General features: G+C 66.1%; 101 protein-coding genes, 1 pseudogene and 1 riboswitch (2 of these 103 only partly in view). Of the genes and pseudogenes, 58 read left to right on the top strand and 44 right to left on the bottom strand.

Annotated elements, in window-relative coordinates:
- The 3 genes from ubiD to G332_RS0101700 form a co-directional block, all read left to right on the top strand.
- Nucleotides 1-939, top strand: the 3' portion of a protein-coding gene (ubiD, locus tag G332_RS0101710; protein WP_019625272.1) for a 4-hydroxy-3-polyprenylbenzoate decarboxylase. The gene continues 525 nt to the left of window position 1, outside the view; 939 of the gene's 1464 nt are visible here — the last part of the coding sequence; the start codon falls outside the window, past its left edge; its stop codon occupies nt 937-939.
- A gap of 6 nt (nt 940-945) precedes the next feature.
- Entirely contained in the window at nt 946-1920 is a 975-nt protein-coding gene (locus G332_RS0101705; protein ID WP_019625271.1) for an alpha/beta fold hydrolase, read from the top strand.
- Nucleotides 1921-2049: 129 nt separating this feature from the next.
- Nucleotides 2050-3078 (top strand): CDP-6-deoxy-delta-3,4-glucoseen reductase, encoded by a 1029-nt coding sequence (locus G332_RS0101700; protein WP_019625270.1) that lies wholly within the window; start codon nt 2050-2052, stop codon nt 3076-3078.
- A 76-nt stretch (nt 3079-3154) separates the two neighbouring features.
- Here G332_RS0101700 and G332_RS0101695 read toward each other — a convergent pair whose 3' ends face one another.
- From G332_RS0101695 to G332_RS0101680, 4 genes are all read right to left on the bottom strand, one after another.
- Nucleotides 3155-3985 (bottom strand): uroporphyrinogen-III synthase, encoded by an 831-nt coding sequence (locus tag G332_RS0101695; RefSeq protein WP_019625269.1) that lies wholly within the window; start codon nt 3983-3985, stop codon nt 3155-3157.
- A 3-nt stretch (nt 3986-3988) separates the two neighbouring features.
- Nucleotides 3989-4933: a hydroxymethylbilane synthase gene (hemC, locus tag G332_RS0101690; protein WP_081619736.1), complete on the bottom strand. Its 945-nt coding sequence runs from the start codon at nt 4931-4933 to the stop codon at nt 3989-3991.
- 512 nt (nt 4934-5445) lie between these two features.
- Nucleotides 5446-6168, bottom strand: coding sequence for a LytTR family DNA-binding domain-containing protein (locus tag G332_RS0101685; RefSeq protein WP_019625267.1), 723 nt, complete (start codon nt 6166-6168; stop codon nt 5446-5448).
- Complete coding sequence (locus tag G332_RS0101680) at nt 6134-7195, bottom strand: sensor histidine kinase (RefSeq protein ID WP_019625266.1); 1062 nt, start codon at nt 7193-7195, stop codon at nt 6134-6136. The genes G332_RS0101685 and G332_RS0101680 overlap by 35 nt, the downstream gene beginning before the upstream one ends.
- Nucleotides 7196-7298: 103 nt before the next feature.
- On the opposite strand from G332_RS0101680, the gene argH reads away from it, so the two are divergent.
- Nucleotides 7299-8747: an argininosuccinate lyase gene (argH, locus tag G332_RS0101675; protein WP_019625265.1), complete on the top strand. Its 1449-nt coding sequence runs from the start codon at nt 7299-7301 to the stop codon at nt 8745-8747.
- A 16-nt stretch (nt 8748-8763) separates the two neighbouring features.
- Here argH and G332_RS0101670 read toward each other — a convergent pair whose 3' ends face one another.
- On the bottom strand, nt 8764-9267 hold the full coding sequence (locus G332_RS0101670; protein WP_019625264.1) for a hypothetical protein: 504 nt from the start codon (nt 9265-9267) through the stop codon (nt 8764-8766).
- A 146-nt stretch (nt 9268-9413) separates the two neighbouring features.
- On the opposite strand from G332_RS0101670, the gene G332_RS0101665 reads away from it, so the two are divergent.
- Nucleotides 9414-10922, top strand: a complete 1509-nt coding sequence (locus G332_RS0101665; protein ID WP_019625263.1) for a YdiU family protein — start codon at nt 9414-9416, stop codon at nt 10920-10922.
- 34 nt (nt 10923-10956) lie between these two features.
- Here the strand turns inward: G332_RS0101665 and G332_RS0101660 are convergent, their stop codons facing one another.
- Nucleotides 10957-12216, bottom strand: coding sequence for an inorganic phosphate transporter (locus tag G332_RS0101660; RefSeq protein ID WP_019625262.1), 1260 nt, complete (start codon nt 12214-12216; stop codon nt 10957-10959).
- A gap of 34 nt (nt 12217-12250) precedes the next feature.
- Nucleotides 12251-12931 carry a TIGR00153 family protein gene (locus G332_RS0101655; protein WP_019625261.1) on the bottom strand — a complete coding sequence of 227 codons (681 nt, stop codon included), beginning with the start codon at nt 12929-12931 and terminating at the stop codon, nt 12251-12253.
- A 100-nt stretch (nt 12932-13031) separates the two neighbouring features.
- A riboswitch (TPP riboswitch) is annotated at nt 13032-13130 on the top strand.
- Nucleotides 13131-13211: 81 nt separating this feature from the next.
- On the opposite strand from G332_RS0101655, the gene thiC reads away from it, so the two are divergent.
- Complete coding sequence (thiC, locus tag G332_RS0101650; protein WP_019625260.1) at nt 13212-15101, top strand: phosphomethylpyrimidine synthase ThiC; 1890 nt, start codon at nt 13212-13214, stop codon at nt 15099-15101.
- A 59-nt stretch (nt 15102-15160) separates the two neighbouring features.
- On the opposite strand, the gene G332_RS0101645 is transcribed toward thiC, so the two are convergent.
- Complete coding sequence (locus G332_RS0101645; RefSeq protein ID WP_019625259.1) at nt 15161-16156, bottom strand: 2-hydroxyacid dehydrogenase; 996 nt, start codon at nt 16154-16156, stop codon at nt 15161-15163.
- A gap of 150 nt (nt 16157-16306) precedes the next feature.
- Here G332_RS0101645 and G332_RS0101640 point away from each other — a divergent pair, with 150 nt between their 5' ends.
- The 9 genes from G332_RS0101640 (at nt 16307) to G332_RS0101595 (ending at nt 23744) form a co-directional block, all read left to right on the top strand.
- Complete coding sequence (locus G332_RS0101640; protein WP_019625258.1) at nt 16307-17419, top strand: sulfite reductase subunit A; 1113 nt, start codon at nt 16307-16309, stop codon at nt 17417-17419.
- Nucleotides 17416-17889 (top strand): cyclic nucleotide-binding domain-containing protein, encoded by a 474-nt coding sequence (locus G332_RS0101635; protein WP_019625257.1) that lies wholly within the window; start codon nt 17416-17418, stop codon nt 17887-17889. Before G332_RS0101640 ends, G332_RS0101635 begins: the two co-directional genes overlap by 4 nt.
- Nucleotides 17879-18754 (top strand): FAD/NAD(P)-binding protein, encoded by an 876-nt coding sequence (locus G332_RS0101630; protein WP_019625256.1) that lies wholly within the window; start codon nt 17879-17881, stop codon nt 18752-18754. The genes G332_RS0101635 and G332_RS0101630 overlap by 11 nt, the downstream gene beginning before the upstream one ends.
- Nucleotides 18751-19539 carry an oxidoreductase gene (locus G332_RS0101625; protein ID WP_019625255.1) on the top strand — a complete coding sequence of 263 codons (789 nt, stop codon included), beginning with the start codon at nt 18751-18753 and terminating at the stop codon, nt 19537-19539. Before G332_RS0101630 ends, G332_RS0101625 begins: the two co-directional genes overlap by 4 nt.
- Entirely contained in the window at nt 19536-20834 is a 1299-nt protein-coding gene (locus G332_RS0101620) for a Ni/Fe hydrogenase subunit alpha (RefSeq protein ID WP_019625254.1), read from the top strand. Before G332_RS0101625 ends, G332_RS0101620 begins: the two co-directional genes overlap by 4 nt.
- A 59-nt stretch (nt 20835-20893) precedes the next feature.
- A complete protein-coding gene (locus G332_RS0101615; protein WP_019625253.1) occupies nt 20894-21166 on the top strand; it encodes a BrnT family toxin in 273 nt (90 codons plus the stop codon).
- A gap of 1 nt (nt 21167) precedes the next feature.
- Nucleotides 21168-21470, top strand: coding sequence for a hypothetical protein (locus G332_RS0101610; RefSeq protein WP_019625252.1), 303 nt, complete (start codon nt 21168-21170; stop codon nt 21468-21470).
- A gap of 420 nt (nt 21471-21890) precedes the next feature.
- The gene (locus G332_RS0101600) at nt 21891-22370 is read left to right on the top strand and encodes a hydrogenase maturation protease (protein WP_019625250.1); all 480 of its coding nucleotides are present in this window, start codon (nt 21891-21893) and stop codon (nt 22368-22370) included.
- A gap of 192 nt (nt 22371-22562) precedes the next feature.
- The gene (locus G332_RS0101595) at nt 22563-23744 is read left to right on the top strand and encodes a diguanylate cyclase (protein ID WP_019625249.1); all 1182 of its coding nucleotides are present in this window, start codon (nt 22563-22565) and stop codon (nt 23742-23744) included.
- Between the two features lie 188 nt (nt 23745-23932).
- On the opposite strand, the gene gdhA is transcribed toward G332_RS0101595, so the two are convergent.
- From gdhA to G332_RS0101580, 3 genes are all read right to left on the bottom strand, one after another.
- A complete protein-coding gene (gene gdhA, locus G332_RS0101590; protein ID WP_019625248.1) occupies nt 23933-25282 on the bottom strand; it encodes an NADP-specific glutamate dehydrogenase in 1350 nt (449 codons plus the stop codon).
- A 92-nt stretch (nt 25283-25374) separates the two neighbouring features.
- Nucleotides 25375-26286, bottom strand: coding sequence for a DMT family transporter (locus G332_RS0101585; protein ID WP_019625247.1), 912 nt, complete (start codon nt 26284-26286; stop codon nt 25375-25377).
- A gap of 674 nt (nt 26287-26960) precedes the next feature.
- Nucleotides 26961-27236, bottom strand: a complete 276-nt coding sequence (locus G332_RS0101580; RefSeq protein ID WP_019625246.1) for a hypothetical protein — start codon at nt 27234-27236, stop codon at nt 26961-26963.
- A 389-nt stretch (nt 27237-27625) separates the two neighbouring features.
- Between G332_RS0101580 and G332_RS0101575 the strand changes: the two genes are divergently transcribed.
- Nucleotides 27626-27841: a hypothetical protein gene (locus tag G332_RS0101575; RefSeq protein ID WP_019625245.1), complete on the top strand. Its 216-nt coding sequence runs from the start codon at nt 27626-27628 to the stop codon at nt 27839-27841.
- 148 nt (nt 27842-27989) lie between these two features.
- A complete protein-coding gene (locus tag G332_RS0101570) occupies nt 27990-28940 on the top strand; it encodes a PDC sensor domain-containing protein (RefSeq protein ID WP_019625244.1) in 951 nt (316 codons plus the stop codon).
- 49 nt (nt 28941-28989) lie between these two features.
- Here the strand turns inward: G332_RS0101570 and G332_RS0101565 are convergent, their stop codons facing one another.
- Both G332_RS0101565 and G332_RS0101560 read right to left on the bottom strand, forming a co-directional pair.
- Nucleotides 28990-29544, bottom strand: coding sequence for a copper chaperone PCu(A)C (locus G332_RS0101565; RefSeq protein WP_019625243.1), 555 nt, complete (start codon nt 29542-29544; stop codon nt 28990-28992).
- A gap of 53 nt (nt 29545-29597) precedes the next feature.
- Nucleotides 29598-31526, bottom strand: a complete 1929-nt coding sequence (locus G332_RS0101560) for a TonB-dependent copper receptor (protein ID WP_019625242.1) — start codon at nt 31524-31526, stop codon at nt 29598-29600.
- Nucleotides 31527-31819: 293 nt separating this feature from the next.
- Between G332_RS0101560 and G332_RS0101555 the strand changes: the two genes are divergently transcribed.
- On the top strand, nt 31820-32770 hold the full coding sequence (locus G332_RS0101555) for a sigma-54-dependent Fis family transcriptional regulator (protein WP_019625241.1): 951 nt from the start codon (nt 31820-31822) through the stop codon (nt 32768-32770).
- Between the two features lie 152 nt (nt 32771-32922).
- On the opposite strand, the gene G332_RS0101550 is transcribed toward G332_RS0101555, so the two are convergent.
- Nucleotides 32923-33936, bottom strand: a complete 1014-nt coding sequence (locus G332_RS0101550) for a class 1 fructose-bisphosphatase (protein ID WP_019625240.1) — start codon at nt 33934-33936, stop codon at nt 32923-32925.
- 382 nt (nt 33937-34318) lie between these two features.
- On the opposite strand from G332_RS0101550, the gene G332_RS0101545 reads away from it, so the two are divergent.
- The 4 genes from G332_RS0101545 to G332_RS0101530 all read left to right on the top strand — a co-directional run bounded on the left by G332_RS0101545 (nt 34319) and on the right by G332_RS0101530 (nt 38146).
- Nucleotides 34319-35584 (top strand): 6-phosphofructokinase, encoded by a 1266-nt coding sequence (locus tag G332_RS0101545; RefSeq protein ID WP_019625239.1) that lies wholly within the window; start codon nt 34319-34321, stop codon nt 35582-35584.
- A 344-nt stretch (nt 35585-35928) separates the two neighbouring features.
- Nucleotides 35929-36366 (top strand): hypothetical protein, encoded by a 438-nt coding sequence (locus G332_RS0101540; RefSeq protein WP_019625238.1) that lies wholly within the window; start codon nt 35929-35931, stop codon nt 36364-36366.
- A 150-nt stretch (nt 36367-36516) separates the two neighbouring features.
- The gene (locus tag G332_RS0101535) at nt 36517-36939 is read left to right on the top strand and encodes a PA2779 family protein (protein WP_019625237.1); all 423 of its coding nucleotides are present in this window, start codon (nt 36517-36519) and stop codon (nt 36937-36939) included.
- A 211-nt stretch (nt 36940-37150) separates the two neighbouring features.
- Nucleotides 37151-38146 (top strand): PA2778 family cysteine peptidase, encoded by a 996-nt coding sequence (locus G332_RS0101530; RefSeq protein WP_019625236.1) that lies wholly within the window; start codon nt 37151-37153, stop codon nt 38144-38146.
- Nucleotides 38147-38227: 81 nt separating this feature from the next.
- Here G332_RS0101530 and G332_RS0101525 read toward each other — a convergent pair whose 3' ends face one another.
- The gene (locus G332_RS0101525) at nt 38228-38452 is read right to left on the bottom strand and encodes a hypothetical protein (protein WP_019625235.1); all 225 of its coding nucleotides are present in this window, start codon (nt 38450-38452) and stop codon (nt 38228-38230) included.
- A gap of 87 nt (nt 38453-38539) precedes the next feature.
- Here G332_RS0101525 and coaD point away from each other — a divergent pair, with 87 nt between their 5' ends.
- The 3 genes from coaD to ggt are packed head-to-tail and all read left to right on the top strand — an operon-like array spanning nt 38540 to nt 41030.
- On the top strand, nt 38540-39028 hold the full coding sequence (gene coaD, locus G332_RS0101520) for a pantetheine-phosphate adenylyltransferase (RefSeq protein ID WP_019625234.1): 489 nt from the start codon (nt 38540-38542) through the stop codon (nt 39026-39028).
- A 32-nt stretch (nt 39029-39060) separates the two neighbouring features.
- The gene (locus G332_RS0101515; protein WP_019625233.1) at nt 39061-39312 is read left to right on the top strand and encodes a YfhL family 4Fe-4S dicluster ferredoxin; all 252 of its coding nucleotides are present in this window, start codon (nt 39061-39063) and stop codon (nt 39310-39312) included.
- Nucleotides 39313-39320: 8 nt separating this feature from the next.
- The gene (gene ggt, locus G332_RS0101510) at nt 39321-41030 is read left to right on the top strand and encodes a gamma-glutamyltransferase (RefSeq protein WP_019625232.1); all 1710 of its coding nucleotides are present in this window, start codon (nt 39321-39323) and stop codon (nt 41028-41030) included.
- Nucleotides 41031-41197: 167 nt separating this feature from the next.
- Here ggt and rpsT read toward each other — a convergent pair whose 3' ends face one another.
- On the bottom strand, nt 41198-41467 hold the full coding sequence (rpsT, locus tag G332_RS0101505; protein ID WP_026340512.1) for a 30S ribosomal protein S20: 270 nt from the start codon (nt 41465-41467) through the stop codon (nt 41198-41200).
- 367 nt (nt 41468-41834) lie between these two features.
- On the opposite strand from rpsT, the gene G332_RS0101500 reads away from it, so the two are divergent.
- Complete coding sequence (locus tag G332_RS0101500) at nt 41835-42365, top strand: DsrE family protein (protein ID WP_019625230.1); 531 nt, start codon at nt 41835-41837, stop codon at nt 42363-42365.
- A gap of 272 nt (nt 42366-42637) precedes the next feature.
- On the opposite strand, the gene uvrD is transcribed toward G332_RS0101500, so the two are convergent.
- On the bottom strand, nt 42638-44842 hold the full coding sequence (gene uvrD, locus G332_RS0101495; RefSeq protein WP_019625229.1) for a DNA helicase II: 2205 nt from the start codon (nt 44840-44842) through the stop codon (nt 42638-42640).
- Between the two features lie 184 nt (nt 44843-45026).
- Between uvrD and G332_RS0101490 the strand changes: the two genes are divergently transcribed.
- Nucleotides 45027-47837: a 2-oxoglutarate dehydrogenase E1 component gene (locus tag G332_RS0101490; RefSeq protein WP_019625228.1), complete on the top strand. Its 2811-nt coding sequence runs from the start codon at nt 45027-45029 to the stop codon at nt 47835-47837.
- Between the two features lie 42 nt (nt 47838-47879).
- The gene (gene odhB, locus G332_RS0101485) at nt 47880-49220 is read left to right on the top strand and encodes a 2-oxoglutarate dehydrogenase complex dihydrolipoyllysine-residue succinyltransferase (protein ID WP_019625227.1); all 1341 of its coding nucleotides are present in this window, start codon (nt 47880-47882) and stop codon (nt 49218-49220) included.
- 63 nt (nt 49221-49283) lie between these two features.
- Here odhB and ubiB read toward each other — a convergent pair whose 3' ends face one another.
- The 15 genes from ubiB to G332_RS0101410 all read right to left on the bottom strand — a co-directional run bounded on the left by ubiB (nt 49284) and on the right by G332_RS0101410 (nt 65651).
- Nucleotides 49284-50969, bottom strand: a complete 1686-nt coding sequence (gene ubiB / locus G332_RS0101480; RefSeq protein ID WP_019625226.1) for a ubiquinone biosynthesis regulatory protein kinase UbiB — start codon at nt 50967-50969, stop codon at nt 49284-49286.
- Nucleotides 50969-51592 carry an SCP2 domain-containing protein gene (locus G332_RS0101475; RefSeq protein WP_019625225.1) on the bottom strand — a complete coding sequence of 208 codons (624 nt, stop codon included), beginning with the start codon at nt 51590-51592 and terminating at the stop codon, nt 50969-50971. The genes ubiB and G332_RS0101475 overlap by 1 nt, the downstream gene beginning before the upstream one ends.
- A 7-nt stretch (nt 51593-51599) precedes the next feature.
- Nucleotides 51600-52349 carry a bifunctional demethylmenaquinone methyltransferase/2-methoxy-6-polyprenyl-1,4-benzoquinol methylase UbiE gene (ubiE, locus tag G332_RS0101470; RefSeq protein WP_019625224.1) on the bottom strand — a complete coding sequence of 250 codons (750 nt, stop codon included), beginning with the start codon at nt 52347-52349 and terminating at the stop codon, nt 51600-51602.
- A gap of 13 nt (nt 52350-52362) precedes the next feature.
- The gene (locus G332_RS0101465) at nt 52363-52728 is read right to left on the bottom strand and encodes a gamma-butyrobetaine hydroxylase-like domain-containing protein (protein WP_019625223.1); all 366 of its coding nucleotides are present in this window, start codon (nt 52726-52728) and stop codon (nt 52363-52365) included.
- Nucleotides 52729-52956: 228 nt separating this feature from the next.
- Nucleotides 52957-54525 (bottom strand): FMN-binding glutamate synthase family protein, encoded by a 1569-nt coding sequence (locus tag G332_RS0101460; protein WP_019625222.1) that lies wholly within the window; start codon nt 54523-54525, stop codon nt 52957-52959.
- A 121-nt stretch (nt 54526-54646) separates the two neighbouring features.
- A complete protein-coding gene (locus tag G332_RS0101455) occupies nt 54647-55099 on the bottom strand; it encodes a hypothetical protein (RefSeq protein ID WP_019625221.1) in 453 nt (150 codons plus the stop codon).
- A gap of 70 nt (nt 55100-55169) precedes the next feature.
- Nucleotides 55170-55556: a hypothetical protein gene (locus tag G332_RS0101450; RefSeq protein ID WP_019625220.1), complete on the bottom strand. Its 387-nt coding sequence runs from the start codon at nt 55554-55556 to the stop codon at nt 55170-55172.
- A 125-nt stretch (nt 55557-55681) separates the two neighbouring features.
- Nucleotides 55682-56566 (bottom strand): PfkB family carbohydrate kinase, encoded by an 885-nt coding sequence (locus tag G332_RS0101445; RefSeq protein ID WP_019625219.1) that lies wholly within the window; start codon nt 56564-56566, stop codon nt 55682-55684.
- Nucleotides 56563-57849 carry a GGDEF domain-containing protein gene (locus G332_RS0101440; RefSeq protein ID WP_019625218.1) on the bottom strand — a complete coding sequence of 429 codons (1287 nt, stop codon included), beginning with the start codon at nt 57847-57849 and terminating at the stop codon, nt 56563-56565. Before G332_RS0101440 ends, G332_RS0101445 begins: the two co-directional genes overlap by 4 nt.
- 167 nt (nt 57850-58016) lie before the next feature.
- Nucleotides 58017-58892, bottom strand: a complete 876-nt coding sequence (locus tag G332_RS0101435) for an endonuclease/exonuclease/phosphatase family protein (RefSeq protein WP_019625217.1) — start codon at nt 58890-58892, stop codon at nt 58017-58019.
- Between the two features lie 37 nt (nt 58893-58929).
- Nucleotides 58930-60570 (bottom strand): acetolactate synthase large subunit, encoded by a 1641-nt coding sequence (locus G332_RS0101430; RefSeq protein ID WP_019625216.1) that lies wholly within the window; start codon nt 60568-60570, stop codon nt 58930-58932.
- 45 nt (nt 60571-60615) lie between these two features.
- The gene (locus G332_RS0101425; protein ID WP_019625215.1) at nt 60616-61248 is read right to left on the bottom strand and encodes a thiol:disulfide interchange protein DsbA/DsbL; all 633 of its coding nucleotides are present in this window, start codon (nt 61246-61248) and stop codon (nt 60616-60618) included.
- On the bottom strand, nt 61249-62421 hold the full coding sequence (gene ccsB, locus G332_RS0101420; RefSeq protein WP_019625214.1) for a c-type cytochrome biogenesis protein CcsB: 1173 nt from the start codon (nt 62419-62421) through the stop codon (nt 61249-61251).
- Nucleotides 62422-62447: 26 nt separating this feature from the next.
- A complete protein-coding gene (locus G332_RS0101415) occupies nt 62448-64514 on the bottom strand; it encodes a cytochrome c biogenesis protein ResB (protein ID WP_019625213.1) in 2067 nt (688 codons plus the stop codon).
- A gap of 513 nt (nt 64515-65027) precedes the next feature.
- Entirely contained in the window at nt 65028-65651 is a 624-nt protein-coding gene (locus G332_RS0101410) for a cytochrome c (protein WP_019625212.1), read from the bottom strand.
- A gap of 435 nt (nt 65652-66086) precedes the next feature.
- Between G332_RS0101410 and yihA the strand changes: the two genes are divergently transcribed.
- Nucleotides 66087-66698 (top strand): ribosome biogenesis GTP-binding protein YihA/YsxC, encoded by a 612-nt coding sequence (gene yihA, locus G332_RS0101405; protein WP_019625211.1) that lies wholly within the window; start codon nt 66087-66089, stop codon nt 66696-66698.
- 573 nt (nt 66699-67271) lie between these two features.
- Here the strand turns inward: yihA and G332_RS0101400 are convergent.
- From G332_RS0101400 to polA, 3 genes are read right to left on the bottom strand one after another with little or no spacing between them, the layout of a single operon-like run.
- On the bottom strand, nt 67272-67913 hold the full coding sequence (locus tag G332_RS0101400) for an SCO family protein (protein ID WP_019625210.1): 642 nt from the start codon (nt 67911-67913) through the stop codon (nt 67272-67274).
- Nucleotides 67914-67916: 3 nt separating this feature from the next.
- Complete coding sequence (locus tag G332_RS0101395; RefSeq protein WP_019625209.1) at nt 67917-68414, bottom strand: hypothetical protein; 498 nt, start codon at nt 68412-68414, stop codon at nt 67917-67919.
- 13 nt (nt 68415-68427) lie between these two features.
- The gene (polA, locus tag G332_RS0101390) at nt 68428-71139 is read right to left on the bottom strand and encodes a DNA polymerase I (protein WP_019625208.1); all 2712 of its coding nucleotides are present in this window, start codon (nt 71137-71139) and stop codon (nt 68428-68430) included.
- A 133-nt stretch (nt 71140-71272) separates the two neighbouring features.
- Here polA and G332_RS0101385 point away from each other — a divergent pair, with 133 nt between their 5' ends.
- The 6 genes from G332_RS0101385 (at nt 71273) to ntrC (ending at nt 77348) form a co-directional block, all read left to right on the top strand.
- Complete coding sequence (locus G332_RS0101385; RefSeq protein WP_019625207.1) at nt 71273-71998, top strand: TIGR00730 family Rossman fold protein; 726 nt, start codon at nt 71273-71275, stop codon at nt 71996-71998.
- On the top strand, nt 71998-72387 hold the full coding sequence (locus tag G332_RS0101380) for a DUF2782 domain-containing protein (RefSeq protein ID WP_019625206.1): 390 nt from the start codon (nt 71998-72000) through the stop codon (nt 72385-72387). Before G332_RS0101385 ends, G332_RS0101380 begins: the two co-directional genes overlap by 1 nt.
- A complete protein-coding gene (locus G332_RS0101375; RefSeq protein ID WP_019625205.1) occupies nt 72381-73241 on the top strand; it encodes a hypothetical protein in 861 nt (286 codons plus the stop codon). The genes G332_RS0101380 and G332_RS0101375 overlap by 7 nt, the downstream gene beginning before the upstream one ends.
- A 299-nt stretch (nt 73242-73540) precedes the next feature.
- Entirely contained in the window at nt 73541-74173 is a 633-nt protein-coding gene (locus G332_RS0101370; RefSeq protein WP_019625204.1) for a DUF4124 domain-containing protein, read from the top strand.
- A gap of 641 nt (nt 74174-74814) precedes the next feature.
- Nucleotides 74815-75912 (top strand): nitrogen regulation protein NR(II), encoded by a 1098-nt coding sequence (glnL, locus tag G332_RS0101365; protein WP_026340511.1) that lies wholly within the window; start codon nt 74815-74817, stop codon nt 75910-75912.
- Entirely contained in the window at nt 75912-77348 is a 1437-nt protein-coding gene (ntrC, locus tag G332_RS0101360; RefSeq protein WP_019625202.1) for a nitrogen regulation protein NR(I), read from the top strand. The genes glnL and ntrC overlap by 1 nt, the downstream gene beginning before the upstream one ends.
- 24 nt (nt 77349-77372) lie before the next feature.
- Here ntrC and G332_RS0101355 read toward each other — a convergent pair whose 3' ends face one another.
- The gene (locus G332_RS0101355; protein ID WP_018877183.1) at nt 77373-78365 is read right to left on the bottom strand and encodes a dihydroorotate dehydrogenase; all 993 of its coding nucleotides are present in this window, start codon (nt 78363-78365) and stop codon (nt 77373-77375) included.
- On the opposite strand from G332_RS0101355, the gene G332_RS0101350 reads away from it, so the two are divergent.
- A complete protein-coding gene (locus G332_RS0101350; protein WP_019625201.1) occupies nt 78364-78846 on the top strand; it encodes a tRNA (cytidine(34)-2'-O)-methyltransferase in 483 nt (160 codons plus the stop codon). The two genes, G332_RS0101355 and G332_RS0101350, sit on opposite strands and share 2 nt — an antisense overlap.
- Nucleotides 78847-78956: 110 nt before the next feature.
- A complete protein-coding gene (locus G332_RS0101345; RefSeq protein WP_019625200.1) occupies nt 78957-79829 on the top strand; it encodes a dienelactone hydrolase family protein in 873 nt (290 codons plus the stop codon).
- Between the two features lie 92 nt (nt 79830-79921).
- Here the strand turns inward: G332_RS0101345 and G332_RS0101340 are convergent, their stop codons facing one another.
- Nucleotides 79922-80941 carry a porin gene (locus tag G332_RS0101340; RefSeq protein ID WP_019625199.1) on the bottom strand — a complete coding sequence of 340 codons (1020 nt, stop codon included), beginning with the start codon at nt 80939-80941 and terminating at the stop codon, nt 79922-79924.
- Nucleotides 80942-81190: 249 nt separating this feature from the next.
- On the opposite strand from G332_RS0101340, the gene G332_RS0101335 reads away from it, so the two are divergent.
- Together G332_RS0101335 and G332_RS0101330 are read left to right on the top strand one after the other, a co-directional pair.
- Complete coding sequence (locus tag G332_RS0101335; RefSeq protein WP_019625198.1) at nt 81191-82606, top strand: hypothetical protein; 1416 nt, start codon at nt 81191-81193, stop codon at nt 82604-82606.
- 2 nt (nt 82607-82608) lie between these two features.
- Nucleotides 82609-84729, top strand: coding sequence for a TonB-dependent receptor domain-containing protein (locus tag G332_RS0101330; protein WP_019625197.1), 2121 nt, complete (start codon nt 82609-82611; stop codon nt 84727-84729).
- A 25-nt stretch (nt 84730-84754) separates the two neighbouring features.
- Here the strand turns inward: G332_RS0101330 and G332_RS0101325 are convergent, their stop codons facing one another.
- Together G332_RS0101325 and G332_RS0101320 are read right to left on the bottom strand one after the other, a co-directional pair.
- Nucleotides 84755-85483: a rhomboid family intramembrane serine protease gene (locus tag G332_RS0101325; protein ID WP_026340509.1), complete on the bottom strand. Its 729-nt coding sequence runs from the start codon at nt 85481-85483 to the stop codon at nt 84755-84757.
- 84 nt (nt 85484-85567) lie between these two features.
- Nucleotides 85568-87073 (bottom strand): SulP family inorganic anion transporter, encoded by a 1506-nt coding sequence (locus G332_RS0101320; RefSeq protein ID WP_019625195.1) that lies wholly within the window; start codon nt 87071-87073, stop codon nt 85568-85570.
- A gap of 266 nt (nt 87074-87339) precedes the next feature.
- On the opposite strand from G332_RS0101320, the gene G332_RS0101315 reads away from it, so the two are divergent.
- On the top strand, nt 87340-87828 hold the full coding sequence (locus tag G332_RS0101315; RefSeq protein ID WP_019625194.1) for a universal stress protein: 489 nt from the start codon (nt 87340-87342) through the stop codon (nt 87826-87828).
- 214 nt (nt 87829-88042) lie between these two features.
- On the opposite strand, the gene moaA is transcribed toward G332_RS0101315, so the two are convergent.
- Entirely contained in the window at nt 88043-89050 is a 1008-nt protein-coding gene (gene moaA / locus G332_RS0101310; RefSeq protein WP_026340508.1) for a GTP 3',8-cyclase MoaA, read from the bottom strand.
- Between the two features lie 234 nt (nt 89051-89284).
- On the opposite strand from moaA, the gene G332_RS0101305 reads away from it, so the two are divergent.
- The 3 genes from G332_RS0101305 to G332_RS0101295 all read left to right on the top strand — a co-directional run bounded on the left by G332_RS0101305 (nt 89285) and on the right by G332_RS0101295 (nt 93927).
- Nucleotides 89285-92194: a molybdopterin oxidoreductase family protein gene (locus G332_RS0101305; protein WP_019625192.1), complete on the top strand. Its 2910-nt coding sequence runs from the start codon at nt 89285-89287 to the stop codon at nt 92192-92194.
- 72 nt (nt 92195-92266) lie between these two features.
- Nucleotides 92267-92962, top strand: a complete 696-nt coding sequence (locus G332_RS0101300) for a 4Fe-4S dicluster domain-containing protein (RefSeq protein WP_038059468.1) — start codon at nt 92267-92269, stop codon at nt 92960-92962.
- 26 nt (nt 92963-92988) lie between these two features.
- Nucleotides 92989-93927, top strand: a complete 939-nt coding sequence (locus G332_RS0101295; RefSeq protein ID WP_019625190.1) for a DmsC/YnfH family molybdoenzyme membrane anchor subunit — start codon at nt 92989-92991, stop codon at nt 93925-93927.
- Between the two features lie 60 nt (nt 93928-93987).
- On the opposite strand, the gene G332_RS13630 is transcribed toward G332_RS0101295, so the two are convergent.
- Complete coding sequence (locus G332_RS13630; RefSeq protein WP_019625189.1) at nt 93988-94125, bottom strand: hypothetical protein; 138 nt, start codon at nt 94123-94125, stop codon at nt 93988-93990.
- A 437-nt stretch (nt 94126-94562) separates the two neighbouring features.
- Here G332_RS13630 and G332_RS0101285 point away from each other — a divergent pair, with 437 nt between their 5' ends.
- The 5 genes from G332_RS0101285 (at nt 94563) to G332_RS0101265 (ending at nt 103080) form a co-directional block, all read left to right on the top strand.
- Nucleotides 94563-95405: an OmpA family protein gene (locus G332_RS0101285; protein ID WP_026340507.1), complete on the top strand. Its 843-nt coding sequence runs from the start codon at nt 94563-94565 to the stop codon at nt 95403-95405.
- A gap of 15 nt (nt 95406-95420) precedes the next feature.
- Nucleotides 95421-98237: an Ig-like domain-containing protein gene (locus G332_RS12590; protein WP_019625187.1), complete on the top strand. Its 2817-nt coding sequence runs from the start codon at nt 95421-95423 to the stop codon at nt 98235-98237.
- Between the two features lie 204 nt (nt 98238-98441).
- A complete protein-coding gene (locus tag G332_RS0101275; protein WP_019625186.1) occupies nt 98442-99644 on the top strand; it encodes a TolC family protein in 1203 nt (400 codons plus the stop codon).
- Nucleotides 99641-101827, top strand: coding sequence for a type I secretion system permease/ATPase (locus tag G332_RS0101270; protein WP_019625185.1), 2187 nt, complete (start codon nt 99641-99643; stop codon nt 101825-101827). The genes G332_RS0101275 and G332_RS0101270 overlap by 4 nt, the downstream gene beginning before the upstream one ends.
- Nucleotides 101824-103080 carry an HlyD family type I secretion periplasmic adaptor subunit gene (locus G332_RS0101265; RefSeq protein WP_019625184.1) on the top strand — a complete coding sequence of 419 codons (1257 nt, stop codon included), beginning with the start codon at nt 101824-101826 and terminating at the stop codon, nt 103078-103080. The genes G332_RS0101270 and G332_RS0101265 overlap by 4 nt, the downstream gene beginning before the upstream one ends.
- A gap of 1005 nt (nt 103081-104085) precedes the next feature.
- On the opposite strand, the gene G332_RS0101255 is transcribed toward G332_RS0101265, so the two are convergent.
- Nucleotides 104086-104268, bottom strand: a complete 183-nt coding sequence (locus G332_RS0101255; protein WP_019625182.1) for a hypothetical protein — start codon at nt 104266-104268, stop codon at nt 104086-104088.
- Nucleotides 104269-104552: 284 nt separating this feature from the next.
- Between G332_RS0101255 and G332_RS13740 the strand changes: the two are divergent.
- The 7 genes and pseudogenes from G332_RS13740 to G332_RS0101225 form a co-directional block, all read left to right on the top strand.
- Nucleotides 104553-105173: pseudogene (locus tag G332_RS13740) on the top strand (TolC family protein); the annotation flags it as partial.
- Nucleotides 105174-105233: 60 nt separating this feature from the next.
- Nucleotides 105234-105878, top strand: a complete 645-nt coding sequence (locus tag G332_RS13735) for a TolC family protein (RefSeq protein ID WP_231362871.1) — start codon at nt 105234-105236, stop codon at nt 105876-105878.
- A 12-nt stretch (nt 105879-105890) separates the two neighbouring features.
- The gene (locus G332_RS0101245) at nt 105891-107066 is read left to right on the top strand and encodes an efflux RND transporter periplasmic adaptor subunit (protein WP_019625180.1); all 1176 of its coding nucleotides are present in this window, start codon (nt 105891-105893) and stop codon (nt 107064-107066) included.
- Nucleotides 107067-107073: 7 nt separating this feature from the next.
- Nucleotides 107074-107781: an ABC transporter ATP-binding protein gene (locus G332_RS0101240; RefSeq protein ID WP_019625179.1), complete on the top strand. Its 708-nt coding sequence runs from the start codon at nt 107074-107076 to the stop codon at nt 107779-107781.
- Nucleotides 107778-109010, top strand: coding sequence for an ABC transporter permease (locus G332_RS0101235; RefSeq protein WP_019625178.1), 1233 nt, complete (start codon nt 107778-107780; stop codon nt 109008-109010). Before G332_RS0101240 ends, G332_RS0101235 begins: the two co-directional genes overlap by 4 nt.
- 23 nt (nt 109011-109033) lie before the next feature.
- Nucleotides 109034-109516, top strand: coding sequence for a hypothetical protein (locus G332_RS0101230; protein ID WP_019625177.1), 483 nt, complete (start codon nt 109034-109036; stop codon nt 109514-109516).
- A complete protein-coding gene (locus G332_RS0101225; RefSeq protein ID WP_026340503.1) occupies nt 109513-110040 on the top strand; it encodes a C39 family peptidase in 528 nt (175 codons plus the stop codon). The genes G332_RS0101230 and G332_RS0101225 overlap by 4 nt, the downstream gene beginning before the upstream one ends.
- Nucleotides 110041-110084: 44 nt before the next feature.
- Here G332_RS0101225 and G332_RS0101220 read toward each other — a convergent pair whose 3' ends face one another.
- Both G332_RS0101220 and G332_RS0101215 read right to left on the bottom strand, forming a co-directional pair.
- Nucleotides 110085-110588 (bottom strand): A24 family peptidase, encoded by a 504-nt coding sequence (locus G332_RS0101220; RefSeq protein ID WP_026340502.1) that lies wholly within the window; start codon nt 110586-110588, stop codon nt 110085-110087.
- Nucleotides 110589-110638: 50 nt separating this feature from the next.
- The gene (locus G332_RS0101215; protein ID WP_019625173.1) at nt 110639-110815 is read right to left on the bottom strand and encodes a Flp family type IVb pilin; all 177 of its coding nucleotides are present in this window, start codon (nt 110813-110815) and stop codon (nt 110639-110641) included.
- A 302-nt stretch (nt 110816-111117) separates the two neighbouring features.
- Between G332_RS0101215 and cpaB the strand changes: the two genes are divergently transcribed.
- The 3 genes in view from cpaB to G332_RS0101200 are tightly spaced (at most 10 nt apart) and all read left to right on the top strand, a layout consistent with a single transcriptional unit that may run on beyond the window.
- The gene (cpaB, locus tag G332_RS0101210; RefSeq protein ID WP_019625172.1) at nt 111118-112131 is read left to right on the top strand and encodes a Flp pilus assembly protein CpaB; all 1014 of its coding nucleotides are present in this window, start codon (nt 111118-111120) and stop codon (nt 112129-112131) included.
- A 10-nt stretch (nt 112132-112141) separates the two neighbouring features.
- Nucleotides 112142-113422: a type II and III secretion system protein family protein gene (locus G332_RS0101205; RefSeq protein ID WP_019625171.1), complete on the top strand. Its 1281-nt coding sequence runs from the start codon at nt 112142-112144 to the stop codon at nt 113420-113422.
- Nucleotides 113419-113631, top strand: the 5' end (the start) of a protein-coding gene (locus tag G332_RS0101200; protein WP_019625170.1) for a hypothetical protein. The gene runs 999 nt beyond the window's last position; 213 of the gene's 1212 nt are visible here — the first part of the coding sequence; its start codon is at nt 113419-113421; the stop codon falls past the right edge of the window. The genes G332_RS0101205 and G332_RS0101200 overlap by 4 nt, the downstream gene beginning before the upstream one ends.

The raw sequence follows: 113631 nt of genomic DNA, 5'->3' as shown, positions 1-113631 counted from the left end.
TATCGCCAGCAGGTCATAGGCCGCAATCGGGTCATCATGCGCTGGCTGTCGCATCGTGGTGGTGCCCTGGACTTCCAGGAGTGGTGCCGAACCCGTCCCGGCGAGCCGTTCCCGATTGCCGTCGCCCTGGGTGCCGATCCGGCCACGATCCTGGGCGCGGTGACCCCGGTGCCGGACAGCCTGTCGGAATATGCCTTCGCCGGTCTCCTGCGTGGCAGCCGTACCGAAGTCACCCGATGCATCGACTCCGATCTCGAGGTGCCGGCCTCTGCCGAGTTCGTCCTCGAGGGCCACATCCACCCCGGGGATACCGCACCCGAAGGCCCGTTCGGAGACCACACCGGCTACTACAACGAGGTGGATGAATTCCCGGTCTTTACCATTGACCGGATCACGCACCGTGAGGCGCCAATCTATCACTCCACCTATACCGGGCGACCCCCGGACGAGCCCGCGGTGCTGGGTGTGGCCCTGAATGAGGTCTTCATCCCGATCCTGCAGAAACAGTTCCCGGAGATCGTGGACTTCTACCTGCCGCCCGAGGGCTGTTCCTACCGCCTTGCAGTGGTCTCCATGCGCAAGCAGTACCCCGGCCACGCCAAGCGCGTGATGATGGGCGTGTGGAGCTTCCTGCGACAGTTCATGTACACCAAGTTCGTGATTGTCGTGGACGACGACGTGAATACCCGCGACTGGAACGACGTGATCTGGGCCATCACGACGCGCATGGACCCGGCGCGGGATACCACCCTGGTCGAGAACACCCCCATCGACTACCTCGACTTCGCCTCCCCCGTTTCCGGCCTTGGCTCCAAGATGGGCATGGATGCCACCAGCAAGTGGCCGGGCGAGACCGACCGCGAATGGGGCCGGCCCATCGCCATGGACGAAGCCGTCAAGCGTCGTGTCGACGGGATCTGGGATGAACTGGGGTTATGACCCGTGATGCCCTGGTCGCGCATACTGGGCCTGACGCTGGCAGCCACGCTGCTGAGCCCGGCCTGCGCGGTGACCCCGGACCCTGAAGCCTTGCGCGCGAGTATCGAGTCGGAGGAGTCAGCAGCGCTCGCGGCGCCCGTTCGTGTGTGGCCGGCACCGGAGCCGCAAGGGGTGGTGATTGCCCTCCACAGTTTTCGCGACCACTCCGGCGCCTATGCGGAGGTGGGTCCGTGGCTCGCCGCGCGCGGCTACTCCGTGCACGCGCTGGATCAGCAGGGCCACGGGCGCCGCGAGTCTCACGGTCGCTGGTCCGGGATCGAGCCGATGCTCGCTGACGTCGTTGCCATGGTGGAGCAGGTACAAGCTCGGTATCCGCAGCAACCGGTCTTCCTGCTTGGCGAGAGCATGGGCGGCTCCGCGGCACTGGCAACCGTTGCCACCCACCCGGAGCTCGAAATCGCCGGCGTGATCGCCGTCGCCCCCGGCCTGCGTGGCGGCATCAGTGGCCGTCGCCTCTGGGATGCCGCCGTCCGGACGGGTGAACGCATCGCGGGTGGTCTCGCGGTCACCATCGACCCGGATTATTCCGACCGCCTGACGCCTGCTGCGGCCGCGCGTTTCCGCGATGATCCCGCAATCCTCCGGCGTGTGCGCATGGATACCTACGCCGGTGTGGTCTGGCTGGCGCAATACGCCACGGACCACATCGAACGGGTGACGGTGCCGGTCGTCTATCTTTGGGGCGAGCAGGACGGCACGATCCTGCAAGAATCGGTCTGTGTTGCGGCACGTGCTCATCCGTACGGCCATGCGGAGGTCTGGATCGAGCCCGAATGGCCGCATCTTTTGCTGCATGCCCCGGACTGGCCACAGACTGCCCGGCGCCTGCTCGACTGGATGCAGCGCGTACAGGCGGAGCCTCCCGGGGGTTTGCCCCTGCCATCGACAGCGCAGCGGAACCCGGAAGCCTGCGTGCGCTGACACAAGCGCCGCCTGCTAGCCCGCAGATCGCCCGGGCCGCGGAGGCCCCCACCTGTCCGGACTACGGGTGCTTGCGTTACCGCAGCCAGTGGCGAGAATAACCGCCTTTCTGCGAGAAGAGGGTTCCCGATGGCGTTCGATGTCACCATTCAGCCCAGTGGCCATACCTTCGAGGTCGAGGACGACGAGACCGTTCTCGAAGCGGGCCTGCGCCAGGGGTTCGCGTTTCCCTACGGCTGCCGCAACGGCGCCTGTGGCTCCTGCAAGGGGCGGGTCCTGCAGGGCGAGGTCGATCACGGCCCGACGTTGCCGCCGGGCCTCAGCGAGGCCGAACGGGCGGACGGCATGGCCCTGTTCTGCCAGGCGGTGCCGGTGGATGATCTGGAGATCGAGGTGCGGGAGATCGGCGCCGCCCGTGACATCGTGGTCAAGACCCTGCCTTGCCGGGTCGCGGCGTTGAATCGTCTGGCGGATGATGTCATGGAGCTGCGGCTGCAGCTTCCGGTCACCGAGCGCCTGCAGTTCCTGGCCGGGCAATACCTCGATATCCTGCTCAAGGGCGGTGATCGCCGTAGCTATTCCCTGGCCAACGCGCCTCACGACGACGAACACCTGGTCCTGCATGTGCGCCACCTGCCGGGCGGGCGCTTTTCCACCATGGTGTTCGAGGAACTCGCGCCCAAGGCCCTGTTGCGGATCGAGGGGCCGCTGGGGAGCTTCTTTGTCGATGAGGAATCGCCGCGGCCGCGCCTGTTCGTGGGCGGGGGCACCGGTTTCGGACCGTTGAAGGGGATGCTGGACCACCTGGCCGCCGAGGGCATGGATCGAACGCACCACCTGTTCTGGGGGGCGCGTACAGCGGAGGGCATCTACGCCCCGGACTGGCTCGCGCAAATGACCCGCGAACAGGGCGAACACTTCCGTTGTACGCCGGTGCTGTCAGAGGCCGCGGCCGCCACCGCTGCGGGACTCCCCGCGATCAGTGGCTGGCCGCACGATGCGGTACTGGCCGAATACCCGGATCTGTCCGGTTTCGATGTCTACATGGCCGGCCCGCCAGCGATGATCGCGGCCGCCCGGGAGGCCTTCCAGGGTGCCGGCCTGCCGCCGGAGCAGCTCTACTACGACAGTTTCGAACCCGCCGTCCCGGCCGAGTAAGTGCGCGGGTGTTCGCAGGGTTTTTCCACCACGAAGCATACGAAGCGATTCAAGGGGCTTAGTTCGCGGTCGATGATCAGGCGCGGTCTGCGTGCAGCTGGTCGGCCAGGCGGTGGACGGCGGTCAGCATGCTGGCATCGGTCGGGTCCTCCGCTGTCTCCACGGCGGCCCTGAAGCCCAGTTCCCGGGCGATCTCGGCAATGCGCGCGCTGCCAACCACCAGCGGCGTCTTGCGCAGCCACATACGGCCCAGCTTGCCGACCATCTCGTAGAGGTTGCGCAAGCCCTCGCCGCTGGTGATGGTGATGATGTCGATCTGCCCGCGGGAGAATGCGTACATCAGCTCGCCGGTGTCGCCTTCCGGGCGGCCGCGGCGGTAGGCCTCCGCGAAGGTGACCTCGGCCCCGCGCGCGTTCAGGGTGTCGCCCAGCAGCTCGCGGCCGCCGTCGCCACGGAAGATCACGATGCGTTTGCCGGTCACGTCCTGCATCGCGTCCTGTGCCAGAAGGGCCTCGCTGTCGAAGCGCCGCGGCGGCAGGATGTCGGCCGGTAGCCCGAAGCCCTTCAGTTCCTGCGCGGTGCGGTTGCCGATGGCCGCGATCCGGGTGCCCGCGGGCCAGGAATGCTCGGCCAGCGCCAGGTTGAGTACGCGCTGGACCGCGTTGGGGCTGATGAACACGGCAATGTCGAAGGTGTCCAGACGGTCCAGCACGGCGCGCAGGTTGGTTGGGTCGCTGGGGGCCAGGATCTCCAGCACGGGAAACCGGATCACACGGGCGCCGGCAGTCGCCAGGGCGGTGCAGAAGGGTTCCGCCTGGGCGGCCGGACGCGTCACCAGTATGCCGAGGCCGGTCAGTGCTTCCGGCTCCCCGGTGCCTGCGCGATTGTCGTGTGCGGATGCGGTCATGTGTTACCCCTTTTGGTCCTGGCCATGTTCGCGGTGGGCGGCTGCGAGCAGTTCGCCCGCCCCCAGTTCCAGCAGCATATCCGCCAGGCGAATCCCCAGCGCCTCCGCCTCGTCGCGACCGCCCTCAACCTGGCGGCGCAGCAGTCGGCTGCCGTCGACCGCTCCGACCAGACCGTCCAGTTGCAGGCGGTCGCCGGCGAGCGTGGCATGGGCGGCCAGAGGCACCTGGCAGCCGCCTTCCAGGCGGCGGTTGAAGGCGCGTTCGGCGCGCACCCGATCCGCGGTGTCGGCATCGTTCAGTGGCGCGATCCGTTCATGAATGACGGTATCGCCGGCGCGGCATTCGATGGCGATGGCCCCCTGGCCGACCGCGGGCAGGCTGACCTCGGGCTGCAGGCGAGCCCGGATGCGCTCATCGAAGCCAAGGCGCTTGAGCCCGGCCGCGGCCAGCAGGATGGCGTCGTATTCCTCCGCATCCAGCTTCCCCAGACGGGTATTCACGTTACCGCGCAGGTCGTGCACTTGCAGGTCCGGCCGGCGCGCGCGCAGCTGGCACTGCCGGCGCAGGCTGGAGGACCCGACCCGAGCGCCTTGCGGCAGGGCGTCGACATCGGCGTAGTGGTTGGACACAAACGCATCCAGAGGGTCCTCGCGATCCAGGATGACCGGCAGCTCCAGTGCCTCCGGCAACTCCATCGGCACATCCTTGACCGAGTGTACGGCAATGTCGGCACGATCCTCGAGCAGGGCGATCTCCAGCTCCTTCACGAACAGCCCCTTGCCTCCGATCCGGGCCAGCGGCGAGTCCAGCACCCGGTCTCCCTGGGTGGTCATGCCCACCAGTTCCACCGGACGCTCCGGCTCCCGGGCGCGCAGGCGGGCGGCAACATGCTCGGCCTGCCACATGGCAAGCGGGCTCTTTCGAGTGGCGATACGTACGGGTTTCATTTGTCTTCCGGGCGGGCCTCGGTAGCGGTGACCAGGCGTTCAAAACGGGCCAGGAGCCTGTCGGATTTGGGGGTGGATCGACTGTGCGTTCGGGAGAGCGGCCCTTCTTCCGCGCTCTCCGGGGCACGCGCGTGGCGATCCCCCAAAGCCGACAGGCTCCGGGAGCATCACGGATCAGTGTACGCACTCGCGCTGGCAGCCCGAGTTGGCCGAGACCAGGCGCCGCTTGCGGGTAGAACCACTATCCGCAAGCGGCGCAACGCCGGATTGGGGCACCCGGGGGTGCCAGACCCATAAGCGATTGAAAATAGGTCCTGGTCCGCCCGTTATCATCCAGAACGGCTACGCGCACGGTGTTGCGGTTCTCTTGTGCAGCATGACGGCATGTCCGTCACCATGTCCCGTTCGCACGCATAAGCCACAAAGCAGTGGCTGCGTCCATTGATCCGTGACTCCCTAGTATAACGGCGAATGGGTCACGCCCCGAATCCCGCGTGCCCGCTGCGAGCGGATCAGTTGCCCTGGCGCAAGTAGTCGCGCACGCGCGGCAGCTGGCGGCGGCTGATCGGCATCGGTTCCAGCCCGTCGTGAAACAGCAGGCGATGGTCGGACTGGCTGATGCTCTCGATCCCCTTGATCGCGCTCCTGACGGCAAGGCAGCCGCGATGCACGCGCAGCAGCGCCGGCCCGTACTGGCTCTCGAGATCGCGCAGGCGGGCGTTCACGAAGCCGGCCATGCGGGCCGAGCGCGCCATCACGTACCCGCCCTCGGCGACGAAGACATCGACTTGTTCCAGAGGAATGCGTTCTTCGCGCCGGCCGATGGTGATATGGATCTCAGCGGGGTCGGCCCCGGGGTTCCTGCGAGGCTCCGGACGCGCCCGTTGCAGGGCCTGCTCCAGCCGCTCGCGGCGCACCGGTTTCAGCACATAGTCGCGGACCCCGGCCTCGAAGGCCTCCAGCGGGAAGTGGTCATGGGCGGTCACCAGGATGATGGTCAGATCCGGGTGTCCTGCCTGCAGGCGCCGCGCCAGTTCCAGACCGCTCTCGCCCGGCATGTCGATGTCCAGCAGCAAGGCGTCGGGCTCGGTCCTGTCCAGGACCTGTTCCACCTCCCCGGCATGGGCGGCCTGCGCCACAATCCGGTGGCCCAGCTCGGCCGCCAGCGCCGCCAGGCGCTCCCGTGCGACGGGCTCGTCGTCAGCGATCAGCAGATTCAGCGGTGCGGTTTCCATGGGCACCCTCCCGGGACGCCAGCGGGAAGCGGATGCTGACCTCGAAGCAGTCCGGTTCATGAAGTGACTGGAATTGTACCTGTCCGCCGAAGGCATGTTGCAGGCGCAGGCGTACCGCCTCGGTCGCGGTCCCGGTCCCTTGGCTTTGGACGTGGGGGTCGACACTATTCCCGATGATCACCGTGATCTGTCCCGAATCCATGCGGCTGCGCACCCAGATCCGGCCTTTGCTCCGCGCCGGTGCGATCCCGTGCTGGATCGCGTTCTCCGCCAGTGGTTGCAGCACCAGGGTGGGTACTTCGATCTCCAGCCCCGGATGTTCGGGGCAGTCCCATTCCAGCTCCAGACGCTCGCCAAAGCGGGTCTGCTCGATGCCGAGAAAGGCCCGCACCAGCTCGAGCTCCTCGCGCAGCGAGTGCCGATCGCCGGTGGCGAAGGTCGCACGGAACAGATCCGCCAGGTCCAGCGTGATCTGTTCCGCACGGGCCGCATCGGTGCGACACAGTCCGGCGATGGTGTTCATGCTGTTGTAGAGGAAATGTGGCCGCAGGCGGGCGCGCATCGCCTGTTCCCGGGCGGCGGCCACGGCCCGGGTCTCGCGCTGCCAGGCGTTTTGCAGGTACAGGTAGTGCATCGCCACCAGGCTCAGGATGGTCGCGACCCCGATCACCGGCCAGCGCAGCGCCGGGTCGGCCAGCACCAAGGTCTCAGCCAGACGATAGACGATCGCGGTGTTGACGATGGGCACCAGCGGCGGCAGAACGATCTGAGCGGCCAGTGGCAGGCCGCGCAGCCAGCCGCGCAGGCCGCACAGGATCAGCAGACTGGTCAGCGCGACCCAGAAGATGAACAGCGCGTACAGTGCCAGGGCCGACGGCAAGTCCTGCCCGCCACCGCGCAGCAAGGCCACCGCCAGCGCCAGCAGAACGGCCACCATCAGCACGCGCAGCAGGGTCTCGGCACTGCAGAAGTCCGGCAGTGGCGAGAGTTCTCCGTCGGCCTCCCTGGCGGTGTCCCTCTGGGCCATGCGTCAGTCGCTCCCCTGGTAGCGGGGGCGCGGTCGCGCCATGTTCACCCCCTCTTTGTGCCCGTATACTTCCGTGTCTTTCCAAGCCGCTCCAGGATGCACCATGACGCAGGATTCCGCGCACGACAACCCAGCCGCCACCACCACCGCCAGCACGGGGGAGGCCAAGCTGTGGGGCGGGCGCTTCTCCGAGCCGACCGATGCCTTTGTGGAACGTTTCACCGCGTCGGTGGCGTTCGACCGGCGTCTGTACCGCGAAGACATCCAGGGCTCGCAGGCCCATGCGCGGATGCTGGCGAAGGTCGGGGTGCTGACCGAGGCGGAGGCCGACCAGATCCTGCAGGGCCTGGATGCCATTCGCGACGAGATCGCCGCCGATGCGTTCGACTGGCAGGTCGGACGCGAAGATGTGCACATGAATATCGAGGCGCGGCTGATCGAGCGCATCGGCGAGGTCGGCAAGAAGCTGCACACTGGCCGTTCGCGCAACGATCAGGTCGCCACTGATATCCGGTTGTGGCTGCGCGCCAGCATCGACGACATCCTGGTTCTGATCCGGGCCTATCAGGAGGGCCTGGTGGACCTGGCCGAGCGCGAGTCCGAGTCGATCATGCCCGGTTTTACCCATCTGCAGACCGCTCAGCCGGTCACCTTTGGTCACCACATGCTGGCCTGGTACGAGATGCTGGAACGCGACGCCGAGCGCCTGCGCGATGTCCGACGCCGGGTGAACATCCTGCCCCTGGGCTCTGCGGCGCTGGCCGGTACCCCGTACCCGCTGGATCGCGAATACACGGCCGAACTGCTTGGCTTTGACGGGGTGAGCCGCAACTCGCTGGATGCGGTCTCGGATCGTGACTTTGCGATCGAATTCACCGCCGCCGCGGCCACCCTGATGATGCACCTGTCACGCCAGGCCGAGGAACTCATCCTCTGGACCAGTGCGCAGTTTGCCTTCATCGAATTGCCGGATCGCTACTGCACCGGCTCCTCGATCATGCCGCAGAAGAAGAATCCGGACGTGCCCGAGCTGGTGCGCGGGAAGACCGGCCGGGTCTATGGCCACCTGATGTCGCTGCTGACCCTGATGAAGAGTCAGCCGCTGGCCTACAACAAGGACAACCAGGAAGACAAGGAACCGCTGTTCGACACCGTGGACACCCTGCTGGGCTCATTGCGGGCCTTTGGCGACATGGTCCCGAATCTCGAGGTGCGGCGTGCCAGTACCCTGGCCGCAACCCGCAAGGGCTTTGCCACGGCCACGGACCTGGCCGACTATCTGGTGGGGCGCGGCGTCGCCTTCCGCGATGCCCACGAGATCGTCGGGCGGGCGGTACGCGTGGCCCAGGAACAGGGCGTGGATCTGGCCGATCTGCCGCTGGCGGCGCTGCAGGCGATCAGCCCCGCGGTTGGTGATGACGTCTACACGGTGCTGACGCCGGAAGGCTCCGCCGCCGCACGCAACCTCATTGGTGGCACGGCGCCGGAACAGGTGCGCCGGCAGGTGTCCGCGGCCCGCGAGCACCTGCGCAGCCTGAGCGCCGGCTCCTGAGAGCCGGCCGCAGCCCTCAGATGCGGTCGAGGGTGGACTCCAGCACCTCCCAGTGCACATTGCCGAGTACGACCTCGTAGGCCAGTAGCAGCTGGCCATGGGCGGAACCGCCCTCGAAGTTCGCCAGGACCCACTGGTGATTGAGCACGTGGATGCCGTCACGGCGGAAGCTGAATGTCTCGCCCTCCGGGGCCTCGTGGGGGATCAGCTCGGTGCGTTGCACCAGATCATCCGCGAGGCGTTCGTCCGGGCGCACCATGCCTCGGCGTTGCAGGTCCTGGATGTGGGCATTGGTCAGGCCCAGTGCCACCGGGCGCGGCACCTCGTGCCGGGTGTACTGCTGGAGTTGCATCTGGGTTTGCAGCAGGTCGCGGTGGGTCTCGTTCAGGTCCTGTTCCAGGCCATCGCCGCGTGCGATGTAGATCGCCAGAGCGATGACGAAGAACAGCATGAAACCGATCCAGACCAGGCGTTCACTGGTCTTCAGGTTCTGCGGTTTGGGATTGTCTTGTTCGGACACGGGGCTTGCCTCCGGGATGCATGCGAACAGCCGGTGGCCACGGGGCTCCGGCCGGGGAATGAACGTGCGACCGCCGTGGGTTCCTGAACCGTGGTCGACGCGACGCGCATGATAACCCCTGAAACCGCAACCTGCCGAGATGCCCCATGTCCGTTCGCGAACCTGTTCAGTCCGCCCATGCCGACTCCGGGCTGGAGTGGATCAATCGCTTTGCCCGTCTGCCGGAGGCCTTTCACGAGACCCCGGCCGCGGCACCGTTTCCGGATGCGGCATGCCTCGCGACCAGTCCGGCGATGTGTGCCCGCCTGGGGCTTGGGGGTGAAACCTTCGAACGCGACCCCTGGCTGGGCGCCTGCACCCGGGGCAGCGAACTGAACGGCGCGGCACCACGGGCATCGGTGTATGCCGGGCACCAGTTCGGGGTGTTTGTGCCGCAACTGGGAGACGGGCGCGCCAAGCTGCTGGGCGAGGTCCGCACCGGGCAGGGCGAGACCTGGGAGCTGCAACTCAAGGGTGCGGGCCCGACGCGTTTCTCGCGCGGCGCGGATGGTCGAGCGGTGATGCGCTCCTCGGTGCGCGAATACCTGGTCTCCGAGGCGATGGCCGCGCTCGGGGTGCCGACCACCCGCGCGGTGGCCCTGTTCGGCTCCAGCCTGCCGGTGTACCGCGAGCGTGTGGAACCGGCGGCCATCGTGCTGCGTGCCGCGCCCAGCTTCCTGCGCTTTGGCCATTTCGAGTACTTCCACTACAACGGCTACAGCGCGCGTCTGCAGGAGCTGATCGACTATGCCCTGGCGCACGACTATCCGGAGCTGGTCGATGCCGAAGACCCGGTGGCCGCGATGCTGGAGGCGGTGATTGGCCGCACCGCGGAGATGATCGCGGACTGGCAGGCCGTCGGCTTCTGTCACGGCGTGATGAACACCGACAACATGAGCCTGGCCGGGCTGACCATCGACTATGGTCCGTTCGCCTTCATGGACGCCTTCGACCCCGGCTACATCTGCAACCATACCGACCAGGGGGGCCGCTACGCCTTCGATCAGCAGCCGCAGATCGCCCAGTGGAACCTGATCCGCCTGGCCGAGACCCTGGTGATCCATTTCGGCGATGCCACCCGGGAGGCGGCGATCGAGCGCGCCAAGGCCCTGTTGCAGGACTTTCAGCCGCAGTACCAGGCGGCGTGGCTCGGGCGCATGCGGGCCAAGCTCGGTCTGCAGGAGGAACAAGAGGGCGATGCCGCCCTGATCCAGGACCTGCTGGCGCGCATGGCGGCCGAGGGCGTGGACTACACTCGCTTTTTCCGCCAGTTGCCGGATCTGGAGCAGGCGGAGACGCGCGCGCAGCTGGAATCGGAATTGGAGGATGGGGCTGCCTGGCAGGCGTGGTGGTCGCGCTACCAGGCGCGCCTGGCACAGGAAGATCGGGCGGTGGAGGCGCGCCGGACGGCGATGAACGCAGTCAACCCGAAGTACATCCTGCGCAACCACCTGGCGCAGGCCGCGATCGAGCGGGCCGAGGCCGGCGATCCCTCCGAGGTGCTGCGTCTGCAGCGGATTCTCGCGCGGCCCTTCGACGAGCAGCCCGAGTTCGAGGCCTATGCCGATCTGCCCCCGGCGTGGGCGAGTGGCATCCAGCTGAGCTGTTCGTCCTGATCTCCGGCGCGGGTTGTGCTCAACGCGCCCGCGTTTACCCGAAGATGCCGCGCAGGATGTAGAAGTAGACCACCGCGAGGATGGCCCCGGCCGGCAGGGTCACGATCCAGGACAGGAAGATCATCCGCACCAGACCCAGGTTGATCGCGGCGATGCCGCGGGCCAGGCCCACCCCGAGGATCGCGCCCACCAGGGTATGCGTGGTGGAGATGGGAAGCCCGGTCCCGGACGCCAGCACCACGGTGGCCGCTGCGGCGGCGGTTGCGGCATAACCGCGGCTGGGCGTGAGCTGGGTGATGCCGGTGCCGACCGTCGCGATCACCTTGTGGCCGTAAGTGAACAGGCCGAACACGATCCCGACCCCGCCCAGCAGCAGCACCCACATCGGCACGACCGTCTCGGCGCTCACGTCGCCGGTCTGGATGACGTCCACGACCGCGGCCAGCGGTCCCACCGCATTGGCGACGTCGTTGGAGCCCAGGGCAAACGCCATTGCGCAGCCGGTTACCACCATCTGGACCCCGAAGACCTTCTCCACATTGGCAAAATGAGAGCCGTCCTCGCCCACGCCGGTGGGGGTGTCGAAGCGCAGGCGGCGGATCGCCATCATCCCGAGCACGACTACTGCGGCGCTGACCAGGATTGCGAAGCCGTAGGCCTGTACCGTCGTCAGCTCCAGGCCGACATGGGTCAGCCCCTTGAACATGGTGACCAGGGCGGTGACGAAGGCGGTCAGGAAGATGTAGAGCGGGGCCCAGCGCTTGGCGTTCTTCAGCGGATCGACGGTGTCCAGGATCAGGATCTGCACACTGCGGAACAGGGCAAACGCAATCATGCCGCCGACCATTGGCGACACCACCCAGGACATCGCAATGGTCCCGACGCGCTCCCAGCGCACCACCTCGAACCCCAGCCCCACCACGGCAAAGCCGACGATCGCGCCGATGATGGAGTGGGTCGTGGAGACCGGCCAGCCGAAGTAGGAGGCCACGAGCAGCCATGTTCCGGCTGCGGCCAGCGCGGCCAGCATCCCGTACACGAGCAGTTCGGGGTTGTCTGCCATCAGGCTGGAGTCGACCATCCCGCTGCGGATGGTCTGGGTGACCTCGCCGCCGGCGAGCCAGGCCCCGGAGAATACAAAGATCGCGGCGACAAAGACCGCCTGGCGGATGGTCAGCGCGCGCGAGCCGACCGAGGTGCCCATCGCATTCGCGACGTCATTGGCGCCGATGCCCCAGGCCATGAACAGGCCGAAGATCACTGCAAGGCCGAGCAACAGGGTGCTGTATTCCATGCGGTCCTCGGTGCCTGTTCCTGGGTGCCGGGGTTTATTTGGCGAGCATCAACTGCAGGCGGCTGCCTACACGCTGGGCCAGGTCGGCCAGCTCGCCAACCGAATCGATCACGCGGTACATGAAGATCACGTTCACCGGCGGCAGCTCCGCCTCCTGAACGAACAGCATCTCGCGTACCTCGCGCTGCGCCTCGTCGGATTCGTGCTCGATCTGGTCCAGCTCGGTCAGGATGCCGTTGACGACCTCGACCTCGTGACCGCGGAAACCCGCCTCCACCAGCTCGTCCAGTTCGTTGATCGCCCGACCGGCCTGGTCCACCGCATCCACGCTGCGGTCGAGGAAGCGCTTGATCGGTTCCCGCATGTTGTCGGGGAACTGCATCTGGCGGCCCAGCATCAGCCCGGCAATGTCCTTCGCCATGTTGGCGATGCGATCCTGGATCAGCAGGGTGTCGAGTACGTCGCGGCGCGACATCGCCAGCATCATGCCCTTGGGCAGGTGCAGCCGCAGGTCCTTTTTCAGGCGGTCGGCCTCGCGCTCCAGCTTCGAGATCTTGCGTTGCTGCTCGCGCGCGGTCTCCCAGTCATCGCGCGCCATGGCCTCCATGAACGGGGGGAGCTCGGCGATGCAGGCGCGGATCTTCTCCATATGCGCCTGCAGCGGGCGCACCGGGGAACGGCCAAACAGCTCGAAGACGAAGTTCTTGGGGGACATGGCGGCGCAGAGATTGTCACAAAGCCATAATCTAACGCAAAACACCCCCGACTGCGCGGACTTGTTCGTGTCCCGGCCGCTGTTCTGCGCTAGACTCGCGGACCAGAGCTGGGGGTGCCCGCGCCATGTGCCGGGCTGAGAGAGTCCCCTTGAACCTGAACCAGTTCACACTGGCGGAGGGAAGCTCGGTGCTCGATCCAGTCCGCGCGCGACCCGTTCGCAGTCTGTCCTGCCCGTTCTGTTCCCTCTGCCGCTACGCCCGAGTTGCAGAGGTCCCGTCATGAGCGCCATCCCCGAGTCCTTCGCCCGCAAGACCGCCCAGGTCTCCGCCGACGTCACCCGCCCGTTCCCCAGTTCCGAAAAGGTCTTCGTCCAGGGCTCGCGTCCGGATATCCGCGTGCCGTTCCGGCAGGTCGCGCAGAGCCCGACCATGACCTCCGGCACCCCGGAAGAGAACCCGCCGATCCCGGTCTATGACACCTCCGGCCCCTACACCGACCCGGACGCGACCATCGACCTGACCCGCGGCCTGGCGGATCTGCGCGGTGGCTGGATCGACGAACGCGCGGACACCGAGTGGCTGGACGGCCCGAGCTCGGAATACGGCCAGGCCCGTGCGGTGGACCCGGAGCTGGCATCCCTGCGCTTCGAGCACATCCGCCCGCCGCGCCGGGCAAAGGCCGGCGCGAACGTCTCCCAGATGCACTACGCCCGCCAGGGCATCATCACCCCGGAGATGGAGTTCGTCGCGATCCGCGAGAACAACCGCCTCGAGGCGCTGCGCGCCGACCCGCGCTACCAGAAGCTGCTGCGCCAGCACGTCGGCGAGTCCTTCGGCGCCTCCATCCCGGATGAAATCACCCCCGAGTTCGTGCGTGACGAGATTGCCCGCGGCCGCGCGATCATCCCCGCCAACATCAACCACCCCGAGCTCGAGCCGATGATCATCGGCCGCAACTTCCGGGTGAAGGTGAACACCAACATCGGCAACTCTGCGGTCACCTCCTCGATCGAGGAGGAGGTGGAGAAGCTCGTGTGGTCCGCGCGCTGGGGTGGCGACACTCTGATGGACCTGTCCACCGGCAAGAACATCCATGAGACCCGCGAGTGGATCCTGCGCAACTCGCCGGTACCGATCGGCACCGTGCCGATCTACCAGGCGCTGGAGAAGGTCGACGGCAAACCCGAGGACCTGACCTGGGAGCTGTTCCGCGACACCCTGATCGAGCAGGCCGAACAGGGCGTGGACTACTTCACCATCCACGCCGGCGTGCGCCTGCAGTACGTTCCGCTGACCGCCGACCGGGTGACCGGCATCGTCTCCCGCGGCGGCTCGATCATGGCCAAGTGGTGCCTGGCGCATCACCAGGAGAACTTCCTCTATACCCACTTCGACGAGATCTGCGAGATCATGAAGGCGTTCGACGTCTCGTTCTCGCTGGGCGACGGCCTGCGCCCCGGCTGCCTGGCCGACGCCAACGACGCCGCCCAGTTCGGCGAGCTGGAGACCCTGGGCGAGCTGACGCAGAAGGCCTGGGCGCACGACGTGCAGGTGATGATCGAGGGCCCCGGCCACGTCCCGCTGCAGAAGGTGAAGGAGAACGTCGACAAGGAGCTGGAGGACTGCTTCGAGGCGCCGTTCTACACCCTCGGCCCGCTGGTGACCGACATCGCCCCGGCCTACGACCACATCACCTCCGGTATCGGCGCGGCCAACATCGGCTGGTACGGCACCGCGATGCTCTGCTACGTGACACCGAAGGAGCACCTGGGCCTGCCCAACAAGCAGGACGTGCGCGACGGCATCATCACCTACAAGATCGCCGCCCACGCCGCCGACCTGGCCAAGGGCTTCCCCGGCGCGCAGCTGCAGGACAACGCCCTGTCCAAGGCGCGCTTCGAGTTCCGCTGGGAGGACCAGTTCAACCTCGCGCTGGACCCGGAGCGCGCACGCGAATTCCACGACGAGACCCTGCCGAAGGAGGCGCACAAGGTCGCCCACTTCTGCTCCATGTGCGGCCCCAACTTCTGCTCCATGAAGATCACCCAGGACGTGCGCGATTACGCCGCGGCCCAGGGCCTGTCCGAACAGGAGGCGCTGGAAAAAGGCATGCAGGAAAAGGCGGTGGAGTTCGTCGAGAAGGGCGCGAAGATCTACCGCGAGGTGTAAGCCACCCGCAGGGTCCCGGGGAACGGTGATCCGTATTCCCCCGGGGCCGGGATGGCCGTTCAGATTACGCGGCCTGGCAGCTGAGCGTCCGGGTCCTGGTGCAGGGTGGTCAGATTGATCACGGTGGTGTCGGCGATGTTGGCCAGTGCCTCGCGGGTCAGGAAGGCCTGGTGCCCGGTGACCAGCACATCGTCACGCTGCATCAGTCGCGCCAGGCGCCGGTCCGGCAGGCCGGCCAGTGACCAGTCGTGGAAGAACAGCCCCGCCTCGGCCTCGTAGACATCCAGCGCGAACCCGCCCAGCTGACCCGAGTCCAGCGCGACCTCGGCGGCATCGGTATCCACCAGCGCCCCGCGCGCGGTATTGATCAGAAAGGCCCCGCGCGGCATCCGCGCCAGGGTGTCGGCATTGATCAGGTGGCGGTTCTCAGGGGTCATCGGGCAGCTCAGGCTGACCACCGAGGACGCCGCCAGCAGCGTATCCAGGTCCCCATACTCCACCCCGGCAGACTGCAGCTCCGGATTCGGGTACGGGTCGTGTGCGAGCACGCGGCAGCCAAAGCCCAGCATGATCCGGGCAAAGGCCTGGCCGATCCGTCCGGTGCCGACGATGCCTACGGTGCGCCCGACCAGATCGAAGCCCGTCAGGTGGTCGAGGCGAAAATCGCCGCGCCGGGTCCGCTCCCAGGCCTGGTGCACCCGGCGGTTCAGGGTCATCAAGAGGGCGACGGCGTGTTCCGCGATCGCGTTCGGGGAGTAGGCCGGAACCCGCCCCACGCGCACGCCGCGCTCGCGGGCCCGCGCCACATCCAGGTTGTCGTACCCGGAGCAGCGCAGGGCGACTACATGAATCCCCTGGTCCGCGAGCCCGTCGATCACCCGGCGGTGCAGGTCGTCGTTGGTGAATACGCAGACGGCATCCGCGCCCCGGGCCAGATGCACCGTCTCTGCGGTCAGGCGCTCGGTGTGCATCACCGGTGCCATCCCGGTGGCTGCCAGTGCCGGCATCAGGTGTTCGCGATCATGCTGCTGGGTACTGAACACGGCCACCTTCATCGCATCCCCCGGATAATGGATGAGCGCGGCTCCAGCATAACCGGTCAAGATGACGAACCGGTTGGATCGTGACTCGAGATTGTCGCAAACTGGACTGAGCCCAGTGCAGCGAGCTCGGTGCTCTCTGCGGCGAGCGTCCGGGAGTGGCCCATGCATGTGATTGCACCCCAAGCCGTGGATACGCTGATCCGCCTGCTGGCCTCTGATGGCTACGAGGTGGTGGGTCCGACGCGGCGCGACGGGGCGATCGTCTACGACCGCGTGCAAGGCCTGGATGACCTGCCGGCGGGCTGGACCGACGAGCAGGCCCCCGGCCACTACCGCCTGCGCGAGCGCGGAGACGGCGCCCTGTTCGGCTATGTGGTCGGCCCGCATTCCTGGAAGAAATACCTGTTCCCCCCCGAGGAAACCCTGTTCCGGCTGACCCGCCAGCCGGACGGCGGCTTTGTGACCGAGCCGGGCGAAGCGGTCCCGCCGCGGCGTGCGTTCATCGGCATGCGCGCCTGCGAGCTGGCGGCGATCGGCGTGCAGGACCGGGTGTTCCTCGGACAGGCGGTGCAGGATCGCGGCTATGCGGCGCGGCGCCAGGATGTGTTCATGGTGGCGGCCCACTGCGCCGAGCCCGGCGGCACCTGCTTCTGTGCCTCGATGGATACCGGACCGCGCGCCCGCGAGGGCTTCGACCTGGCCCTGACCGAGGTGATCGACGCCACGCAGCACTTCCTGGTCATCGAGGCCGGGAGCGACGCCGGGCGCGCAGTACTCGAGCGGCTGGAGCCGCGCCCGGCCACGGACGCCGAGCAGGCCGCGGCCGAACGGGTGTGGGCCGAGGCCCCGGAAAAGATGGGCCGGCAGATGCCCGGCGATGCCCGCGAGGTGCTGAACCGGGCCTTCGAGCACCCGCGCTGGGAGGAGACCGCCGCGCGCTGCCTGTCCTGCTCCAACTGCACGCTGGTCTGCCCCACCTGCTTCTGCTCGCAGGTCGAGGAGGTGCCCGATCTGGAGGGCCAGCGCACCGAGCGCGTGCGGCGCTGGGACTCCTGCTTCAACCAGGAGCATTCGCATCTGGTCGGTGGCGCCCACCGCGAATCGGTAGCCGCGCGTTACCGCCAGTGGATCACCCACAAGCTGGCCACCTGGCACGACCAGTTCGACACCTCCGGCTGTGTCGGCTGCGGACGCTGCATCACCTGGTGTCCGGTGGGGATCGACATCACCGAGGAGGTGACCGCGGTGCGCCGCGACCCGGAGGGCCGGATATGAACGAGCTGCTGGCGATCCTCGAAGACCAGCCGTTCTTCGCCGACATGGAACCGGAACACCGGCGCCTGCTGGCGGCATGCGCCGCGAAGTTAAGCTACCCGGCGGACACGCGGCTGATGCGCGACCACGAGACGACGGAGACCTTCTGGCTGATCCGCGAGGGCCAGGTCGCGCTGGAGAGCCCGTTGCGCGAAGGCTGCGTGACCTTCCAGACCCTGGGGCCCGGTGACATCCTCGGCTGGTCGTGGCTGCTGCCGCCGTATCGCGCCAGTTACGACGCGCGCGCCCTGACCGAGCTGCATACCCTGCGTTTCGATGCCGGCGTGCTGCGCGAACACATGGAGGCCGACCCGGCCTTCGGCTACATGCTGATGAAACACTTCTCCGCACTGATCGTGCAGCGGCTGCAGGCCGCGCGGTTGCAGGCGCTGGACATCTACAGTCACGGAGGGCCCGGGTATGGCACCTGAGACCCTGCAGCCCCGAGCCGACAGCGCCCTGCCGGAACAGGCGATGGCGCCGCAGCCCTGGCGCATCGGGGCGGTGCGGCCGGATGTCGCCAGCAACGAGGTGTTCAGCTGGACGCTGTATCCCGAGCCGGGCGTGGAGCCGGGGCCGCCGCCGGCGCCCGGGCAGTTCAACATGCTCTACCTGTTCGGCGTGGGCGAGGTGCCGATCTCGGTGTCCGCGATCACCGAGGACGGCGGCATCGTGCACACCACCCGCGCGGTGGGCAGCGTGACCCGGGCGATGCAGGAGCTGGGGCCCGGCGCGGTGGTCGGCCTGCGCGGCCCGTTCGGCACGGCCTGGCCGCTGGAACAGGCGCGCGGCCGCGACCTGGTGCTGGTCGCCGGCGGCATCGGCCTGGCCCCGCTGCGGCCGGTGATCCACGCGACGCTCGAGCGGCGCGCGGACTTCGGCCGGGTGGTGGTCTGCTACGGCGCGCGCGCCCCGGGGGACATGATCTTCCGCGACGAGCTGGATGCCTGGGCCGCGCGCGGCGACCTCGACCTGCGCGTGACGGTGGATCGCGCCACCGCGGCCTGGCGCGGCGATGTCGGCGTGGTCACCCAGCTGATCGACCGCGGCGGCTTCGACCGGCGCAACACGGTCGCGATGGTCTGCGGCCCGGAGGTGATGATGCGCTTCGCCGCCGCCTCGCTGGAGCGCCGCGGCCTGAAGCCGGAAGACATCTACGTCTCCATGGAGCGCAACATGCGCTGCGCGGTGGGCTTTTGCGGGCACTGCCAGATCGGGTCGCAGTTCGTCTGCCGCGACGGCCCGGTCTTCCCCTACCCGGTGATGGAGCCGGCCTTCCGGATACGCGAACTATGAGTACCGAACGTCCGACCCTTGCCGTATTCAAGTTCGCCTCCTGCGACGGCTGCCAGCTCTCGCTGCTCGACTGCGAGGACGAGCTGCTGGCGGTGACCGACCGGATCCGGATCGCGCACTTCCCCGAGGCCACCCGCAACCGCATCGAGGGGCCCTGGGACCTGACGCTGGTGGAGGGCTCGATCACCACGCCGGAGGCGGCCGAAGAGATCCGCGAGATCCGCCGCGCGTCGAAGTTCCTGGTGACCATCGGCGCCTGCGCCACCGCCGGCGGCATCCAGGCCCTGCGTAATTTCGCGGACGTCGAGGAATTCACCCGCCAGGTCTACGCCCACCCGGAATACATCGAGACCCTGGCCACCTCGGATGCGATCAGCCAGCACGTGCCGGTGGACTTCGAACTGCGCGGCTGCCCGATCGACAAATACCAGCTGATCGAGGTCATCAGTGCCTTCCTCTACGGTCGGCGTCCGCAGGTCTCCAGCGCCAGCGTCTGCGAGGAGTGCAAACGGGCGGGACAGGTCTGCGTGATGGTCGCCCACGGCACGCCCTGCCTGGGCCCGGTCACCCACGCCGGCTGCGGCGCGCTGTGCCCCGGCTGCCACCGCGGCTGCTACGGCTGCTTCGGCCCCAAGGAGACCCCCAACGCGCCCGGTCTGTCCGGGCAGCTGGAGGCCCTCGGCATGGAGCGCGCCACCCGCGTGCGCTTCTACCGCACCTTCAATGCCGGCGCCGACGCCTTCCGCGAGGAGAGCGAGCGCGAAGAATCAGGAAACGGACCATGAGCGAGACCCGTACCATCGAAGTCGACTACCTCGCGCGCGTGGAGGGCGAGGGCGCGATGTACGTGCGCACCGAGGGCGACCGCGTGGAGGAGGTGAAGCTGTCGATCTTCGAGGCGCCGCGCTTCTTCGAGGGCTTCCTGCGCGGGCGCGACTTCCGCGAGGCCCCGGACATCACCGCGCGCATCTGCGGCATCTGCCCGATCGCCTACCAGATGGGCGCCTCGCTGGCGATGGAGGACGTCTGCGGCGCGACCGTGGACGGCGTGCTGCAGGACCTGCGCCGGCTGGCCTACTGCGGTGAATGGATCGAGAGCCATGCCCTGCACGTGTTCATGCTCCACCTGCCGGACTTCCTCGGCTATCCCGACGCGGTCACCGCCGCGAAGGATCACCCCGACATGGTGCGCAACGGCCTGCGCATCAAGAAGATCGGCAACTCCATCCTGCGCCTGCTGGGCGGGCGCGAGATCCACCCGGTCAACCTGCGGGTCGGCGGCTTCTACCGCACGCCCACGCCCGACGAGGTCGCCGGCCTGCGCGAGGAGCTGGCCTGGGGCCTGGAGGCGTCCTGCGAGGTCGCCGAATTCCTCGCCACCCTCGACTACCCGAACCTGGAACGCGACTACGAGTTCGTGTCGCTGGTGCACCCGGACGAATACCCGATCACCCACGGCCGGCTCGGCTCGAGCAGTGGCCTGGACGCCGCCATCCGCGAGTACGACAACGTCTTCACCGAGGAGCACGTGGCCCACTCCAACGCCCTGCACAGCCACCGCTCCGACAGTGGCGAACCGGTCTTCATGGGTCCGCTGGCGCGCTTCGCGCTGAACCGCGAACGTCTTACCCCGCGCGCCGCCGAGCTGGCCGAGCGCGCCGGGCTGGGCGCGGCCTGCCGCAACCCGTTCCGCAGCATCCAGGTGCGCATGCTCGAGATCGTGCTCGCCTTCGAGGAGGCCTTGCGCCTGGTCGACGGCTACCGGGCCGCACCGGCCGAACCCGCGCTGCCGGTCACCCCGCGCACCGGCACCGGCTGCGGCGCCACCGAGGCCCCGCGCGGCATCTGCTACCACCGCTACAGCATCGACGACGCAGGCCTCATCACCGACGCCAAGATCGTCCCGCCCACCTCGGTCAACCAGCCCACCATCGAGGCCGACCTGCGCGAACTGGTGCAGACCCATCTCGACCTGCCGGACGACGAACTGCGCCACCACTGCGAGGTCGCCATCCGCAACTACGACCCCTGCATCTCCTGCGCCACCCACTTCCTCGACCTCACCGTCGACCGCCAGTGAGCCCAAAGATTCAATGAGGAAAAGATGCCAATAGGCACACGTCCTGCTAGAGTCGGCGAATGAAGCAGATCAACTGGGACGCTGCGAAAAACGAGAAGTTGATGGCGGAGAGGGGTATCTCCTTCGAGGACGTGGTTTTCGCTCTTCACTCGGGCAGCCTGCTTGACGACCTGGTTCATCCGAACCGAGACAAGTACCCAAAGCAGCGGATGTTCGTCGTCCGGATTGATGCCTACGTATGGTTGGTGCCATACGTCGAAAACGAGAAGGAGTTCTTTCTCAAGACAGCAATTCCCAGTCGCAAAGCCACCCGAAAATATTTGAGGGGATAGCATGGGAAAGCCCAAACTGAGCCAGGAAGAGCAGCAACTGCTCGATGCCTATGAGGCGGACGAGTTCGAATCGGCTTTGGACGATGAGCGTCGAGAACACGTTGCGCACGCGGCCGAAGAGACCTTTCGAAAAAACAAGCGGATCAACATCCGCATTTCCGGGCGGGATCTGGAGGCCCTGCAGCGCCGAGCCCTCGAGGAAGGTATCCCGTACCAGACACTGGTCTCCAGTATCCTGCACAAGTACGTTTCCGGCGGGTTGAGAGACGCCACCGCCGGCAAGTCCGACGCGAAAACGCGATGAGAGAGCACCGGTGCTGATTGGTTTTCGGCTCTGCCGAAATATTCAGCCCGTGCAGCCCGGAAAACGCCGATCCAGTTCGTCACGCGAGACGGTTTTCGCGTCCCCGCTCTCGACCTGCGCAAGGCGGCGGGCAATCTCCTGCTCCCGGGGCCGCGGCGACATCGGTGTCCGGCGCCCCCTCCAGGGTCTCCAGAAGATCATGCACCAGCCGTGCACGCTCCGAGTCCGGGAGCGCTCGCGCCTGGTCAAGAATCGTTTCGAAGTCGTCGCCCGGCATGTCTGACACTGTTCACAAGGGGTGGTGGTCTTTCAGGTTACGCCTGTGCCGGAGCGTGTTCCAGCGAGCCTGGGCATCGCGGTGCTGGCCGGAGACCATCACTCTTGCCGGGAACCGATCCGGCAAGCGAACCGCTTCGCGGGATGCGGGCCGTGAGTACTGACAAGGGCCCGCTGGTCATCGGCATCGGCAACCCCTGGCGCGGCGACGACGGCATTGGCCACGCCGTGGTGGATGCGCTGGCCGACACCCCGGGCCTCGCCACCGCGAAAAGCCACGGCGAGCCCGCCGAACTCATGGAGCTGTGGCAGGGCCACGAGCCAGTGATCCTCGTCGATGCCATCGTCACCGGCGCCGCCCCCGGCACCCTCCACCGCCTGGACGCCCGCGAGCCCCTGCCGCGCGGCGCCCGCTACTCCTCCCACGGTATCGGCCTGGCCGAGGCCGTCGAACTCGCCCGCTCGCTGGGCGAGCTTCCGGACAATCTCATCGTCCACGGTATCGAGCCCGCCCGCGTTGAGGATGGGGCCGGGCTCTCACCCGAGAGCTCCGCAGCGATTTCCCGGATGAGCCGGATGATCCTGAAGGAATTCACCAGGCCCCGGCCAGACGCCTGTCGCTGATCCGAACCCTGTGGGGACGGATCAGGCGGCGGATGGGGCCGGGAAGGTGAAGGACTCATTGCGGCCGGCCCGGCCTGCGATTGGTCGGGCCATGATCCGAATCCGCGCCGGCCTCGCGGGGGCCGGTATATCCCCATGCCCCGAACTACAAAACGTCGCTGTGCGCAGGGCTTGACGTAGACTCCACACGTTATGGATTTTCGCGCATTTATTCTGGGCGTCGTTATCGCGCTGGCGCTGATCTATCTGCTACTGGCGGTGGTCATTCAGCGCCTGGATCGTGAGCCCGGTTTCCGGTCGCTGCAGGTCGGTGCCCTGGCCGGTGCCGTTTGCATCTTCCTGTTGTCTCTCCAGGGCATGGTTTCGCCCGTGCTGTCCGTCGTGATGGCCAATGCCCTGGGTGTGCTCTCGTTGCTGATGTTGTGGCAGGGCCTGTATCAATGGCACTTCCTCCGCGCGCCGCACCGGATCTGGTGGTCGTTACCGGTCCTGATGCTTCTGCTGGGCTACTGGTTCACGCAGGTCCAGCCGGATATCGTGGTCCGGACCGTGGTCGTCAACCTGTTGATGTTAGTACCGATGGTGGGTCTTGCCTCTCTGCTTTGGTGGGAGGCGCCTCGGGCCTCCAGCAAGGCCCTGCATCGGGCGACGGCGCTCGTCGGGTTTGTCATGGCCGCTCTGACGGCCGGGCGTATTATTGTGGCCATTGGCCTGGGGTTGCCGGCGCACAGTCTGTTCGACCCCGGCTGGCCGCACATAACCCTGTTTCTGGGGCAGGTGGTTGGCCTGTTAACGCTGGTGATGCTGATTGTGGCTTTGTTGGTTACACATGTCGTCCACAATCTCCGCAACGCTGCCGGGATTGATCCCCTCACGGGGCTTCTCAACCGCCTGGGTTTTCGCACCCGGGTCCAGCTCCTTCTGCAGTCGGATCGGCCGGCATGTCGCCACTGCGCCTTGATGATGTTCGATCTCGATCATTTCAAACGCATCAACGACCATCATGGACACGACGTGGGGGATCAGGTCCTGCGGCGTCTCGCCCTGGACATGCAGGCCGCTGCCGGGCCCGAGGACCTCCCCGTACGCCTCGGCGGCGAAGAATTCGCCCTGCTCACCTTCAGCGAAGACCCCCTGGCGCAGGCAGAAGCCATCCGCGAGCGCTTTGCATCGTCCCGTGCAGGCCTGCCGGATTGCACGGTTTCCATCGGCCTGGTGCCCGCGATCAGGCTGGACGAGCATCAGTTGCGCGCGGCCTTTTCCCGGGCCGATCGGGCGCTCTACGAGGCCAAGCGCCTGGGGCGTAACCGCACCGAACGGGCCGCCCCCGCAGCGGCCGAACATGTCTACAAGCGAGCAGCCGCCGGGGATTGAACGGGCGGTGGCATCGGCATCGGCCCGCCAGGTCCCGGTCGGGCCCGGGTGATCGGCGTGAGCTTGGGGCAGGAGAGGGAGGCCCTTTTTTCGGTCTCTCCCGGCGCATGGTGAGACGATGTAACGAGAGAGCGCGCGCGGAAAAGGGACCGCGCGCGCAGCAGATCCGTCCCGGATCCGACAGGCTCCTAGATGTGGCCCAGCGCCTCCATGGCGCGAGCGACCTTCACGAATCCGGCGATATTGGCCCCCAGGGTGTAATTGCCCGGCGAACCGTATTCCTCGGCGGTGTCATGGCAGGTGCGGTGGATGTTGGCCATGATCTCCTGCAAGCGCGCCTCCGTGTATTCAAAGGACCAGGAGTCGCGGCTGGCGTTCTGCTGCATCTCCAGGGCACTGGTGGCCACGCCACCGGCATTGGCGGCCTTGCCTGGTCCGAAGGCAATCCTGGCCTCCTGGAAGGCCTCGATACCCTCCGGAGTGACCGGCATGTTGGCCCCTTCGGCGACCGCGATGCAGCCGTTTTTCACCAGGGTCCGGGCGGATTTTCCCGTCAGCTCGTTCTGCGTGGCGCAGGGCAGCGCGACATCGCAGGGGATCTCCCAGATGTTGCCGTTTTCGTTGTACTTTGCGCCTTTCTTGCGATCGGCATAAGCGCTGATCGGGCCGCGCTCGCGTTCCTTGATCTGGCGCACCAGGTCCAGGTCGAGCCCCTCTTCGTCGAGGATGACCCCGCGGGAGTCGGAACAGGCGATTACCCGGGCCCCCAGTTGCTGCGCCTTTTCGGCCGCATGGATCGCCACGTTGCCGGCCCCGGAGACCACCACACGCTTGCCTTCGAGCGAGTCCTTGCGGGCCTTCAGCATTTCCTGGGTGAAGAAGACCGCACCATAGCCCGTCGCCTCGGTGCGCGCGCGGCTGCCGCCCCAATCCAGCCCCTTGCCGGTAAACACGCCGGACTCAAACCGGTTGGTCAGACGCTTGTACTGACCGAACAGATACCCGACCTCGCGCTGGCCGACGCCGATGTCGCCAGCGGGCACATCGGTATATTCGCCCAGGTGGCGGTACATCTCGGTCATCAGGCTCTGGCAAAAACGCATGATCTCGGAATCGGATCGGCCTTTCGGGTCAAAGTCGCTGCCACCTTTGCCACCGCCGATTGGCAGACCGGTGAGGCCGTTCTTGAATACCTGCGAGAACCCGAGAAACTTGATGATGCCGAGGTAGACCGACGGGTGGAAACGCATCCCGCCCTTGTATGGCCCGATGGCACTGTTGAACTGGACGCGGAAGGCGCGATTGATGTGCAGCTCGCCGTTATCGTCCTGCCAGGGCACACGAAAGATGATCTGCCGCTCCGGTTCGCAGATCCGCTGGATGATCTTGAGTTCGGCGAACTCCGGGTATTTCACCAGGACCGGCCCCAGGCTTTGCAGGACGCCGTGAACGGACTGGTGGAACTCGGTCTCGCCCGGGTTCCGGTGCAGTACTTCCTGGAAGATCGGTTCCAGCTTTTCATCAAGGCTTCCGTTCATGGCGCGCTTCCCTGTGGTCGTGATTGCAGTTGCACGCATTCTGGTCGCGGCGACGCTGGAAGACAATCCTTAATGCCCCATTCTGGTGCAGATTACCCCTGGCCGTCGTCGCGGCCCCGGTCCGGCACCGGCGGCGGGGTGGCGCGCGAGGCGACGCTGAGGGCGGTGACCGTGACCAGGATCAGGGCCATGCCGATCATCTGCACGATCGCCAGGCTTTCGTGCAGGATCACCACGCCGAACAGGGTGGCGGTGACCGGCTCGATCATCGCGACGATGGAGGCGACCGCCGGGGCCGTGGTCCGCAGCCCGTTGATGTAGAAGGCGAAGGACAGACCGGCGCCGAAGATGCCCAGGGCCAGGAACAGCGGCCAGTCGGGGGTGCTCAGGACCTTTACCATCTGGGTGTTGTCGCCCGGCAGCATCAGCAGGATGACGAGCACGCCGAAGGCAATCGTCAGGATCGCCTGCGGACTGCCGTGCTGACCGGCATATTTGAAGCCGAAGATGAAGATCGCGTAGGACAGACCCGCCAGCAGGCCGGCACCGGCGCCGATCAGGGTCACGTTGCCCGCTCCGGTATCGTAGATCTGGGTGAGCAGCACGATGCCCACCATGACCATCGCAATGGCCACGAGCTTGAGGGTGGTCGGGCTTTCCAGCTTCAGCGCAAAGGAGATCAGGTAAACAAACACCGGGGCGCAGTACATCAGGGTGGCGGCGACTGCCACACTGCCATGCGCGATGCTGAGGAAGTAGAACGCGAAGTTGCCCGCCACGCCCAGACCGGCCACGGCCGACCAGAACCACATCCTGGCGCTGCCCAGTCCGCTGCCGCCCGGGCGCCAGGCGAGCCAGATCAGCACGAACAGCAGCCCGATGGCGCCGCGGTAGAACGAGACGACGAAGGCGTCCCAGCCATCGGCCATCAGGATGCCGCCGATCCCGCCCGACAGCCCCCAGAAGAAGGCGGCCAGCACCACCAGTCCTACACCCAGGCCCATTACTTGTTCCTTGTTGTTTGCTGAGTCGATGGTTCCCGCCCGGCCGTTGGTGCCGGCGTACGGTCTCGGCCCACGGGCAGGCCGGCTGGGCCCATCGGAGGATACAGGCTCGCACGGGCCATGCCCATGGGCCTCATGCCGTTACGAAAGGTGGTGGTCCGGGGAGGGCTCCTGGTGGGCCACGCGGATTTATAAGCGTTTCCTGGCGGCACATGGCTGTGCCGCCGGAATCGACCACCGCAGGTGGCTGATTCCGAGCCAAGGGAGACGCTGATTGAATCGCACGTCCGCGTGGGTGCCCCCCAGTTTCTGGAGACAAGCGTTCCGAGACAAGGCGCCTCAAACAGCGGGTAGTGGTTCTACCCGCCCGTTTCTGATGGATTCGGGGAGCAACGCAGGATTGGGCCATATTCATTCAGAACCGGGGGGGCACCAACCCCACAAGCTATTGAAAGCAGGGGCTCGGCCGCCCGTTTTTTGATCAAAAACGGGCGCGGGAACGGCGTTGCGGTTCCTTTGTGCAGAATGACCGCACGGCCGTCACCGCGCATTAAACGCACGCAAAAGCGACTTGAGCACGGACGTGCCATTCAATCAGCGTCTCTCAAGCTGGAAACCGCGTTTGCAGTGCCGCGTGCGCCGAGAAAGCCGGGACGGCTTTAGCCGGCGCTTCCCTATGCGCGGGTGTCGATCCAGTGATGCTGCTGCGTGTGCAGGGACAGCCTGTTTCCCTGGCGGTTGGTCAGGGTCAACTGCTCGCTGCTGCCAAACAGCTTGACCCGTTCCTCATGGTGGACACGGAGACCATCAATGACGGCTACTGTGCCCTTGATATTGCCGTTGTTCAGCGAATAGCCCGAGCCGACTGCAGGCAGCCCCGACGCGGGTGCCGAGGGGCTGGGATGCGGCCGCAGCAGCGCAAGATCGGAGAGCGGGTTTCCGGACAGCATGTTGGTTCCTCGGGGGAGAAGTGTGGCCTCCCTCTCGACGATAACGACCGGGAACGGTGGAACTTGAGCGTGCTCAATCTACCCGCCGGGCCCGAGCCCGGGGCCGTTACCGTGTCATGGGCCGTACTGCCGGGTATGGCGAAAAATTTCAGCAATTCGTATGCAACCCATCCATCCGCGTGCTTCCGGGAGTGCTGCTGGCCATGCGCGGCATCTCCCGGCCCTGAAGGGCCGGGGCGGGTTCCAGCCGATGGAGGACGCCCCGGTGAGTCCGGGGGGGGGCGTCTGCGCGCTCGGGAGTGGTCCCGGGCGGGGTCGGTTGCGCTGACGCGACGGCTGCGGAGGGCTATCATGGGACGCGAACCCAAGCGCATCCGGAGAGACCGACGATGATCGTTCGCAGCGTGGTTTCCACCTTCCTCGTCCTGACCAGTGCCCCGGCCCTCGCCCATCCGGGCCACGGGCATGGCGAAGGGCACTCCCTGCTCCACTATCTCAGTTCGCCCGAGCATGTGTGGCCCCTGGCGTTGTTGCTGGTCGCGCTGGTTGGCCTCGGCGGCTGGCTGTGGCGCCGCTCCCGCCGGCGCAATAACGCCCGTTCCTGAGACGGGTCCGGGCCGCGCTGGAGCGGCGGGTGCGCGTCCCGGGCACGGATCCCGCCAGAACAGGTCAGGCCACGGCAGCGGCGGGCGCGATGCTGCCGTGGCGCCTGAGGGCGAATCCGCCCTGCACCAGAAGGGATCGAGCTGTACCATGACGGAACTGAAGAAGGCGATCGAACACCAGCGCGAGTACCTGGAAGACAAGCTGCACGATCCCCTGGCGGAGATCGCCGGGCGGCTGGCGACCGTCTGGCCACGGCGTGAGGTGCTGGATTCGGTCCTGGAGGAGGCGATCCGGCAGCTACCGGAGGCAACCTTCGTGTATGCACTGAATACCGAAGGCGTCCAGCTCTCCGACAACATTTCGCGCAGCGGCGTCCTGCCGGAGCACTTCGGCCGCGATCGCTCGCAACGGCCCTACATGAAGCAGGCCGTACCGGCCGATGGCTTCCTGTTGTCGGACGCATACATCAGTCTGCTCGGGCGGCGCCCGTCGCTGACCGCTCTGCAGCTGGTCCGTGACGAAGAGGGCAATGCCCTTGGTTTCCTCGGCGCAGACTTTGACCTGCGCAATCTGCCGGATCTGACGGAGGACCTGTACGAGGAGCCCAGCGAATGGCGTCAGATCAAGGGCGACCCGTCCATCCGCGGCACGCTGTTCCTGCAGAGCCGTACCGACAGCCTGATGGACCAGAACATGGACACCGCGCTCGCCATTCTGGAAGAGCTGTTCACCGAGCGCGGGGTGTTCCAGGGGGTATTTCATTTTTCCAGTTCGCGGGCCACGCTGTGGACCACCGAGGACCCATACCGCTACCGCATCCTGACCCACGAATCGCTCGCCGACCCGGATGTCTGCCTCGCCTTCCCCCATGAGCCCTACCCGGAGGAGGCGCTGCTCCCGAAGGACGCCGTGGGCCGCGTCTTCGAAGGGCTCAAGGCCCTGCGCTTCGCCGACGAGACCGTCTACCTGCGTTCGGCCTCGGTGAACCTGTTCAACGGGATGGTCAGTCTGACCTTCTCCTGCGACGGCTCCCACTACATGACCTGGGACGACTTCCTCGGCCGCTCCATCGAGTTCTGGATCGGCGCCACCGGGTAGAAACCGGGGCGGTGCGGGGGCACCCGCGGGTACCCCCGTGCCTCACGGGTCAGTGATGGTGATGGCCATCGGTCCCATGACCCTGGTCGTGTTCGTGACCATGACCCATCATCCCTCCCTCGGCACGCCGGACTTCGGCCTCCACGGTGAACAGCTCGCCCGAGTGGGTATGCAGTTCAATGGAGACGGCCTGGCCTTCCTGCAGGGGCTCGTGCAGGTCAATCAGCATCACGTGCAGGCCACCGGGTAGCAGTTCTACCTTGCCACCGGCCGGAATGGTGATGGCCTCGACCTCGCGCATGCGCATCACGCCTGCTTCGTCCTCCACGTGGTCATGCAGCTCGGTCACCGCTGCAACCGGCGACGACCCGGACACGAGGTCGATATCTTCGTCCGTTGTGTTTCGCAGGGTCATATAGCCGGCCGTGTTGCGCATGCCGGGGGGCATCAGGCGCACCCAGGGCCGCTCATCGATCTCGACGCCCTCCATGCAGTCACAGAACCCCGGTTCTTCGTGGCCCTCAACATGATGGGCATGTGCACCGGATGTGGCGAACAGGCCGACCAGCGCGAGTGCGCAAAGCGTGCGAATGGATGTGTTCATCTCTTGCTTCCTCGTCGTGGGGCGCCGGCGAAACCCGTGCGCCCGATATTGGATCAGAATTCTACGGTCCAGTTGGCCCATAGCGTGCGACCCGGCTCGTTGATGGATCGTGTCGCGGTGCCGAGCTCGGCCTGACCGCGCTGGATATGCTCGCGGTAGCTGCGGTCGAACAGGTTGTCGATACCGAAGGTGATCCGCGAGTTTCCGAAGACCTCCATCCCGGCATAGACCGCGGCGGTGGCAAATCCGGGCGTTTCCTCGGTATCAAAGCTGTAGATGGTGCCGTGATCGAGGTGGATGCGGTCCTGGCGCGCAACGCCGCGCACCTGCGCCCCGGCAAAGCGGTTCCCGGCCGCGTACTCCAGGCCCAGGGTGAGCTCGGCGGGGGGCGTCTGTGCCAGGGGCACGCCATCACTGTCATTCCGGGCGCGCACCCAGGCGGCGCTGGCGCGGGCGGTCCAGCTTGGGTGCAGCGCCCAGGCCAGATCCAGCTCTGCGCCATAGGTGGTGGCATCGACGTTGCGCGCCTCGGGGGCCTCGCGGGCGATCAGGATGTAGTCATCGAACTGACCGTAGAAGATGGCCAGGGATCCGGTCAGGTCGCCATGATGCACCTGTACGCCCAGATCCAGCTGAGTGAGTGTCTCGGTCTCCAGCTCGAACACGCGACGGCGTTCCCAGAAGTCGGCGGCGCGTTCGGCCCGCCCGATACCCAGGTACCCGGTGGCCGGCCAGGCCGCGAAGTCCTGTTCGACCCGCAGGAAGCCGCTCATCTGGTTGCTGCTGTCGACGCTCCCGGCCGCGGCCCCGCCGAATCCGTTTTCGGCCTGGGCCTCGGCCCGCGAGCGATCCATGCGCAGCCCCGTTACCAGGCGGCGGGTGTCCGTCAGCGGATACTCCAGCTCCGCGAACACGCCGGTATCGCGGAATCGGGCGGTGTCGTTACGTGGCACGTCTCGCCAGCCGAGCGCCGCCATGCCCATCAGGCGGTTGCCGCGGTGCCGGTTGCGCTGATATTCGGCCCCCGCGTGCAGCAGGGCCTCGCCCGGCAGCACGAAATCAGCGGCGAGGCGCGCCCCGGTCGTCACACGGTCGGGGTAGCTGACCATCGGCATGCCCGGTGGCTCGCGCAGCGTAAAGTTGTCCATCACATGGTCGATTGCGTTGTAGAAGACCCGGGCCTCGATCTGGTCCAGCCAGGGTGCGAGGCGCTCTCGGGTCACGGCCAGGCTGTAGCCGGTGCGCTCGAATTGCGTGCCGTCCATGCCCCGATCGTCGTAGGCGGCTTCGGCATCCGAGCGGTCCAGGGTGAACTCGACCAGGGTGTCGTCATCCGGGCGCCATCCGACAATGCCGGTGCCACTCCAGCGCGAGTACTGCGAGTGCACCGTGTTGCCGTCGCCATCGCGATAGTCGGACTGGTCGGACAGGGTGCCAATGCCGCGGATGTAGCCGTGCTCGTTTCCGGTCGCGATATCCGTGACCAGATCAAAGCGGTCGAAGCGACCCACGGTGATCCCCGTAAAGCCCTGGATCTCTCCGGCGGTTTCAAACTGGGGGGCCGCGCGCTCGAAGCGCACCACGCCGGCGGGGCTGGCACCATGGCGCACGCTCTGAGGTCCCTTGGTGACCTCGATGTGCTCGTAGGCCTGCGGGTAGACATAGGCCGTTGGCGGGTCCATCCGCCCCCCGCAGCCGCCGAGGATCGGGTCGTCGTCCAGCAGGATCGACAGGCGCGAGCCGCCCAGCCCACGCAGCTCCGGGTCCCCGCTGGTGCCGCCCTTGCGGCTGACCGAAAAACCCGGGATGGTCCCGAGATAGGCGCCGCCATCATGGGCGGGCAGCGGCAGGCGGGGCTGACGCGGGTCGGTGGTGACCATGCCCGGACCGGTCATGGGGGAAGTCGTGATGACCACCGGGCTCAGTCGCGGCGGTTCATCGGCTGCCAGGGGAGTCACGGCGAGCATCAGGCCTGCGCCCATCAGACAGCCCGGCAAGCTGTATCGAGTTTTCATTGCGTCCTGCTCCGTTGTCCATCAGGAGACCGAACCATGGCAAACCCCGTGCCAGCCCGAGTGGGGCCTCTCAACCCACTGTTGGGCCCGCGATTTTGCGCCGGGACGCCCGGCCGGCAAGCAGGCCACGGGTGCGGCAAATGCCACACCCGGCGTGACAAATACCGCACATTGCCGCCCGTGCCGCCGTTCAAGCCTTGCCAGACGGGGCCGGTCCGGGCAGGCTTTCAGTCCTGTTCAACCCGGTTAAATGTGGTCTGATGGACACCCCCTCGGAACTGATTGGTGACTCCCCCGAACTGCAGGCACTGATGCGTCAGGCGAACCTGGTGGCGCGCACCGATGCCACCGTATTGATCCAGGGCGAGAGCGGAACCGGAAAGGAACGGCTGGCGCGCCGAATCCATGCACACAGTCGGCGCAGTGCGGGCCCCCTGGTCAGCGTGAACTGCGCCTCCCTGCCGGCCGATCTGGTCGAGTCGGAGCTGTTCGGCCATCGGCGCGGGGCCTTCACCGGGGCACGTGAGGCCCAGCAGGGCCTGATTCGTCAGGCGCATGGCGGCACGCTGCTGCTGGACGAGATCGCCGAACTGCCGCCCGGGGCGCAGGCCAAGCTGCTGCGCTTTCTGGAGAGCGGCGAATGCCAGCCGCTGGGGGCGGCCCGACCCGAGCAGGTGGATGTGCGTGTGATCGCCGCGACCCACCAGGACCTGAATCAGCATGTGGCCGTGGGCCATTTCCGCCCCGACCTGTTCTATCGGTTGTTCGTGGTGCCGCTGGAAATGCCGCCGTTGCGCCAGCGCCAGGGTGATGTGCGACGCCTGGTCGAGCATTTCCGCCTGGAGCTCGCCAGCGCCCATGGGCTTGAACCACCACGGTTCACGCCGGCGCTGGTGCGCTGGCTCGAACGCTGGCCATGGCCCGGGAACGTGCGCGAGCTGAAGAATCTGGTCGAACGCTGTGTGATCTTCATGGCTGGGCAGACGATCCAGCCGCAGGACCTGCCGGATTCCTGGCTCCAGTCCCCGCGCGACCGGCAGCAGGGCCCGTGGGTGATCCCGCCGGATGGTCTGAGTCTGGAACGTCTGGAGATCGACCTGATCCGGCAGGCCCTGGAGCGTACCGCCGGCAATCGTTCGCGCGCCGCCCGCCTGCTGGGGATCACGCGCGACACCCTGCTGTATCGCATGAAAAAGAACGCGATCTCGTAGCAGGACAGCACGGCCTTATACAGGCACCGCCTTGCCGCAGCCCCGGGCCGCCGTTGCGGCCTGGTGATTAGCGGGATCAAAAAAGGCCCGGCGCCTTGCGGGGCCGGGCCTTTGGGGCCGCGCGGCGGGCCGCCGCGCGGGGGAGGGAGAGATCAGCCCTCGTTGTGGTAGCGGGTGATCAGCTCCACTTCGTTTTTCGCGCCAAGCACTACCGGCACGCGCTGGTGGATGCCCTCGGGGCGTACGTCCATGATGCGCTCGCGGCCGGTGGTAGAGGCCCCTCCGGCCTGTTCGATGATGAAGCTCATCGGGTTGGCCTCGTACATCAGGCGCAGCTTGCCGGCTGTGCCCTTGGCCTGCATCTTCGAATCCATCGGGTACATGAACACGCCGCCGCGCGACAGGATGCGGTGCACCTCGGCGACCATGGAGGCCACCCAGCGCATGTTGAAGTCCTTGCCGCGCGGACCTTCCTTGCCGGCCAGGCATTCGTCGATGTAGCGCTTCACCGGCGCTTCCCAGAAGCGGCTGTTGGACATGTTGATCGCGAATTCCTGGGTCTCTTCCGGGATCTGCACGCTGTTCTTGGTCAGCAGGAACTCGCCGAAGTCCTTGTCCAGGGTGAACATCTGCACGCCCTTGCCGGTGGTCATCACCATCATGGTGGACGGGCCGTACAGGCAGTAGCCGGCGGCGACCTGCTGCGTACCCGGCTGCAGGAAGTCCTCGGTCTTCGGATCCTCGACGCCCTCGGGGGCCTTGAGGATGGAGAAGATGGTGCCGACGGAGACGTTCACGTCGATGTTCGAGGAGCCGTCCAGCGGGTCGAACAGGACCAGATAGTGGCCGCGTGGGGTGTCCTTCGGCATTTCGCAGATTTCGTCCATTTCCTCGGAGGCCAGACCGGCGGCGTGGCCGTTGTGGCCCAGTGCCTCGATGAAGACCTCGTTGGTGATGATGTCGAGCTTCTTCTGAGTCTCGCCCTGTACGTTCTCGGAGCCGGCCGAGCCGAGGACGCCGACCAGGTCGCCCTTGTCGACCAGGGCCGAAATCTTCTTGCAGGCCGTGCCGATATCGTTCAGCAGGCCGGTGAATTCGCCGGTTGCGCCCTCGATACCGCGCTGGGTCTCGATAATGTAGTTGGTCAGAGTGGTTCCGATATGCATGATGCAATCCTGGTGCTGTTGTGAATCGGTGACGCTGCGCAATCGGGGTGCGGAAAGCACCAAGACGGGGCGAACGGCCCCGGTGCGCCGGGTGTCTTAACCGGGATAGTGTAGCAAAAGCACCCGGGTGGGCCGATCGGTGCGTGTGACCTGGCGTGGGGTCGAGATGGCACTGGCCCTGCATGGGTTCCGGCGCGGCCTTTCCGGCGGCACAGGGACGTGCCGTCAGAATCGACCACGGCAGGGGCCGTTGAGTCCGCAGCAAGCGGCAACCCCCGCATCAGTGCCAAGATCGCCAGGATGATCCAGCGTCGCGTGCGCCGAGCAGGTCCGGACGACCTTGTTCCGCGCTTCCCCGAGTGTCGGGTAACGGAGGATTCGTATGCCGCAGAACGTATTGTACGCCCAGTCCGGCGGGGTCACCGCCGTCATCAATGCCAGCGCCTGGGGGGTGATCGAGGCGGTGCGCGCCCATCCGGCCCATTTCGGAAGCATCTATGCCGCGCGCGACGGCATCCTGGGCGTGCTGCGCGAGGAGATCATTGATCTCGATCAGGAGGATCCGCTGACGCTGGCCGCGCTGAGGCACACCCCGGGCGGTGCGTTCGGATCCTGTCGGTTTGATCTGGGCGACCCCGACAAGGACCCGGAGCAATACGAACGCCTGGTCGAGGTGTTCCGCGCCCATGACATTGGCACCTTCTTCTACAACGGGGGCGGCGGTTCCATGGATACCGCACTGAAGGTGGCGAAGATGGGGGAGCGCATGGGCTTCCCGATCAAGGCGATCGGCGTGCCCAAGACCATCGACAACGATCTCGCCGTCACCGATTCCAGCCCCGGCTTCGGCTCTGCGGCCAAGTTCATCGCGACCACGGTGCGCGAGGCCAGCCTGGACGTGGAATCGATGCACACCAGTTCGACCAAGGTCTTCGTGATGGAGGTGATGGGGCGCCATGCTGGCTGGCTGGCCGCCGCGGCCGCGCTGGCCCAGGAATTCGACGGCCAGCCCCCGATGCTGATCCTGTTCGCGGAGATCCCGTTCGACCAGGACGACTTCATCGAACATCTGCAGCGGACGATCGAGCGTCATGGCTACTGTGTGGTGGTGGTCTCCGAGGGCATCAAGAACCCGGATGGCGGGCTCTTCTCGGTGGCCCAGAGCCACGATGTCTATGCCTACACCCAGCTGGGTGGTGCTGCGCCGCGGCTGGCCGAATTGATCCGGGAGAAGACCGGGCACAAACTGCACTGGGCGGTCGTGGATTACATTCAGCGTGCCGCCCGCCATATCGCCTCGAAGGTGGATGTGGACCAGGCCTATGCCTGTGGCCGGGCGGCGGTGGAGGGCGTGGTCGCCGGCGAGGACGCCTTCATGCCGATCATCCGTCGCGACTCCAATGATCCGTACCGCTGGAGTATCGGTTTCACTCCACTGGAGACGGTGGCGGACATTGAACAGGGGATGCCGCGCGACTTCATCACCCCGGATGGCTACGGCATCACTCAGGCTGCGCGCGATTATCTGCGTCCGCTGATTCAGGGCGAGGACGCGCCGCCGTTCGACCAGGGCCTGCCCTGCTACCCGCGTATTCGCGGTGAGCTGCTGCCGAAACGCTGTTCCCCCTATCACGTGAACACCGAGTAGGCCGCGTCCGTTCCCCGCTGCGGCGGGGTCGACTGCGCCAGGAAAGCACGGCTTGGTGTTTCCCCTGGAGCGGCGCGGGCCCGGGTTGAACGGGTGATGCCCCCTTTCATTTGCGTTTCAGCTCCCTGCGTGATGCTGGGCGACGGTCGGTTCCGGACCGTTCTCCCGCCACGCGCCCGGACCCGACAGGCTTCAAGGTGCCCGTGCTGTCAATGTGCCGCCCGTGGCGTTCGGTTCAGCCAAAACCACGTTGAAGAAAGGGCTTTGGCATATTGCGACAGACCGGGCGTCTTCGCCCTCACAAGCCCGTGTCAGGCGGGCCCGGATCGGATACCGCCTAGCGGATGGAGGACTACATGCAATCGCGAATCCCGAATCGCACTCTCGCCCTTGTGGCCGCCAGTGTGCTGAGCGCTGCTTTCGTCGCGCCTGGACAGGTACTTGCGCAGGGGGCCTATTATGCGCCGGCGGATGGGTCTCCGGACGAGGTCAGCTTCGAGTACCGCATGCGCGAATATGGTTGCGCCAACGTGCGTGGCCAGTGGCGTGCCACCAATAACACCGATGATTGGCTGGAGGTACGCGTGACCAGAACCGCGTACAACTGCCCTGGCGAACTGGAGGATGACGTCCGCACCACGACCCGCCTGTGGCGCACCCTGGGTCCCGGCGAGACGCAGGAGCGTACCCGCGACAACTCGGTGTGTGGAGGGGCCTGGGCGCGCGGCGTCGAAGTGCTGGAATACGAGATCAACGTGGTCGACGCCCCTGACGAAACCTGAGGCTGGACCCCGGGGCCGAAATCCGGGGCGCGAAACACGAGGCTTGTGATTCGGGCTGCGCTTTCCCGGGTTGCGGCACTCGCTTTGTGCCGCGGTCGCGTTACACTCGTAGATGTTGTGCTACCCGTTCCCTGTTCGAGGAGTCTGTCCATGCGCGTCCCTTCGTTCCGACAAGTCCTGTCAGCCCCGGCGGCCTTCCTGGTCGCGCTGGCCCTGACCCTGCTGCCCGCCACTCCGGCCTTTGCCGGCGCCGGTATGCTCGATACCGGCAGCTTGATCCAGCAGGCCAGCGTGGCCGACACCCGCGCCCAGTTGCTGGAACGGCTTGATGATTCCGAGGTCCGTGCCCGGCTGGTCGAGATGGGGGTCGATCCCGAGCGTGCCGAGCAGCGCGTGGCGCGCCTGACCGACGCCGAGCTGGCCCGTCTGGAAGCGCACATGGACACCGACCCGGCGGGTGCTGTTGGTGCCATCGGCGTGGTCGCCATCGTGTTCCTGATGTTCGTGATCCTTGATGCCGTGGGTGTCACCGACGTCTTCTCGTTCGTGGGGCCGGCGCGCGCCAGTCACTAGTGGGCCATGCGGGAAGTTCGCGGTGACGATGGTGCACAGCCAGAAATGCCGGAGCCAGGCGGGCAAGTGCTGGAATAGCCACCCTGTTTCACACTTGCCCAAGGCAGCGCCGGCGCTTCTGGCGAAGCGATCGGTAACCGAACTTTCCGCGTGGCCCACCAGGCGCCAGTTGCCCCTTTCCCTGCGGCAAGCCCCCGGGCTTGCCGCTGTCGTGTTCGGCCTCCTGCTCGCGGTGTTCGTGCTGAGTGGCTGCGCCACCGCGCCGCAGAGCGCGGGCCTGGCCAGCGAGCCCCCGGCGGACCTGCCCACTCGGGTGGAACTGACTGATACCCCTTTCTTTCCCCAGGAGCAGTACCAGTGCGGTCCAGCCGCGCTGGCGACCGCCCTGAACGCCCGGGGTATCGATGCCGCGCTGGATGACCTGATCGACGAGGTCTATATCCCCGCCCGCGAGGGGAGCCTGCAGGCCGAGATGCGGGCGGCCGTGCGGGCGCGGGACCAGGTCGCCTATCGCCTGGAACCGCAGCTGGAATCCATCCTGCGCGAGGTTGCCGCGGGCCATCCGGTGGTGGTGTTCCAGAATCTCGGCATCGCCATGATCCCCGAATGGCATTTTGCGGTCGTCATTGGCTACGACCTGGATGAGCGCGAGATCTTTCTGCGCAGCGGCCCCATTCAGCGCCATGTGAACACCTTCGCCCGCTTCGAGCGTACCTGGGCGCGCGGGGAGCGCTGGGCCTTCCTGGTAATGGCTCCGGATACCCTGCCGGCGACGGCGACCCCGCTGCGCTGGCTGCGGGCGGTGAACGAGCTGGAGCAGACGGGGCGGTTCGCGGCGGCGGCCACTGGCTACGAGACGGCGATGGCACACTGGCCCGAGGAGGCGATCGCCTATGTGGGGCGGGCCAACGTGGCATTCGCCCAGGGCGATCTGGCCACGGCCGAAGACGCACTGCGGACATTGATCGAGCGCGATCCGGCGCGCCATGAAGGGTGGAATAACCTCGCACATGTCCTGATTGCCCGCGAGTGCGGCGAGCAGGCGCGCGAGGCGGCGAGTTGCGCGGCCGCCCTGGCGGGGCCGGGACGCTATGCCCGGACCCTGGGTGCGACGGCGCATGTCCCGGACACAGGCGCCGAATGCCGAGCCCTGCCGCCTTGTGCGGCGCCGACTGAGGCGGCGTCGCTGCCGGGGCGCGAGCACTGATTGTGGCACATCGTGCGGGTTCAGCCGGGTGCTTGCGGGCACAGCGCGCACCCGGCCCTTGCGGCCGGGGGCAGGGTACGACTACTGGCGCTTCGCCAGCGTCTGTTCGGCGTGCTTGAGCACCAGGCCCAGATTCTGCTTTTCCACGTCCGTGACCTGCGGATCTTCCTTGACCGCGTGACGCAGGTGTTCCACCAGTTGCGCGAGTTCGTCGCGCGAGATCTGGTGGAAATTGAAGCCGCCACCATAGCGGGATTCGAGCTGATCCCAGTAGTCGGCGAGCGGGGGGCGGTAGTCGTCACTCATCGGGCAGTCCTTGATTGAAGCGGCTCGTATTTTGTCTGGTCGCGGTGCTTGCGGTCTAATGGGGCCTTTCCTGGCCGGCCTTTAACCATGTCCGTCACCGCCATCTATCCCGGTACCTTTGACCCGATCACCCACGGCCATACGGATATCGTACGGCGTGCCGCACGTCTGTTCGATCGTATCGTGATCGCCGTGGCCGCGAACCCGAACAAGGGTCCGGCCTTCCCGCTGGAGACCCGCGTGACCCTGGCCCGGGAGGCGGTGGGCGAGATCCCCGGGGTGGAGGTTCGGGGCTTCGATGTCCTGCTGGCACATTTTGTCCACGAGCAGCGCGCCAACGTGATCCTGCGCGGCTTGCGTGCGGTGTCCGATTTCGAGCACGAGTTCCAGCTGGCGGCCATGAACCGCCAGCTCGCGCCGGAAGTTGAAACCCTGTTCCTGACGCCGGCGGAGGAATACAGTTTTGTCTCCTCCAGTCTGGTACGGGAAATCGCCCGCCTGGGCGGAGACGTCTCAAAATTCGTGAGCCCCGGTGTGGCGCGCATGCTGGCCGAACAAAACGGCACGGTACGCTGACCGGCCCCGCCATTGCATACGAGGAATGCCCCATGGCCCTGATGATCACCGACGAATGTATCAACTGTGATGTGTGCGAGCCCGAGTGCCCGAACGAGGCCATCTACCCGGGAGACGAGATCTACGAGATTGACCCCAATCTGTGCACGGAATGCGTCGGGCACTTCGACGAGCCGCAGTGCCAGCAGGTGTGCCCCGTGGACTGCATCCCGCTGGACCCGGATCACGAGGAGTCGCGCGACCAGTTGATGGCCAAATACGAAGCCTTGATGGCTGCGAAGTAGGCCGCCGCATGGACTGGCAGCGGCCTTTGCTGCGCGGTGCATTCCTTGCCGTCCTGGCACTGGCGGCGCCGCTGGCGGTCGCCGGCCCCGGGCAGCATGCGATCGCAACGGCCCATCCGGCTGCCACCGAGGCGGGCGAGCAGGTGTTGCGCGACGGGGGCAATGCCTTTGACGCCGCCGTGGCGATTACCGCGGCCCTTGCCGTGGCCGAGCCCTACGGCTCCGGGTTAGGCGGTGGCGGATTCTTCCTGCTGCACGAGGCGGAGACCCGGCGCAGCGTGATGGTGGACGCCCGCGAGACGGCGCCGGCCGCGGCCGATCGCGACATGTATCTGGATGCGGATGGCGAGGTGATCGACGGGCTCTCGCTCGATGGAGTCCTCGCGGCCGGCATCCCGGGCATGCCGGCCGGCATGGATCACATTGCCGCGCATTATGGGCGGTTGTCGCTTGCGGACAACCTGGCCCCGGCGATCCGTCTGGCCGAGGACGGCGTGGCGGTCAGCGGCCGCTACCTGCAGATGGCGGGTTTCCGCCACCAGGCCCTGCGCGACGGGGCTGACGCGCGCGATATCTACCTGGTTGACGGCCGCCTGCCGGAAGAAGGCGCGACCCTGCGCCAGCCGGACCTGGCTGCCACCCTGCAGCGCCTGGCGGAGAGGGGTCGGGACGGGTTCTATGCCGGCGCGCTGGCCGAGCAGCTGGTCGCCGGCGTGCGCGCGGCGGGCGGCATCTGGGCGCTGGAGGACCTCGCCGGTTACGAAGTCGTCGAGCGTGACCCGGTGCGGCTGGACTATCGCGGGGCCGAGATCACCACGGCGTCGCCGCCATCCTCCGGGGGGGTGGCGCTGGGCCAGATCCTGAACATCCTTTCCTTCTACGACCTCGACGCGCTCGCACCGGACATGCGCGCGCACCTGACCATCGAGGCCATGCGCCGCGCGTATCGTGACCGCGCCGAGTATCTGGGTGATCCGGATCATGTCGGCATGCCGCTGGAGCGCCTGTTGTCGCGCGACTACGCGGCCGGACTGCGGGCCACGATTCATCCGGACACGGCCACTCCCAGCCGTTACCTGCCGCTGTCGGTGGACCCGGAAGCCCCGCGGACCGGGGTTTCAGCACAGGAAAGCCGGCAGACTACGCATTTCTCGGTGATCGATGCCGACGGCAATCGCGTCGCGGCCACGCTCACGCTCAATTACCCGTTCGGCTCCGGCTACGTGGTGCCTGGAACCGGCGTGCTGCTGAACAACGAGATGGATGACTTCTCGGCCAGGCCGGGTGAGCCGAATGCGTACGGGCTGGTAGGGTTCGAGGCCAACGCCATCGCTCCCCGGCGCCGCCCGTTGTCGAGCATGAGTCCGACCTTTGTCGACACGGGCGAGCGAGTGGCGATCCTGGGCACACCGGGGGGCAGCCGCATTATCACCATGGTGCTGCACGGCATCCTCGGGGTGCTTGAGGGGCAGGGCATCGAGGCGGTGGTTGCAGCGCCGCGCTATCACCATCAATACCTGCCGGACCGGGTGGAGCACGAGACCGGCGCCTTTGACGCCGAACTCCGGGGCCAGCTGGTGGCGCGCGGGCATCAGCTGGCCCCGCAGGTGCGGCCGTTCGGCGACATGCACGCGATCCTCTGGAGGCTGGATAGTGGCCGTCTGGAGGCAGCGTCCGATCCGCGTGGCGAGGGCGCGGCGCGGGTCATCCAGCCCTGAATACCAAACACGGGGCCTGCGCTGGCGTGCGGCGGCGCAGGCCGGGGCGGTGTTATGCAGTGCCTGCTTGAAGCGGGCCACGCAAAAAGCCGCGCCCCGGTTCCGGGGCGCGGCTTCGCGAATCACTTGATCCAGGGCCGGCGCGAGACCGGCCCGGAAGCCCGGGCCTAGCCCTGGGCTGCGGCGCGGATGCGGGCGTTCAGGCGGCTCTTGTGGCGGGCCGCCTTGTTCTTGTGGATCAAGCCCTTGCTCACGGTCTTGTCGATCACGGGCACGGCCGACTTGTAGGCCTCTGCGGCCGCCTGGGCGTCGCCCTTGTGCAGCGGCTTCAGAACGGCCTTCAGGGCCGAGCGGAAACGGGAGCGCAGCGCCATGTTGTGAGCGCGGTTCTTGACCGCCTGACGGGCCCGCTTACGGGCAGAAGCAATATTCGCCAAAGTACTTCCCTCGCGTAGATTCGCTAGGAGCCTGTCGGGTTTGGGCGGTCGCCGCGAGCGTGATGGGAGAGCGAGGCCCTTTTTTCGGTCTCTCGGGATGCATAGTGGGGACTATGTAACGAGAGAGAGCGGAAAAGGGGCCGCTGTCCCGAACGTGCAGCAGATCCGTCCCAGATTCGACAGACTCCAAAGTTCCGGAAAAGGCGGCGAGCATACCCAAGGGCGCGCGCCGGGTCAACCGAAAAGGATGCCGTCGCGGTGGATGGTCGCGGCGGTCCAATGCGTCTACTGTTCTGAGGCACAAGTCCGTGTTGCCCTGGAAATACCGATCAAGATCCAAGGACCCATAAGACCCAAGGAGGCGTTCATGTTCCCCGTATCCCCCGACAATACCCGTCGCCATGCCACCGGTGCCGGGGTCGGCCTGCTACTGGCCGCGCTGCTACTGGCCAGCCTGGCCTTCATGCCCGCGGCCAAGGCCTTCGAGCCGGAGGCCAGGGTGGTGTATCACGCTGATTTTGCCGACCCGCGCCGTTTCTCCGCGATGCTGACCAGCATCAATAACATGATGACGTATTACCAGAACGAGTTCATGGACGTGGACGTGCGCATCGTGTTCGTCGCCCACGGCATCCGGTTCCTGACGGATGATGATCTTGCCGATACCCCGTTCGCGGCCGATGCGGAGCTCAGGGATGAACGCGATACCCTGCGTGGTCGCCTGATGAGCCTGGCCAGCACCCATGGAGTGAAGCTGGAGCTGTGCGAGATCACGCGCTCGCAGATCGGTCTGGATCAGGAAGAGGTGTATGACCACGTCGAGTTCGTGCCCTCGGGTGTGGTGCGGATCGCCGAGCTGCAAAACGAAAAGGGCTTCGCCTACCTCAAGATCGAGTGATCGAGCCTGCTGACGGCCATCGTGAGCCCCGCCTCGGCGGGGCTTTTTCGTATCACCAGGAGGCGCCGGAAGGCACGCAGGCGGGGCAGGGGGCGGTCCTGTCCTCCCGGCCGGAGCGAAGCCGTTCTCCCGGGTGAAGCCTGCATCGGTTGCTGCCTGCCGAGCGAGCAGGGCGGGGTCCGAACACATGCAGCCTTTGCAGCAGGTGCCCTGCGGGCCCTCTGTGCTGTATCCGTCTCTTTGCGGGGTGGTTCTCCACCCTGATCAGTGCACTACAGGACTTCCAGTTTGGCGAAGCCGAGTACGAGCCATTTGGAGCCGGCGTGGGCGAAGTTCACCTGCACCCGGGCCGAGTTGCCGGAACCCTCGAACTGCGTGACCAGGCCCTCGCCGAACTTCGCATGGTGTACGCGGGCGCCAATGGACAGGCCCGCAGCGGAGGCCTCGGCCGCTCGTGCGTCCATGGTCCCGAATCCCGCGGTCTTCTGGCGCGCGGCGGCAAAGCGCCCGGCACCAAACGGCGACGCCTGCGGGCGCAGCACCTCCAGCGCGCCTTCCGGGATCTCGTTGATAAACCGCGAGGCCACGTTGTAGGACTCGCGGCCGTACAGGCGTCGGGTCTCGGCGTGGATCAGGTACAGCTCCTGCTCCGCACGGGTCATGCCGACGTAGGCCAGACGGCGCTCCTCTTCCAGCCGGCCCGGCTCCTCCAGCGAGCGCGAGTTGGGGAACAGCCCCTCTTCCAGACCGGTCAGGAAGACCAGCGGGAACTCAAGGCCCTTGGCCGAGTGCAGGGTCATCATCTGCACCGCGTCCTCGTGCGGGTCGGCCGCACCCTCGCCGGCCTCCAGCGCCGCGTGGGCGAGGAATTCGGTCAGGCGGTTGTCGCCTTCATCCTCGCCCTCGGCGGTGGAATCCATGTCAAAGGCGCGCGCCGCCCCCACCAGTTCGTCCAGGTTCTCCAGGCGCGCCTCGCCGCGCTCGCCCTTCTCCTTCTTGTAGTGCTCGCGCAGCTGCGCCCGCTCGATCGCCTGCTCCACCTGATCGGCCAGCGGCTGGCGCGGCAGCTCCTGCTGCAGGGTGCGGACCAGTTGCACGAACCCGGCGACCGCGTTGCGCGCGCGCCCGGGCAGGGCGTCGGAGTCGATCGCATGTACGGCTGCCTTCAGCAGGCTGGTGCCTGTTGCCTGGGCCGTCTGACGCAGGCCCTCCAGGGTCTTTTCGCCGATCCCGCGCGGCGGCTGGTTGACCACGCGCAGGAAAGCGGCGTCGTCATCGCCGTTGCCGGCCAGGCGGAGGTAGGCCAGGGCATCGCGGATCTCCTGGCGCTCGAAGAAGCGCAGGCCGCCGTAGACGCGATAGGGCATACGCCGGCCGATGAAGGTCTCCTCCAGCACCCGCGACTGGGCGTTGGAGCGGTAGAGCACCGCGCACTCGCGATACAGCCCGCCCTGGTCCACATGGCGGGCGATGGTCTCGGCGATGAAGCGCGCCTCCTCCTGCTCGTTCAGTGCGGTGTACAGGCGTACCGGGGCACCTTCGTGGCCCTCGGTCCAGAGCTCCTTGCCGAGCCGCCCGGCGTTGTGGCGGATCAGCGCGTTGGCCGCGTTCAGGATGTTGGCGCTGGAGCGGTAGTTCTGCTCCAGGCGCACCACCTGCGTGCCCGGGTAGTCCTGCTGGAAATGCTGGATGTTCTCGATCTTCGCGCCGCGCCAGCCGTAAATGGACTGGTCGTCGTCACCCACCGCGAACACGGGGCTTTTGCCGGCCAGCAGGCGCAGCCAGGCGTACTGGATGTCGTTGGTGTCCTGGAATTCGTCAACCAGCACATGGCGAAAGCGCGCGCGGTAGTGTTCCAGCAGGGCCTTGTTGTCGCGCAGCAGCTCCAGCGAGCGCAGCATCAGCTCGGCGAAGTCCACCACCCCGGCACGCTCGCAGGCCTGCTGGTAAGTGGTGTAGATGCGCACCCACTGGCGCGCGACCGGGTCGCCGGTATCCGGCAGGTGTTCCGGGCGCGAGCCCTCGTCCTTGCGCGCGTTGATGTACCACTGCGCCTGCTTCGGAGGCCAGCGCGCCTCGTCCAGCTCGAGGCCGCGCAGCACGCGCTTGACCATGCGCAGCTGGTCATCGGAGTCGAGGATCTGGAAGCTCTGCGGCAGCTTCGCGTCCTGCCAGTGCTGGCGCAGCAGGCGGTGGGCGAGGCCGTGGAAGGTGCCGACCCACAGCCCGCTGGCCGGGTGGCCCAGCAGCGCCTCGATGCGCCCGCGCATCTCGGCCGCCGCCTTGTTGGTAAAGGTAACCGCCAGCAGGCTGTGCGGGGCCACGCCCTCCACGCCGATCAGCCAGGCGATACGGTGCACCAGCACGCGGGTCTTGCCGGAGCCGGCGCCGGCCAGCACCAGCAGGGGTTGCGGCGGGGCGGCCACGGCCTCGCGCTGGGCCGGGTTCAGGGAATCGAGCAGGGCGGAGACATCCATGCGCGAATGGTAGGGAAACCGGGCCCGAAGCGCACGTTCCGCATGGCGCCCGTGTGTGCCCTTGCCGGTACAAACGCGCTACTCTCGAAGGGCGTCTGTGTCCGGGCGCCAGGGCGCAGTCCGAGGAACCTCGCGTGCTGACGGAGTCTCAAGGGTAGGCGCATCAGGAATGGGAAGACCGCGAATGAACGACATGCCATCCCGGCATCGGCTGGACAGCCCCGTATCCGGGCAGGAACTGCACCCGGACAACCTGGCCTTCGCCGAGGCCCTCCTGGAGCGCTACCAGGCGGACCCGGATTCGGTCCCGCCGGCCTGGGCCGACTACTTTCGTTCCCTCGAGGGCGCGCCGCGTCCGGAGCGGCGCCGGCGTTCCACGGACCGCCCGGACCTCGCACACGAACAGCTGCAGATCCGGGTACTTCAGTTCATCAATGCCTACCGCTATCTCGGTCACTTCGGTGCCCGCCTCGACCCGCTGGAGCGCGAGGCGCCGGAACCGCCGCGCGAGCTGAGCCGCGAGCATCACGGCCTGGACCGGGTCGGCGCGGATGTCACCTTCGATCCCGGTTCCCTGTTCATTGAAGGCCGGGTCTCGCTGGATACCATCGAGCGTGTCCTGCGCGAGACTTACTGTGCCAGTGTCGGTGCCGAGTACATGCACCTGACGGCGACCGACGAAAAACGCTGGCTGCAGGAACGCCTGGAATCGGCACACGGGCATTTCGGATTCGACCGTGATACGCGCCTGGCCATCCTCGAGCGGCTGACGGCAGCCGAGGGCCTGGAGCGCTATCTGCACAGGCGTTATGTTGGTCAGAAACGTTTCTCGCTGGAGGGGGCGGAGAGCCTGATCCCGCTGCTGAACGCCCTGGTCCAGCGGGGAGGTGCCCGGGGCCTGAAGGAGATCGTCGTCGGCATGGCCCATCGCGGGCGCCTGAACGTACTGGTCAATCTGTTTGGCAAGTCGCCGGAGGCCCTGGCAGAGGAGTTCGAGGGCCGCCCGCGTGACGACCGCGGCACCGGCGACGTGAAATACCACCTGGGCTTCTCGTCCGATATCGCGACACCCGGCGGCGCGCTGCACCTGGCGCTGGCCTTCAACCCGTCGCATCTGGAGATCGTGACACCGGTGGTCAAGGGTTCGGTGCGCGCCCGCCAGGTGCGCATCGGCGACCGCAAGGGCGCTCGCGTGATGCCGGTGGTGATCCACGGTGATGCCGCGTTTGCCGGGCAGGGTGTGGTCATGGAGACCCTGAACATGTCCCAGACCCGGGGCTTCTCCACCAAGGGCACGGTACACGTGGTGGTGAACAACCAGATCGGATTTACTACTTCCACGCTCAAGGACGCGCGTTCCACTCATTACGCGACCGATGTCGCCAAGATGGTGAATGCGCCCATCCTGCACGTGAATGGCGACGACCCCGAAGCGGTGGTGTTTGTTACCCAGGTTGCCCTGGATTACCGCATGCGTTTCGGCAAGGACGTGGTGATCGACCTGGTTTGCTATCGCCGCCAGGGGCACAACGAGGCCGACGAGCCGGCTGCGACCCAGCCGCGTATGTATCACCGCATTCGGGATATTCCGACCACCCGCGAACGCTACGCAGAGCGACTGATGCACGCCGGCCTGACCAGTGCACAGGCCCAGGACCAGGCAGTGGATGCCTATCGCGAGCGTCTCGACGCCGGCAAGCCGGTGGCCCGGTCCCTGCTGCGCGAGCGCAACGGCTATACCGGGTCCTCCACCAACTGGGGTCCCTACCTGAACCAGACCTGGGACCAGGACGTGGAGACCGGCGCCCCTGCCGAGCGCCTGGCGCGGATCCTCGAGCAACTGTCCACGCCGCCGGAGGGCTTTCGTCCCAACGCGCGGGTGCAGAAGATCCTGGAGGCCCGCGTCGCCATGGCCCGGGGCGAACAGCCGCTGGACTGGGGTGCGGCCGAGACCCTGGCCTATGGCGCGCTGATTCAGGACGGTTACCGCATTCGTTTGTCCGGGCAGGACTCCAGTCGCGGCACTTTCTTCCACCGTCATGCGGTGCTGCACGATCAGGAGACCGGAAAGGCCATCGTGCCGCTGCGGCGCCTGGACCCGGATCATCCGCGTTTTCTGGTCATTGATTCGTTGCTGTCCGAGGAAGGCGTGCTCGCCTTCGAATACGGCTACGCCACCGCGGCCCCCGAGGCGCTGGTGATCTGGGAGGCGCAGTTCGGCGACTTCGTGAATGGTGCCCAGGTGGTGATCGACCAGTTCATCTCCTCCGGCGAGCAGAAGTGGGGTCGGCTGTGCGGCCTGACCCTGTTGCTGCCGCATGGCTACGAGGGTCAGGGGCCGGAGCATTCCTCGGCCCGCCCGGAGCGCTTCCTGCAGCTGGCGGCGCAGGAGAACATGCAGGTCTGCGTGCCGACCACGCCGGCGCAGATGTTCCACCTGCTGCGGCGGCAGATGCTGCGGCCCTATCGCAAGCCGCTGATCGTGATGACCCCCAAGAGCCTGCTGCGGCACAAGGCGGCCGTCTCCGGTCTCGATGCGCTGGCCTCCGGCCAGTACCAGACGGTCATCGACGATGCGGCCATCAGCGAGCCGGACAAGGTGCGGCGCGTACTGCTCACCAGCGGCCGTATCTATTACGATCTGGTCGCGGAGCAGGCCACGGGCGAGCATTTCGATACCGCGATCCTGCGCCTGGAACAGTGCTACCCGTTCCCGGAGGCCCGGCTTGCCGAGCTGCTCGGCCGCTATCCGCAGGCGGACGCGTTTGTCTGGGTCCAGGACGAGCCGGAGAATCAGGGGTATCTGGCCTTTGTCGCCCCGCGGATCAATCCGTTGCTCGCCGTGCGCGGACAGACCCTGCATGCCGTGGCGCGGCCACCGGCCGCGGCGCCCGCTGTCGGTTACCCCGAGGTGCACAAGCTCCAGCAGCGCGATCTGCTGGAACGAGCGTTCGGTCCCCTGACCTCGCGCGACACCCCGCACCCGACCCTCTGACCCCGAACCCGCGCAATCCGCAGAACAGCACAAGGAAGCGAAATGGCATCCGACCTCACCCCGATCCAGGTCCCGGAACTCCCCGAGTCGGTCGCCGATGCGACCGTGGTCGCCTTGTACAAGAAGGCGGGTGACAGCGTTCAGCGCGACGAACTGATTGCCGAACTGGAGACCGACAAGGTCGTCCTCGAGGTTTCGGCACCCGCTGCGGGGACCCTGGCCGAACTGTCTGCCAGCGAGGGTGACGTGGTTCAGGCCAGTACCGTGCTGGGCTATCTGGGCCCGGCCACGGATGCCACTGCGCCAACGGATGCGAACGCCGCGGCGGCGGCGCAAGAGACGCCCTCGGCGCAGACCGCAGAACCGGCTTCCGATACCCCCGCAGCCGGCGAGGGGGACGCGGCTGCGTCCGTTCCCGAGCCCGCATCTGCTGGTGCGGTATCGGGCGATCCCGGCGGTGCGCCGCCCCCTTCGCCGTCCGTGCGGCGCCTGTTGCAGGAGGCCGGACTCCAGGCCGACGCGGTTACGGGGACTGGCGCAGGCGGCCGTATCCAGCGCGAGGACGTGGAGCGTGTTCGCGACCAGCGGACGGCGGAATCCGGGACCCGCGCGGCCGGGGCGACGCAGGACTCCGAGGTCCCCGTGCGGCCTGCCGCGCGTCCGGTCGAAGCGGCAGATCGTGCCGGGCGTATCGAGCGGGTCCCGATGACACGACTGCGCGCACGCATTGCCGACCGTCTGCTGGAGGCCAAGCAGTCCACCGCGATGCTGACCACCTTCAACGAGATGGACATGTCCGCGGCCATGGCCCTGCGCAGTCGTTACAAGGACGGCTTCGAGAAACGCCATGCCATCAAGCTCGGCTTCATGGGCCTGTTCGTGGCCGCGGCCACGCGGGCGCTGGAGCGCTTCCCGATCATCAATGCCGCGCTGGACGGCGAGGAGATCGTCTACCACCACTACAGCGATATCGGGATTGCCGTATCGTCTCCGCGCGGTCTGGTGGTGCCGGTGCTGCGTGACACGGGCAATGCCTCGATTGCCGAGATCGAGCGGCGCATCCGGGATTTCGCCGAGCGCGCCCGCGACGGCAAGCTGGAGATCGACGAGCTGCGCGGTGGCACGTTTACCATCACCAACGGCGGGGTATTCGGCTCCCTGTTTTCGACCCCTATCCTGAATCCGCCGCAGAGCGCGATCCTTGGCATGCATGCCATCAAGGAGCGCCCCGTTGCCGTGAACGGCGAGGTGGTGATCCGGCCGATGATGTACGTGGCCCTGTCCTACGACCACCGCCTGGTCGACGGTGCTGACGCGGTCCAGTTTCTGGTTGCGATCAAGGACGCGATCGAGGACCCGGCGCGTATGCTGCTCGACATCTGAGCCCGCACGGCAGGATTGCAGGAGTCACCTGCGGTCGCACCATCCGGGCCCGTCGTGGCGGGTTCAGTCGTCGGTGACGGACCGGCGGCGCGGGCCGGGACGCAGCCCGAACAGCAGTATGCCGGCGCCGATCAGGGCGAGTGGCCAGACCGGCCACGGGAGCCCCTGCCAGGCGGGGACCTCCAGTTGGGTTGCCAGGCCGGCCAGGGCCAGCAGGGCGGCGCCCGCCCAGCCCTCATTGCGGCGACGGGCCTGGCGTTTCAGGCCGTTTTCCAGTTCCCGGATCTGGCGGCGCAAAGCGGCGTCGCGCTCGGCTCGCTGTTCTTCCACCGTCAGGGCCTTTTCCAGGTGTACGGGCAGTTCCGGCAGGTGCGCCAGCAGCCGCGGCAGATGCTGCTGGGCATTGCGGATGAATGCGCGCGCGCCCATGCGCTCGTGCATCCAGTCCTCGATGAAGGGTTTGGCGGTCGTCCACAGGTCCAGTTGTGGATAGAGCTGGCGGCCCAGGCCCTCGATGTTCAGCAGGGTCTTCTGCAGCAGTACCAGCTGTGGCTGGACCTCCATGTTGAAGCGCCGCGCCGTCTGGAACAGGCGCAGCAGCACCTGGCCAAAGGAGATTTCGTCCAGCGGGCGCTGGAAGATCGGCTCGCAGACGGTGCGGATGGCCGCCTCGAACTCGTCCACGCGGGTGTCCTTGGGTACCCAGCCGGATTCCACATGCAGCTCGGCCACGCGTCGGTAGTCGCGATTGAAGAAGGCGTGGAAGTTCTCCGCCAGGTAACGCTGGTCGGAGTCCAGCAACGAGCCGACGATGCCGAAGTCCACCGCCAGGTAGGTTGGGTCGTCCGGATGGGTGGCATCGACGAAGATATTGCCCGGGTGCATGTCGGCGTGGAAGAAGTTGTGCTGGAACACCTGGGTGAAAAAGATCTCTACCCCGCGTTCGGCCAGCCGCCGCAGGTCCACGTTGCGTTCGCGCAGCGCGGCGATATCCGCGACCGGGATGCCGCCGATGCGCTCCATCACCAGCACGCTGCGGCGCGTGTAGTCCCAGATGATCTCCGGGATGTACAGCAGGTGGCTGTCCTCGAAGTTGCGGTGGATCGCGGTGGCGTTCGCGCCCTCGCGGATCAGGTCCAGCTCGTCGGTGACGGTCTTTTCGTATTCGTCCACCACCTCGCGCGGGCGCAGGCGTCTGGCCTCGGACCAGTAGCGATCGGCCAGGTCCGCGATGAGATGCATCACCTCAAGATCGGCGCGGATGGTCTTGAGGATGCCGGGGCGCACGACCTTGACCACTACCTCGCGCCCGTCCTGCAGCGTGGCCGCGTGCACCTGGGCGATGGAGGCCGAGGCGATCGGGGTGTCTTCGAACGTGGCGAAGGCGATCTCGATCGGGCGTTCCAGTTCCGCTTCGATCAGTGCGCGCGCCTGCTCGAACGGGAACGGAGGTACCCGGTCCTGCAGGCGTGCCAGCTCGATCGCGATGTCGTCCGGCAGCAGGTCGCGGCGGGTGGACAGCATTTGCCCGAACTTGATGAAGATCGGCCCCAGATCCTCCAGCGCGCGGCGGATGCGCTCGCCGCGCGTGCCTTCGGTGCGGCGAAACCAGTTCCAGGGCGCGAGGTAGAGCAGGAAGCTGAGCGGGCGCAGCGGCTTCAGCGTGAACAGGATGACGTCGAGGCGATAGCGCACCAGGACCCGTGCGATGGTCCACAGCCGCAGCCCCCGGTAGAGCGCGCGGCGCATCAGGCCTGCCGGTCGTCGGGATCGGAGGCGGATCTGGTTTCCAGCTGGCGCAGGCGTGCATCCAGTCGGGCGACGCCATCACGCAGTTCGGCGACGTCTTCGGCAAACGCCTCGAAGGCCCCGCCGGCCGGCAGCCACTCGAGTTCGTCGCGCAGATAGTCGGCGGTATCCTCGGCGGAGCGGCGACCGAGGTGGTGCAGACCGTCGCGGGCCTGATCCAGCAGGTGGCGCAGTGGTCCGGCGGCCCCGGCGCCGGCAAAGCGCTCGAACAGCCCTTCCCAGTCGATGCCGGCATCGCGCAGCGCATGCTGCAGGTCGGACAGCACAGTGGCATCGCCGGTGATGGTCAGGCCGGAGCGGTCGTCGCGGCCCAGCGCCGCGGCCAGCGACAGCGGCGAACCTGCCAGTGTGCCATCCGCCGGGTCCTCGACACCGCCGAAAACCTGCAGACGATCCGCAGCCCCGACCAGTGAAAAGGCCAGCCCCGGCGGTTCGATCACGATGGCGACTGCGCGCCCCGCCAGGCGCGCGCGGTCCTGCTCCGGCGAGCTCGCCAGGTGCTCGTTCAGCACGGCCTCGATCAGGGCCGCGAACGGACTGGGTAGTGCGATGGGTTCGGCCATGACAACGCTAGAGTTTGACGCCGCGGTGCAGTGCGACGATGCCGCCGGTCAGGTTGTCGTATTCGACCCGTTCCAGTCCGGCGTCGCGCATCATCCCGGCCAGGGTCTCCTGGTCCGGGTGCATGCGGATGGATTCCGCCAGGTAGCGATAGCTGTCCGCATCGTTCGCGACCAGCTTGCCCATCAGTGGCAGCATCTTGAACGAATAGACATCGTAGATCGGGCGCAACGGCGCCATCGGTTGGGAGAACTCCAGCACCAGCACGCGCCCGCCCGGCTTGATCACCCGGCGCATCTCGGCCAGCGCGCGCTCCTTGCGGGTTACGTTGCGCAGGCCGAAGGCGATGGTCACGCGGTCGAAATAGTCATCCGGATAGGGCAGCTGTTCGGCATCCGCCTGCACGAAGTCGAGGTTGCCCACATGGCCCTCGTCCAGCATGCGGTCGCGCCCGGCCTCCAGCATCGAGGCGTTGATGTCGCAGACCACGATCTGCCCCTTGGGCCCGACGCGCGGGGCAAACGCCCCGGCCAGGTCCCCGGTGCCCCCGGCCAGATCCAGGATCTTCATGCCCGGGCGCAGGCCGGTGCGCTCCAGGGTGTAGCGCTTCCAGACGCGGTGGATGCCCATCGACATCAGGTCGTTCATCACGTCGTAGCGCGAGGCGACCGAGTGGAAGACTTCGCCAACCCGCGAGGCCTTCTCGGACTCGGGGACGGTCTGGTAGCCGAAGTGGGTCTTGCCGGGTTCTTCTTTCATCAATGTGCCGTTGTCAGTGCGTCTTGCGCTCGTGGCCGGCCGCCTTCAGCCGATCGAGGTAATCCTGCCACAGACGCTCCTGGTTCGTGCCGAGCTCGTGCAGGTAGTCCCAGTCGTAGATGCCGGTGTCGTGCGCATCGGAGAACACGAGTTTCACCGCGTAGTTTCCGACCGGCTCGATCGCGGTGATGTTCACATCCTCCTTGCCGACCTGCAGCACCTCCTGGCCCTTGCCGTGCCCGCGTACCTCGGCCGACGGCGAATACACGCGCAGAAATTCGCAGGGCAGCTCGAAATGCGAGCCATCGGCGTAGGTCAGCTCCAGGATGCGCGACTTCTGATGCAACTGGATATCGGTGGGACGGTGCGTACTGCTCATGCGGCCTCCAGAATCCTCGGTCGGGGCGTGCCCGGTACAGAGCGTGCGCGGCCGCGTGCATTGATCCAGTGTTTCCTGGCGGCCGCCAGTCTACTGGCAGCGAGGATACCAGCCCTGTCGAACGCTGTGGCATCTCCCCGCCTATCGCAGGCTTGGCGGCTCCCTGAACCCGATCGCGCTGGTGTGGAGATCTGCGCCTTGTCGTGCGCTGAAAAAGCCGGGATGGCTTTATTCAGCGCTTCCCTGATGGTGGTCTCCGCCGGGGGTTGTGCGTGCAACCTCCGGCCGCGCATCGCGGCCCTGGTGGCGGCCCCGCAGTGCGGGATAGAAGGCGTCCAGCGGGACGGATTGCCCGTGGCTGGTGACGATGCGGGCGTGGAAACGCTCCAGCTCGCGTGGTTCGTGGACGCCGCAGGAATGCGCGATCACCTCGACTTCATGGATGGTGTTGCGGATGTAATGGGCGACGCGCACGGCCTTGTGGGCTGGGTCCAGGCCCTGCTGCAGGCGGGGATTGTGGGTGGTGATGCCGGTGGGGCAGGTGTCCTTGTTGCACTGCATGGCCTGGATGCAGCCGAGGGCGAACATGAAGCCACGCGCGGACACCGCGAAATCGGCCCCCACGCACAGCGCCCAGCCGATGTCAGTGGGCGTGACCAGCTTGCCGGAGGCGATCACCCGAATCCGGTCGCGCAGGGCGTAGTGCTCCAGGATGTCGACCACCATCGGGAGGCTCTCGTGCAGGGGCAGCCCCATGCTGTCCATCAGGGCCCCGGGGGCGGCCCCGGAGCCGCCATCCGCCCCGTCCACGGTTACAAAGTCGGGTGCGGCCGCGGGACCGCGTTCGAGGATCTCCTCGCACAGGGTCTCCAGCCAGCCGTAGGCCCCGACCACGAACTTGATGCCGGTGGGCTTGCCGGTGGTGGCGCGTACCTCCGCAATCAGGTCCAGCAGATCCGGCACGTTGTCGACCTCGACGTGGCGGTTGGGGCTGCTGGAATCGAGGCCCACCGGGATGCCGCGAATCCGCGCGACCTCCTCGGTGACCTTGCGCCCTGGCAGCAGCCCGCCCTTGCCGGGTTTGGCCCCCTGGCTCAGCTTGATCTCGAACATGCGCACCGAAGCCCGGGCGGCGATCTCCCGCAGTTGGTCATGATCCAGCTGCCCGTCCGGGGTTCGAACCCCGTACTTGGCCGTGCCGATCTGGAACACGAGATCGCATCCGGCCTCCAGGTGGTAAGGCGACAGACCGCCCTCCCCGGTGTTGAGCCAGCAGCCCGCGCGGGCGGCGCCTTGTGCGAGGGCCTGCACCGCGGGTCGGGAGATGGCCCCATAGCTCATGCCCGAGATGTTGAAGAGTGAGCGCGCCGCATAGGGGTGGGGGCAATGCGGGCCAATCACGAGCGGCTCGCTGGCGGCTGCATCGGTTGCCAGGGTGGGAAAGGGGCAGTTGACGAAGAATACCGACCCGACCGGAGCGAGATCTCGTGTGGAGCCGAAGCTCGTGGTGGTGTCCAGGTCCTTGGAGGCCCGGTAGACAAAGCTGCGCTGCGAGCGATTGAAGGGCAGTTCCTCGCGGTCCATTGCAAAGAAGTACTGCCGGAAGAACTTGCCGAGATGCTCCAGGAGGTAGCGCAGGCGGCCGATCACGGGGTAGTTGCGGCGGATCGCCTGGGTCCGCTGGCTGCGGTCGATCACATAGACCACCAGCAGCGCGGCGATGATGCTGCCCACCACGAAGATGAACAGCAGCGACATGAACTCCATGAGACCCATCAGCCAGCCGGACTGTCCCATAGCGGCCTCTCTCCGGGGTGGTACCCGTTTGCCTGTATTGGTCTCCGAATATTGGCGCAGCGGTGCGCGAGTGTAAGGGTCGAGCGTCCGGGAGATCTGTCCCGGGGTCCGAGTGGCGCGTTCAGGGATCGCCGACGGCCATCTCGCCGACCCACTGGCCGCCCTGGTAATCCAGCCAGAGGGTACGTGGCACCATGCGCATTGCCCCTGCACTGGAGAGTTCGCGGCGGGCGGGATAGCCGGCCGCGAAGTCCTCGGGTGAGCAGATATCGGACTCCACCGTGCGGGCACGCACATGGAGCCTTGGGCCGGCCACGATGAAATCGGACGCGGGGAGTGTTTCGTAAAACAGCACCCGCTTCTTCACCACGCAGGAGAAATAAAGCTGCATTTCGACGTAGAGCGGTGCGGTCCGGTTTGCCACGGCGTCCAGCGCGCGGTCCGTCCAGTGAATGCGGACGGTGCGGCCGCGGAGCGTCACGGTAGTGGTCAGCCGATAGGGATGCAGCCAGCGGTCGATATACGGCAGTGGGTTGAAACCCGCTGCGGAAAAATAGGTATGTCGCAGGGCCATGAAGGTCTCCTCGTGTGCGCAGGACCCCGGGCCACCGGAGGTTTCCGTGTGGCCCGGATATCCTGGCGGCTCAGCCGTCGGCGGGGCCGACGTTGTCCAGCTCGTACCAAGGGGTCGGGTTGATCGGGCAGCGATACCGGAAGCCGTCCTCGCTGATCGTGACTCGGGCCGACCCAGTCTCGCCCGGCTGCAGCGGGAACATCGCCAGGGTTTCCTCGGTACGGTGATTCTGGACCTGGAAGCCGGCGACCTTGCCAGCTTTGTTGGTGACCACGAACTCGTACTCACCCGCCTTCAGGTCGGCGAGGGTTTGTTCCGCGGCAAAATAGCCGTTGTGCTGTTCCAGGTGGATGCGGGTGACGTCCTCGGCGCTTGCCGTGGCCGAGAATGCCAGCGCCAGGGGCAGTACCAGGCTCAGCGCCAGGCCCCTGATGGGTGTACGGCTTGAATGATTCATGATGATGCCTCCTCTTTTGTTTTCGAACGGACGATCACGTCGGTGATCGCCCTGTCCTGTACCGTAGAGGGGGCCGCGTGCGCGGGATATGCCGCGCCGTGCGGTCTTTGTGTCCCGGCGTGTCTTCAGGCCGGGGGCCAGTCGCGCGTGGCCTGCTGGTAGAAGGCCGGGTTGTCGGTGGTGGCGCCCTGCAGGGTGCAGACGGCGGCGGCAAAGCGGAGGGCGCGTTCCAGGGTGGTTGCCCAGGGCCAGGCGTTTTGCAGGCCGATGATGGCGACGCTGGCGAAGGCGTCGCCGGCGCCCACGGCGTCGCGGAAGCCGGAGACAGCGGGAGCCGGGGCGTGGTGGTGCTGGCCGTTGGCTGTGTGGATACCGGCGCCGTCGGCGCCATGCGTGATGATCAGCGCGGAGCGGATGGCCGCGCGTTCGAGGAGCGCCGCCGGGCGCTCCGCTGCGACCACATCCGGTGCCAGCGTCGCGGCTTCGTCCGTATTCAGCTTGACCACGTCGGCCCCGCGCATCAGCGCGAGGACATCGCCCGCCTCGTACCACGGGGCGCGCAGGTTGACGTCCACGAAGCGCTGTTGCGCGCGCGTTCGCAGGCGTTCCAGAAGCTCGCGATTGCCGGTACGCAGCGCGAGCGTACCGTGGTACAGAAGGGGGCTGTCGGCCGGGAGCTGTTCGGCCCATGCCGCAGGGAGGTCATCGTATGCCTGGTCGGGCACGATGCTGTAGGTCGGTTCCCCGTCCTCCAGTGTCACCTGCACCTGACCGGTCGGTGCGCTGGGGTGCGCGTAGAGGCCGCGGGTGTCCATGCCGATCGCGGTCATGCGCCCCCGTACCTGGTCGCCATCGGCATCGCGCCCGATGCCTCCGACGAAGCACACGGCTTCACCCAGCTGGTGCAGGTTCCAGGCCACATTGAACGCTGCACCGCCGAGTACGCGGCCGCCGTTCGGGAAGATGTCGAACAGGGCCTCGCCCAGTATCACGTGCGGTGTCACGCTCATGACCCGGCCCGTTCGATTCGGTCGCGCCCGTGTTTCTTCGCCTGCAGCAGTGCGTGGTCGGCGGCATCGAAGACGGCTTCGGGAGAGGCGTTGGCATCGATCCCGGTGACACCGGCGGAAATGGTCACCTTGAGCCGCTTGCTGCCGGCGCGCACCACCAGGTGGCTCACCGACTGGCGGATGGTCTCGGCCTGGGCATGGGCTGCGTCCGGTCCCCGGTGGATGATCATTACAAACTCCTCGCCGCCGTAGCGTGCTACAAAGTCAGGTTCCTGTACGCCTTCGGCGAGGATCTCCGCGACTGCGCGCAGGACCTTGTCGCCTGCGGAGTGCCCGTACTGGTCGTTGATGGCCTTGAAGTGGTCAATGTCCCACACCAGTAGCGATGCCGTTCCGCCTGGTGCCAGTGCCCCGGACAGCTCGCGCAGGCGCTGCTCGAAGGCATTGCGGTTGGGCAGGCCGGTCAGGCTGTCACGGGAGGCCTCGGCGCGGGCCTGCTGCAGGCGGCTGCGCAGCGCCTGTACCTGGCCTTCCAGACTGCGGCCCTTGGAGCGCAGGGCGCGGTTGCGCTCCTCGGCTGCGCGCAGTTCGGTTTCCTGTGCGTCGCGAAAGTGACTGACTCGCGTGATCATGCGGTCGAGGCCGAGCGAGACCTCGCGGCGCAGAGTCGGGAGGTCATTGCCGCTCAGAACGCGGCCGCGGATGTCCTCGACGTCTCCGGAGATCCCGGCGTGCAGCTCGGAGACCGACTTGCGGGCACGCTGGCCGCGTGCCTCGTCCTCCGACAGCGCGGTGTCCACGTCTTCCAGTCGGTGCCAGATCTCGCCGACGACCTGCGTCAGCTCCTCGCGTTCGCTCATGGCCTGCTGGCATTTGTCATGCAGAACCGCGAACAGTCGGCCAAGGGCGCGTTCGATCTCCATTTTGTCGCGGTGATCGACGGCCCGAGTCAGGGCGTCGAGTTCGGAGTCGAGGAACTCGAAGCCCTGCAGGCCACGGTGGACCACGTTAAGGATCGCCTCCGCAAGGTCTTCGCTGTGGTCGCTGGAGCGTACGGCATCGGCAAGCTGGCCGCTCAGACGGTCCAGCCAGCCGATATCCCTGGCCCCCGGTTCGAGGGCGTGGTTGACATCGCGCACCGTGCCTTCAAGGGCAGGAACGTGGGCGCTTACCAGCGCCAGCGACCGCAGGGCCACACGGCGGGTCGCGTCCCGCAGGGCCTTCTCTCGGTCCAGTGAGCGTTCGAGCTCGATGACGGTCTTGCGCAGGTCGCTGTCGGGCATCGGGACGGGGCCTGGAGGATGAGTCACCTAATGTAAACGCGGATCGCGATGAGAGAAACACCGATCCATCTACGCACCCGGATTGGCACGTGCGCTTTTCCGGGGCCAGGCCGGGTGTGCCGCCAGCGGGGCGATCGGTTTCTGATGATGACCGGAACGGTGTTGTGCTACGAGGCGGCCCCCGCGGTGCCGGGTTCATGCAGGGCCTGGCGCTGGGGCAGTTCGATCTCGATCCCGACTGGCAGGTGATCGGACAGGGCCACGTTATAGACGCGCACGTCGCTCACATGCAGGTTCGGCGTGAGCAGGATGTGGTCGAATACCAAGCGCGGGTCCCACGCGGGGTAGGTCGCGGGGCAGGCCATCGGTTCCATCAGGCCGGTACGGGCGACAAGCTGGCGCAGTTCCTCGCTGTCCTGCTGACAGTTCAGGTCGCCCATGACCACCGCATGCGGCAGGTCCTGGATGTGTTCGGCGACGTATGCCAGCTGGGACTTGCGGGTGCGCTTGCCCAGGGCCAGGTGCAGGAGGAACAGCACCAGTTCTTCGCCGTCGCCCATCGCGTAGCGGGCCTCGATCGCACCGCGGCCGGGCAGGGCGCCGGGCAGGCGGTGCATCTCGATCCGGTCGGGTTCCAGCCGCGAGAACAGCGCGAGGGAGTGCTTGGCGAACTGGCCAAGGTCGCGGTTGATGCGGTTGTAGGTGTACGGGAACCGGGCGCGTTCGGAGAGATACGACGCCAGATCGACGAAATTGCTGCGAATGCTGCCACCGTCCAGTTCCTGAACGCCGACAATATCGAATTCGGAGATAAAGCGGGCCACGCGGTCGAGGTTGTCCATGCGCCCGCCGTACGGGAGCACGTGCTTCCAGCTGTTGGTCACGTAATGGTGCAGCCGCGAGGAATGGATGCCGACCTGGGCATTGAAGCTGAGCAGCCGCAGACGCTGACTGTCCGGTTCGTGCTGGTGGCCGAGCTGGCGCGGGGAGTGGTCGCGGGGCGTTGTTGGGTCGGGTTCGCGGCGGGTCGCGATTGGGTTCATCGCGGCAATGCTCCTGGAGAGGGGACAGTCCTTCTGCTCAGAATGGACACACGAGTTCGCCCAAACGTTCCGTCAGTTTCAGGTTCTCGCTGTAATCCACCGGGCAGTCGATGACAGTGACACCCGGCTGCGCCAGGGACTCGCGCAGGGCCTGCTCCAGGCTGTCGCCCGGTTCGATGCGTACGCCCCGGGCACCGAAGGATTGCGCCAGCTGGACGAAATCGGGGTTCCCGAACTCCACAAAGGCCTTGCGCCCGTATTCACGTACCTGTTTCCACTCGATCAGGCCGTAGGCGTTGTCGTTCCAGATCAGGACAACAAAATTGAGCCCCAGGCGAACGGCGGTCTCCAGTTCCTGCACGTTCATCAGGAACCCGGCATCGCCGGTCACGGCCACAACCTGACGTTCCGGGTACAGTGTGGCGGCGGCAATGGCGCCGGGCAGGGCGATGCCCATGCTGGCGAATCCGTTGGAGATCAGACAGGTATTGGGCAGCTCGCAGCGGAACATGCGCGCCATCCAGAGCTTGTGAGCACCGACATCGGTGATCATGATCGCGTCGAGATCCGCCGCGGTGCGCAGGTCCCAGATCAGCTTTTGTGGCTTCAGCGGTACCTGGGTGTCGTCGCGGTGCTCGTTCATGTCCTCGATCAGGCTCTGGCGCAGCGGCCGCAGGACCGTCTCCTCGCGCGGGGTGGCCTGCTCCGCCAGGCGGTGCAGGCAGGTTGTCAGGTCGCCCAGTACCTCGGCGGTCACGTTGTAGTGATCATCGATCTCGGCCGGTGCCGAGTCGATGTGGATCAGGATGCGGTCGCCATCGGGGTGCCAGAAGCTCGGTGGATACTCGACCAAGTCGTAGCCAATGCAGACGACCACATCGGCCTTGTGGAACCCGAAGTTCACGAAGTCCTGGCTTTGCAGCCCGACCGAACCCAGCGCCAGCGGATGCCGGAAGGGCAGTACGCCCTTGGCCATGAAGGTGTTGGCGACCGGGATGTTCAGGGCACTGGCGAGATGCCCGAGAGCGCCGCTGGCGCCGGACCGGATGACGCCGTTCCCGGCCAGGATCAGGGGGTGGCGGGCTTCGTTCAGGAGTCGGGCCGCCGCCGCGATGGAGGCATCCGCCGGTACCGCCTCCGGACCGGCATGCACCGGCAGGGGCCGATTGGGGCAGGGCAGGGATGCGACATTCTCCGGCAGCTCGATAAAGCTGGCGCCGGGTTTGCCGCCTTCCGCCCACTTGAAGGCCTTGCGCACCACCTCCGGGAGGATCTCCGGCTCAACCACGCTGGAGCTGTACTTGGTGATCGGCTGGAACAGGCCTTTCAGGTCGAGGACCTGGTGCGACTCCTTGTGCAGCCGGTGAGTGCTGGCCTGGCCGGCAATCGCCACCAGTGGTGCGTGATCCATGTTGGCATCGGCGACGCCGGTGATCAGATTGGTCGCACCGGGACCCAGGGTCGCCAGGCAGACGCCGGCCTTGCCCGAAAGACGTCCGTGGACGTCGGCCATGAAGGCGGCACCCTGTTCGTGGCGCGTGGTAACGAACTCGATGGAGGAATCGGCCAGGGCGTCGAGAACGGCCATGTTCTCCTCGCCCGGGAGGCCGAAGATGCGGTCAGCGCCCTCCTGCTCAAGGCACTCGACCAGGCGCTGGGCGGTGGTTGGCGTGCTCATGCCGAAGACGCCCCGGCGGGCCGGGGCGCATGTCGCGCATGTCCGTTAGCTGCGAGCACGGTCAATCAGGAAATCGGCAACCTCCAGCATCTCGTCGTGACCCCCGGCCATGCTGGAGGAGACGATCGCTTCGCCATTGATGACCAGGGTGGGCACACCGCTGACGCCGTACCCTTGCACGGCCTCGGTAGCGGTGACGATCTGCCGCCGTACCGAGTCGGAGCGCATGGTCTCGCGGAATTCGTCGGCGTCCAGGCCACGCTGGTTGATGAAACGCAGGATGGCGCCTTCGGAGCGCAGCTGGCGGCCCTGGTCGTGAATGGCGTCATAGAACGGCTGGTGCACTTCATCCAGCACGCCCAGCTTTTTGGCGGCGTAGAACACCCGAGCGTGCAGGGCCCAGACATCGTTCATCGGTGCCGGCAGGTACTCGAACTGGACATCGTCCGCCAGGCCGGGCTTCCAGGCCTGGACCTTGGGTTCGAAGTTGTAGCAGTGGGGGCAGCCATACCAGAACACCTCGACCACCCGAATCTTGCCGTCTTCCAGACCGGTATCCAGCGGGGGTTGGATCGCACGGTAGTGCCGCCCCTCCCGGAACGGGGCCGCAAGGGAGGTTCCGGTTGCGAGGAGCAGGCCGGCGCCGCCGACGGCGCCCATGAACTCACGACGTTTCATTTACAGCTCTCCGTAGGAATGCAGGCCGGACAGGAACATGTTCACGCCCAGGAAGGTAAAGGTGGTCACGAACAGGCCAATGATCGCCCACCAGGCCATGACCGGCCCGCGCCAGCCCTTGGTAAAGCGCATGTGCAGCCAGGCCGCGTAGGTCAGCCAGAGGATCAGGCTCCAGGTCTCCTTCGGATCCCAGGTCCAGTAGCCGCCCCAGGCCTCGGCGGCCCACATCGCGCCGAGTACGGTGGCGATGGTGAAGAAGGCGAACCCGATCGCGATGGCCTTGTACATCACGCTGTCCAGGGCTTCCTTGCTCGGGATGCGCTGGGTGATGGCGGCGTCAGGGCGGGTGCGTTCCAGCCGGTGCTTGACCAGGTAGGCCACCCCCAGCATGGCGGCGATGGCGAAGCCGCCGTAGCCGACAAAGTTGGTGGGCACGTGGATCTTCATCCACCAGCTGTTCAGAGCGGGAACCAGCGGCTCGATCTCGTGTGCCTGGCGGTCCCACATGTACCACAGCAGGAAGGTAACCGACGCGGCGATCACGAGCATCACGAACGCGCCCATGGTGCGCTGGCCGGTGCGGCTCTCGTAGTAGAGGTACATCAGCGTGGTCAGCGCGGCCAGCAGGATGAAGACCTCGTACAGGTTGGCGACCGGGATATAGCCCCAGGTCGGATCGGTCAGGTAGATCTCGCGCCAGCGCACCAGCAGGGCCATCAGCCCGGCGCCGGCACCGATCCAGGCGAACGCGCCGCCGACCCGGGTGGGGAAGTCGGAGCGGCTGAACAGCCCGGTGACGTACGCGACGGTGGAGAGGTACAGGAAGACGCTCATCCACATCACACCGGCCTGGCCCGAACCGACGTAGTTCAGCCAGAAGTTGGTGCTCCCGCGGGCAAGATCGTCGCCGTACATCCAGATACCGAACAGTGCGAGGGCCCCGACAATGATCGAGAAGGCCTGCCACGGGCGCCAGAACCAGCCCATCCAGGCGCTGAGGGCGACCGCGAGGATCAGTCCGCCGGTGTCGTAGCGGTCCATCATGTGGCCGTACTGCCAGTGCGCGATCAGACCGACCGCAATGGTCAGGGCGATATACGCCCAGTCGCGCGGCTGGATGCGCCGCAAGATGCCGGGCCGTTCGAAATCCAGGGCCTCGTGGGGGACGGACATAGGGTGCTCCTTCGACTGCCTAGCTTCTAGTCGTTCTTGTTGTTGGACGCATGGGTGTTGCCGCTGGCGGCATCGACCGGCTTTTGCTCAATGATCCACTGCTTAAGATGCGCGAAACGCTCTTCGAATTCCACTTGATGGCGGTTGCTGGTGCCGGCCATCACCACGTGAGTGCCCGTGCCGTCCTGCTGTCGCCGCGCCATGATCCACAGGCGCTGATAAGACACGTAGAACAGCAGGAAGATTCCGACAATCAGCATCACGCTGCCGGTATAGACCGTGCTCTGTCCGGGGGCGCGGGCGATCTGCAGGCCCGAGGCCTCACGGTGTTCGAAGTCCGTCAGGTGGAAGAAGAACGGCGATTGATAAAGGCTGATGGCATTGATCGCCGAGATCGTGTCCTCCAGGAAGCGCTGCTCTTCCTCCTGGATCGAGACCACGCCTTCGTCCTGCAGGACTTCCATATAAAGGCCCTGGAGTCCTGCGTGCAGGATGCGGATCATCAGGTCGCGTACTTCCTCGACCCGTTCAGCCGGCACGCGGCGCTCGATCTCTTCGTGCACGGCCATGTAGCCACCCCGGGCGAACAGGCCCATCAGTTCAGCGGTGGTGGTGGCGATGGCTTGCGTTTGTTCGTCCGGTACCGTGTCGTCGTCACGCGCAACCTGGCGTGCAATCGCCGTGCGCACCTCCGCGTTGTGCAGCATGGCCAGGTAGGTGCGGAAGCGCTCCAGCGAGTCGTTGGCATCGGCCGGCAGGAACAGGTAGTGGAATTCGTCCGCCGGGCTTTCGCGCACGCCGCTGAGGAAATACATCGCGCCTTCCTGCAGGGCCGGGTGTTTGTAGTTGCGGTAGTACAACCCGTGGCCGGTACGGTCCATCAGGCGGAAGTCGAAGCTCGGGCCCATATGCCGGTTCTCGCGCACGCCATCCTCGTCGAGTAGCGGAACCACGTTCTCCAGCTGGAAGTTGATGAACTCGATGATGCGGGTATCGCCATCGGGGGTCGGGACCTCCATCTCCTGGAACACGCGCCCCGGGATCTCGAGCTCCCGCAGGGCCTCGGCACCCAACGGGATCGCGTCGATATCCAGCCGGGTGCCGCCATCGGCGAAGCTGGCCTGATAGATCGCGTAGCCGTTGTAGATCAGCGGGTGGTTGACCGAGATCGTGTGGTGCAGGGGCTCGTCCCGGTTCGGGTCATGGATGATCAGGTCGGATTCGTACGAGCTCTCGGTGCCGGTGGAGAAGCGCTCGATGCGGAATTCCTCCAGTTCGACCCGGAATGGCAATGGCTGAACGAAGTAGCCTTCCCGCATGGGCAGGAAGACCACGTTTGCCGACGCGCCCTCGGGGATCTCCACCGAGCCGCGGAAGGACGGGTTGCTTTTCGGTGCCCAGGCCGAGCGCGGCACCTCGGAGATCGGCACGCTGCGTGTCTCGATCTCGATATTTCCGAGCCATTCGTTGAGCTTCAGCAGGGTGGGGCCATCGGCCAGCGCGCCCACGCAGATCACCACGATGCCGACATGGGTGAGCAGGTAACCCATGCGGTTCCAGCGCCCGCGCATCGCCGCAATCACGGTATGCCCGTCATGGCTTTTCTCACGGGCCCGAAAGCCCTGCGCCTTCAGGACCTTGTGTGCATGTTTAAGGAATTCGTCCCGGGACTGGTCCAGGTCCGCCGTGGCGGAGGAATTGAACGCACGCAGCGACTTTTCCTTGACCTGCGTGTTGTAACGGCGGAGGTCCTTGAGCAGGCCCGGGGTCTGGCGATACACACAGAACGAGGTCGAGATCACCAGGAACGCTACCACCAGCACGAACCAGGTGGCGGAATAAACCTGGTACAGCCCCATGCCGGCAAAGATCTCGTGCCAGAACGGGCCATAGTCCATCAGGTATTCGGTGTAGGGCTCGTTTTGCACCAGGACAGTGCCGATCACCGACGCAATGGCGAGGGCCACCAGCAGTGTGATCGCCAGGCTCATCGAGCCCATGAAATCGACGATGACGCGGGTTCGCCGTGGCTGGCGCGCGGCCTTCGGGCGGGATGCGGGAGGGGTGCCAGCGGCCTGTTCGTTATTCGACATTCTGAAACCTGCTTAAGGGAAACCCCGACTCATGTATGCATTTTGCGCTTGGGCCGCCTTGTATGTGCGACCAATGCGCCGTGACTGCCGTGCGGTTTTCTGCCCAAGGAAAATCCCATCCGTGTGTGCGTCTTCTTTCAAGGACGGCTGACCAGCTCCCTGCGTGAGTAGCGTGTGGGGGCGGGTTCCCCCGGGGGGGCTTTGCAGTGCCCCGCAGCCAGTCACAACGCGCGGGTTATTGCATGAATCACAGCTTCCCTGACCGCCGGACTATGCGAAGCACGGCGTCTACGGTTCAATTTCCAAGATAAACAGCACGGGCGTTAGGCAGTCCTGCATGGACCGACCGCGCGCTGTCGAGTTCACCGTGCTTCATCATGACGCCCCCGTCCGGTCCGGCATTCCAGGCTCGGCTGATTCGCTTTTTGTTCGCCCAATAAAAAGGGGCGGCCGAGGCCGCCCCTTCCCTGGCTGCAGGCGCCGCAATCCTGCGCGGCGCACTTCAGGGCCGAATCAGTTCGGCTGCAAGCCGGCCATGTACTGGGACACGGCCTCGATGTCTGCATCGGACATGTTGCGCGCGACATTGCGCATCATGCGGCCGTTGTCGTTGGCGCGCTCGCCGCTGCGGAAGAGGCGCATCTGGTCAGCACTGTACTGCGCGTGCTGGCCGGCGACCGCCGGGAACATGGCCTCCGGGTTGCCATTGCCGTTCGGGCCGTGGCACGCGATGCAGGCGGCCACGTTCTGCGACGGGATGCCGCCGCGATAAATCTGTTCTCCACGTTCAACGACGTCTTCGTCGGCGGTTTCCCTGGTGATTTCCTGTTCGGCGTAGAAGGCGGCCAGGTCGCGCATGTCCTGCTCGTCCAGGTTGGCGACTTCGCCCGCCATCAGCGCATCGTAGCGGTTCTCGCCAGCCTTGAAGTCACGCAGCTGCTTGACCGTGTACTTCGGATGCTGGCCGGCAAGCTTGGGCCATTCCGGGTTGACGCTGTTGCCGTCTGCCTGGTGGCAGGCTGCGCAGGACTGGGAGAGTTCCTGGCCGCGCTGGGGGTCGCCCGCCTGGGCTGCCGACAGCGGAAGCAGCAGGGATACGGACAGGGCAGCAAAGAGAGCGGAAAGCTTGTAGTTCATGACGGAGAATCTCCTGCATTGTAAATGCGTGCCGGGTCGCGACCCGTTCTTTGTGCCCCATGGCAGGGCGATCAACATGAAGGAAACATGGGTCAATGTACACCCTCGCCGCTTCGTCGCTTTAGCGTGCGACCAAGGCGCGGTGACCGCCGCGCAGTCCTTCTGCACAAGGGAACCGCAATGCCGTTACGGCGCCCGAGTATCTTTGAGATTGGCGCCCCGGGTTCCCCGATCCTGCGTTGCGCCCGAATCCATCCACAACGGGTGGACAGAACCAGTACCCGCTGCACCACGCGCCTTGTCCTGGAAAACCCGAAATGCCGACGCGAGGGTATAGACCGACCCGTATTTCCTTGAGCGGCGCAGTTTATAGCACAATGCTAAATTACGCTCAAAAATTTCCCGAGCCCCGTACTCGGCCAAGGATCCCCGCCCATGGAACCCCGCTTTCGCGAGACCGGCTTTATCAAGGGCGTAGCCCGGGTCGAGCAGCTGCCGCCCGATGACGGCATCGAGATTGCCTTCGCCGGGCGTTCCAACGCCGGCAAGTCCAGCGCGCTGAACAGCCTCTGTGACCGCAAGGCGCTGGCGCGCGTTGGTCGCACCCCGGGGCGCACCCAGGAGATCAATCTGTTTGCGCTGCCCCCGGCTGAGGACTGGCGTCTGGTGGATCTCCCCGGGTACGGCTATGCGAAGGTCTCGGCGGGCAAGCGCCAGCACTGGGATCAGCTGCTCGGGGATTATCTCCGGGCCCGTCGCTGTCTGCGCGGGCTGGTGTTGATCATGGATATCCGGCGCCCTCTGACCGAGCTCGATCGCCAGCTCCTGGACTGGGTGCCGCTGGATCGCTGCCACCTGCACTGCGTGCTGACCAAGGCCGACAAGCTCTCGCGGCAACAGGCGGACCGCCAGCTGCATGGTGCCCAGCGCGAGCTGGAGGCCATGGGCGTCGAGGCCACGCTGCAAACCTTTTCCTCCCTGAAAAATCAGGGGGTCGAGGACTTGCGCGGCCTGCTTGCGGACTGGTTGCAGCCTGCGCAAGGGTGATTTCCGGCAACGCCTTTCCGACAAAAAAATGCCCCGGCCTGGGGAGGGGCCGGGGCAAGTTTCGGCCTCTCTACAGGGGGGGAGTAGAGGCCTTTGCCCGCTCAGGGAGAGAAAGCGGGCCGCGCTGGGCTAGAGCGCTCGTCTGTTAAGAGGCTGCGTGCGGGGAGAAGTTCCCCGGGTGCAGGATCTTGTTGTGATGTGCTTCACAGTTGTTTGCGCCGCGACGGAGGGGTGCCCTGCAAGGCAGGATCCGTGTTCCCCCGGCGTCTGCATTAGGGAGACGCTGATTTAATCGCACGTCCGCGTTGGTGCCCCCTGTTTTCAGAGACAAGGCGCGTCGTGCAGCGGGTAGTGGTTCTACCCGCGAGCGGCGCAACGCAGGATCGGGCCATATTCATCCAGAATCGGGGGGGGGCACCAACCCCACAAGCCATTGAAAGCAGGGGCTCGGCCGCTTTTGCATGCGCACGGCGTTGCGGCTCCCTTGTGCAGAATGACTGCACGGCAGTCACCGCGCCTTGTTCGCACGCAAAAGCGACTCGAGCGCGGACGTGCGATTAAACCAGCGTCTCCTTAGTCCGTGTCCCCCGGCTGGGCGTGTGCCTCGAGCGTTGCGACCAGATCCGCCGCGGAGGTCCCGTGCGGGTGGATCTCCAGCAGGTCGCCCGCGGGGCCGATCAGGTAGGTCGAAGAGCTGTGGTCGATCACGTAGCCCATGGCCGATTCGGTCTCGGCGCGTTCGAAAAATACACCGTAGTCCTGAGCTGTGGCGCGCAGCGCATCCTTCGGCCCGGTCGCGGCGTGGATGTCGGTGTGAAAGTAGCCTACGTAGTTCGCCAGGTGCTCCGGGGTATCACGCTCGGGGTCGACGCTGATAAAGACCGCGTTTACCTGCCCCTGTAGCGCCTCCGGCAGCTGGTTCAGTGCGCCACTGATCCAGCCGAGACTGGTGGGGCAGGCGTCCGGGCAGAAGGTGTAACCGAAGTACAGCCATACGTATTGCCCTTCGTAGTCGGCGAGGTCGAAGCGCTCCGCGTGGGTCGCCACCGGCAATTCGATCGGGCCGCCGCGGACCTCCTCGGCAACCGGCAGCTTGGCATGTCCGGGCTCGGCCAGCGGCGGCGCGCTCGGGTTCAGGGTGACGACGATCAGGAGGGCTCCGGCCGCGAGGACGGCCAGGCCCCAGAACAGGCTGCTGACAGGTATCCGTTGCATGGTCTAATGGTCGCGTGCAGTGATGAAGCGGAATTGAACGAAAGAGGCCTCGGGTTCGCCTGCCGGCATGGCGGTGGCGGCCCAGGTCATGGATTCGGTGGTGCAGATCGGCAGCGTGGTCGTACCGCGGTACTGGCCCGCACCCGTATGTTCCAGGCGCGGGCGCTGGTAGCCCATGTACATCTCGACCCCGGCCAGGTCCAGTTCCAGGGTCTCCGGGGCGCCCAGCGCGGACAGCGCTGCGGCATCCAGCTGCAGATCCAGCGTCAGTTCCCGCAGCATCGGGACCGGGCGCGGCGTGATCTCCAGACGCACCTCGCCGCCCTGTGCCAGGGCGGTGCTGCAGGGGCCGGCGTTGAGGTCACAGGCCTGCGCCTGGACGATCGGCAGGTCGGCGTCGGCCCCGATGTCCAGATAGCGCTCGGCCAGCACCCAGGCCGTTGCGACCAGCAGCAGTGCGACCAGCCAGGCGGCGATCCGGTTGAAGCGGTGGGCGAACATGTTGAGCTCCCGGTTAGTGGGCGTCGTCCCAGTTAGCGCCGGTGCCGATGTCCACGACCAGCTCCACGTCGAGATCCGCGGCCCCGCTCATGGCCTTGCGCACCAGCGTGGTCAGGTCTTCCACCGCTGCATCGGCCACCTCGAACACCAGTTCGTCGTGGACCTGCATGATCATGCGCGCGTCGATCTGCGCGGCCGCGAGCTCGTTCGCGACCCTTACCATCGCGCGCTTGATGATGTCGGCGGCCGTGCCCTGCATCGGGGCGTTGATGGCCACGCGCTCGGACTGCTGGCGCCGCGCCCCGTTGCGGCTGTTGATCTCCGGCAGGTACAGGCGGCGGCCGAACAGGGTCTCGACATAGCCGTTCTCGCGGCCGGAGGCGCGGGCCCGTTCCATGTAGTCGTGCACGCCGGGGTAGCGGTTGAAGTAGCGGTCGATGTATTCCCGCGCCTCGCCCTGCTCGATGCCGAGGTTGCGGGCCAGCCCCCAGGCGGACATGCCGTAGATCAGGCCGAAGTTGATCGCCTTGGCCGCGCGGCGCTGATCGCCGGAGACCTGCTCCGGGGCCGGCCCGAAGACCTCGGCGGCGGTTGCGCGGTGGATGTCCTGACCCTCTGCGAAGGCCTTCAGCAGGCCCGCGTCCTGCGACAGGTGGGCCATGATGCGCAGCTCGATCTGCGAGTAGTCCGCCGCCAGCAGCTGGTGGCCCTCATCCGCAATGAACGCACGGCGGATACGCCGGCCGGCCTCGGTGCGCACCGGGATGTTCTGCAGGTTCGGCTCCGAGGACGACAGCCGCCCGGTGGCCGCCCCCGACTGGTGATAGGAGGTGTGCACCCGTCCGGTCTCCGGGTGGATGCGCCGGGGCAGGGTCTCGGTGTAGGTGCTGCGCAGCTTGGACAAGCCGCGGTGCTCGAGGATCAGGCGCGGCAGGGCGTAGTCGTCCGCCATCTGCTCCAGCACGTCCTCGGCGGTGGAGGGCTGGCCCTTGGGGGTGCGTCGCAGCACCGGCAGGCCCAGGCGCTCGAACAGGATCTCCTGAATCTGTTTGGGCGAGCCGAGGTTGAACTCGCTCCCGGCCTCCGCGAAGGCCTCGCGCTCGATGCGCTCCATCTCGGCCAAAAGCTCCTGGCTCTGCTCGCCGAGCCGGTCCGGGTCCACCTTCACGCCGGCGCGTTCGATATCCGCCAGCACCGGGACCAGCGGCATCTCGATCTCGCGGTAGACGAACGCGGGGCCTTCAGCCTCCTGCAGGCGCGGCTGAAACACGGCATCCAGCTGCAGGCAGATGTCGGCATCCTCGCCGGCGTAATCGGTGGCGATGCCGATGTCCACCTCGGCGAACGGGATCTGCTTCGCCCCCTTGCCGGCCACGTCTTCGTAGTGCGTGGTCTTGTAGTCCAGGTGGCGCTCGGCCAGGGAGTCGAGGTCGTGGCGGTTGGCGCCGGCATCCAGGCAGAACGACTCGAGCAGGGTGTCGTCGACGATGCCGCGCAGGGTGATGCCGTGATTGCCCAGCACGTTGCGGTCGTACTTCAGGTGGTGACCCAGCTTGCCGTGGCGCTCCGATTCCAGCCACGGCTTCAGGCGTTCGAGCGTCTGCTCGCGCGGCAGCTGCGGGTCGGCATCCGGCCCGGTGTGGGCCAGTGGCAGGTAGTACGCGGTGCCCGGTTCAAAGGCGAAGGACATACCGACGATCTCGGCGCGCATCGCATCCAGGCTGGTGGTCTCGGTGTCGAAGGCGACGCGCTCGGCCTGGTCCAGACGCTCCAGCAGCTCGGCCAGTTCGGCCGCCTCGCGCAACGTGCGGTAATCCCCCTGCGCCTGCGACGAGCCCGGATTGCCCCCGTTGTCGGCGCTGTCGCCGGCCTCGCCGCCCTCCAGCTCCGCGCGCCAGCGGGTGAAGCCATAGCGGCGCACCATCTCCAGCAGGCGCTCGTGATCCGGCTCGCGGATGTTCAGGTCGTCGGGGCCGGTATCCAGCTCGACATCGCGCCGGACCGTGATCAGCTCCCGCGAGGTGGGCAGGCGCTCGGCTGCGGCACGCAGGTTCTCGCCAATCTTGCCGCCGATGGCGTCGGACTGCGCAAGGATGGTGTCGAGGTCGCCGTATTTCGCGATCCACTTGGCCGCGGTCTTCGGGCCGACCTTCTCCACGCCGGGGATGTTGTCGACGCTGTCGCCCATCAGCGCGAGGTAGTCGACGATCTGCTCCGGGGCCACGCCGAACTTCTCCTGCACGCCCTCGCGGTCCAGCGTGACCCCGCTCATGGTGTTGACCAGCGTGATGCGGTCATTCACCAGCTGGGCGAGGTCCTTGTCGCCGGTGGAGATCACCACGTCGTGCCCGGCGCGGGCGGCCTGGTCGGCCAGGGTCGCGATCACGTCGTCGGCCTCCACGCCCTCGACGCACAGCAGCGGCAGGCCCATCGCCCGCACCAGTTCATGCAGCGGATCGATCTGGGCGCCCAGCTCTGCCGGCATCGGCGGGCGGGTGGCCTTGTATTCCGGGTAGATCTCGTCACGGAAAGTCGGCCCCTTCGCGTCGAACACCACCGCCATGTGCGCCGGCCCGTAGTCCGCGCGCAGCTTGCGCAGCATGTTCGCCACGCCGATCATCGCCCCGGTCGGCGCGCCATCCGGCGCGGTCAGCGGTGGCAGGGCATGAAACGCTCGGAACAGATACGACGAGCCATCGACCAGGACGAGGGGTGCTTGCGACATGAAGTACGGAGTCCGGACAGGGAACGCGCGGCATTCTACAGGGACGTCTGCGGGCGCGCCCACTGGGCCGCGTTTATTTGTACGCACTCGGGGCGCCCGTTACGCTTGACGCTCAACTCAAGGAAGCCGCCGCATGAACAACCGAGAACGCGCTGAACACCCGGGCCTGCGCCCGATCGACGACTCGGCCCTGACCCGGGAGAGCTGGAAGATCTTCCAGATCATGGCAGAGTTCGTGGAGGGCTTCGAGCGCCTGGCGCACATCAAGCCATCGGTGAGCATCTTCGGTTCCGCCCGCTTCCCGCCCGAGCACCGTTATTACGAGCTCGGAGAGACCATCGCGCGGCAGTTGTCCGACGCCGGTTTTGCGGTCGTCAGCGGCGGGGGGCCCGGCATCATGGAGGCCGCCAACAAGGGGGCCTTCAGTGGCCGCTCGCCCAGCATCGGGCTGAATATCCAGTTGCCGCACGAGCAGAACGCGAACCCCTATCAGGATATCGGCCTGGGGTTTCGGCACTTCTTCTCGCGCAAGGTGATGTTCGTGAAGTACGCGTCGGCCTATGTGGTCCTGCCGGGCGGATTCGGCACGCTGGACGAGCTGGCCGAGATCCTCACCCTGGTGCAGACCGGAAAGACGCGGCGTATCCCGATCGTGCTGGTCGGTAGCGAGTTCTGGAAAGGGCTCCTCGACTGGTTCCAGGACACCCTTGTGGAGCAGGGCACCATCGACCAGGAGGACCTCCAGCTATACTCATTGGTAGATTCGCCGGAGGCCGTGGTGGACGTCATTTTCGAGTACTACGAGGCCCGCAGCTTCGAGCCATCGGCAGAAGAAAAGAAACGACTGATGGAGCTGTGATGATGCCGCTTTTGCGCCTGAGTCTGCCGTTATTTGCCGCGTTGTGGCTGTTGCCCGCCTCGGCCCTGGCCGAGACGGAGCACGAATGGGACGACACCCCGCCTCCACCGGAACTGGAAGAGGGTGCCGACCCGCCGCCTCCGGTGCTGGACGAACGCGCCCGCGAGCAGGAATTTCTGGAGCGCGCGGACATCCTGATCATCGAGCGCGATGGCGAGACGTGGCGCGAATACCGAGTGGACGGGGTGTTGGTGATGGTCGAGGTCACCCCTGCCGCCGGACCGACCTATTATCTGATTGACACGACCGGTGACGGCACCCTGGATGGGCGCCGTAGTGAACTGGACCCGAATTTTGTTCCCCCGTCCTGGGTGATTTTCCGATGGTAGAAATCGATATTGCACGTGCAGGTGCCGCTACGGGCCTGGACCTGGAGACTGGCCCCGAGGGCTCTGAACATGCGGGCCGCCCGGTGCAGTGTCTGCATCTGTCACCCACGGTGGCGCCGGAGCTGGAGACCGCTCTGGAGCAGGCGCCCGCGGGCTGCGGCCGTTGCATCGGGCGTGGTGTGGACCAGGGCCCGGATTCCGTATTCCTGGTGCTGGAACGAGGGCAGCCCCTGCAGGGCCCGGTGGCGGCCGAAGGCCCCGGTAGTCTGGCGGCGCTGGGCGAACGCGCCGCCGACTGGCAGGGCCGGCACCCGGCCAGCCGGCTTCCTGTGAGTGATGGCTATCGCCGGGGCGTGCTGCAGCAGCAGGTTCGCGAGCGTGCTGACGCAGTGGCAGGGGGACTGGGCGCGGGGGCGCGCACGGTGCTGGACGCCGAATTGCAGCATCAGGGCCTCTACCGGTTCGAGGATCTGCCACTGGCGGGTAGCTACTGGCGTTCGGTACGGCTTTATCCCGAGGGCGCCGGGCTTGCGGATCTCGTGGTCCCGCCCGCACCGGTACCGGCCTTCTGGCAGCTCGCGCGTATCGCGCTGGCAGTGATCGTCGATGCGGCGGGCCAGCCGGATCCGGCGCGCTATCGTGCCTTGCTGGCCGGATATAACACCCGGCGCCCGCTGAACGCGATCGAGCGTGGCGCGGCCCCGACCCTGCTGCGTCTGGCCGCACTGGACGACTGGCTCCTTGCTCTGGAAACCGGCGCAGAGTCGGATGCAGATGCCGCACGTCAGCGGCTGGTAGCCCTCCAGGCCGAGGCCGCGCGGTTGCAGGGGGTCTGGATTCGGGCAGCGGCCTGAAGCGGCCCGGGCAGGTGCGAACGGCGGGCAATGTGTTAACCGTGCGCACATACGGCTCGCATATAGCGCAACGGCGCTGCCGGTTTGGCCTCGCGACGGAGGCTGGCCTGCACCCCAGTGTCTGCAGGGCAGGCATACCGGGGTTCTCTGCAGGCCGGATCAGCTGCGAACGTGATGGGATGGCGGTCCCTTTTCCACGCCCCGCCAGGCCCGCGACAGCCGTCCCTTTTCCACGCCCCGCCAGGCCCGCGACAGCCGTCCGAGTCCGACAAGCCAAACCGTCTCGAGGAGGGCAGCGCATGATCCGCTCCATGACCTGGCTGGTGTGGCCGCTGGCCGCGCTTCTTGTCCCGGTGTTGGCCAGTGCCGACGTTTATCGCTGGACCGATGATCAGGGCAACATCCATTTTGGCGATCGCCCGCCGGAGGGCAGTGCCAGCGAGCCGGTCGAGGTGCGCGAACCCATGCGCGCGGTGCCCCTGGAGGGAGCGGACGAGATCCTCGAACGGCCGCTGCGGTCACGCGACCAGCCTGCTCCCGAAGTGGCCGCCGCCTATCAAGTGGCGATCGCCAGTCCGGCGGATGGTGACGGTGTGCGCGCCAATGATGGCAATGTCACCGCAACCCTCGAACTCAGTCCGGATCTGGATGCCGAGGCCGGACATCGCGTGATCTGGTTGCTGGATGGCGAGGCCGCTAGTGAGGGTGCCTCGCCGAGTGCCACGTTCGAGGGGCTGGATCGGGGGGGCTATACCCTGCAGGCGCGCGTGGTTGACGCGGCCGGAGAACAGCTGGGCATCAGCGATACGATCGAGTTCATCGTGTTGCGTGCCGCGATCCCGCGGGATCAGCAACAGCAGCAACGACCTCAGCAGTTCCCGCCGGGCGGAGCGCCTTCGGCCCCGCAGGCCCCGTCGCCGGTCACGCCTTGACGAAACCCTCGTTCTGGTGCGCCCTCGCTGCTTCGTCGCGTGAGCGTGTGCTCAGTGCGCGGTGACTGCCGTGCAGCCGATCCGCGACCGGTGAGCCGCAACGTGGCGCGTCCGCCCGCCTTCGATTGAAAACGTTTGATTTCAAGACGGGTGGCCGAGCCGCTGCATTCAATACGCCTGTGGGGCGGGCATCCCGGGTTCCCTGATCTTGCGTTGCGGCCCGAATCCGTCAACAGCGGGTCGGCAGAGCCCGCGCCGGTTCTGGTCACGGAACATCTGCGGGGCCGAGGCGAGTGCGTTCATGGGTCCATGTCTCCCCGGGTGTGATCAAGACGGTGACACCATGACCGTGCGCGTCAGCCTGTGCTTTCATGGCCCTTGTTGCCTAATGGTGGTGCGTTGAGCGCACCGGTTTGGTGCTATTGTTGCACCTGATCGGTGCGCAGCGTTTGGCGCATCCCGGAGTGCAGCGTGTGCCTCTACTTTAGTTAGTGCCTCTCGAGGCTCCAATCCAATTGGGTGCCCGGGGTTGTATGTCCACGGCAGGGGCGGTGTCTCCGCAGGTGTATGACCTGCTCCCCGGGCCCGGGTGCCGCGCTCGCCAGCCTTTTCTTGGCGCGATTCCTGCTAGAGGCCTTGTGATGAACACGCCCCCCTCCATTCCCGCTCCGGTAACTCCGCCATGGTGGGACGACCTGTCAACGGCCGTGCTGGTCACGGATGCGGATCTGTGTCTCCTGAGCCTGAACAGCGCCGCCGAAGTACTGCTGGGTCTGAGTCGCGAACGCATCCTAGGGCACGGCCTGGGGCAGTGGCTCAAGCTGGACCGCAACCTGTCCAGCCGTCTGCGTTCGACACTCAGCCTGGATCAGCCGCTGACCCTGCGGGCGCGGCAACTGGAACCGATGCGGGCCGACAGCTTTCTGGCCGATGTGATTATCACGCCGCTACACGGCGAGAGCGGGCGCCCGGGGCAGTTGCTGTTCGAGCTGAACGCGATCGATCGCCACGAGCGCATCAGCCGCGAGGAGCAGCTGCAAAAGCAGCAGGCGATCACGCGCGCCGTCACTCGTGGCCTGGCGCACGAGATCAAGAACCCGCTGGGCGGGCTGCGCGGGGCGGCCCAGTTGCTGGCCAGCGAACTGGATGACTCGGGCCTCAAGGAGTACACCCAAATCATCATCCGCGAGGCCGACCGGCTGCGCAGCCTGGTGGATCGCATGCTGGGGCCAAACAACCTGCCACGCCGCGAGGCTGTAAACCTGCACGAAGTGCTGGAACATGTGCGTGGCCTGGTCAGCGTGCAGCTCCCGCTGGGGCTGAAGGTCCGCGGCGATTACGACCCCAGCATCCCGGATGTGCACGCGGACCGCGACATGCTGGTGCAGGCGATCCTGAATCTGGTGCAGAACGCGGTGCATGCGCTGGAGGGTGGTGGCGAGATTATCCTGAGCTCCCGCATCCTGCGCCAGTACACGGTATCGGGACACCGCCATCGACTGGTGGCCAAACTGAGTGTGCGCGATAACGGTCCGGGGATACCGGAAGAGATTCGCGAACGGATCTTCTTCCCGCTGGTGACCGGACGAGCGGCTGGCACGGGGCTCGGCCTGCCCATTGCCCAGAGCCTGATCCAGTTGCATGACGGTCTGATCGAGTGTCGCTCTCGCCCCGGCGCAACCTCGTTTGACATCCTGCTTCCGATACAACCGTCGAATGCCAGGGAGGGCATGCATTAATGGAACCCAGCGTCTGGATTATCGATGACGACGACTCGATTCGCTGGGTGCTGGAGCGTGCCCTGCAGCGACAGGGGATCGCCGTGCGCGGTTTCGAGACCGCCGATGCCGCCTGGGCCGCCCTGGACCGAGACCCGGTGCCGGATACCATCGTTGCGGATATCCGCATGCCGGGCCTGAACGGGCTGGACTTTCTCGCCCGTATGCAGACGCGCCCGGACCCGCCGCCGGTCATCATCATGACCGCGTTCTCGGACCTGGAGAGTGCCGTCGGGGCATACCAGACCGGTGCCTTCGAGTATTTGCCCAAGCCCTTTGATGTGGACGAGGCGGCGGCCCTGGTGCAGCGTGCCCTCGAGGCCCGCAAGGCCGGTCAGGACCTCGGGGCTGGCGCGCAGGGTATCGAGGAGACCCCGATTATCGGCGAGGCTCCGGCGATGCAGGAGATGTTCCGCGCGATTGGGCGTCTGTCGCGCAGCAACATCACCGTGCTGATCAATGGCGAGTCGGGTACCGGCAAGGAGCTGGTCGCGCGGGCCTTGCACCAGCACAGTCCGCGTGCGGATCAGCCGTTGATTGCCCTCAACACCGCGGCCATCCCCAAGGACCTTCTGGAAAGCGAGCTGTTCGGCCACGAGCGCGGGGCGTTTACCGGTGCCAACCAGAGCCGCAAGGGCCGCTTCGAGCAGGCCGATGGTGGCACGCTGTTCCTCGACGAGATCGGCGACATGCCGTTCGACCTGCAGACGCGGCTGCTGCGCGTCCTCTCGGATGGCACCTTCTACCGCGTGGGTGGCCATACGCCGATCCGGGTGGATGTGCGCATCATCGCCGCGACCCACCAGGACCTGGAAGACCGCGTGCGCGCCGGCCTGTTCCGCGAGGATCTGTTTCATCGCCTGAACGTAATCCGTATCCACGTGCCCTCCCTGCGCGAGCGCCCGGAGGATATCCCGCTGCTGGTGCAGCACTTCATGGCCGAGGTGGCGCAGGAGCTGGGCGTGGAGGCGAAGACCATGCGCCCGGAGGTGGTTGCGGAGCTGAAGCGTTTGCGCTGGCCGGGAAATGTTCGGCAGCTGGAGAATACTTGTCGCTGGCTGACCGTGATGGCCTCCGGACGCGAGGTGCACCTGGATGACCTGCCGGCCGAATTGCATCAGCCGAGCGCAACCGGGGCGGACGCGGCGACTGCCCAGGTCGGTGCCGTGGCCGCCCCGCGCGACTGGACTGACGAGCTGGCGCAGGTGGCACGCCAGCACTGGGAGCGGGGGGAACACAACCTTCTGGGTACGGTACTGCCGCAGCTGGAGCGCACCGTGATTCGCGAGGCTCTCAACGCCACCAGCGGCCACCGCCAGCAGGCGGCAGCCCTGCTCGGCTGGGGGCGCAACACCCTCACCCGCAAGATCCAGGAACTCGGCCTCGACGACGCTTAGTTGAATCGCTTTTGACCCGGCCCTTCAGGTGGTCGGGTCCTGGGGTGCGGGCGGGGCGCAGGCGGAGACGGCGCCGTTAAGTTGCAGGGTGCCGGTCAGGTCGCGGACGTGGGTGTAGCCGTGGCGGTCCATGTAGTCGCTGATGCCGTGCAGGATCCTGGGGAGGCACAGCGGGTCGTAGAACAGCCCGGTGCCCACGCCGACGGTGCTGGCGCCGGCGATCAGGAACTCCAGCGCGTCGGTCGCGTTCATCACGCCGCCCTGGCCGATGATCGGCACGTTGTGCGGTGCGGCTACCTGGTAGACCTGCTGCACCTTCAGCAGCGCGATCGGCTTGATCGCGGGCCCCGAGAGGCCGCCCTGGTTGTTGCCGATCACCGCGCGCCGGTTCTCGACGTCCACCGCCATGCCCATCAGCGTGTTGATCACCGCAAAAGCGTCGGTGCCGGCCTCGATGCAGCGCCGGGCGTTCTCGGCGATGTCGGTCTGGTTGGGCGAGAGCTTGGTGATCAGCGGCTTGGAGGTGACCTTGCGGCAGGCCTCGACCACCCGCGCGGACATGTCCGGGTCGTTGCCGAAGGCGACGCCGCCTTCCTTCACGTTGGGACAGGAGATGTTGATCTCGATGGCGTCGATAGGCGAGTCGTCGAAGCGGCGGGTGACCTCGATGTACTCCTCGATGGTGGAGCCGGAGACATTGGCAAAAAAGCGGGTCTCCTCGAAGTCCAGCTGCGGCAGGGTGTGGTCCACTACGTGGTCCACGCCCGGGTTCTGCAGGCCGATGGCGTTGAGCATGCCGTCCGGGGTCTCGTAGACCCGGTGCGGCGCGTTGCCCAGGCGGGCCTGGCCGGTGGTGCCCTTCAGGCAGATCGCACCGGCATCGCGATTGGAGAAGCCGGCCACCCGGGTGTACTCCTCGCCGAAGCCGACGCAGCCGGACAGCAGCACCAGCGGCGTGTTCAAATGCAGCCCGCAGAACTCCAGGGCCAGCCGCGGATCGGTGCGCGAATCACTCATGCTTCACATCGTCCTTTATGAACCGGAAATCCCGCCGAACACGGGCAATATCATTCGTCTGGCGGCCAACACCGGGGCGGCGCTGCACCTGATCCATCCGCTCGGCTTCGAGCTGGACAGCGCGCGGGCGCGCCGCGCCGGGCTCGACTATCGCGAGCTGGCCCGAGTGCAAGAGTATGACAGCCTCGAACAGTGGCGGGAATCGGTGCGGCCGCAACGCGTGTTTGCCCTGACGACGCGCGGTCAGGCCCGCTACGACCAGGCCCGCTTCCAGACCGGCGATGCCCTGCTGTTCGGCCCCGAGACCCGCGGCTTGCCGGATACCGTGTTGCAGACGCTGCCACCCGAACACCGCTTGCGTCTGCCGATGCAGGCCGGATCCCGCAGCCTGAATCTATCCAATGCCGTCGCGGTGGCGGTCTACGAGGCCTGGCGCCAGCTTGGCTTCGAGGGTGACGCATCCAGGTCCGGGTTTTCGTAGCGCGAAGGGCGGCACGTGGCCATCTGTTGCACTACCCTCGGAACAGAGTCCGGCGGCGGTGCGTCTACTGCCCACCGGCCCTGCCCCTTTTGAACCGTGCGAGGTGTCTGATGGTTTCTGCACTGCGTCCCCTCCTGTTCCTGACCATGGCCAGCCTGTGCATGGCGCCGCTGGCGGCCAATGAGCCCACCGGTTCCGACAACTGGTGGTGGGATGATGACTGGTGGGAAGACGGCGTGCTGTATGCCGATCTGGAGAATCACGAAGTCGTCGTCGAGCGCCTTGAATACGAGCGCGACGGTGTAGGGATCCCGGCGATGGTGGCGCGCCCGGCCGACGCCGAGGCCTACCCGGCGATCCTCTGGGCACATGGCCGGCGCGGGCTGGATGACCTGGCCGAACGGCATGTGAAGCGCCTGGCCGCGCGCGGCTTCGTGGTGCTGGCGCCGGATATGTATACCGGACGCTTCATCGAGACCCACCCGCTGGATCATGACTACGAGCTGGAAGGTGATCTGAACAAGGGGCTGGATGTGCTGCTGGCGCGGGACGACATCGTGGGAGAGCGCGCCTGCCTGGTCTCCATCACCCGCGGTGGCTACAAGACCCTGAAGGTCGCCGTCACCTTCGAGCGCCAGGTCGAGGATGTCGCCTGCTGGGCCGGCTACTACCCGCATGTGCAGGATCCGAATCTTGGCGAGCCGCATCAGGTATACCGCTATGCCAGTGAGTTCAACCAGTTCGAGATCCCGGTGATGATCCTGATCGGCGACGAGGAGCAGTACCAGCGTCACCGCACCGCGCGCATGGCGGCGGATGGCCTGGAGAGCCGCGGTGGTGATGTCACCTGGATCGAATATCCCGGTGTGGGCCGCGGCTTCGACTTCCGCAACGGCAACAACCGCACCTTTGCCGACGATCTGGCCTCGCGCGACGCGATGATCCGGGTAACCCGCTTCGCCCGGCAGCACCTGCGCGACTGATGACAACAAAAAAAGGCCCCGCCGGGGCGTAGTCCGGCGGGGCACGGAAAACGGGGACGGCGGTCCTGGCCGCCGGCCCCGGTAATGCTCGGTCAGAAGTCGTAGCGCATGCCGATCGATAAGGCGGTCGCGTTCTCGCCACCCACGCCCGGCTGGCTGACCGTCTTGGCGGCGTTCCACGGCGCTAGGGTCGAGTTGTCGTCGTTATCAACCATGGCGATGTTGCCGTAGAAGCGCAGGTCGCTGTCGAGGCGGTACTCCAGGCCCAGGGCGACCATCGTGGCGTCGGCATCCGCCAGATCGGAATCCAGCTGGAAGACGTGACCGTTCAGGTACATGCTCGGGGTCAGACGGAACTGACCGCCGAGGCCATAGATATCGGCATCGTCACCACTGGTGGTTTCCGAGTTCTGGTAGAAGGCGCCCATGCGGAAAGCCGGGGTGATGCGATAGCCGACGGCCAGGCGCCAGGCATCCGGGTTCACGTTGCCGTCTTCCTGCTTCTCGTAGGCCAGCGCGCCGGTCAGGTCGCCCATGCTCAGGTTCAGAGACGTGGAGTAGGCCTTGTTCGGGGCCCCGTCGGTGGTGGTCGCGTCGTCCGTCTCGTTCGAGTACTGGATGTTCCAGGTCAGGCCGCCGAAGCTCGGGGTCTGGTAGTGGATGCTGTTGTTGAAACGCTCGTCGAAGCGGCCGGTCTGTGCGCCCGAACGGGTCAGGTTGCGCATGTCGCCAACTTGGTCGCCAAAGAAGTTGGCCGGGCCGCGGGCGCGCTTGAACGGGGTGTCGAACTTGCCGATGCGCAGCATGCCCCACTCGGAGCCCTTGATGCCGACGAAGGTATCGCGAGTCGCGAAATTCGTACCGTTGGTGTCGAAATTGATCTGTTGTTCGATCTGGAACATCCCGACCAGCTGTTCGCGGAACTCGCGCTCGCCCTTGAAGCCCAGGCGGCTGGAATTGCTCGACACATTGAATTCGTTGTAGTCGGCGCCGTCGTCGAGGACATCGGCGGACAGGTGGGCGCGGCCGTACAGGGTCCAGTCGGCGGTGGCCAGGGCCGGGACGACGAGTCCGGCGGCGATGAGGCTGGTCAGCAGGTGCTTGCGATTCATGGGTTTCTCCCCTAATTGAAGCATGATGGTGCTGTGCGAATTGCCCGAGAGGCGGTGGCTCTCGACGGGGCGCAAGCATGGGGAGTCGGTGTGACGCCGGGGTTAAGCCGAGGTGAAGATCGCGTTAAAAGGCCACACTGTTGCGTGTGCGCAACGTTCCTTGGCGGAACCCGTCGGGCGCGTCCGGGGTCATCTCTCCGGGTGGGGGTGAGCCCCGGCATCTTTTCTACATCATTTCAGGGGGAAACAATGGGTCGATTGACGAAGACGCTGACCGCACTGGCGGTCTTGGGCCTGACCGGGATGGGGCAGGCGCAGGCCGCGCCGGCCGGGGTGGCACAGGGGATGGATGCCGATGGCCAGGTGCTGGTGTATGCCGATGGCATGGCCGCGCGTGACGCCTTCATGGCCTTGGGCGCGCTCAGCGTGAAGGGGCGCCTGATGCGCGCAAGTGAGCTGGGCCACGAAGGCTACCGCCCGGAGCTTGGCGAGGAGCCGATGCAGAAGGTCGGAGAGACCTGGCTGGGTCTGCTCGACGTGGTTCACGGGCAACTGGTGGAGGACGGCCGCATGCAGGCCCACGTACACCGCTCGGCGGAAGCCGAACCCTCGGTTTATGCCGATGCGGCGTACATGTATCACATGCATCACAGTGGGGGCCGCTTCGAGCACCTGGGGCTGTACGACGACATCACCCATCGGCCGACCGCAGTGATGTCCATGCTCGCAGGTCACCTGGTCAACGAGCGCTACGGCGATGGCGCGGTGCATGCCGCCAACGGCTCGGAGGCGGACGGCTTTGCCTATGGCCTGGATGCGCTGCACGGCCCGGCCTATGCATGGGTGCGGCAGGACAAGCCGGGTGGTGCGGACGACATGGGGCAGCTGGATCGACCGGTCCTGGAGGCCTGGCTCGGGCACTCGCGCGAGGACCTGGTGGAGGTCGCGCGCGACCTCGCGCGGTCGGCCGATGCGGCCTGGGACGCTGACGCCGGCATCTACGTATTCGATCAGGGCGCCGAATGGTCATTGGACCAGATCGGCGCCATGCTGCGCGGGCACAAGGCCCTGTACGAGATGCTCTATCTCTACGGCGACTCGGACGACCAGGCGCGGGCCGAGACCCTGGCCGATCGGGCGGCCGCCATTGCCGCGGCGGTGATCGACGGACATGGCCCCCTGCGCGACTGGGGCCTGCCCGCACGCCTCGAGTTTCGTGACGGCCAGGCCCATGCCGCCGCCGATTACGTCGACGTGGCCGCGCAGTGGCGGTTCGTGCACCAGCTGACCGGCGGATTCTCGCCGCTGCGCGAGCGCGAGGGCACGTCCCGGCTGCTCACCGAGCGCGCGCCGGAGCTGGAAGGCCGGATCGGTACCGCCATCGACCGCCTGCTGCAGGGGGCGCTCGATTATCAGCTGGCCAGTGGCACCGTGCCGGCCCGGCTGGACTACGCCGATGGCCGCGTGAGCGACCCGCGCGTGACCACCCGTGCGGTCTCCGCCTTCATGATGGCGGTGGCGAATGGCTACCGCGCCGGTTCCGCCTTTGACCGCCCGGGGGCCTGGGAGGATGACGACGACCTGGCCGAACGTAGCCGGGCCCTTTACGACGCCTTCCTCGACCACGGGGAACTGCTGACCGGCTCGCTGATCCTGCGCGACTGAGCATGATGCGCCAGCTCCGGGCGACCGAGCCATGGACGTGGCCGTGGGCGGCGCGGCATTGCGCCCCGGCCAGCGCCGTGTCGCTGCTGGGGCTGGCAGCCGTACCGACGCTGGCCGCCGACGCCGTGCCGGTGCTGGACCCGGTGGAGATCACGGTGACCGCACCCAGGCTGGCCACGCCGCTGGCGGACCTGCCGGCGGCGGTATCGCGCGTGGACGAGCGCCAGGCCACCGAGGGGCGCCAGGGCCTGCAGCTGGACGAGTCGCTGAACCGCGTGCCCGGACTGTTCGCCCAGAACCGCTACAACTTCGCGCAGGACGCGCGCATCTCCATCCGCGGCTTCGGCTCGCGGGCGCCGTTCGGGGTGCGCGGGCTACGCATCCTGCAGGATGGCATCCCCGAGACCACCCCCGACGGCCAGTCACAGGTGGACGCCATCGACCTGCTGAACCTGCGCGACATCGAGGTACTGCGCGGCCCCAGCGCGGCGCTGTACGGCAATGCCTCCGGTGGCGTGATCGCGGCGCGCACCCGTGACGGGCGCGACCCGCGTGGCTTTGGCGGCGGGGTGCTGCTGGGCAGCTACGGCTATCGCCGCGCCGAGGCCATCGCCGAGCAGGATCACGGCACCCACCGCTATTCCCTGACCGCCCACGACTTCGCCATCGACGGCTACCGCGACCAGTCCACCGCCGAGAAGCGCTACCTGCGCCTGCACACCGCCTCGGAACTGGAGGCGGGGACGCTGAACGTCCACTTGCGTTACCTCGATGCCCCGCGCACCGACGACCCCGGCGGACTCACGCGCGAGGAGATGCGCAAGAATCGCCGCGCGGCCGCCCCGCTGGCCACGGCGCTGGACAGCACCCAGGAGGCCGAGCAGCTGACTACGGGGCTGCAGTGGGAGCAGCCGCTCGGGCCCGGCGAACTGCGCCTCGGCGGGTTCTGGACCCAGCGCGACTACGCACAGCAACTGCCATTCCCCGGTGACTCGCGGGTAGCTTATGAGCGCGACTTCTACGGCCTCAACGCCCAGTACGAACAGGCGATCGGGCCGACCCGAGTGCTGACCGGGATCGACCTGGAAGAGCAGCGCGACGACCGCACCCGGCGCTGTACCGATATCCAGGGGCTGGCGAACTGTCCCGGCGGCACCCCCGCGATCGACGACCTCGCGCTGGATCAGCGCGAACGCGCCCGTTCGCGCGGGGTGTTCGTGCAGACCGATACCGCGCTGGGATCGGACTGGAACCTGGTGCTCGGTGCGCGCCACGACCGTATCCGCATGTCCATCGATGACCATTTCTCCGAACGGGTGGGCGAACCAGATCGCTCGGATGCGCGGACCTTCCGCGAGACCAGCGCGCTGGCGGGGCTGATCTGGCACTTCCAGCCGGACTACCGGGCCTACGTGAACGTGGCCACCAACTTCGAGACACCGACGTTCACCGAGTTCGCGAACCCCGAGGGCGGGGGTGGATTCAACACCGATCTCGGCCCCCAGCGGGCGCGCAGCATCGAGCTCGGCATCCGCCGCGAGACCAGCCGCCTGGCCTGGGAGGCCTCGGTCTATGCGACCCGGGTGCGCGACGAGATCGCCCCGTTCGAGGCGCCCAACGTGGACGGGCGCACCTTCTACACCAACGCCGGGCGCACTGCGCGCAACGGCTTCGAACTGGCGCTCGACTGGTCCGCAACCGAGCAGTGGACGTTGTCCACCGCGTTCAGCCTCAACGACTTCCGCTATCGGGATTTTGTGGATCAGCAGGGCGAACGGCGCGACGGCAACCGGCTGCCCGGCTTGCCGCGCGAGCAGTTGTTCGTGGAGGCCGACTGGCGCCAGGGGCCTTACTTTTTCACCGTCGATGCGCTGTACACCGGCGGGCGCTACGTGAACGACGCTAACGACGAACGGGTTCGCGCGCAGACCACGCTGAACCTGCGCGCGGGCCGCCACTGGCAGGACGGCAACGCCCATGTCGAGGCCTTCGTGGCCGCGAACAACCTGCTGGACGCGGACCACGTCGACAATATCCGCATCAACGACGGCAACCGCCGCTACTACGAGCCGGCCCCGGGCCTGACCCTGATGGCGGGGCTGCGCATGACCTTCGGGCGGTAAGTGAACCGCGTCCAGTAAAGCGTTCTTAGTCGCGGCCCCGAGGTTCCTCCGGCGGTTGCTTCGGCTCGATCTCGTCGAGCCGGCCTTGTTCGATCTTGCGCAGGGTCTCGGCGTCGGTAGGGTCATCGTCCTCCCAGTCGTGCCGCCGAAAGACCGGGAGCGGGTCACGCTGATACAGGAACCAGCCGCAGACGGCGCCCACGACCGCGCCGAACAGATGCGCTTCGTAGGAGACGCCGGGGGCACTGGGGAAGACACCCCAGAACATGCTGCCGTAGAGGAACAGGATGATGAGGGCCACCGCGATGGACAGCGCATCGCGGCGGCGGATCCCGATGACCACGGCAAAGAACATCAGCCCATGGGTCAGGCCCGAGGCGCCGATGTGGGAGCCCTCGCGCGCGAACAGCCAGACCCCCAGTCCGCCCATCAGCCAGATCAGCGGGAGGGCGGTGCGGGTGGCGCGGGGAAAGCCGTAGAGCGTGAGCATGCCGAGCACCCAAAGGGTTGGCACATTGGCGAGCAGATGGCCCCAGGACCCGTGGATCAGCGGCGAGGTGACAATACCCAGCGCCCCGATCGCGTCGCGCGGGATGATGCCCAGCCGCGACCAGTCCCCGCCCAGCAGGTGATGCAGGGTGTGGATTACGATCAGAATGGCGGCCCCCAGCATGGGCCAGAGCAGTGCGCGCCGAATCCGCTCCTGCTCGGCCCGGGGGTCGGCTGGTGGTGCCGGCCGGCGAAGATTCATCATGCGTCTAGCCTGCCATGCCTGGACAGGAGGTCCAATTTTTCCGAGAAGCCTGTCGGGTTGGGGTGATCCTCGCGAGCGTCTTAACTAGTGTCCGCCGGCTCCCGGGCTGGCGTCCTTGTCGTGCTGGGCCAGGCGATCATGGAGCTCGCCGCTCTCGCCGCGCGGGGTCTTGACTTCGACCTCCATGCCGTTGCGGCGGAACTTGCCGACGACCTTGTCGATGGCGGCCACCGCGGAGCTGTCCCACAGCGAGGCGCGCGTCAGGTCGATCTCGATCTTATGGATGCCCTCGCGGTAGTCGAAGCTGTCGATGAACTTGTCCACGGCGACGAAGAAGAGCTGGCCGCGCACGGTGTAGATCCGGGTCCGGCCGTCCTCGGAGAGCGCGCTGGTGACCTCGACCGCCTTGACCATCTTGCGCGCGAAGAAGATCGCGGAGAGCAGCACGCCGGCGAATACGCCCAGTGACAGGTCGTGGGTGATCACCGTGGTGCCGACGGTCACGATCAGCACGGTGGCGTCGGTGCGCGGCAGCTTGTGCAGGGTGGTCAGCGAGCCCCAGTCGAAGGTGGCGATGGAGACCATGATCATCACCGCCACGAGCGCGGCCATCGGGATCATCGAGACCAGGTCGCCCAGGAACACGATGAAGATCAGCAGGAAGATCCCCGCCGACAGCGTGGACAACCGCCCCAGCCCCCCGGATTTGATGTTGATCACCGACTGGCCAATCATCGCGCAGCCCGCCATGCCGCCGAAGCAGCCGGTGACAATGTTGGCGATCCCCTGGCCCTGGGCCTCGCGGTTCTTGCCGGAGGGCGTGTCGGTCAGGTCGTCGAGGATGGAGGCGGTCAGCAGCGACTCCAGCAGGCCAACGATCGCCAGCGCGAAGGCGGTCGGGAAGATGATCTGCAGGGTCTCCCAGTTCAGCGGGATGTCCGGGAACAGGAACACCGGCAGGCCGTCCGGCAGCTCGCCCATGTCGCCGACCTCCAGCGTCGGCAGCCCCATGAAGTAGACCAGCACGCTGAGCACTACGATCGCGACCAGCGGCGGCGGCAGCAGTTTCGGGTAGCCCGGGATCATCGGCAGGCCGTAGAGGATCAGCAGGCCGGCGGTGACCAGCGCCCACATGGTGGTGTCGCCGTCCACCAGATAGGGCACCTGCGAAAGGAAGATCAGGATCGCCAGTGCATTCACGAAGCCGACCAGCACCGTGCGCGGGATGAACATCATGTAGCGCGCGAGCTTGGCCCAGGCGAACAGGAGCTGGATGATCCCGGTCAGGATGGTGGCGGCCAGCAGGTACTGCAGCCCGTGTTCCGCCACCAATGTCACCATCAGCAGCGCCATGGCCCCGGTCGCGGCCGAGATCATGCCGGGGCGTCCGCCGGCGAAGGCGATCACGACCGCCATGGTGAACGAGGCATACAGGCCCACGCTGGGGTCCACCCCGGCGATGATGGAGAACGCGATGGCCTCGGGGATCAGCGCCAGCGCCACCACGACCCCGGCGATCAGGTCGGCGCGCACATTGAACAGCCAGATCTTGCGTTGGCGTTGCAGGAAGTCGGTCAGGGTCTGCTGCACGTGGGAATCCCCAATACGGATGCGCGCCGCCCTGTCGACCGAGAGCCGAACTGACGGTTGAGCGAACAGGTGCCGGGGGAACTCGCCCGTGTGACACCCCTGGCGGGCGCGGTTGCAAGCGGTCTGATGCCAGTACAGACTGAAACCGCCGAAAAGGGGGCGAAGTCTAGCACCTCGCACCACGACGCTGAACCGCGCGCCCCCTGTGGGGCCGCGCCGAGGCCCTTCCCACGACCAGCCCGACCACGATCAGCCCGAGGATCCCCATGCTGCAGCGCGTCATCATCGCCGTCGACTTCTCGCCTGCCTCCGCCGCGGCCCTGGCCGTCGCCCGGCAGCACTGCCCGGGGGCGAAGAAGCGCCTCCTCTACGTGATGAAGCCCTCGGACGTGGCCGGGCCCAGCGCCGCTGGCGCCTTCAGTGGCGCCGGCACCTCGCCGCTGAACGCGAAGGACATGCGGCACTCGGCGGAAGACCGGGTCCGCGCACAACTCGAGGACTGGGCCGAAGCGGACGACGAGGTGGCGGTCGCTATTGGCAGTGCGCCGGAGGAGATCTCCCGCCATGCGGAGGAATGGGGCGCGGACATGATCGTGATGGGCACGCGCGGGCGCAGCCAGATCGCCAGCATGCTCTCCGGGTCCGCGACCGAGTGGCTGGTGCGCAACGCGCGTCTGCCGGTGCTGGTGGTACACGACGTCCCGCTGTCGGACTCGATGAAGGAGAAACTGCCGCCGGAGCAGGCCGTCGACTGAGCCCGCCCGCAGTCCCGACACGCAGAAGGCCTGCGGTTCAGCCGGCCTTCTGCGTTGCGCGGCAGCCCGGCGGTTTCGTTCTCACGGTTCTGTAGGAGGCCAGCCCTCTGGCCGATGGGGCGTGTCCGGCGCCGATCGCTCAGGGGGCTGAGCTCCTACGGCTTCGAGGGCCTGCCGACATGGAGGGCCGCGCGTTGCGTCTGGAGGGGCGCGATCAGCCGCCGGTCATGGACATGAAGCGCATGATCTTTTCCGGTCGCTCGGAGAATTCGTGGCGTTCCGGCTTCAGGTTGATGGCCTGGATCACCAGTTCTTCCAGTTCCGCGTCGCTGCAGCCCTCGCGCAGGTAGGGGCGCAGATTCAGGCTGTGCTCGTTGCCCAGGCAGGTGTAGATGGTGCCGTCCACCGACAGGCGCACGCGGTTGCAGGTGTCGCAGAAGTGCTGCGAGATCGGGGTGATGAACCCGATGCGCACGTCGGTATCCGGGATCTGCATGTAGCGTGCCGGGCCGCCGCCGGGCATCACGCCGGGGACCAGGTTGTAGCGGGGTTCCAGCCGGGCGCGTATGTCCTGCAGATTCACGTAGTGCCCCTCTTTCGCCTCGCGGCCGGTGTCGCCCATCGGCATGGTCTCGATGAGGCGCAGGGTGAAGCCGTGCTCGATGCAGAAGTCGACCATGTCCTCGACCTCCGGCTCGTTGATCCCGCCCATCACTACCATGTTGATCTTGATCGGGTTCAGGCCGGCGGCCTTGGAGGCCATCAGCCCGTCCAGCACCTTCTCCAGCTTGCCGCCGGTGATTTCCTTGAAGACCTCGGGCTTGAGCGAGTCCAGGCTGACGTTGATGCGGGCGACCCCGGCATCCTTCAGCTCCCGGGCATGGCGCGCCATGCGCGTGGCATTGGTGGACAGCGAGATGTCTTCGATGCCGGGCAGGGCGTTCAGGCGCGCGGCCAGGTCCGGCAGGTTCTTGCGCACCAGCGGCTCGCCGCCGGTCAGGCGCACGCGGCGGGTGCCGAGGCGCCCGAAGGCCCCCATCACGCGTTCAATCTCGTCGAAGCTGAGCCAGTGCTCGGGTTCCTCGAAGTCGCGAAAGCCCTTGGGCATGCAGTAGAAACAGCGCAGGTCGCAGCGGTCGGTGACCGAGAGGCGGACGTATTCGATGCGCCGGCCAAAGGCGTCGACGAGGCCGTTCGGGGCCGCTGGGGAGGTGTATTCCATGGTGTTCCAGCTCATGGTCGGGGCGTGGCGATATGTTTGCTCGTACACATCGTAGAGCATTTTTTCAGTATTTTCCGGGGGCCGCCAGTCACCCCATGCCGGGTGCCACAATAAACAAAATCTTTCTCAGATAATTTTTTCTTATTAGCGAATAGAAAAGACTCGTTGGCGCAACGCGCATGCCCCGTCCACAATACGCGATGCATAACTGAATCGAGATCACGAGGTCGCCCCATGAGCGCGTTGCCCGAATTCGAGAACCACGGCAAGCAGGAGATCAAGTACTCCACCTGCTACATGTGTGCCTGCCGCTGTGGCATCAAGGTTACCGTGGAGGACAACAAGGTCCGCTACATCCAGGGGAACCGGCATCACCCGATCAACAAGGGCGTGCTCTGCGCCAAGGGCAATGCCGGCATCATGAAGCAGCAGTCCCCGGCGCGTCTGCAGCAGCCGATGCGCCGCAAGCCGGGCACCGAGCGCGGTGCCGGCGAGTTCGAGCCGATCTCCTGGGATGAGGCGATCGACACCCTGTCCGCGCGCCTGCAGAAGATCCGCGAGACCGACCCGCGCAAGCTGGCGTTCTTTACCGGGCGTGACCAGATGCAGGCCCTGACCGGCCTCTGGGCGACCCAGTTCGGCACCTATAACTGGGCGGCCCACGGCGGCTTCTGTTCGGTGAACATGGCCGCCGGCGGCCTGTACACCACCGGCTTCGCCTTCTGGGAGTTCGGCGACCCGGACTGGGACCGCACCAAGTACCACATGCTGTGGGGTGTGGCGGAAGACCACGCCTCCAACCCGATCAAGATCGGGCTGGAGAAGCTCAAGCGTAGCGGCGGCAAGTTCGTGGCCATCAACCCGGTGCGCACCGGCTACCAGGCGATCGCCGACGAGTGGGTGGGCATCAAGCCCGGCACCGACGGCCTGTTCGCGCTGTCCATGTTGCACGTGCTGCTGAAGAACGACCAGTTCGACTGGGACTTCCTGGTGCGCTACACCAATGCCACCCAGCTGGTGGTGCAGACCCCGGGGCAGAAGGGCGATGGCCTGATCCTGCGTGACGAGGCCGGCAACCCGCTGGTCTGGGAGTTGGAAAAGGAGGCCTTCGTCGACGGCACTCAGGTGGATATCAAGCCGGCACTGTTCGGCGAGTACACTGCGCCGGACGGTCGTCCGGTCAAGACCGTGATGACCCTGCTGGCCGAGCGCTACCTGAGCGACGAGTACTCCCCGGAGAACACCGCCGAGATCACTGGCGTACCGGCCGAGCAGACCGAGCGCCTGGCGCTCGAGATGGCGCACGTCGCGTTCAAGGAGACCATCGAGCTCGACATCGAGTGGACCGACTCCTGGGGCCGCAAGCACGACAAGGTGTTCGGGCGCCCGGTGTCCATGCACGCGATGCGCGGCATCTCCGCGCATTCCAACGGCTTTCAGACCTGCCGCGCGATCCACCTGCTGCAGATCATGCTGGGCTCGGTGGACTGCCCCGGCGGTCACCTGGCCAAGCCGCCGTACCCCAAGCATGTCCCGCCGGGCATCAAGCCGGCGAAGGAATGCGCGCCGAACACCCCGCTGAAGAGCCCGCCGCTCGGGTTCCCGACCGCGCCGGAGGACCTGGTCATCGATGACGACGGCAACCCGCTGCGTATCGACAAGGCCTTCTCCTGGGATGCGCCGGTCTCCAACCATGGCCTGATGCACATGGTGGTGACCAATGCGGTCAATGCCGACCCGTACCCGATCGACACGCTGATCTTCTTCATGGCGAACATGTCGTGGAACTCCACGATGAACACCGCCGAAGTCATGGACATGCTGCGGGCGAAGGACGAGAACGGCGAGTACAAGATCCCGTTCCTGGTGGTCTCGGACGCGTTCAACTCCGAGATGGTCAGCTTCGCCGATCTGGTGCTGCCGGATACCACCTATCTGGAGCGCTACGACACCATCTCCATGCTGGACCGTCCGATCTCCGAGCCGGCCGCGGCGGCGGACTCCATCCGCCACCCGATCCTGGAGGCGGACCGCGACGTGCGGCCGTGGCAGGAGGTGATGGTCGAGCTGGCCAGCCGTCTGAAGTTCCCGGCGTTCACCAAGGACGACGGCAGCCGCAAGTTCGCGGACTACAAGGACTTCATCGTCAACTTCGAGAAGGAGCCGGGCATCGGCTTCCTGTCCGGCTATCGCGGTAAGGATGGCCAGAGCCATCTGCGCGGCGAGCCGAACCCGAAGCAGTGGGAGGCCTACATCGAGAACCAGGGGTTCTTCATGTACCACCTGGCGCCGAACGAGCAATTCTATCGCTATGCCAACAAGGACTACCTGGAACTGGCCAAGCACGCCGGCTGGGTGGGCAAGACCGATCCGATCACGATCGAGCTCTACTCCGAGACCCAGCAGCGTTTCAAACTGGCCGGCCAGGGGCTGTACGACGGCCCGCAGCCGACCAGGCAGGAGCACAAGGATCGCCTGACCCAGTACTTCGATCCGCTGCCGATCTGGCACAAGCCGCTGGAGCAGACCCGCATCGACGAAGACGAATATCCGTTCTACGCGGTCAACCAGCGCCCGATGTTCATGTACCACTCCTGGGACTCGCAGAACGCCTGGCTGCGCCAGATCTGCGCCCAGAACTACCTGTACATGAACCGGGGCAAGGCCGAATCCATGGGCATCGAGGACCTGTCCTGGGTGTGGGTGGAATCCCACAACGGCAAGATCCGCGTACAGGTCAAGCTGATCGAGGGCTGCGAGCCGAATACCGTCTGGACCTGGAACGCCATCGGCAAGCAGAAGGGTGCCTGGGGCCTGAAGCCGGAGGCGAACGAGTCGCAGAAAGGCTTCCTGATGAATCACCTCATCAGCGAGCTGCTGCCGAAGAAGGGTGACCCGATCGACAACATCACCAACTCCGACCCGGTGACCGGGCAGGCGGCCTGGTACGACCTGAAGGTCAAGATTACTCCGGCCGCTGCGGACGAAGAGGGTTCCTGGCCGCAGTTCGACGAGGTCAAGGCCACCCCGGGTATGTCGGCGTCGCCGGACATCGGGCGCTACGCCGCGCACCAGCCGGTGCACCTGAACCGCGACATCCGTGACGTGCTGACCCGCGGCTCGCTGGACGACGACAAGAACTGATCCGGCCCGCCCCGTGTCGGCCGAAGGCCGGCAAGGGGGCGCCCGTACGAACGCTTTGAGGGAGTACCAACCATGCGACTTGGACTCGTAATCGACATGGACACCTGCGTGGGCTGTCATGCCTGCGCGGTGGCCTGCAAGCAGTGGAATACCAGCGGTACCACCGGTCCGTTGAGCGACTACCGTCCCTATGGCGAAGACCCGAGCGGCGTGTGGTTCAACCGCATCCGCCACTACGAGGTCGGCGACTATCCGGATAACAAGACCGTCAACATCCCGATGTCCTGCATGCACTGCGAGCATGCCGACTGCGTGAATGTCTGCCCCACCGGCGCCTCTTACAAGCGTCCGGAAGACGGCATCGTGCTGGTCGACCAGGACAAGTGCATGGGTTGCAACTACTGCGCCTGGGCCTGCCCCTACGGTGCCCGCGAGCTGGATCGCGAGGACGGCGTGATGAAGAAATGCACCCTGTGCGTGGACCGAATCTACGACGAGACGCTGCCGCCGGAGGAGCGTCAGCCGGCCTGCGTGATCACCTGTCCGGCCCATGCGCGCTTTTTCGGTGACTTCGACGATACCCGCTCTGAAGTCAGCCGCCTGGTACGCGAACGCGGCGGGGTGAAGCAGATGCCCGAGCTGGGCTACAAGCCGGTTAACACCTACCTGCCGCCGCGGGTCACCCGCCCCATCCCCACTGACGATGTGCGTGCCAACACGCTGATCAGCTCGGTGAAGGACTGGGTCAACAAGATGGTGGCGCGCTAAGCGCGCCCGATCGGGGAGAGAGAACCATGCATCCGGCGTTTTCCGTCATTCTGTTTACTGTCATCTCGGGTGCAGGCTATGGCCTGTTCATCCTGCTGGCGACCTTCCATCTCGCGGGCATCGGCCCGGCCATGAGCCATGGCGAGCTGATCGCTCATGGCGTCGCGGCCCTTGGCCTGATCACTGTCGGGCTGATGCTGTCCACGGGGCACCTGGCCAACAAGAAGAACGCCTGGCGTTCGTTCATGCGTTTCAAGACGTCCTGGCTTTCGCGTGAGGCCGTGTTCGCCGTCCTGTTTTATCCGTTTGCCGCCGTCTACGGCCTGGGCGTGCTGTTGCAGGGCAGCGAGATCGGCCCGTTGGCCGCGGTCGCGGGGGCCATCGCAGCCGTCCTCGCCGTGATCACCCTGTTCTCGACCGGTATGATCTACGGCTGCCTGAAGACGATCCGTCAGTGGAATACGGCGCTCACGCCGGCCAACTACATCCTGCTGGGTATTGCGACTGGCTCGGTCGCCTTTGCCGCGATTGCCAGCCTGTTCGATAACGCGACTGCGCTGCACGCAGGGGCGGCGATCGTGCTGCTGCTGATTGCGGGGGTGCTGAAGGGAATCTACTACTTCTGGATCTCGCGCGTGACCGGTCCGACCATCAACACTGCGACGACTTTCAACCGTGCGACCGTGCGCCTGCTCGATACCGGCCATACCGCCGGTACCTTCCTGACCGACGAGTTCGGTTACGACCCGAGCAAGAACACTACCGATACCCTGAAGATGGGGGTATTCCTGCTTGCATTCGGAACACCGATCCTGGTGTTTGCGGCCATCCTCTCCGGGGTTCCGGCCATTGTGGCCTGGCTGGGGCTGGTGGCCGCGCTGGCGGGGGTCGTGATGGAGCGCTGGCTGTTCTTCGCTGAAGCGAAGCACGTCGTACGCCTGTACCACGGGGCCCAGCACACCTGAGCCCCGCGGGAGTTTCCCGTTACGGTACAAAAAAACGCCCGCATTGCGCGGGCGTTTTTTTTATTGCTCGTTTTCGCGTTGTTCGCGCATCCCGTGGACAATGAAATATCCCACGTATGCAAAGAAGGCCACGATCCCCAGCAGGGTCACGATGGTCAGGATGCCGATCGGGCTCTGGAACATGATCTCGGTAAGCATGACAAGCTCCTCCTTGTCTGGGTGTCATGCTTCAAGCGTAGTCCATGATTCTTCAAGCATCTTGATCTGTATCAAATCCGCAGCGCAGCTGCCACTTTTGCTGCTCTTCGTGCGCAGGTTCAAGGTGAGCTCACTCACCTGACCCCGTCTGTCCCCCGGAGTGAACTCGTCGGACGAACGCCTGCGTGCCACCAGACGCGTTCCGGCGCCGGGCTCTGCCCCCCCCCGTTCACCGATTAACGACTGGATTTCTAAGGTTGTATCCGGCTTTCCAATGATCCGGGAGTATCTTCTTGCTGTAGCTTTTGTTGTCCCGCCCCGTAGGCCTTCCTTCCCAACTAATTGGTAGGGCCTACCCTATCGAAAAGACTGGCCCTTTAGGTTATGGAGGATGGTAGTGTCAAACGCCACCGGTGATTCTCAAAGAGTATGCCTGCATGAACGAACCCAGACCTGTAAGCGCCCGCGCGCGCACGCGCACTCCCGTCCGAGGACTGGCTTTCCTGGCGGCCACCACGATGGCATTGGTTACGGGGCCGCTGTCGGCGAATGACGCGGGGTTCCCGAATGTCGAGACGCCATTGATCGAACTGGACGAGGGCTTTGCCCGAATGGGACGTCCGGTTGACAAGGACACCCTGGAGTCCGTGGTCGCCGGGATGGAACAACCCGATGTGCTGGAGACCCTGGGCACGCCAGACGAATTCAGGCGCCATCGGGGCCAGGCCCATTGGTTCTACAACTTCGATGTGCCCTTCGCGATGGGGAGCGATGTCCTGGTATGCCAGTACCGAATCAGTTTCGATGGTTGGGACCGAGTGGAAACGGCCGAATGGCGGCGCTTCTTGTGCGAGCGTCTCTATGACGGGCTTTCCACCACCCCGGAGATGCCCGAGTTGCAAATCCTCACTCTTTCCGCAGATGTCGTGTTCGGCTTCGCCGAAGATAGCCTGACGTCGGAAGGGCGTGCGCGAATCGCCGAGGTTGCTGCGGAAATTCAGGCTGAATACGACAATCCTCGAATTACGTTAGTGGGGCACGCAGACCGCATCGGCGACCCTCAATATAATCTGGACCTGTCGCAGCGGCGGGCTGAAAGCGTCCGGGCGACATTGATCGAGAACGGTGTCAACCCGGACATCATGGTGGCGGAAGGGCGCGGGCAGAGTCAGCCGCTGGTCTTTTGCCGAGGTCCTGAACGCGCGGCTGAAACTCGTGCCTGCCTCGAGCCGAATCGGCGGGTGGAGATCGAGATTATCGACCGGGGCAACCGGAATTAAGAGGGGTCAAGAACGATGGCGGTGAACATGCAGGCACAACTGGTGGACAAGAGCTCTGGCGCGACCCGCGAGGTGGCGCTGGATCAACTGTCCGTAGGCGAAAACCAGGTCGTCCAGCTGCCGATTGGCCCGGAGACCGTTGCCGCGTTCGATCAACAGGGGATGGATCTTGTGGTCACCCTGCGATCGGGCGAGACATTCGTTGTTGAGGGCTTCTTTACCGCCAGCGACGAGCTTCGCAACGAACTGGTGCTGGAGGATTCCAGCGGCGTCCTGTGGTGGGGACAGTACGAACAGCCCTGGGAGTCGTTCGCCCTCGCAGAGATCTCCGAGGTGGGGCAACTGGTGGACGAAGGCGGCTCGGGCGTCAGCGCCCTCGGGCTTATCGCCGGTGCCGTCGCCGTGGGTGGACTGGCAGCGGCGGCCGGAGGGTCTTCGTCCAGTTCTTCGGCCCCTGCAGACGATTCGGGTGATGCGCCGGCCGCGCCCGTGATCGATGAGGCGAATGCCGGTGGGCTTTCGGGTACGGCCGATCCGGACACTACCATCACCCTGAAGGACGACGAGGGCGAAGAGGTCGCGACTGCCGAGACCGATGGCGACGGCAACTGGTCGATCCCGGCCGAAGATTTTCCGGACGGTGACCCGGACGGCTTCGAGGGCGAGGTGACGGCGACGGATGACGAGGGTAATGAGTCCGACGCCACCCCCGTAGGCCCGATCGATGGTCAGATCCCGGATGCGCCGGTGGTTGAGGAAGAGAACGCTGCCGGTATCTCCGGCACAGCCGAAGCGGGCACGACGATCACGCTGACCGACGGTGATGGTGAGGTGGTTGCGACGACCGAGACCGATGCCGAGGGCAACTGGTCGGTTCCGGCCGAGGATTTCCCGGGTGGTGACCCGGACGGCTTCGAAGGTGAAGTGACGGCGACGGATGACGCGGGCAATGAGTCCGCCCCGGCTGCGGTGGGTCCGATCGACGGTCAGATCCCGGATGCGCCGGTGGTTGAGGAAGAGAATGCCGCGGGTGTCTCCGGCACGGCCGAAGCGGGCACGACGATCACGCTGAAGGACGACGAGGGCGAAGAGGTCGCGACGACCGAGACCGATGCCGAGGGTAACTGGTCGGTTCCGGCCGAGGATTTCCCGGGTGGTGACCCGGACGGCTTCGAGGGCGAGGTGACGGCGACGGATGACGAGGGTAATGAGTCCGACGCCACCCCCGTAGGCCCGATCGATGGTCAGATCCCGGATGCGCCGGTGGTTGAGGAAGAGAATGCCGCGGGTGTCTCCGGCACGGCCGAAGCGGGTACGACGATCACGCTGAAGGACGACGAGGGCGAAGAGGTCGCGACGACCGAGACCGATGCCGAGGGCAACTGGTCGGTTCCGGCCGAGGATTTCCCGGGTGGTGACCCGGACGGCTTCGAAGGTGAAGTAACGGCGACGGACGACGCGGGCAATGAGTCCGCCCCGGCTTCGGTGGGTCCGATCGACGGTCAGATTCCGGATGCGCCGGTGGTTGAGGAAGAGAATGCCGCGGGTGTCTCCGGCACGGCCGAAGCGGGTACGACGATCACCCTGAAGGACGACGAGGGCGAAGAGGTCGCGACTGCCGAGACCGATGCCGAGGGCAACTGGTCGATCCCGGCTGCGGACTTCCCCGATCAGAATCCGGCTGGTTTCAGCGGCCAGGTCACGGCCACGGACGATGCGGGCAACGAATCCGAGCCGGCAGGCGTTGAATTTTCCGACCAACCTGACGAGCCGCTGGTCACTCAGCAGGACAACATCGCCATCGCCGGCGAGGCGGGCGCAGATGCCTCGGAAGTCGAACTGCTGGATGACGATGATCAGGTGTTGCTGAGCACTGAGGTCGAAGACGGTGCCTGGTCATTCAGTGCCGATGACCTGGATGCGGAAGGTACGGAAATCCTGGGATATGAGGGTTCGGTTCGGGCGCTGTCCGAAGATGGCTTCACCTCTGAGCCTGTTGATGTCGCTGTAAACTCGATCTTTGCTGAGAACTTCGGGGGGGTCTCCGAACTCAGCATCTCCGGTATTGAGGATCAGTTCGATGTTGAACCGCTGGACGACCTGGTCCTGCAGGGGGGGCTGTTGGGGATCGGCGTCCAGGATACCGACTCGTTGATGTTCGAGGTTGATGACGGCGAAGTCGGGGCTCTTCGGTTCGATGCGTCTTCGGGCTCGGTCCTGACCCTTCTGGATCAGGGCTTCGAGATCGAACTGTTCTATCGTGAGGACTCGGATGCCGAGTTCGAAAGTCTCGGTACCCTGGAGCAGGATCCCGGCCTGCTGGGACTCGATCTGCTCGGATTGGCGGGAACGGACGAGGACGTGAGTGAAGCTGGACTGCAGCCCGGAGAATACGAACTGGAACTGCGCCGCAGCGGGGGCGTGGAGCTGCTCAGCGGCGATGTAGCCCTGGAGAACGTCGAGCTGTTGACCGCTGACCCGGACTCGCTGGATCCGTCTGCCGGTACCGTCGAAGATGTTCAGGCGTTTGAAGGGAATCTGGCCGATTCGATTGCCGTAAGCGGCGACCCCGATTTCGAGGACGTGCTGGTGGGGGTCCGCCACGGGAGTGACGGGGATTTCATCGAGTTCGACAATGATGGCTCCATCGAGCTGGATGGCGACTTCGGTACCCTGACCGTAGATGATGACGGCAGTCTCCGGTACGAGGCAGATCCGGATGCTGGCAACATTGGCGAGACCGACCGTTTCGAGTACAAGGTCGAGGATCCCGTCAGTGGTGACATCGACCATGGTCAGATCGACATGGAAGTCGGATTTTTCGTCACATAGGTTGTCGCACCCTCCGGTTTCTGGCGACACGAACCGGTTGGAGGCTGAAAGGGGGATGGATTGAAACGGACCGCGCTTGCTGCGGCACTGCTTCTGGTGCCGGCGTCGATGCTGATGGCACAGATAGCCGGGGCATCGGGCCCCGGTGCAGTGGCGGCTCCGGGTACGGCAGCCTCCAGCGCGGGAGAAAATCGCGCGGGTGCAATGCGGCAGTTACCCGACCTCGCTGATCTGGCGCGCGAGGCCGTCATCGGCCATCCCGATGTACGGCGTGCGCGGCTCGAGGTCGAACGCGAACGCGAGGGCATTACGGAGGCGCGTTCGTTGCGTCTGCCTCAGGTAACGGCCAGTACCCGGTCCGAATTCCAGAGCCGGCTCGGTCGCAATGTCGATGTGGCCAGCGTGAATGCCTCGCAGCGGCTGTATGACTTCGGCGAAGTCAGCAGCGAGATCGAGCGGGCCCGTGCGTCGGTATCGCGTGTCGAGGCCGATTTGCACGCGACGCGGGAGGACGTTGGTGGGGATGCCCTGCAGGCGGCCATCCGGATGCAGCGGCACCAGGCCATGGAGGCGATCGCCGAAGAACAAATCGAATCCATGGAGCGCATTGGTGCCCTTGCCCAACGGCGTTCGGAGCTTGGGGCGGCGGCCCGCGCGGATACGCGAGCGGTAGAGTCGCGCACGCAGCAGGCACGGCTGGTGCTGGCCGATGTGCGGGCGGACCGCGAGAGTGCGCGGCGTCAGCTCACTGAATTCCTTGACGTCGCTCCGGGGGCACGGGCTGGCGAGGCCTTTCCGGACGACTGGGCCGCCACTTGCCGGGCGATCGATCACGATATGCTGGACAGTGCCCCGGGTGTGCGGTCGGCGGCTGCGCGGCAGTCGGAGGCACGGGCGGTACGCGCCCGCGAACGTGCATCCCGCTGGCCGACGGTCTCCGTGGATTTTCAAAGCGATTACTTTTTCGACAGCGACCTCCCCAACCAGACCGAATCCACCGTCTTGTTGAATGTTCAGGCCGATCTGTTTCGTGGTGGGCGCAACCGGGCCCGCGAACGGGCCGCCGAGCTTGATACCGGCTCCGCCGCTGCGCGTCGGGAGGCCATCCGGGCCGCGGCGGCACGTGCCGTGGGTGAGGCCGCGACACGGCTGGATGACCTGGATGACCGGATTGACGGGCTCGAACAGCGGGTGGCGTCACTCGATGATCTACGCGGGCTGTATGAGACGCAGTATGTCGGTGCGGGGACACGGACATTGCTGGATGTACTGACCGCCGAGCAGGAGTATTTCCAGGCACGCTTTGATCTGGCGGACGCACGCCATGACTGGCGCATGCACACGGTTCGCTGCCTCGAGCAGGGCGGGCAACTGAGCGCGCTGCTGGAACTGGAGGAACACGAATGAGCGCGGGGACGCCCGGCGCCGGGGCGTCCACCACAGCGCAGGGGCTGGAAGACTGGCTGGAGGCCCTGTTACGTGTCGCGCGTTACTACGAGTGCCCGTTTTCCGAGGAACATGCCAGGTCGCTGGTCGCCTGGGTGGGCGATGCCGAGCCCGATGCCGATCAGTTGACCGCGCTTGCGCGGAAGCTTGGCCTGGAACTGGCGGAATCGCCGGGCCGGCGCGTGCTGGACCGGCTTGATGCCTGGCAGTTGCCGTTGCTGGTGGAGCTGGAAGGCGGTCATGTCGGGGTCGTCGATGGCGTAACCCATGACGGTGATGCGTGGCAGGTGGCCTGGTCCGGTGAGGGCGATGTACGCAGCGCCCTGGTGACGGCCGATCTTCAGGCGAGGGTGCAGCGCGTCTTCGTGGTACGGCCGCTGCGCAATCAGGCGGACCCGCGCATTGATGAATACATCCAGCCTTATCGTCAGCACTGGTTTCGTGGCATCGTCTTTCAAGATCTGCGGCCGTACGGTTCCGTTTTCCTGGCTTCGCTGCTGGCGAACGTGCTGGCTCTGGCCGGTCTCGTCTTCGCGATGCAGGTGTATGACCGGGTCATCCCTGCGGAGTCGTTCCCGACCCTCTATGTATTGTTCACCGGGGTCGTGCTGGCGCTTCTGTTCGAGTTCGTCATGCGCGTCGCGCGGCTGCGCATCATTGATGTGCTGGGGAAGGATGCCGACATACGTATCTCCGATCGCGTGTTCGGGCACGCTGTCCGCATCCGCAACTCGGAGCGCCCGCGCTCGACCGGAAGTTTCATCGCGCAGTTGCGGGAGCTGGAGCGTGTGCGTGATTTCATGACCTCGACGACGGTGTCCGTGTTGGCGGACATGCCGTTCTTCATTCTGTTTCTGGTCGTGTTCTGGTACATCGCCGGTAGCCTGGTCCTGGTGCCGGCCCTGGCGCTGGTGGTGCTCGTCCTGCCCGGGCTGCTGTTGCAGGGGCGTCTGCGCCGTCTGGCGAACGAGGCCATGCGCGAGGCTTCGCGGCGCAATGGCATGCTGGTCGAGTCGATCCAGGGGGGCGATGATCTGAAACTGCTGCAGGCGGAGCCCCGTTTCCAGAACCAGTGGAACCACTACAACGCTGTCACCACCGAAGTGAATCTGCGTCAGCGCCTGCTGACCAATTCCCTGACCACCTGGGGACAGACGGTGCAGACCGGCTCCTTCGCCGTCGTGATCCTGTTCGGGGCGCCGATGGTCATGACCGGCGATCTGACGACCGGGGCGCTGGTAGCGGCCTCGATCCTGGCCTCGCGCATGCTGGTGCCCATGGCGCAGATCAACCAGGTGCTCAACCGCTGGCAGCAGGCGCGGGTTGCACTGCAGGGGCTCGATGGCGTCATGCAGCGGCCGCTGGATTACCCCGATGGCGAGCGCCGGGTCCATCGGGCCCAGCTGAGCGGCCATTACCAGATCGAGCGGGCGAAGCTCATCTATTCGCGCGACGATCCGCGCCCGGCGCTCACCATCGGCCGCATGGAAATCAAGCCGGGTGAGCGCATCGCCGTTATCGGCCGCAGTGGCGCAGGCAAATCCACCCTGCTGCAGGGGCTTGCCGGCCTGCTGGACGCTGCCGAGGGGGAAGTGCTCCTGGATGGCATTCATCTGGGGCATCTGGATCCGGCCGATGTGCGTCGGGACGTCGGCCTGGTCGCTCAGAGTGGCCGGCTTTTTCATGGATCCTTGCGCGAGAACCTGACACTGGGCGCACCCGGGGCCAGCGATGACGAGATCCTGCGCGTGCTGAAGCGGATCGGGGCCCTTGATCTCCTGAAGCGGGTCCCGGATGGCCTGGACTACATGGTGAATGAAGGTGGAACGGGGCTGTCCGGCGGGCAGCGCCAGGCGGTATTGCTGGCACGTGTCCTCCTGCGCCACCCGACCGTTCTGCTGCTGGATGAGCCCACCACCGGAATGGACGATCGTGCGGAGGCCGCCGTGATCGCCGATCTCGCGCGCCTGCCCGCGGGCAACACCCTGATCGTCGCCAGCCATCGGCGCAACGTCCTCAAGCTGGTGGATCGCGTCATTGTCATTGATGCGGGACGAGTCGTCATGGATGACACCCGGGACCGTGTTCTTGCGAAGCTGGCGCAGCTGAACGAAGGCGATGCCCGCGGCGGGGCCCAGGGATGAACACGGACGGGCAGGTGGACCGTTTCCGGGAGGCGCTGCGCCGCTGGTGGGTCGGCCCTGCTACCCAGCCTGGTCCCGAGCGCGGTCCGTTTGGCCATTTCCCTGGTGAAGCCGGGCGCGCGCCGGCGGCCGGGCGCCTGGTGCTGTTGGTGACCTTGCTCCTGGCGGCGTTCGTGATCTGGGCCTTTTTCGCCGAGGTCAGTCAGGTCTCCACCGGACAAGGGACGGTGGTACCGCGTTCGGGGTCGCAGGTGATCCAGTCGATGGAAGGCGGCATCCTGCGCGAACTGTATGTGCGGCGCGGGGATTCGGTTACGGCGGGACAGCGCCTGGCGGTTCTCGACCCCGTCCAGACAAGGGCGGAAAAAGAAGAGGTGGAGGCGCGCTACCTGGGGGCGCTCGCCCGTAAAAGCCGGCTGGAGGCCGAGGTCGCGGGTGCCGAAGCGATCACCTTTCCGTCCGAGCTGGACGCGACCCCGCAGGTGACGGCGCCCGAGCGCGCGTTGTTTCGCAGCCGCCGGGAGGCATTCGAACGTAGCCGGAAGAACATACAGGCCGCGTTCGACCTGGTCGAGCAGGAGCGCGCGATTACGGCGGAACTGGTGGAGGCCGGCGCCGCCTCGCGCGTGGAGCTGCTGCGTCAGCGCCGCACCATGGCCGAGTTGCAGCAGGAGCAGGATGAGCTGGAAGACGGCTTCCTGGTCCGGGCTCGCGAGGAGCTTGCCGAAACCCGTACTGAAGTAGCGGCTCTGCGGTCTGCCCTGAGGGGGCATCAGGATGCCCTGGAGCGTTTGGTCCTGCGCTCTCCGGTTCAGGGGCGGGTGCAAAGTATCGAATTGCAGACGCTCGGAGGGGTGGTCTCACCCAACGGCAAGATCATGGAGATTGTGCCCCAGGACGAGGAGCTTGTGGTGGAGGCGCGGATCTCGCCTCGAGACATTGCGCATGTGCACCCGGGACAGCCGGCGCAGGTGGAGATCACTGCTTATGATGCCTCCCGCTACGGCAAGCTCCAGGGCATCGTGACCGATATCTCGCCGGACACGGTTCGGGACGAGGTCAACCCGGAAGAGGTCTACTATCTCGTGACCCTGGAGCTCGAAGGGGCGTCGCTCGAGACGGCGACCGGCCGGGTGGTCGAGATTGCAACGGGCATGATCGCCCGCGTCGATATCAAAACGGGGGAGCGCACGATTCTGGAATACCTCCTGACGCCGCTGAATCGTGCCAGCGATGCGTTGACCGAGCGCTGATGTCCCGGTCCCGCCTTTTGGTCCAGTCATAAAGTAGAGGTGACGCGGGTGTGGTCGCTGGCTAAGGTGAATTCACCTTCCCGGTTATAGCCGGGGCGGTATTCAAGAAAGCAACTAAAGGTAGAGGAAAAAAACATGGATCTTCTTGGTGGACTGCTTGGAACTGTCTTTGGCCTGCTCGACCCGGTCCTGGGTCTGGTGAACAACCTGCTGGGCGGCGGCCTGCTCGGCGGCCTGCTGTAAGGCTCGAGGCAAGCCGAAGTGCAAGGCGACATGCCGCTGGCATGTCGCCTTTTTTGTGTCCGGCATTTATGACGCAGTGGGCCTGGGGCGCGGTTGCATGGACGAGCAAGGTCCCTGAAAACCGGGCTGGAAGCGCGAACGAGTGCATGGGCCCGGCTAAATAAACCAGTGTTTCACCGGGCGCTTGTCGGATCTCGGGTCTATGGGCCGCGTATCAGGAAGCTCCCGCCTTGGGAGACGCTGATTGAATCGCACGTCCGCGTGGGTGCCCCCAGTTTTTGGAGACAAGCGTTCCGAGACAAGGCGCCTCAAACAGCGATTAGTGGTTCTGCCCGCCCGTTTCTGATGGATTCGGGGCGCAACGCAGGATCGGGCCGTATATATTCAGAATCGGGGGGGGCACCAACCCCACAAGTCATTGAAAGAAGGGGCTCGGCCGCCCGTTGTTGATCAAAACGGGCGCGGGAACGGCGTTGCGGTTCACCTGTAGCAGAATGATTGCACGGCCGTCACCGCGCATTAAACGCACGCGCAAGCGACTTGGGCGAGGACGCGCGATTCAATCAGCGCCTCCTTGGTTCGATTGCGTATCGGGTCCGGCAGTGCAATTGGATCGAAAAAAAGAGGAAGGAGACGATGTCTCCTTCCTCTGAAGGTTGCTCTCGATGGAGGGCAACCACTGCCTGCAAGACAGGGGGGTGCTTGCGGGCAGCTTTATGTCTCTCTCGTCAATACTACGAAGAGAGTAGAGCGTCGCGTTCCTTAGAGAACGCCGCCCAGAACGCCGGCCAGGCCGATCAGCAGGCTGTTCACGGCATCGGCCAGGGCGGCCAGGGCCGGCATGGCGGCGTCGATGGTGATGCTGCCGAGGGCGCCCAGGTTGGCGGTGACGTCGGCGCCGCCGACGACAGTTTCCATTTCAACGCTGTTCATTTCACGGATCATGGTGTTCTCCTTTGATGGTTCTTCACGTGTTGGGTCGACTAGTGCCGACGTGTGCTAGTGAATAACGAGCTCAAGGTCAGCGTCAACGTCAAAGGGGTAGAGAATTCCTACAGGGTATAAAGTATTGCCTCAGGCCCCCCGAAAGCCCTAGTAGGGATACCTGCTTCGGTTGTAGGCTGTCTTTTTGCATAATCACTTCTCATACTTCAGGAGGCCTCGCCTTGTTTCAGCAACGGTTGAGTAAAGCCACCCGCAGGGCCCTGGTCGGCTTGGGCATCAGTCTCATGGCGGTCGGGGTTCACTCCGCAGCGGCCGAGACCCTGACACTCGAACACGCGATTCAAACGGCCCTGGAAAATAATCCTGAAGTCCATCGCAGCCGCGCCGAACGCGATGTCGCGCAGGCCGGAGTGGATCGCGCTGATGCCGCTTTCCGGCCGCGCGTGAGCGTCGGGGCTGGCGTGGATCACCTGACGCTCAACAGCGCATCGCCGGCGGCGGGGCGGGCGGAGCTGGATTTCAGCGAGATCTTCCCGGATACCGATCCGGTAACGGTCGATGAGCCCGTTCGCGACCTGTCCGGGTTTACCCGTTACAGCGCTCACGTTACTGCCGAATACATCCTGTGGGACTTTGGTCAGCGCAGGAGTCAGCGGGATGCCGCCATAGGGGATCGTGCCGCGGCTCAGGCCCGGACCAATGTCGCCGAAGCGGATACCGTGCTGGAAGTTGCAGAAGGGTATTTTGACCTGTTGCACGCCCAGGCTTTGCTCGCGGTGCAGGAGGAAGCGCTGGCGCGGCAGGAAGAATCGGCGGAACTGGCGCGGAGGCTGCATCGGGCCGGTCGCGTGACGGGAGGTGACGTGGCGCGGGCCGATGCGGATGTGGCGCGAGCCGAAGTGGATGTCACCGAAACCCGCAACACAGTCGAGCGTCATCGGTTGCGTCTGCTGCGGGCGATGGGAGTGCATCCCCACAATGCGCAATTCGAGGTGGATACCCGCAGCCGCATTCGCGCCCCGGGTGACTGGAGGCAGGCGCTTGAGGACAAGGACTGGGCTGAGGAGCATCCCAGTGTGGTCGCGCAGATCGAGGCCGTGGAGGCACGGCGTGCGGAGCTCGAACGCCATCGGCGGAGTTTCCGGCCGACCCTGCAGGCCGGCGCGAACTACCGGGTAGACCGGTTTGCCGAAGGCGGTACTGCGCCCAATTACACGGTCGGTGTCGAGCTGCGCTGGGATATCTTCGATGGCGGCGACCGCGGGTCGCGGGTCGCTGAAGCGCGCGCCCAGCAAATGTCGGCAGCTGCGGCGCGCGAGCACCGCTATAACGAAGTGGTTACGCAGGCCCGGGAGGCGGAAAACGACCTGGCAGAAGCGGAAGAGCGGATCCAGTTGGCACAACGTGCGCTGGCCGCCTCGGAGGAGGACCTGCGCAATGCCCGGGGCGGCTACCGCGAGGGTGTACGCAGTTTCTCCGACCTCTCGCAGGCACAGGTGGATGTGGCGGAGGCTCAGGCCCGGCTGGAAGGGGCTCGCTTCGATCGTCAGAAGGCCCTGGCGCGCCTGTACTGGGCGCTGGGGTCGATTCCCACCGACACGTTGCGCTAGGGGCTTTTAGTGATGCGCCGTATCTTGCAGGGTCTTGGTAGCCAGCCGGGTGTGCGTGTGCGGCTCGGGTTGGCGGCCGCCGTCGTGGTCGTGTTGCTCGTGCTCCTCATGCTCCTCCCGAGCGGGGAGCGGCTGCCGGAGGGTGCGGTCGCGGTGCCGATCGAAGAACGCGTCGTGCGGGCCGAAGTGCGGGCCGACGGGGAGTTACGCGCCAGCGGCCAGCGGGCCTTGTTTGCCCAGGTTCCGGGCGTGGTGGTGACGGTCGCCGAAGGGCGCGGTGCGGTCGATGAAGGCGACGTGCTGGTCGAGCTGGATGACCGCCAGATCCGGCACGAGCACCGCGAGGCAGAGGTTGCGATCTGGAGCGCCAAGGCCGAGCAGGCCACGGCGAACAGCCGTTACGAGCAGGCGCACAACCGCAAGGAGCGGGTGCGCCGGCTGGCGGACCAGGATCTGATCCCGCGCGAAGAATTCGAACAGGCCCGTGCTGAATACCTGGATGCCCGGGCGGCGCAGGAGCGGGCCGAGGCCGAAGTCGAACGCGCTCAAGTGCATTTGCAGCGAGCGAGCGAGGACCTCGAAAACACCCGCGTGAAGAGCCCGTTCAAGGGCGTGCTGTTGTCCGTGCATGCAGAGCCGGGCCAGCCCGTCTCGTCCACGACCACGACGCCGCTGGCTGAGATTGCGCCCTCCCTCGACGAGATTCGAGTCATGCTGGATGTGCATGAGGCGGATGTGGGGCAGGTGCAATCCGGGCAGACCGTACGCTTCGCGATCGAGGCGCGGCCCGGCAGCGAGCACGAGGCCGTCGTGGAGGAGGTCGAACGTGGCGCACGCAACAGTGATGGGGTGCGGTTGTATCGGGTGATCGCGCGCGCGGCGAATGACAACGGCGTCTTTTTCCCTGGCATGAGCGCGCGGGCGCGGATCGACGTCGGCGATCAGAGTGAGCGCCTGGCCGTGCCGGTCGAGGCGCTCGTGTATCAGCCGCCGTCGAAGACGCTGGAAGAACACGCCGAGAAGCTGGCGGCCTTCAGGGCGGACGACCTTACGGTCATCTGGGTGGTTGGCGATTCCGGGCGGGTAGAGCCCGCAGGCGTGCGAATCGAATTCCAGGATGATGAATACGCAGCCCTTGAGGGCGCCGATCCGGACCTGGCCAGTGCCCGGGTCCTGCTGGACGAGTGAAGGGCCCGTGTCCGAGGTCTTGTCGCTGGACAAGGTGGAGAAGGGGTTCTCGGTGGGCGGCCACCGGGTCGAGCCCCTGCGTGGGGCCAGCCTCTCCGTGCTGCAGGGGGATTACGTCTCGATTGTAGGCCCGTCCGGCTCCGGAAAATCCACGTTGCTGCATGTGCTCGGTTGTCTGGAGCGTCCGGATCGGGGGGTGGTTCGCGTCGAGGGCACCGAGATCTCGTCACTCTCCGACGAGGCATTGTCTGCCTTCCGTGGCAGCGTATTGGGGTTTGTGTTCCAGCGTTTCCATCTGGTGGATCGGATGAGCGCATTGCGTAACGTCGCGATGCCGCTGGATTATCGCGAGGACCTGACGCCCGGGGAAAAGCGTGAGCGTGCGCTCCATGCCCTTACCCAGGTCGGGCTGGAGTCCCATGCCGAGCATCGCCCGCGCCAGCTCTCGGGCGGGCAGCAGCAACGTGTGGCCATCGCCCGGGCGCTGGCGGTGCGCCCGCGGATTCTTCTGCTGGACGAGCCCACCGGCAACCTCGACCCGGAAACAGGGGCCTCCGTGATGCAGATCATCGAAGCGTTGCAGCGTGAGAACCCCGATCTTGCCGTCATTCTCGTGACCCATGACATGGACCTGGCTGCGCGCGCAGCCTCCTGTTATCGCCTGGAAGACGGTGGGCTGCACCGGACCCCGGCCGTGCCGGAAGCTGTCCGATGATCCGGGGCCGGCTGTCCGAGTTTCTGACGGTTCTCGGGGATGCGTTCGCGCTGCTGCGCGAGCACAAGGCGCGGTCTGCGCTGACCATCCTGGGTATCGCAGTCGGGATCTGGTCGGTGGTGACCCTGATTGGCATCGGCCTGGGTGCCAAGACCTACATCGAAAACCAGGTGCAGGTGCTGGGTTCCGATTTGCTGGTGGTGACCCCCGGAAATCCCGAGGACCCGACCTCATTCTTTGACCCCCGTATTGTGGAAAGCCTGCATGTGCGGGATGCGCAGGAGATTGCCTCGGGGATCGCCCATGTCCGGCATGCGGCGCCCGTCTTCCAGGCCCGCGGCGAGCTGCGGCGCGGCGAACGGCGGGCCGTGGGCTCGATGGTGGGCACGACGCCCGGCTACTTTGGCATGCGCGAAATGGAGATTGCGCTCGGCCGTGGTCTCACCGAGAGCGATGTGAACCGCGGGGCCTCGGTGGGCGTGCTGGGGGCCGAGCTCGCGCAACGCCTGTTCGGCAACCGGCCGGCCCTGGGGCGGGTGGTGTATTTCCAGGGGCGTTCGGTCGAAGTCGTCGGGGTGCTGGCGGAACGCGAGGATGCCGCCCTGGGGGATGGCCAGGATACGGAGATCCTGGTCCCGGTCACCTTCCTCCAGCGTCAGATTGCCGGCGTCCAGCATGTGCAGCACATCCTGGTCGAGGCCGACCGTGAGCACAAGGAAGCGGTAACGCGCTCGATCGAGCTGTACCTGATGTCGGCCAAACGGAATATCGTCCAGAATGGTGCGGCGCACAGCGTGACTGATTTCGGCGAGATCGCGAGCCTTGCGGGGCGTATCGTGGATGCAATGACCTGGATTCTGGTCAGCATCGCCGGGGTCAGCCTGATTGTGGGCGGGATCGGCGTAATGAACGTAATGCTGGCATCGGTGACCGAACGGGTCAGCGAGATCGGCATTCGGCGCGCCGTGGGCGCGACGGCCGGGCGTATCCGCATGCAGTTCCTCGGTGAGGCGGCGCTGCTAACCATGGTCGGGGGCCTGATCGGGCTGGCCCTGGCCGGCCTGTCGCTTCTGGTGGTGGCGCAGTTCCTGCCGTGGAGGCCCGAGCTCGACCTGATGATTGTGCTTGCGGTCGTGCTGTTCTCGGCCTCCATCGGTGGTTTTTTCGGTTACTACCCCGCACAGAAGGCGTCGAATCTCTCGCCGATGGAAGCATTGCGCTACGACTAATCGAATCAGGAAAAGGGAAGAACATGGCATCGCTCTACAGCAAACTCGTGCGTCGTCCGCTACAGGTCCTGGAGGAGCTGGAAGGCGGGGTAGCGGAATGGTTGCAGGGGCTGGGGCTCCTGCTCCTGATCGTTGTGCTGAACACGCTGCTCGGCCTGCTGGCCGGTGAACGGGACGTTGTAGCCGAATTCCTGTCGGGCCTGCAGGCGGCGCTGTTGTTCTCGCTGCTTCTGGCCGTGAGTGTATGGCTGGTTCTGGCCCTTGTGCTGGGCCGGATTGAGTCGCCGCTGAAGTTCCATGTGGCCAGTATCATTATCATGCTGCCCCTGATCCTGGGCCCGATTCCGGTGATGGGTGTACTCGCGGTGATCGCGACCTTCGGCCTTGTGTATGTGTTGTTCCGTCAGACCAGCGGCCTGAGTGCGCGCATGGCCGTGAGCCTGATGTTGCTGGTCTGGGCGATCATCGCCGTGATCGCGATGGTGTACGGCCGGTTGCTGGCATGAGTGGCGCTGAGCGGGTGGTGCGACAGACGCACCCGCGAAGCTGCGGCGCGGCCGCCCTGGCGACGCTCCTGCGCGAGGTTCTGGGGCAATCCATGACCGAGGCCCGGGTCCTGCGTAAGCTGGGCACCCGGAAGGCCGTGGATATGGAGCGCCTGCGCCGCGGCGCCGAGGGTTTCGGGCTGCGGGCGCATGGTTACGCACTGGATGTGGCGACTCTGGAGGCGGTTGGTCGCCCCGGCATCCTGCACCTGCCGGGGTCGCGCGAGGTGGGGCACTACGTGGTGCTGCGCGGTATGGACGCAGAGACCGTGCGCCTCGCCGACCCCGCCCGTGGCGACCGTCACGAGTCGCGCGAGGCCTTCGCGGCCCTCTGGAATGCCGGTAGCGCGGAGGGGCGTGTTCTGTACGTGGATCAAAAGGCCTCCGACTGGTTGCCCCTAACGGACCCGGATGCCCTCCCGGGGCGCCCTGCGGAGGCCTCGCCGCTGGACTGGTTTCCGCCCCGCCCGGAAACCACGGGGTGATCGGTCGTGCCCTTGCGCCAGGCGGATGCGGGTTGCGAATCGGGTCAGGCCGGCCAGGTCAGGCTCAGCGTGTAGACGATCAGCCCGGCAGCGAAGCCGCTCCCCAGCGGGATACGCTGCAGGTCGAAGCTTCCGATCGCGCGGGCCGTTCGCTGGATCGGGGCGGGGAGGGGGTGATGCATCACCGCGACCGAGCGTCCGACCAGGGTGGCGCCCAGTAACAGCAGCGCCAGCCCCCCCGCACCGAGGACGGCGGCCAGTACCGCCGGCGTGCCGCCCAGCAGGGCGATGGCCAGCAGCATCTTGAGGTCGCCGCCGCCCAGCTTGCTCATCAGGTAGCCCGGCAGGGCGAGCGCCAGCGCCAGGCCGGTACCGGCGAGCACCTGGGCCCAGGGGCCCTGGCCCAGCAGCGTGGCCTGGAACGCCAGCACATAAAAAACCCCCGCCAGCATGGCGGGGGCGGTCAGCACATTCGGGATCCTCCGTTTGCGCCAGTCGAATACGCCGCAAGCGGCGGACCACAGTGTAATGCCGGTAGTGGTCAGCAAAGACAGCTAAACGGTCTGTGATTTACGAAGAACTGACCGGTCATCGCATTCTATTCGCCGCCACCGGCCAAGCCGTCACGGATGTCTTCGAAAACCTCTACAAGGTCATCGCCAACTAGCCCCGCAACAGTGACAATGGCCACTGCGATGAGTGCGGCGATCAGTGCGTACTCGATGGCCGAGGCCCCTTCTTCGTCGTTCCAGAGATTCCGAATCCAGTCCTTCATAATGTGCTCCCGGGTTTCCCGTGTTCCGTTAGTGGGTTATTCTGTGCCATCGCGAGTCGAAAGGTCAACGTGCGTCAATAATCACCCAATTTAGTCTAAAATGACGGGTGTGCATAAGGGGATCCTTAAATAACGACTAGTCCGCAAGAGGTATTGCTGCATGCTGGGCGGGGAAACCATCGTGGTAGCCATTCGTGATGGTATCAGCCTCATGCGCGATCGGGGTACCCGGTATTATGATGACCCGGCAAGGGGGCGCGCATGGGGCATGACGCCGGGATCAGGCAAAAGGAGAAGAATTAATGAGCAGCCGATTGCTGATGGGGCTGGCCGCGGTGTTTTTTGTCGCGGCGCTGGTGCTGGGCGCGCTGGGGATTCATCTGTCCGGTACGTCCGACGTGGCGGATACGGAAGTCGAGGTCCGCGAACGCGTCGCACCGGAGCCGCGTGATGATGCCGCAGACCCGGCCGATCAGGACCGAGTCGATGTGGTCTTTGCCAGTCGCGATCTGGCCGCGGGCGAGATCATCCGGGCGGAAGATCTGCACGTGGAGCGTCTGCGCGCGGTACCGCCCCAGGCCTTTGGCGATCCGGAGGCCGTCGTCGGGCGGATGCTGGAGAGCCGCGTACGGGCTCACGAGCCGTTGACCGCGGCGCGCTTCGCCCGCGCCAGTCAGCTCACGCGCACCCTGGGCCCGGGGGAACGCGCCGTCGCGATCAGCGTGAATGATGAAACCGGCGTCGGCGGTTTCCTGCAGCCCGGTGATCGAGTCGATGTCCTCCTGCATTTGCCGAGCGAGCGTCGCGATGCAATCGACGAATCCGCGCAATATGCCCACCGCAATCTCCGCGTTCTGGCCTATGGCCGCGACCTGGCGGTGCCGGCCGACGGCGTGGTCGATCGCGACGAGGAAGACGACAACGGGGCGCGTCGCCGCGGGGCGAGCACCGCGGTACTGGCCGTTCCGGACGCCGAGGCGACCCGCCTGATGCTCGCGGATCACGCCGGTACACTGCGTCTGGCCGCGCGCCCTGCAGTGGAGCGCCGTCCCGACTTCGATCCCGAGGCCTTCGCCGAACACGACGAGGGGGAACGCCAGGAGCCGCTGACCCTGGGTGTGCTGAGAGATCCCGAAGACGCGGACACCGAAGGGGATGCGGATGACGAGGCCGAAGGACGCGGGTTGCTGTCGCTGGATGACCTGCGGCCGGCCCCGCTCCGCGAAGAGGTGGCGGCACCGGACGCGCCGCGGCCGCCGCCGGTGTTCCTGCACCGGGGCGATAGTGTCGAAGAGATTGAACGATCCGACCAGTGAGGGGAAAGTGATGCAGAAACAGATAGGGGTGCTGGCCGGAGCGCGCGGCCCCGGGGGGCTGGTGACGCTGGCCGCGATCGCGGCGCTGGTGGGAGCCGCTGTGGCCCCGGCATACGCCGGGTGTGACCGCGTGAATCAGGTAATGCCGCGCCTGGCGCATCTGGATGAGGGCACACAGAAACGTCTCGAGTTCCCCACGCGGATCGAACGCGTCGCGGTGGGCGACGACGGCATTGCCGACGTGGCAGTCGTCAACGATAACGAAGTCCTGTTGACCGGTACCGGCGGCGGCCTGACGTCGCTCTATGTCTGGACCGCCTGCAATCCGGATGCGGAGCGCTCGCTGGTGACGGTTTCGGCGCGCGAGGCGCTGGAGGTTCACGAACAGGAGCAAAGCCGCGACCTGGTGGCGGACCTGCCCATGCAGGTGCAGGCGGATATCCGCCTGGTGGAGGTCAGTCGTTCCAAGCTGAGGGAACTGGGGACTTCCTTCCTGGGGCGTCGAGGGTCTTCGAATTTCCTGTTCGGTACCCCGGGGGTCGTGGATGGTCGCGGCGTTCCCGGCGGGATCGCCGGTGCCTCGTCCGGCATCCCCGGTTCGGAGAGCGGCTTCAATATCTTCTACGGTGGCGGGGGCGATCGCTTCCTGTCGCTGATCAATGCCCTGGAGTCCAGCGACTTCGCCTTCACCCTGGCGGAGCCGAGCCTGGTCGCGCTGAGTGGCCAGAGCGCAACCTTCCACGCCGGGGGCGAGTTCCCGGTGCCGGTGCCGTCGACGGGCTCGGACTCGGTGAATATCCAGTTCAAGGAGTTCGGGGTTCGGGTGTCGCTGACGCCGACGGTGATCAACGAAAACCAGGTGGTCCTCAAGGTCGCCCCGGAAGTCAGCGAGCTGGATGAGTCTGCCGGCGTTCAGGTCGCGGGGACCACGGTGCCGGGTATCCGGGTGCGACGCACGGACACCACGGTCTCTCTGGGCGACGGGGAGAGCTTCGTGATCTCCGGGCTGGTGAGCTCCAGCACGGCCTCGCAGGTGAACCGCCTGCCGGGGCTGGGCGAGATCCCGGTGCTCGGGGCCTTCTTCCGCAATTCCATGCTGGAAGAGGGCGACCGTGAGCTGCTGATGATCGTGACACCGCATCTGGTCCAGCCGATGTCGCGTGACGCCGCGTTGCCGGCCCTCCCGGGAGAACAATATCGGGACTACTCGCCGTCCGCCGCCGAGCAGTTCTTCCTGGAGGACGGGAGCTTTGAGCCCTTCCCCCGTAGCATCGGAGACACCCGGCGATGACGGAAGACCCACGACTGGATGCCCCTTCGCGGTTTGTGACCAGCCTGATGGCGGGTCGCGAACTGGAATGGCTGAAGATGAGTCTCGGTGACCTTGGTGCCGTGGTTCCGGCCGAATCCGATCAGCTGGACGAGGTGCTGGGGTTACTGGACCTCGGAGATGCCCGGGTGATGTTCGTGGGGGTGGCGGCGGATGACCTGAATCGCGCC

It is taken from the genome of Thioalkalivibrio sp. ALJT, assembly GCF_000381825.1.
Classification (GTDB): domain Bacteria; phylum Pseudomonadota; class Gammaproteobacteria; order Ectothiorhodospirales; family Ectothiorhodospiraceae; genus Thioalkalivibrio.
Note: the sequence above shows the minus strand (reverse complement) of the source record. Positions and strands in the feature narration are given on the sequence as shown.

Excerpts from the sequence above, each read along its gene's own strand:
- G332_RS0101705 (WP_019625271.1), top strand. The coding sequence starts at position 946 with ATGCCCTGGTCGCGCATACTGGGCCTGACGCTGGCAGCCACGCTGCTG.
- G332_RS0101225 (WP_026340503.1), top strand. The coding sequence starts at position 109,513 with ATGAGTGGCGCTGAGCGGGTGGTGCGACAGACGCACCCGCGAAGCTGC.
- G332_RS12590 (WP_019625187.1), top strand. The coding sequence starts at position 95,421 with ATGGCGGTGAACATGCAGGCACAACTGGTGGACAAGAGCTCTGGCGCG.
- G332_RS0101615 (WP_019625253.1), top strand. The coding sequence starts at position 20,894 with ATGAAGCAGATCAACTGGGACGCTGCGAAAAACGAGAAGTTGATGGCG.
- yihA (WP_019625211.1), top strand. The coding sequence starts at position 66,087 with ATGGAACCCCGCTTTCGCGAGACCGGCTTTATCAAGGGCGTAGCCCGG.
- G332_RS0101475 (WP_019625225.1), bottom strand. The coding sequence starts at position 51,592 with ATGGCCGAACCCATCGCACTACCCAGTCCGTTCGCGGCCCTGATCGAG.
- G332_RS0101205 (WP_019625171.1), top strand. The coding sequence starts at position 112,142 with ATGCAGAAACAGATAGGGGTGCTGGCCGGAGCGCGCGGCCCCGGGGGG.
- G332_RS0101235 (WP_019625178.1), top strand. The coding sequence starts at position 107,778 with ATGATCCGGGGCCGGCTGTCCGAGTTTCTGACGGTTCTCGGGGATGCG.
- G332_RS0101540 (WP_019625238.1), top strand. The coding sequence starts at position 35,929 with ATGGAGGACTACATGCAATCGCGAATCCCGAATCGCACTCTCGCCCTT.
- G332_RS0101525 (WP_019625235.1), bottom strand. The coding sequence starts at position 38,452 with ATGAGTGACGACTACCGCCCCCCGCTCGCCGACTACTGGGATCAGCTC.
- G332_RS0101395 (WP_019625209.1), bottom strand. The coding sequence starts at position 68,414 with ATGTTCGCCCACCGCTTCAACCGGATCGCCGCCTGGCTGGTCGCACTG.
- G332_RS0101570 (WP_019625244.1), top strand. The coding sequence starts at position 27,990 with ATGACGGAACTGAAGAAGGCGATCGAACACCAGCGCGAGTACCTGGAA.
- odhB (WP_019625227.1), top strand. The coding sequence starts at position 47,880 with ATGGCATCCGACCTCACCCCGATCCAGGTCCCGGAACTCCCCGAGTCG.
- hemC (WP_081619736.1), bottom strand. The coding sequence starts at position 4,933 with ATGAAACCCGTACGTATCGCCACTCGAAAGAGCCCGCTTGCCATGTGG.
- G332_RS0101315 (WP_019625194.1), top strand. The coding sequence starts at position 87,340 with ATGCTGCAGCGCGTCATCATCGCCGTCGACTTCTCGCCTGCCTCCGCC.
- ntrC (WP_019625202.1), top strand. The coding sequence starts at position 75,912 with ATGGAACCCAGCGTCTGGATTATCGATGACGACGACTCGATTCGCTGG.
- glnL (WP_026340511.1), top strand. The coding sequence starts at position 74,815 with ATGAACACGCCCCCCTCCATTCCCGCTCCGGTAACTCCGCCATGGTGG.
- G332_RS0101375 (WP_019625205.1), top strand. The coding sequence starts at position 72,381 with ATGGTAGAAATCGATATTGCACGTGCAGGTGCCGCTACGGGCCTGGAC.
- G332_RS0101335 (WP_019625198.1), top strand. The coding sequence starts at position 81,191 with ATGGGTCGATTGACGAAGACGCTGACCGCACTGGCGGTCTTGGGCCTG.
- G332_RS0101330 (WP_019625197.1), top strand. The coding sequence starts at position 82,609 with ATGATGCGCCAGCTCCGGGCGACCGAGCCATGGACGTGGCCGTGGGCG.
- ubiB (WP_019625226.1), bottom strand. The coding sequence starts at position 50,969 with ATGCGCCGCGCGCTCTACCGGGGGCTGCGGCTGTGGACCATCGCACGG.
- G332_RS0101500 (WP_019625230.1), top strand. The coding sequence starts at position 41,835 with ATGTTCCCCGTATCCCCCGACAATACCCGTCGCCATGCCACCGGTGCC.
- G332_RS0101410 (WP_019625212.1), bottom strand. The coding sequence starts at position 65,651 with ATGAACTACAAGCTTTCCGCTCTCTTTGCTGCCCTGTCCGTATCCCTG.
- G332_RS0101350 (WP_019625201.1), top strand. The coding sequence starts at position 78,364 with ATGCTTCACATCGTCCTTTATGAACCGGAAATCCCGCCGAACACGGGC.
- G332_RS0101270 (WP_019625185.1), top strand. The coding sequence starts at position 99,641 with ATGAGCGCGGGGACGCCCGGCGCCGGGGCGTCCACCACAGCGCAGGGG.
- G332_RS0101680 (WP_019625266.1), bottom strand. The coding sequence starts at position 7,195 with ATGGCCCAGAGGGACACCGCCAGGGAGGCCGACGGAGAACTCTCGCCA.
- G332_RS0101645 (WP_019625259.1), bottom strand. The coding sequence starts at position 16,156 with ATGAAGGTGGCCGTGTTCAGTACCCAGCAGCATGATCGCGAACACCTG.
- G332_RS0101460 (WP_019625222.1), bottom strand. The coding sequence starts at position 54,525 with ATGGGACAGTCCGGCTGGCTGATGGGTCTCATGGAGTTCATGTCGCTG.
- G332_RS0101685 (WP_019625267.1), bottom strand. The coding sequence starts at position 6,168 with ATGGAAACCGCACCGCTGAATCTGCTGATCGCTGACGACGAGCCCGTC.
- G332_RS0101635 (WP_019625257.1), top strand. The coding sequence starts at position 17,416 with ATGAACGAGCTGCTGGCGATCCTCGAAGACCAGCCGTTCTTCGCCGAC.
- G332_RS0101595 (WP_019625249.1), top strand. The coding sequence starts at position 22,563 with ATGGATTTTCGCGCATTTATTCTGGGCGTCGTTATCGCGCTGGCGCTG.
- thiC (WP_019625260.1), top strand. The coding sequence starts at position 13,212 with ATGAGCGCCATCCCCGAGTCCTTCGCCCGCAAGACCGCCCAGGTCTCC.
- G332_RS0101355 (WP_018877183.1), bottom strand. The coding sequence starts at position 78,365 with ATGAGTGATTCGCGCACCGATCCGCGGCTGGCCCTGGAGTTCTGCGGG.
- G332_RS0101440 (WP_019625218.1), bottom strand. The coding sequence starts at position 57,849 with ATGCCCGACAGCGACCTGCGCAAGACCGTCATCGAGCTCGAACGCTCA.
- G332_RS0101610 (WP_019625252.1), top strand. The coding sequence starts at position 21,168 with ATGGGAAAGCCCAAACTGAGCCAGGAAGAGCAGCAACTGCTCGATGCC.
- G332_RS0101215 (WP_019625173.1), bottom strand. The coding sequence starts at position 110,815 with ATGAAGGACTGGATTCGGAATCTCTGGAACGACGAAGAAGGGGCCTCG.
- G332_RS0101245 (WP_019625180.1), top strand. The coding sequence starts at position 105,891 with ATGCGCCGTATCTTGCAGGGTCTTGGTAGCCAGCCGGGTGTGCGTGTG.
- G332_RS0101620 (WP_019625254.1), top strand. The coding sequence starts at position 19,536 with ATGAGCGAGACCCGTACCATCGAAGTCGACTACCTCGCGCGCGTGGAG.
- coaD (WP_019625234.1), top strand. The coding sequence starts at position 38,540 with ATGTCCGTCACCGCCATCTATCCCGGTACCTTTGACCCGATCACCCAC.
- gdhA (WP_019625248.1), bottom strand. The coding sequence starts at position 25,282 with ATGAACGGAAGCCTTGATGAAAAGCTGGAACCGATCTTCCAGGAAGTA.
- cpaB (WP_019625172.1), top strand. The coding sequence starts at position 111,118 with ATGAGCAGCCGATTGCTGATGGGGCTGGCCGCGGTGTTTTTTGTCGCG.
- G332_RS0101665 (WP_019625263.1), top strand. The coding sequence starts at position 9,414 with ATGTCCGTTCGCGAACCTGTTCAGTCCGCCCATGCCGACTCCGGGCTG.
- G332_RS13630 (WP_019625189.1), bottom strand. The coding sequence starts at position 94,125 with ATGCTTACCGAGATCATGTTCCAGAGCCCGATCGGCATCCTGACCATC.
- G332_RS0101490 (WP_019625228.1), top strand. The coding sequence starts at position 45,027 with ATGAACGACATGCCATCCCGGCATCGGCTGGACAGCCCCGTATCCGGG.
- G332_RS0101700 (WP_019625270.1), top strand. The coding sequence starts at position 2,050 with ATGGCGTTCGATGTCACCATTCAGCCCAGTGGCCATACCTTCGAGGTC.
- G332_RS0101305 (WP_019625192.1), top strand. The coding sequence starts at position 89,285 with ATGAGCGCGTTGCCCGAATTCGAGAACCACGGCAAGCAGGAGATCAAG.
- G332_RS0101370 (WP_019625204.1), top strand. The coding sequence starts at position 73,541 with ATGATCCGCTCCATGACCTGGCTGGTGTGGCCGCTGGCCGCGCTTCTT.
- ggt (WP_019625232.1), top strand. The coding sequence starts at position 39,321 with ATGGACTGGCAGCGGCCTTTGCTGCGCGGTGCATTCCTTGCCGTCCTG.
- G332_RS0101385 (WP_019625207.1), top strand. The coding sequence starts at position 71,273 with ATGAACAACCGAGAACGCGCTGAACACCCGGGCCTGCGCCCGATCGAC.
- G332_RS0101435 (WP_019625217.1), bottom strand. The coding sequence starts at position 58,892 with ATGAACCCAATCGCGACCCGCCGCGAACCCGACCCAACAACGCCCCGC.
- G332_RS0101255 (WP_019625182.1), bottom strand. The coding sequence starts at position 104,268 with ATGATCCGTGAAATGAACAGCGTTGAAATGGAAACTGTCGTCGGCGGC.
- G332_RS0101400 (WP_019625210.1), bottom strand. The coding sequence starts at position 67,913 with ATGCAACGGATACCTGTCAGCAGCCTGTTCTGGGGCCTGGCCGTCCTC.
- ubiE (WP_019625224.1), bottom strand. The coding sequence starts at position 52,349 with ATGAAAGAAGAACCCGGCAAGACCCACTTCGGCTACCAGACCGTCCCC.
- G332_RS0101345 (WP_019625200.1), top strand. The coding sequence starts at position 78,957 with ATGGTTTCTGCACTGCGTCCCCTCCTGTTCCTGACCATGGCCAGCCTG.
- G332_RS0101275 (WP_019625186.1), top strand. The coding sequence starts at position 98,442 with ATGCGGCAGTTACCCGACCTCGCTGATCTGGCGCGCGAGGCCGTCATC.
- G332_RS0101535 (WP_019625237.1), top strand. The coding sequence starts at position 36,517 with ATGCGCGTCCCTTCGTTCCGACAAGTCCTGTCAGCCCCGGCGGCCTTC.
- G332_RS0101455 (WP_019625221.1), bottom strand. The coding sequence starts at position 55,099 with ATGGCCCTGCGACATACCTATTTTTCCGCAGCGGGTTTCAACCCACTG.
- G332_RS0101575 (WP_019625245.1), top strand. The coding sequence starts at position 27,626 with ATGATCGTTCGCAGCGTGGTTTCCACCTTCCTCGTCCTGACCAGTGCC.
- G332_RS0101625 (WP_019625255.1), top strand. The coding sequence starts at position 18,751 with ATGAGTACCGAACGTCCGACCCTTGCCGTATTCAAGTTCGCCTCCTGC.
- G332_RS0101580 (WP_019625246.1), bottom strand. The coding sequence starts at position 27,236 with ATGCTGTCCGGAAACCCGCTCTCCGATCTTGCGCTGCTGCGGCCGCAT.
- argH (WP_019625265.1), top strand. The coding sequence starts at position 7,299 with ATGACGCAGGATTCCGCGCACGACAACCCAGCCGCCACCACCACCGCC.
- G332_RS0101285 (WP_026340507.1), top strand. The coding sequence starts at position 94,563 with ATGAACGAACCCAGACCTGTAAGCGCCCGCGCGCGCACGCGCACTCCC.
- G332_RS0101550 (WP_019625240.1), bottom strand. The coding sequence starts at position 33,936 with ATGCATATCGGAACCACTCTGACCAACTACATTATCGAGACCCAGCGC.
- G332_RS0101695 (WP_019625269.1), bottom strand. The coding sequence starts at position 3,985 with ATGACCGCATCCGCACACGACAATCGCGCAGGCACCGGGGAGCCGGAA.
- G332_RS0101565 (WP_019625243.1), bottom strand. The coding sequence starts at position 29,544 with ATGAACACATCCATTCGCACGCTTTGCGCACTCGCGCTGGTCGGCCTG.
- G332_RS0101600 (WP_019625250.1), top strand. The coding sequence starts at position 21,891 with ATGCGGGCCGTGAGTACTGACAAGGGCCCGCTGGTCATCGGCATCGGC.
- G332_RS0101325 (WP_026340509.1), bottom strand. The coding sequence starts at position 85,483 with ATGATGAATCTTCGCCGGCCGGCACCACCAGCCGACCCCCGGGCCGAG.
- G332_RS0101545 (WP_019625239.1), top strand. The coding sequence starts at position 34,319 with ATGCCGCAGAACGTATTGTACGCCCAGTCCGGCGGGGTCACCGCCGTC.
- G332_RS0101515 (WP_019625233.1), top strand. The coding sequence starts at position 39,061 with ATGGCCCTGATGATCACCGACGAATGTATCAACTGTGATGTGTGCGAG.
- G332_RS0101660 (WP_019625262.1), bottom strand. The coding sequence starts at position 12,216 with ATGGAATACAGCACCCTGTTGCTCGGCCTTGCAGTGATCTTCGGCCTG.
- G332_RS0101555 (WP_019625241.1), top strand. The coding sequence starts at position 31,820 with ATGGACACCCCCTCGGAACTGATTGGTGACTCCCCCGAACTGCAGGCA.
- G332_RS0101640 (WP_019625258.1), top strand. The coding sequence starts at position 16,307 with ATGCATGTGATTGCACCCCAAGCCGTGGATACGCTGATCCGCCTGCTG.
- ccsB (WP_019625214.1), bottom strand. The coding sequence starts at position 62,421 with ATGTCCGTCCCCCACGAGGCCCTGGATTTCGAACGGCCCGGCATCTTG.
- polA (WP_019625208.1), bottom strand. The coding sequence starts at position 71,139 with ATGTCGCAAGCACCCCTCGTCCTGGTCGATGGCTCGTCGTATCTGTTC.
- G332_RS0101380 (WP_019625206.1), top strand. The coding sequence starts at position 71,998 with ATGATGCCGCTTTTGCGCCTGAGTCTGCCGTTATTTGCCGCGTTGTGG.
- uvrD (WP_019625229.1), bottom strand. The coding sequence starts at position 44,842 with ATGGATGTCTCCGCCCTGCTCGATTCCCTGAACCCGGCCCAGCGCGAG.
- G332_RS0101300 (WP_038059468.1), top strand. The coding sequence starts at position 92,267 with ATGCGACTTGGACTCGTAATCGACATGGACACCTGCGTGGGCTGTCAT.
- G332_RS0101445 (WP_019625219.1), bottom strand. The coding sequence starts at position 56,566 with ATGAGCGTGACACCGCACGTGATACTGGGCGAGGCCCTGTTCGACATC.
- G332_RS0101295 (WP_019625190.1), top strand. The coding sequence starts at position 92,989 with ATGCATCCGGCGTTTTCCGTCATTCTGTTTACTGTCATCTCGGGTGCA.
- G332_RS0101560 (WP_019625242.1), bottom strand. The coding sequence starts at position 31,526 with ATGGGCGCAGGCCTGATGCTCGCCGTGACTCCCCTGGCAGCCGATGAA.
- G332_RS0101430 (WP_019625216.1), bottom strand. The coding sequence starts at position 60,570 with ATGAGCACGCCAACCACCGCCCAGCGCCTGGTCGAGTGCCTTGAGCAG.
- G332_RS0101465 (WP_019625223.1), bottom strand. The coding sequence starts at position 52,728 with ATGAGCAGTACGCACCGTCCCACCGATATCCAGTTGCATCAGAAGTCG.
- G332_RS0101425 (WP_019625215.1), bottom strand. The coding sequence starts at position 61,248 with ATGAAACGTCGTGAGTTCATGGGCGCCGTCGGCGGCGCCGGCCTGCTC.
- G332_RS0101450 (WP_019625220.1), bottom strand. The coding sequence starts at position 55,556 with ATGAATCATTCAAGCCGTACACCCATCAGGGGCCTGGCGCTGAGCCTG.
- G332_RS0101585 (WP_019625247.1), bottom strand. The coding sequence starts at position 26,286 with ATGGGCCTGGGTGTAGGACTGGTGGTGCTGGCCGCCTTCTTCTGGGGG.
- G332_RS0101415 (WP_019625213.1), bottom strand. The coding sequence starts at position 64,514 with ATGTCGAATAACGAACAGGCCGCTGGCACCCCTCCCGCATCCCGCCCG.
- G332_RS0101230 (WP_019625177.1), top strand. The coding sequence starts at position 109,034 with ATGGCATCGCTCTACAGCAAACTCGTGCGTCGTCCGCTACAGGTCCTG.
- G332_RS0101630 (WP_019625256.1), top strand. The coding sequence starts at position 17,879 with ATGGCACCTGAGACCCTGCAGCCCCGAGCCGACAGCGCCCTGCCGGAA.
- moaA (WP_026340508.1), bottom strand. The coding sequence starts at position 89,050 with ATGGAATACACCTCCCCAGCGGCCCCGAACGGCCTCGTCGACGCCTTT.
- G332_RS0101340 (WP_019625199.1), bottom strand. The coding sequence starts at position 80,941 with ATGAATCGCAAGCACCTGCTGACCAGCCTCATCGCCGCCGGACTCGTC.
- G332_RS0101655 (WP_019625261.1), bottom strand. The coding sequence starts at position 12,931 with ATGTCCCCCAAGAACTTCGTCTTCGAGCTGTTTGGCCGTTCCCCGGTG.
- G332_RS0101265 (WP_019625184.1), top strand. The coding sequence starts at position 101,824 with ATGAACACGGACGGGCAGGTGGACCGTTTCCGGGAGGCGCTGCGCCGC.